The organism is Azospirillum brasilense (assembly GCF_001315015.1).
Lineage (GTDB): Bacteria > Pseudomonadota > Alphaproteobacteria > Azospirillales > Azospirillaceae > Azospirillum > Azospirillum brasilense.
In genome coordinates this window covers 450001-565343 of record NZ_CP012916.1, presented here as the reverse complement: position 1 = coordinate 565343, position 115343 = coordinate 450001, and the positions used below count along the sequence as shown (strand labels likewise).

Below are 115343 nucleotides of genomic sequence, written 5' to 3'. Positions count from 1 at the left end.
CGCCGTTCTCACGCTTCTGGGCGATGACGCGGTCGATCTTGTCCATGATCTTGTGGATCACGTCCGTTCCTTTTCGGGTGTTGATTTGCCGTGGGAGGGGTAGCTGCCGCAGAGGCGGCGCCGTCGATTGCCCATTCAATATGAACCTCGGGACGGCGGTGAGCTGCGCATTATGGGCATGCCTGCGTACCGCATTGCACAAAAGTCCACCTGGGCCGCGCGGGTCTGCCCTTCGCAGGCGTTCGTTGACCGGCTTCCCGGCGCCGTCCCATTCTGCACGTCGAAGGAAGAAAAGCCGGGAGGACGTGCGGTGGGGATGGCGGTGGACCGCCGCGCCGCCGCAGCCATCATCATGACCGCTATTGCCATGACCGAACGCCGCGCGGAGCTGGACGGCGCCGCCTCCGCCACGCTGGTCCTGCTCTGCCTGCTCTGGGGCCTGCAGCAGGTCGCCATCAAGGTTGCCATGACCGGATTCTCGCCGGTGCTTCAGGGCGGGCTGCGCTCGCTGGGCGCGCTGGCGCTGCTGTGGGCCTGGGCGGCGCTGCGCGGCATGCGCCTGTTCGAGCGGGACGGCACGCTGGGGCTGGGTTTGCTGGCCGGTACGCTGTTCGCCGGGGAGTTCCTGCTGATCTACACGGGGCTGTCCTACACCACGGTGTCGCGCAGCATTCTGTTCCTCTACACGGCGCCCTTCCTGGTGTCGGTCGGGGCGCATCTGCTGCTGCCGGGGGAGCGGATGCGGGGCGTCCAGGCGGCCGGGCTGGCCTGCGCCTTCGTCGGTGTGGCCGTCGCTTTCGCCGATGGGCTGCGCCTGCCAACGAACCGCGAGATGGTCGGCGACCTGATGGTGCTGGCGGCGGCGGTGCTGTGGGCGGCCACCACGCTCGTCATCAAAGGCAGCAAGCTGGTCCGCGCCAGCTCGACCAAGGTGCTGTTCTACCAGCTCGCCGTGTCGGGGGCGGTGATGCCGGTGGCCTCGCTTCTGATGGGCGAGGCGGGGGTGACCGCGCCCGGCCCGCTGGCGCTCGCCTGCCTCGCCTTCCAGATCGTGGTGGTGGCCTTCGCCTCCTACCTCGCCTGGTTCTGGCTGGTCGCCCGCTACCCGGCGGCCCGCCTGTCGGCCTTCACCTTCCTGACGCCGCTGTTCGGCGTGCTGTCCGGCGCCCTGCTGCTGGGCGAGCGGGTCAGCGCGAGCCTCGCCGCGGCGATGCTGCTGGTCTGCGCCGGCATTTGGCTGGTGAACCGCCGCGCGCGCGCCGCGGGGGCGTAGAAAGACGGGAACCGGCCCGGCCTCCATCGGTTGGCTCTGCTGTCCCAGCACAAGCAGCGGAGCCGGTTTCATCATGGATCTGAACGGAAAAGTCGCCCTCGTCACCGGGGCCGGGTCGGGCATCGGCAAGGCGTCCGCCACCCTGTTCGCCAGCGCCGGGGCGAGCGTCGGCGTGCTCAGCCGCACCGAGGACGAAATCCGCAAGACGGCGGAGGAGATCACCGCGGCGGGCGGCAAAGCGATTCCCCTGGTCGCCGACGTCGCCGACAGCGAGGCGGTGAAGCGGGCGGTGGACCGGCTGGTCCAGGAGTACGGGCGGCTGGACATCGTCTTCGCCAACGCCGGAATCAACGGCGTCTGGGCGCCGATCGACGAGCTGACGCCGGAGGAATGGGACCGCACCATCAACATCAACCTGCGCGGCACCTACCTGACGCTGCACCACGCGGTGCCGCATCTGAAGACGGCGGGCGGCGGGTCGGTGCTGGTGACCGCCTCGATCAACGGCACGCGGGTGTTCAGCAACGCCGGGGCCACCGCCTATTCCTGCACCAAGGCGGCGCAGGTCGCCATGGTCCAGATGCTGGCGCTGGAACTGGCCAAGCACCGCATCCGCGTCAACGCCATCTGTCCGGGAATGATCGACACCGCGATCCAGGACAACACCCAGTCGCGCAACACCGAGAAGGCCGAGGAGGCCGCCGAGTATCCCGACGGCGAAATCCCGCTGACCCGCGGCAAGCCGGGCAGCAGCGCCGACGTGGCGGAACTGGCCCTGTTTCTGGCGTCGGACCGGTCGAAGCACATCACCGGCACCCCCGTCTGGATCGACGGCGCCGAATCCCTGCTGATCGGTTGAGGGCCCGCTCATGGCGGACGGCTTCGCGGCGGACGGCTTCGCGTGGTGGCAGAGCGGCGTGATCTATCAGGTCTACCCGCGCTCCTTCCAGGATTCGAACGGCGACGGGGTGGGGGACCTGCCGGGCATCCTGGCCCGGCTCGACCATCTCCAGGCGCTCGGGGTGGACGCGCTGTGGGTGTCCCCGATCTACCCGTCGCCGATGGCCGATTTCGGCTACGACGTGTCGGACTACACGGGCATCCACCCGCTGTTCGGGACGATGGCGGATTTCGACCGGCTGCTGGCGGAGCTGCACCGCCGGGGGATGAAGCTGATCCTGGATTTCGTGCCCAACCACAGCTCCGACCGGCACCCGTGGTTCCAGGCCAGCCGCTCGTCCCGCACCGACCCGAAGCGCGATTGGTACATCTGGCGCGACCCGGCTCCCGATGGCGGGCCTCCGAACAACTGGCTGTCGGAGTTCGGCGGTGGCGCCTGGGAATGGGATGAGGCGACCGGCCAATACTATTACCACGCCTATCTGAAGGAGCAGCCGGACCTCAACTGGCGGAATCCGGAGCTGCGCGAGGCCATGCTCGACGCGCTGCGCGTATGGCTGGACCGCGGGGTGGACGGCTTCCGGGTGGACGCCATCCACCACCTGATCAAGGACGCGCGGTTCCGCGACAACCCGCCGAACCCCGGCTGGCGGGAGGGCATGTCGCCGGTCCGCCGCCTGATCCGCCTCCACACCGTGGACCAGCCGGAGGTGCACGACGCCATCGCCGCCATGCGCCGCGTGGCGGATGAGTGCGGCCCCGACCGGCTGCTGATCGGGGAGGCCTATCTGCCCATCGACCAGCTCATGGCCTATTACGGCGCCGACCTGACGGGCTTCCAGCTTCCCTTCAACTTCCATCTGCTGTCCACCCCGTGGGAGGCCAAGGCGCTGGCCGCCCTGATCCGCACCTACGAGGCCGCCCTGCCGCCGGGCGGCTGGCCGAACTGGGTGCTGGGCAACCACGACCGCTCCCGCGTGGCGAGCCGGCTGGGACAGGGCCAGGCGCGGGTGGCGGCCATGCTGCTGCTGACTCTGCGGGGCACGCCGACGCTCTACCAGGGCGACGAGATCGGGATGACCGACGTGGACATTCCCCCCGACCGCGTGCAGGACCCGTGGGAGAAGAACATCCCCGGCCTGGGGCTGGGCCGCGACCCGGTGCGCACGCCGATTCCCTGGGACGACGGCCCGCAAGGCGGTTTCACGACGGGCCAGCCCTGGCTGCCGCTCGGACCCGACCATGACCGGGTGAACGTGGCGGCGCAGGCGGCCGACCCGTCCTCCATGCTGGCGCTCCATCGCGCCCTGCTGGCCCTGCGGCGGAGGGAACCGGCCCTGTCGGTCGGGCGCTACGAGCCGGTGTCGGCGGAAAACGACGTCCTGGTCTATGAGCGCCGTCATGAAACCGGCCGCTTCCGCATCCTGCTGAACCTGTCGGCGGTGGAGCGGATGGTGGACGCGATGCCCGACGCTGCCCATATCCGGCTGTCCACCCATCTCGACCGCGGTGGGGAGCCGGTGTCCGGCATCCTCCGCCTGCGGCCCGACGAGGGGGTGGTGATCGGTTTCGACGACAAGGGAAAGGGTGGGGCATGAGCGGGGATGTGAAGAACAACGCGGCCAGGAACCGGTACGAGCTGACCGTGGGCGACGCCACCGCGGTGGTGGAGTACGAAAAGCGCGACGGGGCCATCGTCTTCACCCACACGGAGGTTCCGGAAAGCATGGCCGGGCAGGGCGTCGGCTCCGCGCTGGCGCGCGGCGCGCTGGAGGATGCGCGCTCCAGCGGGCAGAAGGTTGTGCCGGTCTGCCCCTTCGTGGCCAAATACATCCAGCGCCACCCGGAGTACCAGGATCTGGTCGTCGCGGAGGGCGGACCATCGACGTAAGGCGATCGCCGTGAAGCGGATTCTCCTGGCCGCCGGCCTGCTGATTCTATCGCCGGCGGCGGGCCGGGCCGCCACGCTGGAGCTGGACTTCGCCGCCTATGGCGGCGGCGTCTCACTGGCGCGCGGCAGCGTCGTGCTGACCGAGGCGGCGGAGGGCGGCGCCAGCCGCTACCGGGCGGCCTTGGAGGCGGAGGCGGTGCCCTGGCTCGGCCTCTTCACCAATTTCCGCTACCGGGCCGAGTCCGCCGGACGGCTGGAGGCCGGCACCGCCGAACCGGACCGCTTCCGCGGCGAGCGCCGGCTGCGCCGCAAGCAGGACATCATGACGCTGAGCTTCGGCCCCGACGGGGTGGACGTGACAGCCGACCCGCCGCTCAGCCCCGACAAGGCGGCGCGGGTGCCGCCGGACAGCCGCCGGGGCAGCATCGATCCGTTGAGCGCCGGGGCGGCGGTGATCCTGACCGCCAGTCGGGCGGGCGGCTGCGGCGGACGCTATCCCGTCTATGACGGGCGCCGCCGCTACGACATCATCATGACGCCGCAGGGCAAGGGGGATTTGCCGTCGTCGCGCTACCGCATCGCCACGGGAACGGCGGAGGTCTGCGCGGTCACGGTCCGTCCGGTGGCCGGCTTCGAGGGCGACCGCGACCGGGACCGCTTCTTCGCCGAAGGGGTGGAGCGCAAGGCGACCGTGTGGTTCGCCCGCGCGCCGGAGAGCGGGCGCGTCGTTCCCGTGACGGTGGAGGTGCCGACCGACACGATGACGGTGCTCGTCCACACCGTCGGCGTGAAGGCCGGCTCGTAATCCGGGTTACGGATTGGCGGCGAGGCGCCACTGGCCGTCGTCGCCGCGGCAGGCCGTGCCGGTGGCGGATTCCTGGCGGCCGTCGATGGTCACCTTGTGCTGGAACTCCTTGCACTCCCGCCCGGCGGAATCGCGCCCGGCGCGGATCGGGGTGATGGTGCCGCTGGTGTTCGTGCTGTCCGGGCTGTTCCAGCGGATGGTCTGCCCGACCGGCGCGTCGAGCGCGCGGGTCTCCGCGCTCTGCGCCGCGTTGCGGCTGCCCGGGCTCAACTGCTCCATCAGATAGCCGCCGGCGAAGTAGCCGAGCAGGCCGCCGGCGCCGATGGCCAGCAGGTTGCCGCTGCCCTTGCCGATCTGCGACCCGGCGAGCGCCCCGACCGCGGCCCCGCCCAGCTTGCCCAGCAGGTCGTTGTCGATGCCGAAGGTCGTGTTGCCGCCGCTGCTCTGCGGGTTGGTCTGGGTCGGCGCGCCGTATCCGCCCTGGGTGAACACCTGCGCCGCGGCCGGCGCGGAGGTCAGGGGCAGGGCGACGGACAGGCCGAGGCAAAGGACCGAGGCGAAGCGAATCCCGGACAGGCGGACAACGGACACGTCGGCTACTCCTTTATTGCAACGCGACCGTCATCTGAACACCACGGCCCCGCTTGCGGTTGGGGCAAAAGGGCGACAACGGCCTTTGACGAGGATGGTTTTTGACGAGGATGGCAATCGTCAGGCGCGCTTCAACTCCGGGAAGGCATCCGCCACGCCACCGCCCAGCGCCTTGCGAACGGCGCGGGCGAGGTCTCGGTCGCGGTAGGGCTTGATCAGGAATTCCGCACCCGGTCCCTCGCCGTTCAGCCCTCCGGCCACGCCATGGGCGTAGCCGGAGGCGTAGAGCGCCTTCAGGGCGGGATGGCGGCGCTGCGCTTCCAGGGCCAGTTCCAGCCCGTTCATGCCGCCGGGCATCACCACGTCGGTGAAGAGCAGGTCCACCCGCGGTTCCCCGGCGAGCACGGCCAGGGCTTCCGGCCCGTTCTCCGCCTCGACCACGGTGTAGCCGAGATCCTGGAGGGTCAGGACGGCGACCTGCCGCACGTCGCGGTCGTCGTCCACGACCAGGACCACCTCGCCCTTGCCGGGCAGCGGACCGGCTTCCACGCCGTCCTCCGGCTCCTTCGCCTTGCGGGCGGCCGCCGGCGCGCAAGGCAGATGGAGGTGGAAGGAGGTGCCGCGGCCCGGCTCGCTCTCCACCCGGATCTGCCCGCCCGATTGCTTCACGAAGCCGTGGATCATGCTGAGCCCCAGCCCGGTGCCCTTGCCGATCTCCTTGGTGGTGAAGAAGGGTTCGAAGGCGCGGGCCAGGACCTCCGACGGCATGCCGCAGCCGGTGTCGCTCACCGTCATCCGCACATAGCGTCCGGGGCTCAGCTCGGCGTCCCCCTCCTCGGCCTCCACCATGGTCGTGGCGATGGTCAGTGTCCCGCCCGACGGCATGGCGTCGCGCGCGTTGATGACGAGGTTCAGCAGGGCCGACTCCGCCTGCGTGCGGTCAACCAACGCCGGGCAGAGGGACGGCGCGCTGTCGATCTCGACAGTGATCGCCGGGCCCAGCGTGCGCTCCATCAGCTCGCCCATGTTGCGGACCAGCGCCTCGATGTCCACGCTTTCCGGGTGGAGCTGCTGGCGCCGCGCGAAGGCGAGCAGCCGCCGCGTCAGGTCGGAGCAGCGCAGGGACGCCTGAAGGGCCATCTCCACCCGACGCGCCGCCTTGGGATCGTCGAAGGCCATGCGGCCCAGCCGCTCCAGGCTGCCGATGACCACGGTCAGCATGTTGTTGAAGTCGTGGGCGATGCCCCCGGTCAACTGGCCGATGGTTTCCATCTTCTGGACATGGGCGAGCTGGAGCTGAAGCTCCCGCGTGTCGGTGACGTCGAGCACCGTGCCGCAGAGTTCCGGCGGCCGTCCGTCCTCGCCCGGCAACAGCATGGCCTTTTCCAGAAGCGTGCGGTACTGCCCGTCGGCGGCGCGCCAGCGGTATTCCACCGTCGATACGCCGCCTTGCCGCATCGCCTCGAACTGGATGGCGGCGCGCGCGCGGTCGTCCGGATGAAGGCGCGATTCCCAGAAACCGCCGTCCGTCAGGAAGCGCTCTGCGGGGAAGCCGAACAGCGCCTCGACATTCTCGGTGACGTAGCGGAAGGGCATGCCGCGCTCCGGCCCGGCGGTGTAGAGCAGGATCGGCAGGGAGCGGGCGATCATCGCCTGCCGCTCCTCCGACCGGCGCAGCGCCTGCTCGGTCTCCAGCTTCTCGGCCCGCACGCGGTAGTTCTCGGCCATCAGCCGCTCGCGCAGGGCGGCCTGGCGCTTGACCTCCTCGGTCTTGCGGTACAGCTCGACGAAGACGGTGACCTTGCTGCGCAGGATCACCGGGTCCACCGGCTTGAACATGTAGTCGACCGCCCCCGCGGAATAGCCGCGGAAGATGTGCATCTCATCCTTGTTGATGGCGGTCAGGAAGAGGATGGGGATGTGCCGCGACTTGCGGCGGTTGCGGATCAGCTCCGCCGTCTCGTAGCCGTCCATGCCCGGCATGTGGACGTCCATCAGGATCGCCGCGAAATCCTGGTCGAGCACGCGCTTCAGCGCCTCCTCGCCGGAGCGGGCGAGGACCACCGTGGCGTCCAGGTCGGCCAGCGTCTCCCGCATCGCCAGCAGGTTTCGCGCATCGTCGTCGACGACGAGCACCCGGACCTCCGGCGGCGGCAGGGCGGCGTCCTCGATCTCGGGGGAGCCGGCGGGCATCGGGGTGTGGGGCATCGGCATCTCCTCACTCCCGTCCGGGGTTGCGGCCGTCGTCCTGCCGGCGTCCGGCCCAGACCCGCAGCAGCGACAGCAGGTGATCGATGTCCACCGGCTTGGCGAGATAGTCGGTCGCCCCCGCCTCGATGCACTTCTCGCGGTCGCCCTTCATCGCCTTGGCGGTGACGGCGATCACCGGCAGGCCGCGCCCGGACGCGGTCGCGCGGATTTCCCGGATGGTCTGGTAGCCGTCCATCAGCGGCATCATGATGTCGACCAGCGCCACGTCGAGGTCGGGGTGCGCCTTCAGCAGCTCCAGCCCCTCCGGCCCGCTCTCGGCGTGCAGCACGGTCATGTCGTGGGCCTCCAGGACGCTGGCGAGCGAGAAGATGTTGCGGAAATCGTCGTCCACGATCAGCGCCTTGCGCCCCGCCAGCACCGGGTCGCGCTGGCGGATCTGGTCGAGCGCGTTGCGCTTGTCGTCGGGCAGCCGGTCCACCGCCCGGTGCAGGAACAGCGCCGTCTCGTCGAGCAGCGAGTCCGCGGAATGGACGCTGCGCAGCACCACCGTCTCGGCCAGCCGGCGCAGCCGCGCCTCGTCCTCCGGCGCGATGGCGTCGCTGACATAGGCGACGACCGGCATCCAGGCGGTGGAATCGCGCGTGCGCAGGCTGTCGATCAGCTCGAAGTCGCTGGGCTGGGGGATCGTCAGGTCGAGCACCATGCAGTCGAACCGCTCCTTCGCCAGCAGCGCGCGGGCGGCCTCGGCGGAGGTCACGGTGCTGATGTCGATGTCGTCACCGCCCCCGCCCCCGACGCCCTTGTCGTGGTCGATCAGGCCGGCGATGCCGCCGGTCTCCGGATTGGGCACCTTCTCGACGATCAGCAGCCGGCGCTGGTGGCGCTCCACGAAGCCCTTGACCTTGGCGAGCGCCGCGAAGATCGCCTCGCGGTCGGCCGGCTTCTCGGTGTAGTCGAAGGCGCCCATGGCGAGGCCGCGGCGCCGCTCCTCCTTGGCGGAGATGACGTGCACCGGGATGTGGCGGGTGTGCGGATCGCGCTTCAGCAGGTCGAGCAGCGCCCAGCCGTCGATGTCCGGCAGGCCGATGTCCAGCATCACCGCGTCCGGACGGTATTTGCGGGCCATCGGCATGGCCGGGCTTCCGGCGTGGGAGAGGATCGCCTTGAAGCCCTTCTCCCGCGCCAGGTCGACCAGGATCGAGGCGAACTTCACGTCGTCCTCGACGATCAGAACCACCGGGTCGCCGGGGCGGATGCGCTCGCGGTCGTCGGCGACGGGGGGGTGCTGCGGCAGCGCCAGCCGCTCCTCCGGCCCCGGCACCACGATGGGCCGCGTCGGCGTCGGGAAGGGGGCCAGCTTCGGCGCCGGGTCGCCGTAGCGGGCGATGTCGAACTCCATCGGCACGTAGAGCGTGAAGGCGCTGCCCGCCCCGGATTCGCTCTGCACGCGGATCTCGCCGCCGAGCAGGCGGGCGATCTCGCGGCTGATCGACAGGCCGAGGCCGGTGCCGCCGTACTTGCGGCTGGTCGTGCCGTCGGCCTGCTGGAACGCCTCGAAGATGATGCGCTGCTTGTTCTCGGGGATGCCGATGCCGGTGTCGATGACGGTGAAGGCCAGCACCCCCTCCGCCGCGTTCAACACGGGGTGGGCGGCACTCCAGCCCTCGCCGGCCAGCCCGACGCGGAAGGTGACGCCGCCGGTCTCGGTGAATTTGAAGGCGTTGGACAGCAGGTTGTTCAGCACCTGCTCCAGCCGCTTCTGGTCGGTCTGGATGGCCGCGGGCAGCGGCTGGGTCATGTCGATGTCGAAGCGCAGCCCCTTCTCCTCGGCGAGCTGGGCGAAGGTGCGCTCGACATGGCCGCGCAGGTCGTCCAGCACCACCGCGCCGATCTCCAGCGTGACCGTGCCGGATTCGATCTTCGACAGGTCGAGGATGTCGTTGATGAGGTTCAGCAGGTCGGAGCCGGCGGCGTGAATGGTGCGGGCGAATTCCACCTGACGGGGGGTCAGGTTGTGGTCGCCGTTGTCGGACAGCAGCTTGGACAGGATCAGCAGGCTGTTCAGCGGGGTGCGCAGCTCATGGCTCATGTTCGCCAGAAACTGCGACTTGTATTTGGAGGTGAGGGAGAGCTGTTCCGCCTTCTCCTCCAGCGCCTCGTTGGTCTGGCGCAGCTTCTCCTGCTGGGCCATCAGCAGCTCCTCCGACTGGCGGAGCGAGGCGGCCTGATGCTCCAGCCGCTCGTTGGTGGTCTTCAGCTCCTCCTGCTGGCTCTGCAACTCGGCGGTCAGGCGCTGCGACTGCTTCAGCAGCCCCTCGGTCCGCATGTTGGTGGCGATGGTGTTGAGAACGATCCCGATGCTTTCCGTCAGCTGCTCCAGGAAGGAGCGGTGCGTCTCGCTGAAATGGCCGAAAGAGGCCAGCTCCAGCACGGCGTTCACCTCGTTCTCGAACAGCACGGGCAGGACGATGATGTTCAGCGGCGCCGCCTCGCCGAGGCCGGAGCTGATGCGCACATAGTCCTTCGGCACGTTGGTCAGCAGGATCGGCTTCTTCTCGTGGGCGCACTGGCCGACCAGACCCTGCTTCAGCGTGAAGCGGGTGCCCAGCCCGTCGCGTTCCTTCAGGGCGTAGCTGGCCACCAGATCGAGGACAGGCTCGTCGCCGTCGCGGCTGGTGACGTAGAGGACGCCGTGCTGGGCGTTCACCAGCGGCGCGATCTCCGACAGGATCATGTTGGTGACGGTGACCAGATCGCGTTCGCCCTGGAGCATGCGGGTGAATTTGGCGATGTTGGTCTTCAGCCAGTCCTGTTCCGCGTTCTTCTGCGTCGTGTCGCGCAGGTTGCGGATCATCTCGTTGATGTTGTCCTTCAGCGACGCCACCTCGCCCGACGCCTCGACGGCGATGGAGCGGGTGAGGTCGCCCTTGGTCACCGCGGTCGCCACCTCGGCGATGGCGCGGACCTGGGTGGTCAGGTTGGCGGCGAGCTGGTTCACGTTGTCGGTCAGGTCGCCCCACACGCCGGTGGCGCCGGGCACCTTGGCCTGTCCGCCCAGCTTGCCCTCGATGCCGACCTCGCGCGCCACGTTGGTGACCTGATCGGCGAAGATGGCCAGCGTTTCGATCACGCCGTTGATGGTATCGGCCAGCGCCGCGATCTCGCCGCGCGCCGCCACGGTCAGCTTGCGCTTCAGGTTGCCCTCGGCAACCGCCGTCACGACCTCGGCGATGCCGCGCACCTGACCGGTCAGATTGGCGGCCATCATGTTGACGTTGTCGGTGAGGTCCTTCCAGGTGCCGGCCACGCCCTTCACCTGAGCCTGACCGCCCAGCTTGCCTTCGGTGCCGACCTCGCGGGCGACGCGCGTGACCTCGCTGGCGAAGCTGTTGAGCTGGTCGACCATCGTGTTGATGGTGTCCTTCAACTCCAGGATTTCGCCCTTCACGTCGACGGTGATCTTGCGCGACAGGTCGCCGTTGGCCACCGCCGTGGTCACGTCGGCGATGTTGCGGACCTGATTGGTCAGGTTGCCGGTCAACAGGTTGACGTTGTCGGTGAGGTCCTTCCAGGTGCCGGCCACGCCCTTCACCTGGGCCTGCCCGCCGAGCTTGCCCTCGCTGCCGACCTCGCGGGCGACACGGGTGACTTCCGAGGCGAAGCTGTTGAGCTGGTCGACCATCGTGTTGATGGTGTCCTTCAGCTCGCGGATTTCGCCCTTCACGTCCACAGTGATCTTGCGCGACAGGTCGCCCTTCGCCACCGCCGTGGTGACCTCCGCGATGTTGCGGACCTGACTGGTCAGGTTGGTCGCCATCGCGTTGACGTTGTCGGTGAGGTCCTTCCAGGTGCCGGCCACACCCTTCACCTGGGCCTGCCCGCCCAGCTTGCCCTCGGTGCCGACCTCGCGCGCCACGCGGGTGACTTCCGAGGCGAAGCTGTTGAGCTGGTCGACCATCGTGTTGATGGTGTCCTTCAGCTCGCGGATTTCGCCCTTCACGTCGACGGTGATCTTGCGCGACAGGTCGCCGTTGGCCACCGCCGTGGTGACGTCGGCGATGTTGCGGACCTGATTGGTCAGGTTGCCGGTCAGCAGGTTGACGTTGTCGGTGAGGTCCTTCCAGGTGCCGGCGACGCCCTTCACCTGGGCCTGCCCGCCGAGCTTGCCCTCGCTGCCGACCTCTCGGGCCACACGGGTGACTTCCGAGGCGAAGCTGTTGAGCTGGTCGACCATCGTGTTGATGGTGTCCTTCAGCTCGCGGATTTCGCCCTTCACGTCGACGGTGATCTTGCGCGACAGGTCGCCCTTCGCCACCGCCGTGGTGACGTCGGCGATGTTGCGGACCTGGGCCGTCAGGTTGGCGGCCATCAGGTTGACGTTGTCGGTGAGGTCCTTCCAAGTGCCGGCGACGTCCTTCACCTGGGCCTGCTCGCCGAGCTTGCCCTCGATGCCGACCTCGCGCGCCACCCGCGTCAGCTCCGCCGTCACGGTGACGAGCTGCTCGACCATCCGGTTGACCGTGCGGGCGGTGTGCAGGAACTCGCCCTGCAGCGGGCGTCCGTCGACCTCCAGCGGCATGGACTGCGACAGGTCGCCCTTGGCGACCGCGCCGATGACGCGGGCCATCTCCTGGGTCGGCTGGGTCAGGTCGGCGACCATGGCGTTGACGCTGTCCACGCAGGCGCCCCAGCCGCCCGAGGCGGTGGGCAGGCGGACGCGCTGGCCGATCCGGCCCTCCTTCCCGATGGCGACGCTGACCCGGCCGACGTCCTCCACCAGGGCTTCGTTCATCTCCACCACGTCGTTGAAGGCGGCGGCGATCTCGCCGTCCAGCCCGTCCAGGTCCAGGGGCAGGCGCACGGAGAAGTCGCCCTTGCGGAACTGGCGCAACGCGCGCAGGAGAAGCTGGGGGGAAAGCCGGTCGTGAGCGTCGGTCATCGTCATGAGGCGATGGTCCCTAAGAAGTCCAGTCCTGTGTCTCGGGTGTCCCCTTGCGCACGGTGGACGGCGCATCCGGCGGAACGCCGGAATGGCCGCGCGCCGGAGCGGCGCAGCCATGGGACGGCAAGCGGAAGGCGACGGGGGCTAATGCTGGGGGGCAGCGTTGTTCAGCAGGGTCTTCAGCTGGCGCTCGTCGTAAGGCTTCTGGATGAAGCCGTGCGGGCCGGCGGCGCGGGCGCGCTCCAGCAGGACGGGGTCGCTGGCCCCGGACATGAAAATGCTGCCCACGGCGAAGCGCTCGCGCAGAGCCTGCGCGGTTTCAATACCGTCCTGCGGACCGGCGAGACCGATGTCCACCAGGGCCAGGGCGGGGCGCTCCCGCTCGGCGATCTTCAGCGCGTCGGCGGCGTTGGCGGCGACGCCGCACACCTCGTAGGACAACTCCTCCAACATATCGGTCAGATACATGGCGACGATCGTCTCATCCTCGACGACCAGGACCCGGACGGGGGTTGTGGTTGCGGCGGGCGCGGTCCCGTCCGCCCCGGCCCGTGGTGACCTGTTGATCGGGTTGGTCATCCCTTATCCCTCTTGTCGTTCTGCCGGCTGCGGTGCCGGAACGGCGTCGATGAGGCGCCTATCCCGCCCGCCGCCGGAACCCGAGCGGAGACGTCGGATGCCGGCGAAGCTGACCGGGACGAGTAGCACGGAGGGGTGAGGCAATTAAGGGAGAAAAGGTCAAATACCCCCAACAGGTTATACCCGACAGGGTGAGTGCACTCCAAAAGAGAGCAAGCATATTCCTTAAATTCAATATGGAATAGTTCAAATCCGGCGCGTTTGGGCCGTCTTTGCTTGGGCTCGATTGAAATGTGCGGTGCAAACGCGCGGCAGCCATGTAGAGATGTGCGGCCTTTTTAACAATTTTGCAAGTAATTTTGCGCGTAAACTTGCTGCTGTCCACGGAGCGTGCGTGGAGTCGATTGCAGGGGTTCTGAGAAGCGGGATGAGTGGTACCCCGACAAGCGGGCCGGGTGATGGGACGGACCTGAGCCTGGAGGATCTCGCGCAGGCCATCAGAGCCCACCGGCTCTATCTGGCGGCGCGCCCGAACGGACTGCGCCTTCAATTGAAGGCGGCGGACCTGACCGGTTTCGACCTGTCGGGGCTGCTCCTGACGGACGCGATTCTGACCGGAGCGAATTTCCGGCGCAGCGTCCTCCAGCGCTGCAACTTCGACGGAGCGGATCTGTTCGGCGCCAGTTTCGTCTCCGCCGATCTGCGGGAGGCCTCGCTGGTCGGGGCGGACATGCGCGGGGCGAACTTCACCAAGGCCTGCCTGCGCAACACCCTGTTCGAGCGGGCGGACCTCCGCCCCGGCCAGCTCGTGCTGTGGAAGGACCGGCGCAAGGCCCGGCAGGAGGCGGCGCTGCGGGAAGCCGTGCTGGTCAACGCGAACTTCACCGACTCTGATCTGACCGGCGCCAACCTGACCCGCGCCAGCTTGGAAGGGGCGGATTTCAGCAACGCCGCCCTGTTCGGTGCCAATCTCAGCGGCGCCGACCTGCGCGGCGCCGATTTCAGCATGGCGAAGCTGAAGGGCGCGATCCTGAACAATGCCTCGGTCGCCGGGGCCACCTTCCAGGGCGCCGACCTGCGCGACGCCGAGTTGCGCAACGTCGCCATGGCCACCGCCGACTGGGCGGAGGCGCGGATGATGGGCGCCATCTACCACCGCAACCAGTCCGACTTCCCGCCGGAGATCCGGGAGGGGCTGGAGGGCCATGTCCGCTGGATCAACAGCAACGGCAAGCAGGGCAAGCGGTTCGACGTGTCGGACGGGGCCTTCGTCGGGACCGATTTCGACGGCTGCGATCTGAGTGGGGCGATCTTCCGCAATTGCGACTTCACGCGGGCGAGCTTCCGCGACTGCAAGCTGCAGATCGCCCAGTTTCCCGGCTGCCGCATGCGGGAGGCTTGTTTCGAAAATTCGGAACTGTCCGGGGCCAGCTTCGAGGGTTGCGACCTGACCCGCGCCATGATGCGCAACGCGGTGATGCGGGCCATCGAGCTTCTGGCGGCGGGCGGCCAGCCCACCGGGCGCCTGTGGCCGACCAATCTGCGCAACGCCCAACTGGCCGACAGCGACATCCGCGGCGCCGACCTGAGGGGTGCGCGGCTGGCCGGGGCGGACCTGACCAACTGCAACCTGTCGGGAGCCGACCTGCGCGACACCGACATCGAGAAGGCCAACACCACCGGAACGACGCTGGTCCATTGCCGGTTGAAGTGACCGAAAATTTTAATCCCGAAAAATTTTCGAAAAGAGTCGGGCATTTTGTCGCAGGGGATGCCTTCCATCCATGCCCGGCATTGTGCATACCAGCATGCGGGGATTACAACGCCGGCCGAGGTGGCGGCTGGTTTCCCAAGCCGCTTGTCATGATCGAGGCCAAGTAACGGAGCGGCGGACGCCGCGCGCCGATGCGACGAATATTGATCGTGGCGAAGCGAAGAACGCAGGATGCCCTGCGGGCCTTGGGTGGCCGTGCCTGTCTTTTGGGCATTGGAAATCGAGGATAGTGCAATGAAGCGTAGTGTTGCCGTTCTGGCCTTCGGCCTGTTCGCCGCCCTTCCCGGCATCGCCTCGGCGCAGGACGCCGATGCGGGTGAGAAGGTGTTCAACCAGTGCAAGGCCTGCCACACCATCGAGGCCGGCGGCCCCAACCGCGTCGGCCCGAACCTGCACGGCGTCGTCGGCCGCCCGTCGGGCTCCATCGAGAGCTTCAAGTATTCCGACGCCATGAAGGGCGCCGGTCTGACCTGGGACGAGGCCAATCTCGACAAGTATCTGACCGATCCGAAGGGCACCGTCCCCGGCAACAAGATGGCCTTCGCCGGCGTGAAGAACGAGCAGGCCCGCAAGGACCTGATCGCTTTCCTGAAGAAGAACAGCTGACCCGTCCGAAGGATCGCGCATGGCGTGGCCGGAAGGGGCAGGGTTGCCCCTCCGGTCACGCCGGCCCCGCGGGCTTCAGGCGACCGCCGGAAGCGGGTGCAGGCCCGCGGTGAGTCGTTGGACGTCCGTGGCGAAGCGGTCGGCGACGTCCGGCGTCAGCTCAAACCGGACATGCAGATCCTGCTCCTTGCCCCCCAGCACCGCGAAGGGGATGGAGACGGTGCAGCCGGGAATGGTCAGCACGCCACGATTGCCGACCTGCGACCGGTCCAGGCCGCTGATCGTGGCGCCGCCTTCCGACAGGTTGGTGAGGTGCCCCGACAGCGACCCCACCGCCCCGGATATGGTGCAGGGCAGGTTGACCTCGAACCGCGGGGCGCGGCGGCGATCCACCTCCGGCGTGGCGGTGCGCACGGCGCGGACCAGCATCTCGCGGAGATGGTCGATGCTTCCCGCCACGTCGGACGCCACCCGGCGCACCTCGTCGGCGCGGTTGCCGGTTACCGCCGCTTCCTCCGACACATGGGCGATGCGGGACGACACCTCCTGCGCGGCGGCGGCGGTCTGGCCGACGTTGCGGGAAATCTCACTGGTCGCGGCACCCTGCTCGTCCATGGCGCTGGCGATGCTGCTGGCGACCCCGTCGATCTCGGTGATGGTCCGCCCGATGTCCTGCACCGCGTCGACGGCCCCGGCGGTCATGCTCTGCAGGTCGGTGATCTGGCGGGAAATCTCCTCCGCCGACTTGGAGGTCTGGGTGGCGAGGTTCTTCACCTCCTGGGCCACCACGGCGAAGCCCTTGCCGGCCTCGCCGGCGCGGGCCGCCTCGATGGTCGCGTTCAGCGCCAGCAGGTTGGTCTGGCTGGCGATATCCTGGATGAAGGTGGCGACCTCTCCGATGTGGCCGATGGCCTCGGACAGGGAGAGCACCACGTTTTCGGTCCTGCGGCCGCTTTCCACCGCGCGGCGGGAAATCTGGCTGGCGAAGGTGACCTGGCCGGTGATCTCGGCGATGGAGGCGGTGAGCTGGTCGGTGGCCGCCGCCACGGCCTGGGCGTTGCCCAGAGCCTGTTCCGCCGCGGCCGCCACGCTCTGCGAGTTGGCGGAGACGGTTTCGGCCGAGCTGGCCATCGCCTGGGCGTTGCTGTCCATCGAGACCGACCGTTCGGCGACGCGGTCCACGGCGGTGCGGGTTTCCTGCTCCACCGTGCGGGCCATGGATTCCAGGGCGGCGATCTTGGCGGCCTCGGCCTCGCGGCGCTCGCGCTCCTGCGCCTCGCGCAGGCGCTGGTTGTCGATCCCCTTCAAGCGGAAGACCTCGACGGTCTTGGCCATGGCGCCGATCTCATCCTGGCGGTCCAGGCCGGGCACCGTGACCTCGTAGCGTTCGTCGGCCAGCTGGAACATGGTGCCGCGGATCTGGTCCAGCGTGCGGAACTGGCGCCGGACCACCAGCAGCATCACCAGGGCCATGCCGACGGTGATGACCGCCGCCACCTGGATGATGTTGGGGACCACCTCGTCGAGCACCCGCAGCGCGACGCTCTTCTTGAGGCCGACGAACAGGACGCCGATGACCTCGCCGTTCCGGTCGATGATCGGGTCGTAGGCGGTGAAATAGGCCTCGCCCAGGATGTCGGCCTCGCCGCGGAAGGGCTCCTTGCCGTCGATGACGGCGCTGTAGACCGGCCCGCGGGCCAGCTTCGTCCCGACGGCCCGGCTGCCGTCCGGGTTGTGGATGTTGGTCGCCACGCGGGTGTCGCCGCGGAAGATGGTGGCCACGCCGCCGGTCACGCTGCGGACGGTGTCAACGATGTCATTGGCAGCATCCAGCTTGAAATCGTCGATGTACAGCGCGCCGTCCTTGAGCCGATACTCGGACCCTTTCTGGTCGAGCAGCATCCGGAAGTTGGTGATGGCCTGCTCCCTCCGCTCCGCCGCGTCCTTGCTGATGCTGGCGGTGACCTTGACGATCGTCGCGTAGGTCAGGGCGCCCGACAGGGCAATCAGGCCGAGCGTGCACAGAATGGTCAGCTTTGTCGCAAGGCTGAACGTGCGGAGGGGATTCATCGGCCGAAAACTCCTTGAAAAATCGTCGGGTCGCCCCGGAAGCACCGGGAAGGCAGTGCATTGGTAGCCTTTGCTGTGCATTTGTAACAAATAATTTTATCAACCTTGGGACGCACCGGATTCATGCAATGTGAAGGTGCCGTTTCGACTTTCGCCAGCCAATCTGAGGAAAGTGTTTGTATTTCAAGGCTTATTCATTGCGCCCATGTTGCTCATTGAACAAATTAAACCATCTGTTAATCATGAAGTGGGACAGCATGTCGCATGCGAATTCCTTTTAGGGATACCTTTGGTGTAGGGGAAATGTTATCGGTTGGCGTTCGTTCATTACAGAATACAAACATTCGCCATGCCGGACTCCCTGCGCGCCCTTGACGTCACCAAGACCGCCTATTTCGATTTAGGACCGGAATCGGTCGGCAGCCTGCGGCAGGCGTTACCGATCATCTCCAGGGCCCTGCCAGGGATTCTGGACCGCTTCTACGCCCGCACGATGGCCCAACCCGAACTGGCCGCTCTGTTCGCCAATCCGGCGCAGGTCGAGGGTGCCAAGCGCGCCCAGATCGCGCACTGGACCCGGCTGTTCGAAGGCCGCTTCGACGATGGCTACAAGGAGTCGGTGCGCGCGGTCGGCATCGCCCATCACCGCATCGGGCTGAGCCCGAGCTGGTACGTTGGCGGCTACGCCTTCATCCTGGGCGAGATCATGGCCGCCCTGGCGCAGAGCATGGGCGGCACGCTGCTGACCGGCAGCCGGCTCGGTTCCATCGTGACCATGCAGCGCGCCGTGGTCTCGGCGGTGCTGATGGACCTGGACGCCGCCCTGTCCGTCTATTGGGACCGCCTGATCGACGAGCGGCTCCAGGCGGTGGACGCGATGGTCGATTCCATCGACCACGAGGCCAACGACGTGGTGGACAGCGTCGCCAGCTACACCGCCGACCTGCGCCGCACGGTCGGCGACCTGGACAGCGTCTGCGCGTCCGTGAAGGACAGCATCACCGGCACGTCGGCCGACACGGCGGAGGCGCTGGACGCCGCTCAGACCGTCGCCGCCGGGGCGGAGCAGCTTCAGGCCGCGGTCGGCGAGATCTCGGTGCAGGTCAGCGGCGCGTCCCGGATCGCCGGTGAAGCGGTGGAGAAGAGCGGCGAAGCCCGCCAGATCATGGCGCAGCTCAGCACCGCGGCGCAGGAGATCGGCGGCATCCTGAATCTCATCCGCGCCATCGCCGGGCAGACCAACCTGCTGGCGCTGAACGCCACCATTGAGGCGGCAAGGGCCGGGGAGGCCGGCAAGGGCTTCGCCGTGGTCGCGACGGAGGTGAAGAACCTCGCCGGGCAGTCGGCCAAGGCGGCGGATGAGATCGCCGCCAAGGTCGGCGCCATCCAGGCGGTGGCGGAGCAGGCCATCACCGGCATGGACGGGGTGGCCACCACCATCACCACCATGCAGGAGATCAATTCCTCGATCGCCGCGGCGGTGGAGGAGCAGTCTTCGGCTTCGCGCGAGATCGCCCGCAACATCGGCGAGGTCGCCGGCATTTTCCGCGGCATCGCCAGCCGGATGACCGAGGTCGGCGGCGAGACCGAGCGCGCCACCACCGTGGCCTACACCGTCGGCGAGAGCGCCAACCGCATGCAGGAGGCGCTGGATACCCTGCCGTCCCTGCTGGCGCGGGCCATCCGCACCTCCTCCGATCTGGCGAACCGGCGGCACACGCGCCGCCGTCCGGTCCTGCTCGACGGCAGCGTGGATCAGACGCCGGCACTGGTCCGCGACATCTCCGAATGCGGCTGCTACGCCGAGACGAAGGGGGCGGCGCCCACCGGCGGGCAGGTGACCGTGTCGCTTCCCGGTTACAAATTGTCCCTGCGCGGGTCGGTGGTGGCGCGGCACGACAACCGGCTGCACATCCGCTTCGACGAGCGGAAGATCGGCCGCGAGGAGGTTGACCGCATGAGCCGTGACGGGGTGGGGGAACTGGTCCGTCTCGCCAAGCAGGACCATCTCGCCTTCGTGGACAAGATCATGGAGGCGGTGGGCGGCCAGCGCACGCTTCTGCCGGCCGACCTGTCCACCCATCACTCCTGCCGTCTCGGCCGCTGGTACGACAGCGTGAACGATCCCCGGACGATGCGCCTGCCCACCTACAAGGGCATGGCCACGCCGCACCGGACCGTCCATGAATCGGGCCGCGAGACGCTGCTCGCCCTCCAGGCCGGCAACCGCATGGAGGCCGAACGCCACGCCGCCGAGATGAAGCGGGCGTCGGCGGAGGTGGTCCGCCTGCTCGACGAGATGGAGCGCGATTTCGCCCGGACGCTCGCCGAGGCCACCGAGTAGCCGCTTCCTTGGGACGGGGCGGTCCCGCCGGGACTCAGCGCCCGGCGGTGTCCGGCGGTGCTTCCGGCGCGCTGTTCTCCGGCGGCGGCTCGTCGAGGGTGGACAGGCGGCCGGCGAGCCCGTCCGGCTCCTTGGCGGCGGTTTCGTGAGCGGCTGCGGTCCCGGCCGCCGTTCCCAACGCTCCCGTTCCCGATTTGGCGTCGTCGCTGGTGTTCAGGATGACCGGCAGGCCGTCGCGTCCGCCGATGATGATGGTCTTGGCGTTGGAGGAGGTGGCGAAGGCCCGCGTCGCCTCGATGCCGCGCAGGCGCAGATACTCCGGCGTGATGTTGCGGGCGACGATGTCCTGGAAGTCGCGCACGCCCTCCGCCTCGATCCGCTTGCGGTCGCGCTCCTTGATCTCGCGGGCGATGCGGAAATCGTATTCCTCCATGATCTGCTGCTGCTCGATCTTGCGGTCGATGGCCTGACGAACCAGCGGCGGGAAGCTGACGCCGGCTACCAGCACGTCCTCGATCCGGATCATCACGGAGTTATAATCGTCCGCCGCCGTACCGGGGGGTAGTCTCAGCGCCTGCAGATCGGTCGGTGGGGTGGGGAACTGCTGGCGGGCTTCCCGCAGCAGGAAGCCTTGAATGTCCGCGCGGTTGATCGAGTAGAAATTCTCCGGGTTGTGCTTCGACACGAATTCGTAGACGAGGCTGGCGATCTCAGGGTGCACCAGCTTTTCCGCGTAATCGTCACCGGCCAGCTTGTGGACCAGACCGGCGGCGGGCGGGTTGATGCGGTAGCGCAGCGCCACGTTTACCGTCATCGACATGCCGTTGGCCGCCACCGCCTCGTAGGTGCGGGTGTCGGTGCGCAGGCGCACGTCGTACATCGTCACCCGGTCCCACGGGAAGATCAGGTGGGTGCCCTCGCTGTAGACCCGGTCGGTGACCGTGCCGCCGAAGAAGCGCAGCCACAGCACGCCGACATGGCCGGACGGCACCTCGACGAAGACGGCGGGGGCGATGGCGAGGAAACCGAGGATGAGGGTGAGCGTCAGGGCGTAGATCGACACGCTGCGCCGTTTCAGCCAGAGGCCGGCGCGCTGCCCCAGGGGGGCGCGGGCGAGGCCGTCCCCGGTGGACTGGTCCAGCGTGGTCATCGCGGTCTCGTCGTCAGCATCTTCTCACGTGTCTGCGTGCTGGGGCGGCCCACCGCTTGGATCACGAAGTTCACCGGCGGGGTCAGGAAGAAGGCCAGCAGGAAATGGCCGATGAAGCCGATCGTGGTGTTGCGGCCCATGACGGCGCACACCAGACAGGCGAGGAGATAGAGCATGACGAGAACGAGGGGCATGCGCGTCCGGCCTTGAAATGGGAGCAGGGCGGAGGGGTGACGGCGGCCGGAGGGGGCGGGGATGCGCGGAGGCGTCCCCGCCCGTCCTCCCGGTCCGTGGCGGCGTCCGGGTGCTGCGGTCAGGCCGCGGCCGGGGCCGCCTCCGGCGTCGCGCCCTTGCGGCGGCGGGCCTCCTCGAACTTCTCGCGGAAATAGGTCTTCACCTTTTCCGGCTGGAAGGTCAGGAAGGTGCCGCCCGAGGCGAAGTGCTGCTGGAAGACCTTGCCCAGCGCGTAGGTGAAGGCGCTGTTGAAGGCCGGCTGGGTGGCCAGCCGTGTCACCGTGCCGATCACCGGCACCGAGCGCAGGGCCATGTTGAACGCCATGGAGCCGAGCAGGCTGCCGCCCAGGGCGGTTGGGGCGACCGTCGCGAACAGCGTGCCGACCGCGGACCGGCCGATGTCGCCGCGGAAGTCGACGCCGTGCAGTTCCGACAGCTCCTTGAGCAGGCGAAGCTGGACGACGGCGAGCGCCGCGGTGTCCACGAAGTTCAGCGGGATGACGCCCGCGGCGGCGGACAGCAGCACATGCTTGCGGATGATCTCCGCCGCCTGCGCCTCGGTGGACACCAGAGCGGCCGGAGTGGTTTCCGGAGCGGCTTCGGACGTGTCGGCGCTGTGGGGGGCGGTTTCGGGGGCGGCCGTCACGGCCTCCGGAGCCGGGGTGGAGACCGGGGCGGCCGCCGTTTCCGGCTTCGCCTTGCCGCCCGGTGTATCCTTCTCACTGACCATGCTGTGGTGCTCCAAAAAGGGACGTTGTCGAGAGAAAATCAGCAATGAACGCCGCGCACCGGATGGCTCGCGGCGACTGTCGGCCCCGAAGGGACGGCCCGCTCCGAAAACGCCGCCGGTGGTGGCCGGCGGCACCGTCATATGGGCTAACGAATGCGGTTGTTTTCGTCAAAGGATTTGCCATCAGAAAGAATGTCGACGTTCAATAGGGGTTTCAGAAATTTTCCTTCTTCAGATATCGGACAATCGCCGCGCGCTGCCCGTGCAGGAAGAAATGGCCGCCGGGAAGCGTGCGCAGCGTGAAGCCTGCCCCGGCCAGCCGTTCCCACCCGGCGACCTCTTCCACCGTGGCCTCGGTGTCCTCCGCCCCGGCGAAGGCCAGGATCGGCACCGGAAGCGATGGTGGATCAGGTTCGAGGAAGGCGTCGGACATAGCGAAGTCGGCGCGCAGCATGGGCAGCATCAGTTCCATCAGGTCGTCGCAGGCCAGCACCTCGGGCGGGGTGCCGCCCAGCGCGGCAAGCCGGCTGCGGAAGGCCGCGTCGTCCAGGCCATGGATGGGGGGCCGCCGCGACGCGAGGTGCGGCGCCCGGCGCCCCGACACGGCCAGCAGGGCGGGTGGATGGCCCCGCGCCACCAGAGCGCGGGCCGTGGCGTAGGCCAGCGCGGCGCCCAGCGAGTGGCCGAACAGGATCAGCGGCCGGTCGCCCAGCGGTTCCAGCGCGGCCAGCAGGGCAGGCACGGCGTCCTCGACCCGATGCAGCGGCGGCTCGCCGATGCGGCTCTCCCGCCCCGGCAGGCGCACGGCCAGAAGCTCGGTGTCCGAACCGACGGCCGAGGCCCAGTCGCGGAAGACGGCGGCGCCGGCCCCGGCGTAGGGGAAGCAGACCAGGGAGCGGAGCGGCGCCGAAACCGCTCGGAAACCTTGAAGCCAGGAGGACAGGGGCGGGGCCATCACGCCGGCTCCAGCGCGAACAGGTGATGGTGGCCGTGGCCTTCCTCGATGCGGCCCTCGTTCATGTGATGGACGCGGTCGGCGAGGCCGAACCAGCGCTCGTCGTGGGTCACGCAGATGACGATCTTGCCCAACGCCTTCAGTTCGGGCAGCAGCTCCTCGTAAAAGACGCGGCGGAAATGCGGGTCCTGGTCGGCGGCCCATTCGTCCAGCACGATGACCGGCTTGTCCTCCAACTGCGCGACCACCAGGGCGAGGCGCTTGCGCTGGCCGGTGGACAGGGAAACTGTGCTGAAGCCGCCATCCGCGACCGCCACCTTGTCCTGCATCTCCAGCCGTTCCAGCAGGGCGCGGACGCGCGCCGGGTCGGGCTCGGCGACGCCGTAGAGGCGGCGCGACAGGTGATAGTCGGAGAAAATGGCCGAGATCATGTCGCGGTAGCTCTGCATCCGCTCCGCCGGCACCGGCTCCCCATCGGCGAGGAGTTGGCCGCCGCTCAACGGCATCAACCCGGTCAGCAGGCGCAGCATGGTCGATTTGCCGGAGCCGTTGCCGCCGGTGATAAAGGTGATCTCCCCCGCCTGGAACTCCGCCGACAGCGGCCCGACCGCGAAGACCGACGCTCCCTCACTGTCGTGATAGGCGAAGGTGGCGTCCTTGAGCGCAATGCTGGTCGGCGGGCCGGGCAGGCGCTCGGCACCCTCGTCCGGGGCGCGGCCGGCGGCGGCGCGCAGCCGCTCCTCCATCGCTTCGATGTTGGACAGGGCCATCTCGGTCTGGGCGACCAGCGGGGTGACGAAGGAGACGGTGCTGACCGGCCCGACGATGAACAGCGCCGCCGTGGTCGCCGCCACCACCACCGCGTGATAGCCGGTGGTGAACAGCGGAACGACGAAGACCATCATGCCGATCAGCGTGTAGAACATCGCCTCGACCAGAGCGAAGTTGCGGCCCCACTGCTCCTTCATCTCGACGTTCACCGCCCGCGCCCGGGCGGAGGCGTCGGCGAGGTCGCGGATCAGCCCATCGCCGCGGCGGCGGTTCATCCGCACCTCCTTGAAGCCGCGCAGCAGGTCGGTCAGCCCGTCGAAGACGCGCGTCTCGGCTGCCGCCGCCTCCACCATGCTGCGGCGCAGGCGCTGCACCCGCGCGACCTTCACCGCCACGGCGATCCCCGCGAAGGCGAAGGCCATCACGCAGGCCAGCGGCGACAGCCAGGCCAGATAGACCGCCAGGAAGACCAGCATCACCGCCTGTTGCCCGCCGATCGCCAGAAGCGGCAGGGTCTGGGCCAGCGTCTGAGTGTCCTGGGTCAGCACGCCGTGCAGCGACGCCCGCCCGATGCGGTCCACGGTGACGAGGTCGGCGCGGCGCACCAGATCGAACAGGCGCAGGCGGATCTTGTGGATCAGCCGCTCGGCGTCCTGGGACGCGGTGACCAGCGCGTAGTTGTGGGTCACCCCGAACAGCGTCACGGTGACCGCGTACATCACCAGAAGCCGCGGGCTGACGATGCCCTTGGCGGCGTCCTTGGCGGCGGCGTCGACCAGCCACAGCAGAGCCGCGGTGGCGATCGCCGACAGGACGTTCATCAGGGCGAGCGTGCGCAGATTCTCCGGAAGCTCGCGCAGGACGATGGCGGCCAGCCTCATGCCACGCCCTCCGTCAGGTGGGAGAGTTCGGTCAGGCGGCCCTCCTCCATGTGCAGGCGGCGGTCGGCGACGTCGAAGTAATGGTCGTCGTGGGTCACCGCCACGATGGTCAGTCCGCGCTGCTTCAGCTCCGGCACGACCTCCCGATAGAATTTGAAGCGGAAATGCGGGTCCTGGTCGGCGGCCCATTCGTCGAGGATCAGGATCGGCGCCTTCTCCAGGATGGCGGCGACGAGGCCCAGCCGCTTGCGCTGCCCGGCGGACAGGTCGCGCCGCCCGAAACGGTCGCCCTCCAGGGTGGTGACACGCTCCATCTCCATCCAGCGCATCAGTTCGGCGGCCTCCACAGGGTTGAGGGCATCCTGGCCGTAGAGGCGGGCGAACAGGTGGAAGTCGGCGAAGACGGTCGCCATCAGTTCGCGGTAGGCGGCGATGCGCTGCGGCCCGACCGGCACCCCGTCCACCGTGATCCGTCCCCGCAGCGGGTGGTAGAGGCCGGTCAGCAGCTTGATGAAGGTCGATTTGCCCGACCCGTTGCCGCCGGTGATGAAGATCACCTCGCCGCGCCGGATGGTCAGGTCGAAGGGGCCGACCGCGAAGGGTGGCTCGCCCGGCGGGGCGGGGAAGGCGAACTCCACCCCCTCCATCCGCAATTCCGCGAAGTTGACCGGCACCGGCAGGGCGGGGCCGTCGCTCCCGGCCTCCGCCAGTTCCGAAAGCTGGCCCTCCAGAGCCATCATGCGCCCGGCGGCGGCCTCCGCGGCGCTCATCACCGCCAGCGACTGCATCAGCCCGAAGACCGGAGCCGACATGAAGAAGATGGCGGCGGTGATCTTCACCAGCTCCGCCGAGATGGCGCTGGAGTAGGACGGCACCACGAAGACGACCACGCCCAGCATCAGGTTGAAGGCGCATTCGCCGAACACGAACTGCTGCCAGGTGTGCAGATGCACCTCGCCGCGGGCCGTGGTGGTGCGGCCGGACACGGTGGCGAAGGCGGCGTTGAGGTCGCGGCTGCGGGCGCTGTTCAGCCGCTGTTCCTTGAAGCCGTCGAACAGGTCCGACACGCCCTCGAACAGGGCGGCCTCCTCGGCCATCATGGTGCGCTGCCGCTCCTCCAGCGCGCGGCCCAGCCGGATGTAGAACCACGTCCCGGCGCCGAGCAGCCCGCCGATCAGCAGGAAGGCGACCGGCGAGATGGTGGCGATGTAGAGCAGGATCGTCCCGGTCAGCAGGACCGAACGCACCGTCAGCGCCAGGAACTGCGAGTTCTGCGAGATGAGCTGGCTGCTCTGCGTCACGCTTTCGAACAGCGGGGTCTGGCCGAAGCGCTCCAGCTTCCACAGGTCGGCGCGACGGATCTGGTCCAGCAGCCGCATGCGCAGGCTGTCCACCACCTCCTCGGCGTCCGCCGACAAATGGGCGACCATGCGGCCTTCCAGGAGCATGTAGAGAAGGACGCTGACGACGAAGGCGGCGGCCAGCGGTATGTTGACGAAGTCGGCCTTCTCCGCGGCGATCTCTTCCGCCGCGCGGTTGACCAAGGCCAGCACCAGCGTGGAGAAGAGAGCCGACCCCAGCGCGTAGAGAACCAGCCGGCGCAGCGGCGCCGGTCCCAGCCGTCCCAGCAGGCGGAGGAGGTTCATCGCGCCTGATCCTTCGGCGCACCATCCTGCGGCGCGCCATCATCGATGCGGATGCGCAGCGCGTGGCGGTCCGGGTCGGCGAAGGCGCCGCGCCCGTGGAGCGCCTCGTGGTTGTTCATCGCCAGCAGGCTGTCGGACTCCATGAAGGTCTCCAGCCGCCGCGCCGGGTTGTCCAATTCCGCCCGGAGGATGGCGAGGGCGCGGCGGACGTCCGGCGTGTTATGCTCCGGTCGGGCGGCCAGCCCGCGGCGCAGCGTGTCGGTGCGGAAGCGGATGAGCGGGCGGTCGCCGAAGACGGTGGCGAAGGTCACCTCGACCGCGTCGTGCGATCCGGTGCGGGTGAAGGTGGCGGGGATGCGGAAGGGCAGCGCCGTTCGCGACAGCAGGTCCAGCGCCCAGCGCCCCTCGTCGCTGCCGCTCAGGGCCTCGCGGACGCAGCGGGCGTCGCGCAGGCTGGACCGCCCGCCGCCGCAGGCCGCCGCCTGGGCGAAATAGAGCAGCATGTAGCGTTCGGGGTTCGGGAAATACTGGGTGTCGGTGTGGAAGTCGGCCTCGTCGGCGTGCTCGGAGAAGGTGGAGGCGCCACCGCTGCGCACCAGTTCGGGGCGGAGCTTGATGTCCCACACCACCTTGCGGTCGATCCGGTCGGTCGCGGTCGGTGCGCCGATGCCGACGGCCAGCGCGTAGAGCAGGCGGCGCCGGGTGTCGAGGTCGTGGCGGCCGAGATGGGCGCGGCGGATCAGCACGCCGCTGTGGCTGGTCTCCAGCCGGTCGCGGATCGCCGTGGCCAGGGCGGACAGGCCGGGCGCTGCCTCCGCCAGTTCACCGCGCAACTCAGCCTCCCGCCCGTCCGGGACGAGGGCGGCGCCGTCGCTTTCCGCCCCGTGGCGGGCGGTCAGGACGGCCAGCACGCGCGCCGTCTCGGCGTCGGGCAGCGGCTCCACGCTGAACTCCCCGGTGCGGAAGCCGAGGTCCTGGACATGGGTGAGCATGAGGGCTCCGAAGGCGGTCATCGGGAGAAGAGGTCCGCGGCGGCGCGCAGCATGTCGGCCTGCCCGGCGCGGGGAACCGGCGGCCAGCCGAAGCCCATGCGGCCGAGCAGCCCCTGCGTGCGCTCGGAGGTCAACTCCTGCCGCCGGCCGCGTGCCTGGGGGGAGCGCCCGCTGTAAAGGCCGAAGCCCTCCAGCGTCTGGGCCAGCGCGCCGTCCATGTCGGGTTCGCCGATGGCGCGCTCCAGCCGGTCGAGCAGCGCGTCGAAGCCGCCCGCCCGCACGGCACCCGCCATGCCGGCCGCCGAGGTCACGAAATCGGCCAGCGTGTCGCGGCGGTGGTTCTCCACATGGTGCGTCTCGTTGGCGAGGCCGGCGGCACCGGCCAGCAACGCCACTGCACGGGCGACGCGATCGACGTGGCACAGCCAGACGTGCGAATCGTCAGGCACCACCCCCAGCCGCACGAAGGCGGCCAGTTGCCGGAAGAAGGCGTTGTCCCGCAGGTTCAACTGCAACGGCCCGCCCTCCGCCGCGAAGACGACGTTGCCGACGCGGTGGATGCTGGCGTTGCGCAGATCGCCGCGCGCCGCCGTGACCAGCCGTTCCGCCTCCTGCTTGCTGCGGACGTAGTAGTTCTCGTCGAGCATCTCGGGCACCGCGTCGTATTCGGTGACCAGCTTGAAGCCGTCTTCCGGCGCCTTGCCGGTGACCGACAGGGTGGAGATCAGGTGGAAGTCCGCCGGGTCGCCGCGCCGCGCGGCGGCGAGGTCGAGAAGCCGGCGGGTCGCCTCCACATTGTCGGCGTGGAACTCCGCGTAATGGCCGAAGTGGTTGACGTTGGCGGCGCAGTGGAAGACCGCCCGCAGCCCCTCCGCCAGCGCGCCGTGCGCCGTGGGCGCGAGGCCCAGCCCGTCGCGGCGCAGGTCGCCGGCCCGGACGGTCAGGCGCGGATCGGCGACCAGCGCGGCGCCGTCGTCCGCTCCGAAATAGCCGGCCAGCACGCGGCCGAGCCGGGCGCGGGCGGCATTGTCGTCGCCCCCGCGGACCAGGGCGATCACCCGCCGCGTCGGATCGGACAGAAGCTCCCGCAGCAGATAGGCGCCGAGATAGCCGGTGGCCCCGGTCAGCAGCGCCTCGCTGTAGTCGCGCCGCTCCGTCCCGTCGAAGGCGGCGTAGGCGGCGTTGCGCGCCTCGTAGGCTTGCTGCTGCTCGGCCAGCGCGCGGTCACGGGCGGCGTCGAAGGCGGGCAGGGTCGCCTGATAGTCCCGCCAGTGGGTGCGGACGGCGGTGATGACGCGGTGCAGATGGTCCGGCTGGGGCCGCAGGCGCAGCGCGAAGTCGGCGAGCACCGGAGCCTCATAGAGGTCGTTGATCCTGCAGGCGAATTCGCGGCGCAGGCGGTTGACCACGGCGATCGCCCGCAGGCTGTCGCCACCCAGCTCGAAGAAGCCGGCCTCGCGTCCCGGAACGGGCCGCTGGAGCTGCTCCGCCCACAGCTCGGCCACCCGCTGCTCCACCGCGTTGCGCGGTGGGGTGTAGGCGCCTGAAGCCGTGCCTTTGGAGGGTGCGTGGTCGGCCAGCGCCTGCAGCAGGGCCTTGCGGTCCACCTTGCCGGCCACCGTCACCGGGATCGCCGGCACCCGGATCACCGCCGCCGGCACCATGTAGGTGGGCAGCGCCGCCGCCGCATGGGCGGCCCAGGCGGCCTGCGTCGGCTCCGCGGCGTCGGGGGCGAGGCTGACGAAGGCCCACAGCGTCTGCGCGCCGTCCGGCGCGGCGTCCACCAGGGCCACCGCCTGCTGCACGCCGGGGTGGGCTTCCAGCCGGTGCTCGATCTCGCCCAGCTCGACGCGCTGGCCGCGCAGCTTCACCTGGCTGTCTGACCGGCCGAGGACAAACAGCTCCCCGTTTGGCAGCCAGCGGCCGAGGTCGCCGGTGCGGTAGCGGCGGCCCTTCGGCGTCTCGACGAAGGCGGCGGCGGTCAGGTCGGGCCGGTTCAAGTAGCCGATGGCCAGCCCCATCCCGCTCAACCAGACATGGCCGATGGCGCCGGGGGGAACCGGCTCGCCGTCCTCGTCCAGGATGTGGATGGCGGTGTTGGGCAGCGGGCGCCCGGCGCTCATCCACGGCGAGTCCGGGGACAGGATGCCGATGCTGGCGGCGGCGGTGTTCTCGGTCGGGCCGTAGCCGTTGATGTAGCGCAGCCGCGCCGCGTAATGCAGGGCGTCGGTGGTGTTGGGCGGCTCGCCCACCGTCATCAGGATGCGCAGGGTCGGCAGGTCCGCCTGCTCGAACAGCCGCAGGTAGGAGGGCGGCAGGGTGGCGGAGGTGACGCCCAGCCGCTCCATCTTGGCGCGCAGCCCGCCGGTGTCGTCCATCTCGGCGCGGCGGATCGGAACCAGCGCGCCTCCGGTCGCCCAGGTCATCACGCAATCGGAGATCCAGGCGTCGAAGGAGGGGGAGGAGCTGAGAAGCGTCCGCTCGTCCGGCTGGACTCCCAGCATCCGTGCCATCGACAGGCCGAGGTTCAGCAGTCCGCCATGATGCAGCACCACCCCCTTCGGCACCCCGGTGGACCCCGAGGTGTGGATGATGTAGGCGGGATCTCCAGGACCGCTGCGCTCCCCGGCCTCCGGCTCATGGGCGTGGGCGGCGCGGAACTCCCCGGCCAGGGAGTCCGGGCGGAGGACGGCGTATCCGGCCTGCGCCAGCGCGTCGGGCAGGGGATGGCCGTCCAGCGCCACGATCACACCGATCGCGGCGTCGCCAGCGATGAAGGCCAGCCGGTCCGCCGGCAGGTCGCGGGTCAGCGGCAGATAGGCGGCTCCGGCCTTCCAGATCGCCAGCACCGCTTCGGGCAGGGCGGGCGAGCGCTCCGTCAGGACGCCGACCGCGTCGCCGCTCCGCACGCCCTGCGCCAGAAGCGCGTGGGCCAGCGCGTTGGCGCGGGCGTTCATTGCGGCGTAGCTGACCGCGCCGTCGTCGGTGACGAGGGCCGGCCGGTCTGGCTGCGAGCGCGCGAGTGTGGCGAACCGGTGGTGGAAGCAGAGAACCGGGTGCGGCATCGCCGGACCGCACTCCCACGCGGCGAGCAGCGTTTCCTCCTCCGGCAGCAGGGCGGGCAGCGGTTCGCCCGGCGCCCGCTGCGGATCAGCCAGCCGCCGCACCCAGCCCGCCAGCGCCGCGGTCCAGGCCTGGGCGGTTTCCCGCTCGTAGAGGGCGGCGTTGGCGTAGAGCTGAAGGACCAGCCCACCGTCCGCCTGTCCCTCATGCACCAGGACAAGATCCTGGGCAGGGGCGCTGTGGCGCAACTCGTACCGGATGCCGTCGCTGTCTAAGGCGTCGATGGCCGCGAAGCGAAGCCCGTCACCCCGTGGGGTGGCCATTGCCGGATTTTCCGTCACCGCCAGATCGAACAGCGGGTAACGGGCCGGATGATGCGCCTGCGGGTGGCTGCGGCGGAACTCCTGGTGGATGCGCGCGAAAGGCTGACGGCCATGGCGCAGCGCTTCCGCCAGACGGCTTTGTGTGGCCTTGACCGCCTGTTCCAGCGGCTCGTTCCGGTCCATCCGGAAAGGCACCGGCAGCATGTTGATGAAGTAGCCGACGACGCCCGCCTCCTCCGCCGTTTCGCGGGTGGAGGTGGCGGTGCCCATCAGGAACGCCGCCCGGCCGGTGCGGCGCCGCACCTCGTGCGCCATCAGGGTCATCATCAGTGCGTGCAGGCTTGCACCGTTGCGCCGGGCAAGGGCGCGCAACGCGTCCGCCACGTCGGGGGCGAGGCGGACGCGGTGGCAATGGCTTCCTTTGGCCGTCTCCGCGCGGCGCACCGGTGGGCGGGGGTTGTCGAGAGGCCATTCCTCGAAGGCGGCGGGGTCAATTCCGGCCAGCAGGTTTTGCCAATGCTCCACATCCGCCTTGGCGGCCTCGCTGGTGAGATAGCTTTCCTCCTTGGCGGCGGACCGGCCGAAGCCGGGTGCACGGCCGGGCGGGGACACCCCGCGCAGCAATGCGGCCAAGTCGTCCGCCAGCAGGCCGAGCGACAGGCCGTCGCCGATGGAATGGTGCAAGGCCAGCCAGAACAGGGCGCCGCCGTCGTCCGCCACCCGGACCAGCCCGGCCCGCCACAGCGGCGGAGCGGCCATGGCGAAGGGCGCCGTCTGGCGTTTCCGGATGAGGTCCAGCGCAGCGGCTCGGTCGAGGGCCGCCTCAATCTCCAGAGCGTCGGTCACGGGATGGACGACACGGCGGAGCATGCCGCCTTCATCCTCGTGGAAGCCGGTGCGTAGGGCCTCGTGCCGCTCCGCCAGGGTGGTCCAGGCGTCCTGCCAGCGGTCGTCGGCCGGGGTGTCGCCCTCCACCGTCAACGTCAGGGGGATGTTGAAGCCGCGGGTGTCCAGCCCCGCCTGCTCAGCCACCCAGAACTCCCGTTGGCCTTCGGTCGCGCGGTCGGATTCGGCATCGGATGGGAGATCCGCGGGAGTGGCGGTGGCGGCGAGGCGGGTGGCGAAGCCGCGCAGGGTCGGCTCGGTGAACAGGTCGCGGGCGGAGACCGGGCGCCCCAGCTCTGTCTCCAGCGCGTGGGCGACGGCGATGGCGAGCAGGCTGTGGCCGCCGAGCGCGAAGAAGTTGTCGTCGCGCCAGACCGGGCCGCGGTCCAGCCGCTCTGCCCAGACGCGGGCGACGGTCTCCTCAAGCCGGCCTTGCGGCGGGACCTGCACGCCCTGCGGGGCATGGCCGGCGAGCAGCTTTTGCAGGGCCGCTCGGTCCACCTTGCCGGACGCCGTGACCGGCACCGTCTCCACAGCGATCAGCCCGGCCGGGATCATCACCGCGGGCAGCCGTTCGGCCAGCCAGCCGCGCCAGGACTCCTCGGCCGGCGCCGGTTTGCCGGCGACGGGGCGGACGAAGGCCCACAGGCTCTGCGCAGAACCGGCCTTGCCCTGCACCAGGGCCACGGCCTGCGCAACGTCGGGGTGGCTCCCCAGCGCCTGCTCGATCTCGCCAAGTTCGATGCGGATGCCGTTCAGCTTCACCTGATCGTCGACGCGGCCCAGCACCTCCAGCTCGCCGTCGGCGCGCCAGCGCCCGAGGTCGCCGGAGCGGTAGAGCCGCCCGCGTCCCGTCCCGACGAAGGCCGCCGCCTCCTGCTCCGGGCGGTTCAGATAGCCGCGGGCGAGGTTGGCGCCTCCCAGCCAGATCTCCCCAATCGCCCCCGGCGGCACCGGGTTGCCGGCCGCGTCGCGGATGTGCATCGACGTGTTGGGCAGGGGACGCCCGACGGGCAGGAATCCCCGGTCCTCCACGCCGAGCAGCCCCATGGCGCTGGTGATGGTGTTTTCGGTCGGGCCGTAGGCGTTGTAGTAGCGCAGCCGCCCGGCGTAGGTCCGGACGTCGGCCGCCAGCGGCGCCTCGCCGCCGGTCACCAGGATGCGCAGCGACGGCAGCTCCGCCCCGTCGAACAGGCGCAGATAGGTCGGGGTGAGGTCGGCGACGGTCACCCGCCGCTCCGCCAGGAAAGCGATCAGGCGGGCCGGCGCGCTCAACACCTCGTAGGGAACGGCGCAGAGCGCCGCCCCGGCGGCCAGCGGCACGCCGATGTCCGACAGCGACACGTCGAAGGAGGGCGAGGCGAACATCAGAGTCCGGTCTTCGGGGGTCAGGCCGAAGGTCTCCACGGCGCTCAGCACCATGTTCACATAGGCGCCGTGGCCGACCGGCGTGCCCTTGGGCCGACCGGTGGAGCCGGAGGTGTAGAGGATGTAGGCGGTGTCCTCCGGCCCCGTCGCGGCTTGCGGCCGGTGGGCGTGCGCCGTGCGGAAATCGGCGGAGAGGTCCTCCGGACGCAGAAGCGGCAGGGCGGACAGCGCGTCGGGCACAGCGACGCCGTCCAGCGCCAGCAGCAGGGCCGCCCCGGCGTCCCCGGCCATGAAGGCCAGCCGTTCCGCCGGCAGGTCGGCGGCGAGCGGCAGATACACCGCTCCGGTCTTCCACACGCCCAGCAGGGCGGCGGGCAGGTTGGGCGAGCGGCCGGTCAGCACGCCGACCACGGTGCCGCGCTCCGCCCCGCGCTCCCGCAGGGCGTGGGCGATGGCGTTGGCTTCGGCCTCCACGGCGCGGTAGGTCAGAACGCGGTCGGCGGCGATGACCGCCGGGCGTCCGCCCTGGCCGGTGCCGGGCCGGTCGATCAGCCGCTCGAACAGCGCGTGGAAGGGCAGCGCCGGGCGCTCCACCGCCGGGCCGTGCTCCCACACTGCGAGCGTCGTCTCCTCCTCCGGCAGCAGGGCGGGTGGTGACACATCGGCGCGAGCGGCGTCGCTGCCCAGCCAGTGCGCCCAGCTAGCCAGCGCCTCGAACCAGCGCTCCGCCGTGTCCCTGGCGTAGAGCGCGGCGTTGACGTGCCATTGCAGAAGCAGCCCGCCGTCGGCCAGCCCTTCATGGATCAGCACCATGTCCTGGCCCGGCGAATGGCCGGTGCGTTCGTAGGCCGGCCCGTCGCCATCGGGGCGGACGAGGCGCAGTGGGCCGAAGGTGGGCGCGCTTTGCGGATTTTCCGTCACCGCGATGTCGAACAACGGGTAGCGGGCCGGGTCGCGCTGCTGCGGGCGATCCGCCCAGAAGCCGTGACAGATCCGCGCGAAGGGCAGGCGGGCGTGCTGGAGCGCGTCGGCCAGGGCCGCCTGGGTGGCGCGCAGCTCCACCCCGAAGGGGAGACCGGCAGCGGGACGGAGGGCCAGCGGCAGCATGTTCACGCCGTAACCGACGACCCGCGCATCCTCGGCGGTTTCCCGAATGTCGCCGGTCGTGCCGATGGTGACGGCGCTACGTCCGGTGCGCCGCCGCACCTCGCGCGCCAGCAAGGTCAGCAGGACGGCGTGCAGGCTGGCCTCGTGCCGGCGGGCGACGGCCTTCAGCCCCGCGGCGGTGCTCGGCTCCAACCGCAGTTCGAAACGGTGGCTGCCTGGCGCGGCTCCGGCGGCGCGCGGCGTGTCGAGCGGCCAGTCGCCGAACGCCTCGGCGGGCAGGGCGGACAGCTGTTCCTGCCAATGTGCCTCGTCTGTCGCGCGATCCGGGCTTTCCAGATAGCGCCGCTCGCGGGCGGCCATGGCAGCGTAGCGGGCAGGCAGAGGAGACAAGGTCTTTCCTGCCAGCAACGCGGTCAGTTCCTCCAGCAGGATGCCGACCGAGCGCCCGTCGCCGATGGAATGATGCATCGCCATCCAGAACAGCGGCGCACCGCCGTCCGCCAGCGTCACCAGCCCGGCGCGCCACAGCGGCGCGGTCGCCATGGCGAATGGTTGGCCCTGGCGGGCGCGGATGTGGGCCAGTGCCGCGGCGCGGTCGGGTTGCTTGGACAGCTCTGGAGTGACGTCGATGGTGGGGGCAATGTGGCGGCGCAACCGCCCTTCGGTGTCCTCCGCGAAGGTCGTGCGCAACGCCTCGTGCCGCTCGGCGAGCGCCGTCCAGGCGTCCGCCCAGCGGGCCTCGTCCGGCAACTCTCCCTCCACGGCGCGGATCACCGGGATGATGAAGGGTCGCGTGTCCAGCCCCGCCGCCTCGGCCACCCGGAACTCCCGCTCCCCTTCGGTGGCGAGGTCGGACTCGTCCGTGTCGGCCTGAGGCGTTTCCGCGTCGCGCAGCTCCGCCACCTTGCGGGCGAAGCCGGCCAGGGTCGGGGCGGCGAACAGGGTGCGCGCCGGGACGGCCACGCCCAGTTCCTGGGACAGCCGGTGCGCGATGGTCACCGCCAGCAGGCTGTTGCCGCCGAGTGCGAAGAAATTGTCGGTGCGCGCGACCTTTTCGCCCAGCAGACCGCCCCACAGGGCGGCGATGCGTTGTTCGAGGCCGTCCCGCGGCGCCTGCCGCTCCGCCGTGGTGGTATCCCAATGGGCGTGTGCGAGGCGGAGCAGAGCGTCGCGGTCGATCTTGCCGGCCGGTGTCAGAGGGACGCTGTTTACTGCCGTGACGCTGGCCGGCACCATGAAGGCGGGCAGGCGGTCCGCCAGGAAGGCGCGCCACGTCTCTTCGTCGGGCAGGGTGGCGCCGTCCTTGGCACGGACGAAGGCGCGCAGCGCCTTGGTGCCCTCCGCCGCGGCGTCCACCAGCACGACGGCCTGCGCGGCGGCGGGGTGGGCCAGCAGGTCCTGCTCGATCTCGGCAAGCTCGACGCGCTGGCCGTGCAGCTTCACCTGATGGTCGATGCGGCCGCACAGGACCAGTTGCCCATCCGCCGTCCAGCGCCCGCGATCGCCGGTGCGGTAGAAGCGGCCCTCCACCGTCTCGACGAAGGCGCGCGCGGTCAGGTCGGGGTTGTTGAGGTAGCCGCGGGCGAGGCCCACCCCGCCCAGCCACACTTCCCCCGGCAGGCCGGGCGGCACCGGCGTGCCGTCCGGGCGGCGCAGCGTGACCCGGCTGTTGGGCAGCGGGCGCCCGGCGGGCACCGGCCCGCCGCGCCCGCTGCCCGGCAGGATGCGGCCCATCGAGGCGAGGATGCTCGCCTCGGTGGGGCCGTAGGCGTTCCAAAAGGCCAGATCGGCGGCGTGGTGGCGGGCGTCGTCGGCGTTCGGCGCCTCGCCGCCGGTCAGCAGGACGCGCAGGCCGCGGAACGGCTTCTCCTGGCTGACCCGCAAGTAGGATGGGGCGTGGAAGGCCACGGTGACGCCCAACTCTGTGTAAGCGTCCTTCAGCACCCACGGATCGTCGCGCAGGTCCGGCGGCACCGGCACCAGCGCCATGCCGTGCAGCAGCGCCAGCCCGAGTTCCCACAGCGAGGCGTCGAAACCCGGCGTCGCCGCCAGCGCCATGCGGTCGTCAGGGTGCAGGCCGACCATCTCCCCGGTCGCCAGAGCGGCGTTGATGAAGCCGTCATGCCGGACCGCCACGCCCTTCGGATGCCCGGTCGTACCGGAGGTGTAGATGATGTAGGCGAGGTCGTCCGGCGCCCCGGCTACGGCGGTCCGTTCGGCGGGACCTTCGAGGACCTCCGGGCGGATCAGCGTCGGAACGGCGTCGGCCAGGGTCGGCGGGACGGGCTGACCGTCCAGCGCGATCAGCAGCCCGACGCCGGCGTCGCGGACCATGTAGGCCATGCGTTCCGGCGGCAGGTCGTGGGCCAGCGGCAGATAGGCCGCCCCGGCCTTCCAGACGCCGAGCACCGCCGCCGGCAGGCCCGGCGAGCAGCCGGTCAGCACCGCCACGGCCTCCCCCCGCGCCACGCCGCAGCGCAGCAGGGCGGTGGCGACGCGGTCGGCGTCCCGGTTCAACGCGCCGTAGGTCTGCGCGCCGCTGCGGGTGACCACGGCGGGGCGGTCCGGCCGGCGGGCGGCGATCTCCTCGAACAGCTCATGGGCGCGGCGGTCCGGGCGGGGCCGCTCTTTGCCGTGCTCCCAGCGGTCGAGAAGGGCCTCCTCTTCCGGCAGCAGGGCCGGCAGCGGAGAGTCCAACCCCGCCGGGGCGGCGGCCAGCCAGCGCGCCCAGGCGGCGAAGCCGGCCAGCCAGGAGCGCGCGGTGGCCTCCGCATAGACGTCCGGATTCCACAGCAGGGCGAGTTCCAGCCCCTCGCCGTCCTCCGCCGTCACCGGCTCGTGGCTGAAGGCGAGGTCGAGCCCGGCGGCGGGGTGGGCGAGCGCGCCGGGCAGCCGGCGCGGGGACAGCGACAGGCCGCTGGCCGGATCGCCGCTGGTCCGCGGCGGGTTGGCGGTCAGCGCCACCGCGAAGAGGTTGGGGCGGGCGGTCGGCAGCGCGTCGGGGCGGCGCTGGCGGAACTCCCGCTGGATCAGGCCGGCGGGCAGGCCGGCGTGTCCGACCGCCTCGGTCAGAGCGTCCTGGGCGGCGCGGACCTGTGCGGCCAGTGCCGCCGTAGCGCCAGGCAGGACGACCGGCACGAGATTGACGAAATGCCCAACGGCGTCCTCCGATCCCGCCGGGCGCAGCGAAACGCCGGTGCCCAGGATCAGGTCGGTTTGGCCGCCGCGCCGCCGCGTTTCCGCCGCCAGGATCGCCAGAAGCAGGCCGTGCAGGCCGACGCCCTGCGCCTTCGCGATGGCGGTGAGGGCCGCGGTGGTCGCGGCGTCCAGCCGTTCCGCAAGGGGCGGGGCGGAGCGCCCGCCGGGCGTGGTGGGGCGGGGCTGGTCGAACGGAAGCTCTTCGAACGCCTCCAGCGGCAGGGCGTCCAGTTTGGCTTGCCAGAAGGCGCGGTCCTGCTCCGCCCGGTGGGAACCGAGGTGGCGCGCCTCGTCCCGCGCCGCCAGCGCGATGCCGTGCGGCGCCGGGGGCAAAGGGCGGCCCAGCAGCAGGGCCAGGACATCCTCCTGCACCGTGCGGGCGGACTGGCCGTCGACAACGGCATGATGCAGCACGAACCAGAACAGCGTCTCGTTGCCGGATTCGACGAGCATCAGGCCGGCGCGGGCCAGCGGCGCCTTGGTCAGGGCGAAAGGCGTCTCGGCGTAGCCGGCGATCAGTTCCCGCGCCTCCTCCGGAACGTGGCAGCGGTCGATGGAAAAGCCGGCGGCGGGCGGCAGGGCGTTGGCGGGGACGGTGCGCCAGCGCACCCGCCCTTCGGCGTCGGCGTGGAAGGCGGTGCGCAGGGCGGGGTGACGCCCCAGCAGGGCGGCCCAGGCGGCGCGCCAGCGCTCCGCTTGCGGAACCGGGCCGCGCACCGAGAGGACGCGCACGACGTGCGATCCGGCGGCGGCGAGGCCGAGCTTGGCGGCGATCCAGAAATCCTCCTGCCCGGCCGTGGCGGGGCCTTCGCTCAGGTCCGGCGGGGCGGCGTCCTCGTCCGGCTGCTCCGCGATCCGGCGGGCCAGCGCCTGCACCGTCTGGGAGGCCAGGATCACCGGCACCGTTACCACATGGCCGAGCGCATGGAGGCGTTGCCCGACCGCGATGGCGAGCAGGCTGGTGCCGCCGATGGCGAAGAACGGGTCGTCGCGCATCACCGGGCGGGTGTCCAGCACCTCCTCCCAGACCGCGGCAATGGCCCGTTCCAGATCGCCTTGCGGCGGCGTTCCGCCCGTGCTGCGTGCGGCGGTCAATGCCTCTTCGGCGAGCGCCAGCAGGGCGCGGCGGTCGGTCTTGCCGGCAGAGCTGATCGGCATCCGCGCCACGGCCCTCACCTGCGCCGGCACCATATAGGCGGGCAGGCTGCGGCCGAGGAAGGCGCGCCAGTCTTCCGACTGGGCCACTTCCGGATCAACGCTCTCGACGATGGCGGTCAGGCGGCCTTGATGCTGAAGGGCGGCGGCGCGGCTGACCAGCGGGTGGCGCAGCAACGTCCGCTCAATCTCGCCCAGCGACACCGACTGGCCGGACACCTTCACCATGTCGTCGGCGCGGCCCAGCGTCTCCAGCTCACCGTTTTCGTTCCAACGCCCCAAGTCGTGCGTGCGGTAGGCGCGCCCGAAGCGTGTCCCGACGAAATTCTCCGCCGACAGCTCCGGCTGGTTCAGGTAACCGCGCGAGACTCCCCGCCCGACGACGTGGATTTCACCAACAACGCCGTCCGGGACCTCGTTGCCATGGCGGTCGAGCAGGTGGACGGCGTTGTTGGTGAAGGGGCGCCCGCTGGGCAGCGGGCCGTCGCCGTCCGGATTTACCTTGTGCATGCAGATGGTGCCGCAGACCTCGGTGGCGCCGTGCATGTTCCAGTAGTCGAGGTGGCGGGCGTAATGCCGTGCGTCGTCGGGGTTGGGCCGCTCCCCGGCGGTCAGGATCATGCGCAGCCCCGCCGGCACGGCGCCACGCAGCAGCCGCAGGTAGGACGGCGTGAACAGCGCGATGGTCACCCCCAGCCGGGCCATGTGGTCGAGCAGCCGCGCCGGATCGTCGATCAGCGCGCGAGAGGCCGGGACATAGGCGGCCCCGGAGAGCAGCGGCAGGCACAGCTCGCGGAAGCCCAGGATGAAGCCGGGCGAGGTTGACAGCAGCACCCGGTCACCCGGCCCGACGCCCTGCGCCTCCGTGTGGCCCAGCGCCAGATTCACGCAGGCGTCGTGCTGGATCAGCACGCCCTTCGGCTGGCCGGTGGAGCCGGAGGTGAAGAGGATGACCGCCAGCCCATTCGCCGGACCGGGCCGGTTCGGGCGCTCCGCAGACTTGGCGAGGCTGTCCCCGTCCAGAGATTCGGGGCGCAGGACAGCCTGCGGTCGTTTCGTGTTGCCATTGGCGGACAGGGCACCGGCCAGCGCGTCCGGCGGGGTCAGCCCATCCAGCGCGATCAACAACCGCATCCCCGCTTGCCGCGCCATGTTCGCCAGCCGCTCCGGCGGCAGGTCGGCGACCATCGGCACATAGACACCGCCCGCCTTGAGAATGCCGAGGAACGCCTGCGGCAGATCGCCCGACCGCTCCGCCAGAACGCCGACCGGCTCCTCCCTGTTCAGCCCCAGCGCCAGCAGCGCGTGGGCCAGTGCGTTGGCCGCCGCGTCCAGCCCGGCGTAGTCGAGGATGCCGGCCTCCGTCACCGCCGCCGGGGCGGTGGGATGCCGCTCCGCAAGCCGTTCGAATCCCTCGTGCAGACGAAGATCGGGCCAGATTCGGAGCGGTCCGAAACTGCCGGACAGATGAATTCGGTCGTTGGGGAGGTGCGGCGTGGTGTCGGGCATCGAAATCCCCACAATTCCTTCGGCGTTGCAATGATCCGACGGGAAAATTCGCGGCGAATTTTTACAGAAACGTCATATGCGTCCCGAAAAGGGATTAGGTCGCTGAGAATACGTCTTAAAGGAGGATTGTCAACGAATGATACAACTAAAAGAAATTTTAACGAAAGAGAAAGCTGCATTACGGATATGGAATGACCAAGACACACCAACGTGTGGTTATGCCGTGCCGATGGGCGCCGTATCGGCCCTCCCTGGGGTGACGCGGTTGCGATGGGGCATCAAAAGTTGCAAAGCCCGTGTGCAAGAACGGAATCCGCTCCCGCCCTGTTGAAGGAATCAGCGTTCACATCACAGGTGGAGGGAACGGATGGGCAAAGCGGAGTCCAAGAAGCAGCAGATGGCTGCGGGTGCAGCGCTGGCCGCCAAACGCGGGGAGCAGCCGGAATCCAGCTTGCGCGGCGCCTCGAAGGAAATGGCCAAGTCGATGAGCGAGAAGGAACTGCGGGAGATGGCGTCCGCGAAGCGCAAGGACCTGCCCACCCGCGGTTCAAAGGATGACGCGAAGGATTGATGCCGGACTGATCCGAAGAAACTGACGGGGGTGTCCCCGTCAGTTCTGCTCCTGCGGGCGGAAGGTGGCGACACGATAGGCGTACCAGGCGGCGATGGCGGCAATGACCAGCTTGGCCAGCGGGTCCATCCAGCCCGACACCTTGTCATACTGGCCCTCCAGCAGATAGCCCGCGCCGGCGAGGACCAGCGACCACAGCGCCGTTCCAATGGTCGAATAGACCAGGAAGCGGGTCAGCCCCATCCCGGCGATTCCGGCGGGAACGGAGATCAGCGTGCGCACCGCCGGGATCAGGCGTCCGATCAGCACCGACGCCCCGCTGTGCCGGCGGAACCAGCCCGTCGCCTCGTCAACCTGCGCGGGCGCCACCGTCAGCCAGCGGCCATGCCGGGCGGCCAACCGCTTCAGCCGTTCGCTGCCCAGCCACAGCCCGGCGTAGTACCAGAACAGCGCTCCGGCCACCGAACCCACGGTGCCCGCCAGAACCACCAGCGGAAGGCTGAGATCCCCGCGGGCCGCAACGAATCCAGCCAGCGGCATGATGAGTTCCGATGGGATGGGCGGAAAGACGTTCTCCAGCAGCATCAGAAGCGCGATGCCGGCGTAGCCGCCGCCTTCGACCAGGTTTGTGATCCACTCGAACACGCGGTCCTCCGGTTCCGGTTGCCTGGATAACCCGCCAGCGCCGCGGGAGTTCACCGTCTCTCCCAAGGAGGGAGGGGGGATGGCGCCATGCCCTTTCGTATCGCTTTCACTTTTTTCGTATTGCGGCCCGTCGAACCCTCGGCTACCGTTTGAAACGAAAACAAAGGCGCGGACCGCAAGGGGCGGGCGCAAAACGGAGAGGAGGGATGGATGGCCGGGGTCTACGACCTTGCCATCGTCGGCGGCGGTATCAACGGCTGTGGCATCGCGCGCGATGCCGCGGGTCGCGGCTGCTCCGTCTATCTGTGTGAACAGAAGGATCTGGCGTCGGGCACGTCCTCGGCCTCGACGAAGCTGATCCACGGCGGCCTGCGCTACCTGGAATATTACGAGTTCCGGCTGGTCCGCGAGGCGCTGCGCGAGCGTGAGGTGCTGTGGCGCATGGCGCCGCACATCATCTGGCCGTTGCGCTTCGTCCTGCCCCACCTGCCCGGCCTGCGGCCCTCCTGGTTCCTGCGGCTGGGCCTGTTCCTCTATGACCATCTCGGCGGGCGGGAGAGACTGCCGGGCACGCGCGGGCTCGATCTGCGCAGCGATCCGGCGGGAAAGCCGCTGAAGCCGGGTTTCGGTCGCGCTTTCGAATATTCGGATTGCTGGGTCGATGACGCGCGTCTGGTGGTCCTGAACGCGCAGGACGCCGCCCGCATGGGTGCTGCGATCCGCACCCGCACCCGCTTCCTGAGCGCCGTCCGAGAGGACGGGCTGTGGACCGTGACGGTGGAGGACACACGCAGCGGCCGGCGCAGCAGCATCCGCGCACGCGCGCTGGTCAACGCCGCCGGCCCCTGGGTGTCGGAGGTCATGCGGCAGGGGGCGCGCTCCACGGTTGACGCGCGCATCCGTCTGGTCCAGGGCTCGCACATCGTGGTGCCGAAGCTGTTCGACCACGACCGCTGCTACATCTTCCAGAACGCCGACAAGCGCATCGTCTTCGCCATCCCCTACGAGCGCGATTTCACCCTGATCGGCACCACCGACAACGACTACCAGGGTGATCCGGCGGACGTCCGCGCTTCGGAGGCGGAGATCGCCTATCTCTGCGCCGCCGCAGGCGACTATTTCGCCAAGCCGGTGACGCCCGCCGACGTGGTGTGGACCTATTCCGGCGTCCGCCCGCTCTACGACGACGGCGCCTCCACGGCGCAGGCGGCGACCCGCGACTATGTGCTGGCGCTCGACGCGCCGGGCGACGGCAAGGCGGCGCTGCTCAACATCTTCGGCGGCAAGATCACCACCTACCGCCGTCTGGCCGACGCGGCCATCGCCAAGCTGGCGCCCTTCCTGCCGAAGCTCGCACCCGGAGCGTCGGACTGGAGCAGCGCCGGCACCCTGCCGGGCGGCGATTTCCCGGTGGACGGCGTCGCGGCGCTGGTCGCCGAACTGCGCGGGCGGGCGCCCTTCCTGACGCAGCCGCATCTGGAGCGGCTGGCGCGCACCTACGGCACCCGCGCCCGCCGGATTCTCGACAGCGCCGCACGGCCGGAGGATCTGGGCCGCGACTTCGGCGGGACCCTGACCGAGGCCGAGGTCCGCTATCTGATGACGGAGGAGTGGGCGGAGACCGCCGAGGACGTGCTGTGGCGCCGGACCAAGCTGGGGCTGCGGCTGGACGCCGCCCAGGTGCAGGCGCTCGACGCCTTCATGACCGAGGAGCGCAGCCGGAGGGAGAGGGCATCCGACGCTGCCGAATAGCGGGCGTGGAACAGCGGCTGAAAACACGGCGACAAGAACCATCTCAATAAAGAAAAAATGAATATTGGGGAGGAAGGCCGGTGGGCTTGGTTCTGGACAAGGTCAGCAGGCATGTCGGCGGCCACGTTCATCTCGAGAACGTGTCGCTGAGCCTGGAGCGCGGGTCGCTGAACGTTCTGCTGGGGCCGACCCTGTCGGGCAAGACGTCGCTGATGCGGCTGATGGCCGGGCTGGACGTGCCCAGCGCCGGGCGCGTGCTGGTGGACGGGGTGGACGTGACGGGGCGGCATGTCCGCGAACGCTCCGTCGCCATGGTCTACCAGCAGTTCATCAACTACCCCTCCCTGACCGTCTACGAGAACATCGCCTCTCCCCTGCGGGTCGCCCGCCGGCCCAGGGACGAGATCGACCGCAAGGTGCGGGAGGCCGCCCGCCTGCTGAAGCTGGAGCCCTATTTGCAGCGCACGCCGCAGCAGCTCTCCGGCGGCCAGCAGCAGCGTACCGCCATCGCCCGCGCCCTGGTCAAGGAGGCGCAGCTCGTCCTGCTCGACGAGCCGCTGGCCAATCTGGACTACAAGCTGCGCGAGGAACTGCGGGAGGAGCTGCCGAAGATCTTCGCCGCGACCGGCGCGGTCTTCGTCTACGCGACGACGGAGCCGGCGGAGGCGCTCCTGCTCCGCGGCAACACGGCGACGCTGTGGGAAGGGCGGCTGGCGCAGTTCGGGCGCACGCCGGACGTCTACCGCCGCCCGGCCAACCTGACCAGCGCGCGGGTCTTCTCCGACCCGCCGCTCAACACCATGCGGGTGCACAAGCGCGGCTTGCAGATCGTGCTGGCGACGGGCGAGCACGGGCCGGCGCGTGGCGTCCTGGCGGAGCTGCCGGACGACGACTACACCATCGGCTTTCGCGCCGACCATCTGCATCTGACGCGGCCCCACGCCGATGCGCTGTGCTTGAGCGGTGCGGTGGCGGTCAGCGAGATCACCGGGTCGGAAAGCTTCGTCCACATCGACCTGCCGCGCACCGACGGCGGGGCGGACCGCTGGGTCGCCGTCACGCGTGGCGTGCTGGAGGTCGAGCCGGGCGAGCGGATCGAGTGCTTCATCGACCCGCGGCGGCTGTTCGTGTTCGGCCATGACGGGCGGCTGGCCGCGGCGCCGCCGCTGGTCATGGCGGCGTGACGGGAGGGCGGACGGCATGGCGCGCATCGACCTTCAATCCCTCGGCCACAGCTACACCCCCAACCCGAAGAGCGACGACGACTACGCGCTGAAGCCGATGACCCATGTGTGGGAGCAGGGCGGGGCCTACGCGCTGCTCGGGCCGTCGGGCTGCGGCAAGACCACGCTGCTGAACATCATCTCCGGCCTGCTGACCCCCAGCGAGGGGCGGGTGCTGTTCGACGGCAAGGACGTGACGGCGCTGCCGACCGAGGCGCGCAACATCGCCCAGGTCTTCCAGTTCCCGGTCGTCTACGACACCATGACGGTCTACGAGAACCTCGCCTTCCCGCTGCGCAACCGCGGCCTGCGCGGGGCGCCGCTCGACGCGCGGGTGCGGGAGATCGCCGGGCTGCTCGACCTGACGGCGGACCTGAACCGGCGCGGGCGGAACCTGACCGCCGACGCCAAGCAGAAGATTTCCCTGGGGCGCGGGCTGGTCCGTCCGGATGTGGCGGCCATCCTGTTCGACGAGCCGCTGACCGTCATCGACCCCCACCTGAAATGGGAGTTGCGGTCGAAGCTGAAGGCGCTGCACCGCGCGCTCGACCTGACGATGATCTACGTGACCCACGACCAGACGGAGGCGCTGACCTTCGCCGACAAGGTGGTGGTGATGCATGACGGGCGCGTCGTCCAGGTGGGCCGCCCGCAGGAACTGTTCGAGCGGCCCGCCCACGTCTTCGTCGGCCATTTCATCGGATCGCCGGGCATGAACGTCCTGCCGGCCGAGGTGTCGGGCCGCGCCGCGCGGGTCGGCGGGCACGTTATCGCGCTGCGCCGCGGCTATCCGGCCCTCGATGGCAAGGCAAAGATCGAAATCGGCGTGCGGCCGGAATTCGCCACGCTGGCCCCCGCCGGGGCTGGTGGCGTGCCGGTGCGGGTGCGCCGGCTGGATGATCTGGGGCGCACGCGCATCGCGCGGGTGGAGCTGTCGGGCCTGCCGATGGCCGCGACGGTGCCGGAGGATCTGACGCTGGCGGGGGACGAGGCGTCGCTGCTCCTCGACCCCGCCATGGTGCATGTCTACGCGGACGGAACGCTCGTGGAAGGGGAGGCGGCGTGATGGACAAGCCCGTCAACCAGGGAGCATGGCTGCTGGTCCTGCCGGTTCTGCTGATCGTCGCCTTCTCGGCCATCCTGCCGCTGATGACGGTGGTCAACTACTCGGTGCAGGACACCTTCGGGAACAACCAGTTCTTCTGGAACGGCATCGGCTGGTACCAGGAGCTTCTCGACCCCTCCACCGACCTCGGCGGGCGGTTCTTCGACGCGCTGTGGCGCAACCTGCTGTTCTCGCTGCTGATCCTGCTGATCGAGGTGCCGCTGGGCATCGCCGTGGCGCTGAGCATGCCGCGCCATGGCTGGCGGGTGGCGGCGACTCTGGTGGTTCTGGCGCTGCCGCTGCTGATCCCGTGGAACGTCGTCGGCACCATCTGGCAGATCTTCGCCCGCGAGGACATCGGCCTGCTGGGCTGGGCGGTCAACCGGCTGGGCATCCCTTACAACTACACCGCGGACCCGCTGTCGGCCTGGGTGACCATCGTGACGATGGACGTCTGGCACTGGACCTCGCTGGTGGCGCTGCTCTGCTACGCCGGCCTGCGCTCCATCCCCGACGCCTTTTATCAGGCGGCCCGCATCGACGGGGCCTCGCGCTGGGCGGTGTTCCGCAACATCCAATTGCCGAAGATGCACCGGGTGCTGCTGATCGCCGTGCTGCTGCGCTTCATGGACAGCTTCATGATCTACACCGAGCCCTTCGTGGTGACTGGCGGCGGCCCCGGCAACTCGACCACCTTCGTGTCGATCGACCTCGTCAAGCTGGCGCTGGGGCAGTTCGACCTGGGCAAGGCGGCGGCGCTGTCCATCGTCTACAACCTGATCATCCTGGCCGTCTGCTGGGTTTTCTACACGGTCATGACGCGCATGGACGCGCAACGGAACTAGCAAAGGAAACGGGCCATGCTGCGCGCACGGATCGTCCTCACGCTCTACATCCTGTTCCTGATGCTGCCGATCTACTGGCTCGTGAACATGAGCCTGAAGACGAACACCGAGATCGTCAGCGGCCTGACGCTGTGGCCCCACACCCTGACCTTCGAGAATTACCGGCGGATCTTCACCGATTCGTCCTGGTACTCGGGCTACCTGAACTCGCTGCAATATGTGGCGCTGAACACGGTGCTGTCGATCGCGCTGGCCCTGCCGGCGGCCTACGCCTTCTCGCGCTACCGCTTCGTGGGCGACAAGCACCTGTTCTTCTGGCTGCTGTCCAACCGCATGGCCCCGGCGGCGGTCTTCGCGCTGCCCTTCTTCAACCTCTATTCCGCCATCGGTCTGTTCGACACGCCGCTCGCCGTGGCGCTGGCCCACTGCCTGTTCAACGTTCCGCTGGCGGTGTGGATTTTGGAGGGCTTCATGTCGGGGGTACCGCGGGAGATCGACGAGACCGCCTATCTCGACGGCTACAGCTTTCCGCGTTTCTTCGTGAAGATCTTCATGCCGCTGGTGGCCAGCGGGATCGGCGTCACCGCCTTCTTCTGCTTCATGTTCAGCTGGGTCGAGCTGCTGCTGGCGCGCACCCTGACCTCGGTGGACGCCAAGCCCATCGCGGCGACCATGACGCGCACCGTCTCGGCCTCCGGCATGGATTGGGGGCTGCTGGCGGCGGCGGGGGTGCTGACCATCCTGCCCGGCGCGCTGGTGATCTGGTTCGTGCGCAACTACATCGCCAAGGGCTTCGCCCTGGGCCGCGTCTGACGGGAGGGAGGACGCCGCCATGGACACCATCACCGAACATCTCGCCTGGATGGCCTGGACCTGGCAGACCGGCGCCTTCTTCGCCGTCATCGCCGGGCTGCTGACCCTGCTGACCGTCCTGGCGCTCAACCGGCCGGAGGTGGCGCGCCCCGGCGTGCTGGGCATCACCACCACGCGCGGCGACCGGCTGTTCATCACGCTGCTCGGCAGCGCCTTCATCCACCTCGCCTGGCTGGGGCTGGTGGGCGGGGAGGTGCACTACGCGACCGCGCTTTCGCTTCTCTACGCCGCGGCGGTCTTCCGCTGGGTGTGACGGCCGGCCTGTGCCGGCCGGAACGGGCCTACAACAAGGAAACGGGAGGAATAAACGATGCGTGCCCTGTATCTCGCCTCCGCATCCGCGGTGGCGCTTCTTCTGTCATCGGCCCCGGCCTTCGCCGACATCGAGGCGGCCAAGCGCTGGATCGACAGCGAGTTCCAGCCTTCGACCCTGTCGAAGGAGGATCAGCTGAAGGAAATGCAGTGGTTCATCGACGCGGCCAAGCCCTTCGCCGGGATGGAGATCAACGTCGTCTCCGAAACCATCACCACCCATGAGTACGAGGCCCGGACGCTCGCCAAGGCCTTCAGCGAGATCACCGGCATCAAGCTGCGCCACGACCTGATCCAGGAAGGCGACGTGGTGGAAAAAATCCAGACGCAGATGCAGTCCGGCAAGAACATCTACGACGCCTGGATCAACGACAGCGACCTGATCGGTACCCATTTCCGCTACAAGCAGGCCGTGGCGCTCAGCGACTGGATGGAGGGGGAGGGCAAGGACGTCACGTCCCCCACGCTGGACGTGAACGACTTCATCGGCAAATCCTTCGGCACCGGTCCGGACGGCAAGCTCTACCAGCTTCCCGACCAGCAGTTCGCCAACCTCTACTGGTTCCGCTACGACTGGTTCCAGCGCCCGGACCTGAAGGAGAAGTTCAAGGCCAAATACGGCTACGAGCTGGGCGTCCCGGTCAACTGGTCGGCCTATGAGGACATCGCCGAATTCTTCACCAACGACGTGAAGGAGATCGACGGCGTCAAGGTCTACGGCCACATGGATTACGGCAAGAAGGACCCGTCGCTGGGCTGGCGCTTCACCGACGCGTGGCTGTCGATGGCCGGCAACGGCGACAAGGGTCTGCCCAACGGCAAGCCGGTGGACGAGTGGGGCATCCGCATGGAGGGCTGCAGCCCGGTTGGCTCCTCCGTCGAGCGGGGCGGCGACACCAACGGCCCGGCCGCCGTCTACTCCGTCACCAAATACGTGGAGTGGCTGAAGAAATACGCGCCGCCGCAGGCCGCCGGCATGACCTTCTCCGAATCCGGCCCGGTGCCGGCCCAGGGCAACGTCGCGCAGCAGATGTTCTGGTACACCGCCTTCACCGCCGACATGGTGAAGGACGGCCTGCCGGTGGTGAACGCCGACGGCACGCCGAAATGGCGCATGGCCCCGTCGCCCAAGGGCGCCTATTGGAAGGACGGCATGAAGCTGGGCTACCAGGACGCCGGGTCCTGGACGCTGCTGAAATCCACCCCGGTGGACCGCCGCAAGGCGGCGTGGCTCTACGCCCAGTTCACCATGTCCAAGTCGGTCAGCCTGAAGAAGAGCCATGTCGGTCTGACCTTCATCCGGGAAAGCGACATCTGGGACAAGAGCTTCACCGAGCGCGCGCCGAAGCTGGGCGGGCTGGTGGAATTCTACCGCTCCCCGGCGCGCGTGCAGTGGACGCCGACCGGCGTGAACGTGCCGGATTACCCGAAGCTGGCGCAGCTCTGGTGGCAGAACATCGGCGACGCCTCTTCCGGCGCCAAGACGCCGCAGGCGGCCATGGACGCGCTGGCCGCGGCCCAGGACTCGGTGATGGAGCGGCTGGAGCGGTCGGGCGTGCAGGGCGAATGCGGACCGAAGCTGAACAAGAAGGAGTCGGCGGAGTTCTGGTTCGCCAAGGCCGAGAAGGACGGCACCACCGCACCGCAGCGCAAGCTGTCCAACGAGAAGCCCAAGGGCGAGACGGTGGACTACGACCAACTCATCAAGTCCTGGCCGGCCTCGCCGCCGAAGAAGGCCGCGATGGCGCAGTGATATCATACTAACTCCAGCATAACCCTCTCCCCCCTGGGGAGAGGGGAGGGTGAGGGGATCGCGCATGGCGGCACGTCCGGCAAAAGCGCAACCCCCTCACCCCAACCCTTTCCCCGGAGGGGGAGGGAACGAACGAGACCATAGGAAAGATCATGTCTGAAGCCGGCCACGTCCTCGCCATCGATCAGGGCACCACCTCCACCCGCGCCATCGTCTTCGACCGGCGGGGCGTTCCCGCCGGGGTGGCCCGGCGCGAATTCGCGCAGCATTATCCGGCCGACGGCTGGGTGGAGCACGATCCGGAGGACATCTGGCGCGACACCGTGGCGGTGATGCGGGGCGCCGTGGACGAGGCCGGGCTGACTGCGTCGGACATCGCCGCCATTGGCATCACCAACCAGCGCGAAACCACCGTCGTCTGGGACCGCCGCACCGGCGAGCCGGTGCACCGCGCCATCGTCTGGCAGGACCGCCGCACGTCCGACCTCTGCCGCAAGCTGGTGGAGGAGGGCTGCGGGCCGCTGGTGCGGCGCAAGACCGGGCTGCTGATCGATTCCTACTTCTCCGCCACCAAGATCGCCTGGATTCTCGACCATGTCCCCGGCGCGCGGGAGCGGGCCGAGCGGGGCGAGCTGTGCTTCGGCACCATCGACAGCTTCCTGCTGTACCGGCTGACCGGCGGGCGGGTGCACGCCACCGACGCGACCAACGCCTCGCGCAGCATGGTTTTCGACATCCACCGCCAGGACTGGGACGACGAATTGCTCGCCCTGTTCCGCATCCCCCGCGCCATGATGCCGGAGGTGCTGGACAGCAGCGCCGAGTTCGGCGCGACGGAGCCGGATCTGCTGGGCCGCGCCATCCCGATCACCGGCATCGCCGGCGACCAGCAGGCGGCGACCTTCGGGCAGGCCTGCTTCCAGCCGGGCATGGTGAAATCCACCTACGGCACCGGCTGCTTCGCCTTGCTGAATACCGGCGACGAGCCGGTGGAATCGCGTTCCAACATGCTGACCACCGTCGCCTATCGGCTGGACGGGCGGACGACCTACGCGTTGGAGGGTTCCATCTTCATCGCCGGGGCGGCCATCAAGTGGCTGCGCGACGGGCTGGGGATCATCACCCACGCCTCCCAGACCGACGACATGGCGACCCGCGTACCGGACAGCCACGGCGTCTATCTGGTGCCGGCTTTCGTGGGCCTGGGCGCTCCCCATTGGGACCCCGAGGCCCGTGCCGCCGTCTTCGGCCTGACGCTGGACGCCGGCCCGGCCCACATCGCCCGCGCCGCGCTGGAGGCGGTGGCCTTCCAGACGCGCGACCTGCGCGACGCCATGGTCTCCGACTGGTCGGCCGCGCACACGGCGACCTCCGACGCGCTGCGGGTGGACGGCGGTATGGCGGCGAACGACTGGCTGTGCCAGTTCCTGGCCGACGTGCTGGACTTGCCGGTGGAACGCCCGGCGGTGATCGAGACGACCGCGCTGGGCGCCGCCGGGTTGGCCGGGCTGAAGGCCGGGGTCTACCGTGATCAGGCGGCGCTGGCCGGTGCGTGGCGCTGCGACCGCCGGTTCGAGCCGCGGATGGACGCGGCCAAGCGCGCCCGCCTCTACGACGGCTGGCTGGACGCCGTGCGCCGCGTGCGCCGGGAACGCTGAGGGGCAGGAGCCATGACTTTGTTGGGCGAGGATCTACGCGGCAAGCGCGTGCTGGTGACCGGCAGCAGCCGGGGCATCGGGGCGGCGGTGGGCACCGCCTTCGCCAGCCTGGGGGCGCGGGTGGCGCTTCACGGTTCCGGTGGCAATGACGCCGCGGCCCGGCTGGCGCTCGCCCTCACGGCGGGCGGGACGGAGGTCTATGCCGTCAGCGGAGACTTCCGCGACCCGCGCGCCGTGGAGTCGGCGGTGGACGCGGCGGTGCAGGCGCTGGGCGGGCTGGACATCCTCGTCAACAACGCCGGCACCATGGTCGGGCGGGTGCCGCTGGAGCGGGTCGGAGACGATTTCCTGGACGAGGTGATCGACCTCAACCTGCGCTCGGTCGTCGTGGCCTGCCGGCGCGCCCTGCCGGCGCTGCGGGCCGCGGGGGGCGGGGCCATCGTCAACACCGTTTCCATCTCCGCCCGCACCGGGGGCAGCCCCGGCTCGTCGATCTACAGCGCGTCGAAGGCCTTCGTCTCGACCTTCACCCGCTCCCTGGCGGCGGAGCTGGCGCCGGACCGCATCCGCGTCAACGCCGTCTCGCCGGGCACCATCGACACCGATTTCCACCAGCGCTACTCCTCGCCGGAGAAGCTGGCGGCGACGGCGGCGCGCATCCCGCTGGGCCGGCTGGGCACGGCGGAGGACTGCGTCGGCGCCTATCTGTTCCTGGCGTCGGAGGCGCTCAGCGGCTACATCACCGGGCAGGTGATCGAGGTGAACGGCGGCCAGCTTATGGCGTGAGCGGGGCGGGCGTGAGCGGCCCCGGCTCGGCAAGCCGGTCCAGGACGAAGCGCAGCCGCTCCGCCACCGGCGCCTTCGGCAGTTCGACCAGTTCGTAACCCAGCCCTCCGTAGGTCGCGACCATGGCGTCGTAGGTCGCCGCGGCTTCGGCCAGGGTCTGCCGCCGCTCGGCGTCCGGCGCGAAAATCTCCGGCCAGGGCGGCGCTATAAAGACGGTCCGGTGATAGCGGAAGCGGCTGGCGGCCCGCTCCAGATGGGCCGGCACCGGGCGCTTCATCAGGCGCAGGTAGCCGATGACGTCCGGAATGCCGCGGTCGAAGAAGACCGTCCCCGCCTGCTCCCGCGCGAGACGGAGGGAGCGCAATTCCCAGCACAGCATCAATTCCGCGAAGGCCGACGGGTCGATCCAAGGCAGCGCCGGTCCGCCGATGGCCGTCTGGTCCTGGATGATCGCGCGGCCCGCCTCCACGCTGTGGGCGTGGCCTTCGCGGGCCAGCGCGTCGATCAGGGTGCTTTTCCCGGAGCCTGGGCCGCCTGTGACGACGATGAAGCGGCGCGTATCGTCGCTCATGGGACGTCCTCCTGTGTTGTTGGTACAATTGCCGTGGAAAGGACGAATCATGCCGCCCAAACGCCTCCTCGTCGTCGCCCACTGCCCCTCGCCCAACACGCGGGAGCTGCTGGACGCCGTGCTGCGCGGGGCGCGGTCGCCGGAGGTGCAGGGGGTGGAGGTGGTGGCGAAACCGCCGCTGGAGGCCGGGCCGGAGGATGTGCTGGAGTCGCAGGGCGTGATCCTCGGGACGACCGAGAATCTGGGCTATATGAGCGGGGCGCTCAAGGATTTCTTCGACCGCAGCTACTACCCCTGCCTGGAGCGCACACAGGGGCTGCCCTACGCGCTGTTCGTCCGGGCGGGCCATGACGGGACGGGGACCTGCCGCGCCGTCGCATCCATCGCGACGGGGCTGCGCTGGCGTCCGGTCCAGGAACCGCTGGTCTGCCGCGGCCCGTACCGCGACGATTTCGCCCCCTCCTGCGAGGAGCTTGGGCTGCTGATGGCCGCCGGGCTGGAGGCGGGGATCTTCTGACGGCCTATGCCCGGCGGGGTGGCATCTATCGGGAGTGCTATTGACGACACCCCCCATTCATACAGTCTCCTACGTGCAACGAAACAGCGTCACGCCCGATGACGCGTGCATAAGGAGGGGCCGATGGAGAGCAGCAAGGGCCGGCCGGTCTGGCGCGGCGAGGTCAAGCAGGTCGGGACCATCACGGTCACCGACGATACGACCGGGAAAACCGTCAAGCTGCCGCTGCTGGAAGGCGAAACCGGCCCGCGCGCCATCGACGTGCGCAAGCTCTACGCCGAAACCGGCTATTTCACCTTCGATCCCGGCTTCACCTCGACGGCGAGCTGCGAGTCGGCGATCACCTACATCGACGGCGACGAGGGCATCCTCCTGCACCGCGGCTACGCCATCCAGGATCTGGCGGAGAATTGCGACTATCTGGAGGTCTGCCACCTGCTGCTGCGCGGCGAGCTGCCGAATCCGCAGCAGAAGGAGGATTTCGAGCGCACCATCACCTACCACACCATGGTGCACGAGCAGTTGAGCCGCTTCTACAGCGGGTTCCGCCGCGACGCCCATCCAATGGCGGTGATGTGCGGCGTGACCGGCGCGCTGTCGGCCTTCTACCACGACTCGACCGACATCCTTGACCCGCGCCAGCGGATGATCGCCGCGCACCGGCTGATCGCCAAGATGCCGACCATGGCCGCCATGGCTTACAAATACTCGGTCGGCCAGCCCTTCATGTATCCGCGCAACGACCTCAGCTACGCGGAAAACTTCCTCTACATGACCTTCGGGACCCCCTGCGAGGCCTGGAAGGTCGATCCGGTCCTGGCCCGCGCCATGGACAAGATCTTCATCCTGCACGCCGACCACGAGCAGAACGCCTCGACCTCCACGGTTCGGCTGGCCGGCTCGTCGCACGCCAACCCCTTCGCCTGCATCGCCTCGGGCATCGCAGCGCTGTGGGGTCCGGCCCATGGCGGCGCCAACGAGGCCGTGCTGCTGATGCTTGAGGAGATCGGCTCGGTCGAGCGAATCCCCGAATTCATCAAGCGCGCCAAGGACAAGAACGATCCCTTCCGCCTGATGGGCTTCGGCCACCGGGTCTACAAGAACTACGACCCGCGCGCCAAGATCATGCGCCAGACCTGTTACGAAGTCCTGGACGTGATGGGCATCAAGGACGAGCCGCACCTCGCCATCGCCATGGAGCTGGAGAAGATCGCGCTGGAGGATCCCTACTTCGTCGAGAAGAAGCTGTATCCGAACGTCGACTTCTACTCGGGCATCATCCTCAAGGCGATGGGCTTCCCGACCAGCATGTTCACCGTGCTGTTCGCGCTGGCCCGCACCGTCGGCTGGATTTCCCAGTGGCAGGAGATGATCGAGGATCCGCAGCAGAAGATCGGACGCCCCCGCCAGCTCTACACCGGCAATCCGGGCCGTGCCTTCGTTCCGCTGAACAAGCGCGGCTGACGGAACCCCGGTTCTTTACCCCACGGCGATGCGGTAGCTCAGCTCCCGCGTCGCTCCGGGGGCGATGTGCAGCAGCCCCGGCTTGGCGGCGAACTCCCCGTCGAACTCCGCCGGGGAGGCGTGGCCGCGCCAAGGCTCGATGCACAGGAAGGGCGCGCCGGTCGGCTTCGACCAGATGCCCAACTCGCGGAAGCCGTCCCAGGAGACGGTGACGGCCGGGGTGCCGGGCGCGCCGTAGCGGACGGAGCGGCTGGCCGGCCGGTCGAGGATCACCGCGTCCCGCGTGAACAACGCCTCGTCCAGCGGCAAGCGGCGGTCTTCGATGGGGGTTGGCTCCGGCTGCGGCGCCAGCAGGCCGCCCTCGACGCGGCGGATCGGCGCGGGCTCGTCGGCTTCGAACAGAAGCTCGTGCGTTTCCTTGGGCACGCCCTCCCGCAAGGGCCAGAGGAAGGCCGGGTGCACGCCGAGCGAGGCGGGCAGCGCCTCATCGCCCGGATTGGTGATGCGGTGGCGGATGGTCAGCCCGTCCGCGTCCAGATCGAAGATCAGCTCCAAACGGAAGGCGAAGGGATAGATTGCGCGAGTCTGCGCGTCGTCGGACAGCGACAGGCGGCAGAGGGTAGGCGTGTACTCCTCCCAGGCGAAGCGGCGGTCGCGGGCGAAGCCGTGCTGCGTCATGCGGTAGGTCCGGCCGCCGTGCCTCAGCGTGTCGTCCTTCAGCCGCCCCACGATGGGGAACAGCACCGGCGCGTGGCGCGGCCATTCCGGACCGGCCTGCCAGAGCAGTTCCCGCCCGTCGAGGGTCAGGGAGCACAGCTCCGCCCCGTCGGCCTTGATCGCGGCGCCGAGGCGTCCGTTGCTGAGCGTGTGCCGGTCCATGAGGCGACGTCCTTTGTGGAGATCAGTGGGGTGGATAGACCGCGGTGATGCCTTCGATGATCGTCTGGGCGGCCAGCGCCGCCAGGACGATGCCCAGAACGCGGCTGACCGTGTGGATCACCGTGCGGCCGAGCAGCTTGTTCACCAGATCGGCGACGACCAGCAGCGCCATGACGCTGCCCACGGCGACCGCGGCGGCGCCCAGCACCATGCCCTGGCCGCCCAGCGTCGCGCCGTAGCGGTCCATCAGCAACAGCGTGGAAGTGATGGCGCCCGGCCCGGCGATCAACGGGATCGCCAGCGGGAAGACGGCGAGGTCGTGGGCCTCCTCCTCCGTGCGGGCGTCGTCGGCGGTGCGCTCCTTGCGCTCGGCCCGGCGTTGGAACAGCATTTCGAAGGCGATCCAGAACAGCAGCGCGCCGCCGGCGATGCGGAAGGCCGGCATGCCGATGGACAGGGCGTTCAGCACCAGTTCGCCCAGATAGGCGAAGAAGACGATGATGGCGAAACTGATCAGCGGGCCGCGCAGGGCGATCGTGCGCTTGCGCCGGCTGTCGAAACCGCGGGTGAGGCCGAGATAGATCGGAACCAGCCCGATCGGATCGACCACGACGAGAAACACCACGAGCGCGCTGACGAAATCTTCCACGGACGGAACCCCGGATGGCATGACCCTGTTGGCCGATTCTCTGTTATCAAAGCCACCACGGGCGGCCAAGGGGAGGCGCGCCGAAAAACGCTGATTGGGGACCGCAATCCATGCTGGCGCGCGGCGTGGCGGTGGTTATAATCGTTCCACAGTTCAAATTTTCTCCCCTCCCGGAGCACAAGCGTTGAGCAAGACCGTAATCGTCGTGGACGACAGCAAGCTGTCCCGCATGCATGTCCGCGGCATAATACTTCGGAACAAGCCGGATTGGACGGTCATCGAGGCGGCGAACAGCGCTGAGCTTTATGGAAAACTCGACGAAAGTGATATCCATATCGCCATAATCGACTTCAACATGCCGGGTGACAACGGCTTGGAGGCCGCCGCCCGCCTGCTGCAGGTGAAGCCGGACATCCGCGTTGCCATCATCACGGCCAACGCCCAGGATTCGGTGGTGTCCGGCATCCGCGCGCTGGGCGCCGCCTTCATGCCCAAGCCTCTGGAGGAGGAGCAGATGGCCCGCTTCCTGGCCGCCGCCAGTCTGCCGCGCCGTCCGTCGTCCAATGAAGGGGCTGGCAACAATGGAACCGGCGGGAGCGCGGGTTGACCGGCGCGGTGTGGCCGGCGCGCGCCGATGGGCCCGACCTCCATGGGCATTGACCTGGACGAGTTGGAACGCGACGCGCTGACGGAGCTGGGGAACATCGGCGTCGGCCGGGCGACCACGGCTTTCAGCCGGATGATCGGCGGGCCGGTGGAGATTTCCGTCCCGATGGTCAGCCTTGTCCCCGGCGATCGGGTGTCCGGCCTGCTTCGGTCGGCGTTGCCGGGGCCGCTGATCGCGGTGACCGAGTGTCTGTCCGGCGCCTTCCTCGGTTCGGCCATCCTGCTGATGCCGGAACGGAGCGGTCTGCCGCTGGCCGCCGCCGCGCTGCCGCCCGGTGTCCCCAAGGAGGACGCGGCGGAGCTGGTGGAGGAGGCGCTGGCCGAGGTCGGCAATATTGTGCTGAACAGCTGCTTGTCCTCCATGGGTAATCTGCTGGGTGTCGCGATCGGCACCACCCTGCCGCAGGTCGTGCGCGGCGTGGGGGACGGCTTTCTGGAACGCTGCGGCGTCGGTCTGACGGCGGAGGCGCAGGCGATCCTGTTCCACGTCACTTTCCGGACGCCGCCCCACGATGTCGAGGGGACCGTCGTCCTGGCGCTCGACGCCGGGTCCGCGGCGGAGCTGAAGGCGGCCATCGGGCGCTACATCGGCCGGGTGCTGGCCTGAGGGCAGGCGCCGCGCGCAATCAACAAGAGCCGCCGAAAGAGCAGCATGGGCTCACGGGGTAAGGGGTTTGGATCATGGCATTGGTCAAGAAGAAGCGGATCGACACGGCAAGCGCCTCCCGCGGTGCGGACCTCGGCGAGGAGATTCCGCTTGCCGATGAGGCCGCACTGTCCAGCCAGCCCGACAACGCCCTGTCGACCCGCCGCGCGGCGGAGGTGCGGCGGCGCGCCCGCGCCGGGAACCGGCGGCGCAAGGCGGCGGAGGGTATTGCCGCCGCGTCGAACGAGCTTGCCAGCGGCGTGACCCAGGCCGCCGCCGCCGCCGAGGAATTGCGCAAGGCGATGGAGCAGGTGGCCGCCGGCGCGGAGGAGGCGGCCAGCGCCACCCAGCAGTCGCAGCGCATGATCGACCGCAGCGCCAGCCTGATCGGCCGGGCGCGCGGCAACGCCGAATCCTCGCTGTCGCGGATCGAGGCGCTGCAAACGCTGATGAAGGAGGTCAGCGGGCAGATCCTCGCCTCCGTCGATGGGCTGGTCCGAGCCGCCACGCGGCAGGAAGCTGCTGTCGCCCTGGTCCGCGACCTGGAGCGGCAGGCGGCGGAGATCGGCACCATCGTGGAGGGTGTGGCGGTCATGGCCGATCAGACCAACCTCCTGGCGCTGAACGCCGCCATCGAGGCAGCCCGCGCGGGCGATGCCGGGCGTGGATTCGCCGTGGTGGCCGACGAGGTGCAGGCCCTGGCCGAGCGCTCCGAACGCTCCGCCAACGAGATCAACCGCATGGTCGCGGAGATTCAGAAAGCGGTGGGCGCTATCGCGGAGAGCATCGTGGCCGGCGCCGACGCGTCCAAGACCGAGGTGGAGCGGGGCCGCCAGATCGCCACCCAGCTCGACCGGGTGCGCGACGGCATGGGGGACATCGCCCGCGGCGCCCAGGAGACCATCAAGGCCGCGTTGGAGGCCGATTCGGCCGGGCGGGAGGCGCAGCGCGGTGCTGAAAGCGTCGCCTCCGCCGCGGAGGAGCAGGCGGCGGCGAGCGAGGAGGCGCTGAAGACGGTCGGCGAACAGGCCAAGGCGCTGGCCCAGAGCGAGCAGGCCGCCGGCCAGCTCTCCGATCTCGCCGACGAGCTGACCGGCAACACCGACGTCCACCGCGCCGCCGGGGATCTCGCTTCCGCCGCCGAGCAACTCTCCGCCGCCATCGAGGAAATCAACCGCGCCGCCGCCCAGATCATGGCGGCGATCACCCAGATCTCCCGCGGCGCCCAGGCCCAGGGGGCGGCGACCCACCAGTCCAGCAGTGCCATCGCGGAGATCGAGGCCAGCGCACGGCTCAGCCACACCCGTGCCGATGAGGCGCTTCAGCGCTGCGTCGGCCTGGAGGCGCTGCTGTCCGAGACGCAGGATATGGTGGGCGCGCTGACCGCCGGGGTGGGCGAGGCGGTGGGCGCGAGCCGCCGCACGGTGGAGCGGATCGGCGCCATGGAGCAGATCGGACGGCGCATCGACAAGGTGGTCGATGCCATCTCCATCATCGCCATCCAGACCGGCATGCTGGCGGTCAGCGGCTCCATCGAGGCGGCGCGGGCCGGGGAGTTCGGACGCGGCTTCACCGTCGTCAGCAACGACATTCGCAATCTCGCCCGCGACAGCTCGGAGAATGTGGAGCGGGTCAAGGACATCGTTCACGCCATCCAGGACCAGATCGGGCGCGTCCGCCGCGACATCGAGGACATCGGGGGCGAGACGGCGCGCCAGTCCCTGCGCCACCAGGAGTTCGCCAGCAGCCTCGCCGCCGCCATCGCCGACCTTCGCACCGTGATCTCCGGCAGCCGCGAGATCGTCGAGAACGCGGGCGAGGTGCAGCGCGCCGTGGCGGAGGCGCAGAAGGGCGTGGAGCAAGTCGCCGCCGTGGCCAACCAAGCCAACCGCTCGGCCAACGAAGCGGCCAAGGCCGCGCGGGAGCAGGCAAAGGGTGCGGAGGAACTGGCCGCCGCCATCGAGGAGATCGCCGCCATGGCCGACGAACTGCAAGGGGCCGGCTGACGGCCGGCGGGGAGACGACCCATGGCCGCGATCATCCGCCGCGACGGCGTGCGTTCCTTCGTCCTCTTCACGGTCGGCGGCATGGGGTTGGCCCTGCCGCTGGACAGCGTGCTGGAAATCCTGCGTCCGCCCGCCCTGGTGCCGATCCCGCTGGGGCCGCCCAGCCTGGAAGGGCTGGCACGGCGGCGCGGCGCCGTGCTGCCGGTCATCGGGCTGCGCCGGGTCCTGGGCCTTGCTGGAGCCGGGACCAGGGGCGGGGAGGGTGGAACCGTTGATGGGGAGACGAAGGCGGCGCGGCTGCTGATCATCCGTCACACCGGCCAGCCGGTCGGCTTGCTGGTGGACCGCGTGTCGGGCCTGTCCGCCGTGGACGAGGACCGCATCGCCGACTCCGCGACGGCGCCGGATCCGTCCATCGACGCCGATCTTCTGGCCGGCGCCATCCTGGCCGGAGACGGGGCCGCGGGGGAGGGTGCCCTGATCCTCAACCCCGGCCCGCTGATCGAGCGCCAGTTCGCCGACCTTGGGCGGGTGACGGCGGGAAGCGCCGATTTCAGCGCGGCGCCCCAGCCGAAGACTGTTGCCGCGGCGAGCCAGGACGAGGAACAACTCGTCGTCCTCACCGTTGCGGAACAGGAGTTCGCGTTGCCCGTGGCGGCGGTGCGGGAGGTCGTTCCGGTTCCCGAGACGGTGACCCGCGTCCCCCGCGCCCGCCCTCATCTTCTGGGCATGATGACGTTGCGCGACGCGCTGCTTCCCCTGGTCGGGCTGCGGATGCTGTTCGGGCTCGACGCCGCGCTCGATGCCACGGCGGATCGGGGCCGTGGAAAGGTGGCGGTTCTGCGCACGGCGGAGGGGCAGGTCGGTGTGGTGGTGGAGGATGTGCGGGAGATCCTGCGCGTTCCCCGTGAACGGATCGACCCGGTGCCGCCGCTGATGGCGCGCGAGGCGGAGTTCGAGGATATGGACGGCATCGCGCGGCTGGACGGCGGCGCGCGGCTGATCCCGGTCCTGTCGGCGGAACGGCTGTTCCGTCATGGCGCGGGCAATGGCGCCGGGTTGGGCATCCATGCCCAAGGGCGCGAAGGAGAGACGGCTGTGGCAATGGAGGCGGAGCGGGCGGAGGCCTTCGTGGTGTTCCGGCTGGCCGGGGCGGAATACGGCCTGCCGGTCGGGGCGGTGCAGGAGGTGCTGCGCCAGCCCGACGCCGTGACTCCGCTGCCCAACGCGCCGGACTTCGTCAGCGGCGTGACCACGCTGCGCGGCGCCGTCCTGCCGCTGGTCGCGCTGCGCCGCCTGCTGCGTCTGCCGGAAGGGCGGGAGAACGGAGGCGATCGGGGCCGCGTGGTGGTGATCGCCGCGGGAGCGGCCCGCGCCGGGCTCCTGGTGGACGGCATGGCTGGGATCGTCCGCATTCCGGACGGCGTGATCGGGCCGGCCCCCGTCGTGTCGCAGGCCCAGCACCGGCTGATCCGCCGCATCGGCGCGGTGGAAAGCGCCGGGGAGCGGCGGATGATCCTGCTGATGGACCCGGCGGAACTGCTGGACATGGACCAGCTTGCCGACCTGCTGGCCACCGTCTGATCGGAAGGTGGTCCCGTCATGCTGAAGGTTCTGGTCGTCGATGATTCGGCGCTGATGCGGCGGCGCATCGGCGACATCCTCTCGTCCGCCGGTTTCGAGGTGGAAACCGCCGCCGATGGTGCGGAAGCGTTGGAACGGCTGTCCGGCTTCGATCCGGATGTGGTGACCCTGGACGTCACGATGCCCGGCATGGACGGTCTCGCCTGCCTGAAGCGCATCATGATCGAGCATCCGAAACCGGTGGTGATGGTATCCGCCCTGACCGCGGACGGGGCGGAGGTGACGCTGGAGGCCCTGCGGCTGGGGGCGGTGGAGGCGGTGCGCAAGCCGACCGGGGTCGGCGCCATCGCCGGCATCGCCGAAGAGCTGGTCGACACCGTGCGCGCCGCCGCCGGGTCCCGGCCTCGCCGGGTCCAAGGGTTGCGGGAACGGCTGCGCCGGGCGCGGGAGCGTATTGTCGGAGAGGATTTCCTGGCCGATGTTCCCCGTTCCAAGCCGCAGACCGTGGCCGACAGCGACGGCGATCCGAGCGAAGGGCTGGTGCTGATCGGCGTGTCCACCGGCGGGCCGCGCACCCTGGAGGATATCCTGCCGCTTCTTCCGACGGACTTTCCCTGGCCGGTGGTGGTGGCCCAGCACATGCCTGCCAGCTTCACCGGACCGCTGGCCCGCCGCCTTGACATCATTTCCGCGGTGACGGTGGTGGAGGCTGCGGCGGCCACCGCGCTCCAGCCGGGGATGGCTTGCATTGCGCGCGGCGGTGCCGATCTTCAGATCGTCCGGCGCGGTGGGCGGCTCTGCGCCCAGCCCGTTCCAGCGGACGAGCGGCGAAACTGGCATCCCAATGTGGACCGGCTGGTCGAGAGCGCTCTGCGCGCCATTGCACCATCACGGTTGATCGGCGTTCTCCTGACAGGCATGGGGTCGGATGGCGCGGCCTCGATGACGGAGTTGCGCCGCCAGGGCGGGCGCACCATCGCGGAGGCGGAGGCCAGTGCCGTCGTGTTCGGCATGCCGCAGGAACTGATCCGCCGCGGCGGCGCCGACATGGTGCTGCCGTCCGACCGGGTGGCCCAGCAGGTGACGCGGTGGGTGAGGGGATAACGGTGGTGACAGGCGTGGTGGAGGCGGCATGGCCCTGGTGAAGGCACGGAAGATCGATGGAGCGAAGCCCGCGGCCGCCATGGAGGACGGCGATCCGCTGGCGTTGCTGGAGGACGCCGATCCGGCCCTGCGCCGCCGGGCTGCCCACGCGCTCGGCGAGCGTCCCGACGCCGTTCCCGCCCTGTCCGCGAGGCTGGCGCGGGAGAAGGACCCAAGCGTCCGCGAAACCCTCTTCACCGCTCTGGTCCGCACCGGCACCGCGGAGGCCGCCGCGGCGCTGGCTCCCCATCTGGTGAGCGAAGACGTCGGGCTGCGCAACGGCGTGATCGAGAGCCTCCAGCAGATGCCCGCCGCCGTGGTGATGCCGGAGGTTACCCCGCTGCTGACCGCCGCGGATTCGGACCTGCGCATCTTCGCGGCCCAACTCGTCGGGAAGCTGCCCCATCCGGACCGGCTGGACCTCTTGGCCGGAGTGATCGACCATGACCCGCACGTCAACGTCTGCCTCTCCGCGGTGGAGGCGTTGATGGAAAGCGGTGATCCCGCGGCTCTGACGGTCGTGGAACGGCTCGGCGGGCGTTTTCCGGACGATCCTTTTGTCGCCTTTTCCATCGATGCGGCGCGCCGCCTGTTTTCCGGAGCCTGAATGACGCCGCCTTTGGACAAGAGCGCCGGCGGCGCCTTGAGCGCCGCGGATTACGACGCTTTCTGCCGGTTCTTGCGGGAACGCACCGGCCTGTCCTTCACCGAGGCCAAACGCTACTTCGTCGACCGCCGCGTGTCGGAGAGGATGGCGGCGGTCGGCATCGAGCATGTCCGCCAATACCTGAATCTGCTGCGATTCCAAGCGTCGGGGGAAGAGTTGCAGCTTCTCGTCAACCGCATGACGGTGAACGAGACCTATTTCTTCCGCGAGATGTACCAGCTCGACTGCTTGGTGAACGCTGCGCTGGACGAGGTGGTGCGCGGGCGCGCGCCGGGCAGCCGTGTGCGCATCTGGTCGGCCGGCTGCGCCACTGGAGAGGAGCCCTACTCCATCGCCATCACACTGCTGGAGCGGTGGAGCCGGGTGGATGATTTCGAGATCGAACTCTACGCCTCCGACATCGACAGCCATGTGCTGGCCCGCGCACGCGAGGGCATTTACGAGGAACGGTCGCTCCAAGCCATGCCGCGGGATCTCGTCGCCAAATACTTCACCCGGCTGGACGACCAGAGCTGGCAGATCATGGAGGAGTTGCGGGACTCCATCGATTTTTCGCTGGTGAACATCGCCGATCCGCAGCAGATGGCGAATTTCCGTGGCATCGATGTCATCTTCTGCCGCAATCTGCTGATCTATTTCGACGATTTGGGGCGGCGTGAGGCGGCGTCGATGTTCTACGACGCGCTGTCGCCTTGCGGGTTCATCTGCCTCGGCCATTCGGAGAGCATGAGTCGGATGTCTTCCCTTTTCGTGCCGCGCCGGTTCCCCGACGCCATCCTTTATCAGAAGCCCCAGAGTTAAGGAGGCCGCCCGGTGACCGATCGACCAGACCCGCAACCCCGCGTTCTCGTGGTGGACGACGCCGTGACCGTCCGGGCCTATACCCGGCAGGTTCTGGAGGCCGACGGCTTTCGGGTCGACGAGGCGGTGAACGGGCTCGACGGGCTGGAGCACGCGCTGGCGTCCACGCCGGATCTGCTGATCGTCGACATCAACATGCAGAAGATGGACGGCTACACCATGCTGCGTCGCCTCCGGCAGGAGCAGACCCTGCGGGACGTGCCGGCGATCATGATCAGCACCGAATCCAAGGACAGCGACCGTGAGAAGGCGCTGCTCGCCGGGGCCAACTGGTATTTCGTCAAGCCGGTGCGTCCCGCCGACCTCACCGCCGCCGCCCGCCTGCTGACCGGACGTGAGGGACGGTCATGAGTGCGCTGTTCGAGCAGTTCGTCTTGGAATCGCGGGAGTTGCTGGAGGCGGCGGGCGCCGCCCTGCTGCGGCTGGAGCGCGATCCGACCGAAACGGCCGCGGTCAACGACCTGTTCCGTGCGCTGCACACGCTGAAGGGCGCCACCGCCCTGTTCGACATGGCGCCTTTCACCCGCATGGTCCATGCCGGCGAGGACGCTCTGATGGCCGTGCGCGATGGGCGCGCCGCCATGAGCGGGGATCTGGCCGACCGTCTGCTGGAGTTGCTCGACACCGGTGCGGCGTGGGTCGATGGGCTGGAGTTCAGCCAGTCCCTTCCCGACGACGCCGACACCCGCGCGCGGGCGCAGGAGGCAGGGTTGCGTGCTGCCCTCGGCGACTCGGCCGAAACCGCCGACGGTGGCGCGCCCGCTGGATTCGCCTGGGTGGACGAGTTGCCGGAGGCCGAGCGGGCCAAGGCCGCCGGGCGCACGGTCACCGCCATCGCCTATGACCCCGCGGAAGACTGCTTCTTCGCCGGGGACGATCCACTCGACCTGTGCCGCCGCATCCCGGACCTGCTGCTGCTGCGTGTCGAGGCCGCCGGGGCGTGGCCGCCGCTGACGGATCTCGACCCCTACCGTTGCGCCCTGCGCTTCCGCGCGCTCAGCGGCGCCTCGAAGGATGAGCTGGCCCGCCTGTTCCGCGGCGTTCCCGATCAACTGTCCCTCGCCACGGTCGCGATCCCCGCCCAGGCCGCGCCGGCCAGCCTCGCCACGGCCATGCTGCGGGAACAGGCGCGCATCCTCGGCCTTCCCGGCAGCGACGCGGAAACGGCGGCGCGCCGGCCAGCGGTGCTGCGGGCGGTGCGCAACATCCTGGCCGCCGAGGGACGGAATGCCGAAGCGCCGCCTCTGGACCGTGCCGCCGACGGCCCGGCGGACGCGCTCATCCGCTGCATCGAAGGCCTGGCTGAGGCTGCTCCGGCAGCGCCCGCCGCTTCACCGCTCCAGGCCCGGCGGACGCTGCGGGTGGATGCGGAGCGCATGGACCGGCTGATGGCCCTGGTCGGGGAACTGGTCGTCGCCAAGGGAAGCCTGCCCTACCTCGCGCGCGAGGCGCAGCACGGGCGGAGTGCCGATGCTTTGGCACAGGGCATCAAGGAAGCCCACGGCCGCATCGATTCCATCGTGGGAGATCTGCAGGACGCGGTGCTGCGGTTGCGGCTGCTGCCCCTGTCGCGCGTCTTCGACCCGCTGCCCCGGCTGGTCCGCGACACCGCGCGGCGGCTCGGCAAGCCGGTCGAGCTGCACCTCTCCGGCGGCGAGACGGAGGCGGACAAGGACATTCTCGACATCCTGGGCGAGCCGTTGCTGCACCTTGTCCGCAATGGGCTGGACCACGGCATCGAGGCGCCGGAGCGCCGCCGCGCCGCCGGCAAACCGGAGGTGGCCGCCATCCGCGTCCAGGCCTTCCAGGACAGCGGCGGCGTGGTGGTGGAGGTCTCCGACGACGGGGCGGGCATCGACGCGGAGGCGGTGCGCCGCAAGGCGGTGGCGGCGGGCGCCCTGACGGCGGAGCAGGCGGCGGCCCTGAACGAAGCTGAGGCATTGCGCCTGATCTTCCTCCCGGGGCTCAGCACCTCGGCCATGGTGTCGGACCTGTCGGGCCGGGGGGTGGGGATGGACGCCGTGCGCGGCGCGGTGGAACAGGCGGGCGGACGGGTTGAGGTCGCCTCGACCCCTGGCGCCGGGACGCGCTTCCGCCTCGTCCTGCCGCTGACCATGATGGTCACCCGGCTGGTGATGGTGGAGACGGCGGGCGCTCTCTACGGCTTTCCGGTCACGCTGGTCACCGGCATGCAGCGCGTTCCCCACGGTGCGATCCGCCGGATGAAGCACGCGGAGAGTGTCGTCGTGCAGGATACAGTGGTGCCGCTCCTGCGGCTGCGCCGCCTGCTCAATCTGCCGGAGGACGAGCGGGAGCGCAGCGGGGAGGCGGTGCTTCTGGTGGACCTCGGCGGGCAGCCAGTGGGGCTGGTGGTGGACGCCTTCCGGGAGCGCGCCGAGGTGGTTCTGAAGCCGATGACCGGGCTGCTCGCCCGGCTGCGCGGCTACGCCGGCACGGCGGTGCTCGGCGACGGGAGCCTTCTGCTCGCCCTCAATCTGCGGGAGCTGATGTGATGCCCATCCGTTTCGAGGACCGCACCGCCCGTTTCGAAGGTGCCTGCACGGTGGATGAGGCTATCCCGCTGGCCGAATGGCTATGCGCTGTGGAGGAGCCCCGGCTGGACCTCGGCGGCTGCACCGCCCTGCACACCGCGCTGCTTCAGGTGCTGCTGGCGGCAGGGAAACCGGTTGCGGTGCCTCCGGAGGACGCCTTCCTCAAGGGCTGGGTCATGCCGGCGCTGGGCAAGCGATAGTGCGTGAACCGTTTCGCCTTCCGCGCCGAGGGCGAACGGCGCCTAGGAAAACAGCTCCATCGTGTCGGGGACCTTGGTCGGCGTCCGCCCGGCCAGGATGGCGCTGACCGCCTCGACCGCGGAGACCAGCGAGGTTTGCGAGAAGGGCTTGGGCAGGCAGCCCACCCCGTATTCGCGCGTCGGCTCCACCTCCTCGCGGTAGGAGGTGACGAACAGGCAGGGGATGCCGAGCGCGGTCATCCGGCGGGCCGCGTCGATGCCGCTGGAGCCCTGGGCGAGATGGATGTCCACCAAGGCCAGATCCGGCTTGACCTCCTGCGCCAGGAGCAGCGCCTTTTCGCTGGTGGAGGCCGGCCCGTGCACCTCGTGCCCTGCGGCTTCCAGGTAGAAGCTCTGCTCCATGGCGATGAGGACCTCGTCCTCGACGAGAAGGATCTTCATCCGTTCCACTCCGCCGCGCTGTCTTCCAGGATGGGGCCGCGCGTTTCCGGCATGGTCAGCGCGATGCGGAAGGAGGTGCCCCGCTCCACCGGCATCAGCGTGACCGTCGCCCCGACCTGACCGGTCAGGCTGGTGATCAAGCGCATGCCGAGGCTGCGTGACCGTCGCATGTCGAACCCGGCGGGAAGGCCGGGGCCTTGGTCAGTCACCGTCAGCGCCAGCAAGTCGTCGGTCCGGTCGAGCGACACCAAGACGTTGGCGGGTGTGGACCCGCGGTGCTTGATGGCGTTGGTGATCAGTTCGTTGGCGATCAACCCCAGCGGTGCCGCCTGATCGATGGGCAGGTCGACGCGCTCCGCCCGCACCTCGATGGAGCCCAGCGTGTCGCCTCCCGACGCCCGGGACAGGTCGGCGCACAGCTCGTTCAGGTAGCTGCCGAACTCGATGGTCTGGAACTGCTCGGTCTGGTACAGCCGGCTGTGCACCCGCGCGATGGCGTCGATGCGGCTGCGGGCGTCCTGGAAATGAACCCGCTCGGCGGCACCCGGAAGGCTCATGGTCTGTAGCGTCAGCAGGCTGGAGACGAGTTGCAGGCTGTTCTTCACCCGGTGGTTCACTTCGCGCAGCAGCGTGGACTTCTGCCCGACCAGCTTGCGCAGCGTCGCTTCCATCGACTTGATCTCGGTGACGTCGATGTGCATCAGCACCGCCCCGCCGAAGGGGCCGGCGGCCATCGGTGCGGCGAGGCAGCGGTACCAGCGCGGCCCGGTGTCGGACAGGCCCGGATACTCGATGGACACCGGCGCCCCCCCACGCAGCAGGCCGCGCAGCCCCTCGATCAGCGCGTCGGCATGCTCCGCTCCGCTGCGGGTGGCGGCGCAGGCCTCCAGATAATCGTCGCCGATGGCCGACCCGTCGCCGAGGAAGCCGGCGTGGGCCCCGCTTTCGACCCAGGCCTTGTTGACGAAAATAATGTGCCCGCCGTGATCGAGCACGGCGATGTGCGCAGGCAGCGCGTCCAGAGTGGCCTTGGTCTGCTCGGCCAGCTGGCGCATGGCGAGTGCGTTCGCCTTCAACTCCTCGCGGGTGCGGCGGCGTTCGGTGATGTCGCGCAGGACGCCGGTGATGAAGCTCCGCCCTTCCGACTCCCAACGGGCCAGCGAGACCTCAAGATCGATGCGGGTGCCGTCGCGCTTGCGCCCGATCAGCTCCACCGGGGCGGGACGCCCGGCAGGGTCGCGCTCCAGAAGCCCGGACCAGTCGGGGGAGCCTTCGGCGAGGAAAAGGCTGACATGCTGGCCGATCAGCTCATTGGACGGAAAGCCGAACTGCCGGGCGGCGGCCCCGTTGGCCCATTGCACGACGCCGCGCGTGTCGGTTGTGACGATGGCGTCAGGGGCGGTGTCAACGATGGCGCGGTAGCGCGCGTCGCGCTGTTCGCGCAGAACCCGTTCCCGATTGACCACCGCGGTGACGTCGGTCACCTGGATCAGGCAATAGGACGCGTTGCTGACGATGAAGGGCCGGATGAGCACGTTGTGGACCATCCGTCGCCCGTCGGTGCAGCGCAGTGGGAACAGCACCGGGTTCAGCGTGTGCGAAAGGACGCTGGGTGCCCCGGTTTCCAGCACGTCGCGCACGGCGTTGTGCAGCCGCGTGTCGCGCAGGGAAGGCAGGGCTTCCACCAGTTCCTGCCCGTGGATGTCGGGTTCGGAGGTGCCCGACGCTCTTTCCATCCAACGGTTCCAGAACTGGACGCGGCCATGGCGGTCCAGCACGACGATGCCGGCGTCCATTGCGTCGAGAAGGCCGTCCAGCCAAGGCATGCGCTTAAACTCGGTCGGTTCCATCGGGCGTCCCGGAGGCGATGCGGTCGATGAATCCATGGATCAGTCCCTTCAGCGACTCCAGAGACGACAGACCCATGAGCAACGCAATGTAGCCGCGAATGCTCCGGCTGCGGATCAGGAAGTCGATGTAGAGGAACATCACCAGCTCATCGGGGTTTGGTCCGTTGCTTTGGAAGATGCGATCGCTGTCGCCGCGCAGCACGCTGGGCAGCGAGATGTCCAGGTTGTCCTTCAGCGTGTTGGCCATCACGACCAAGCAGCCGTTGAGGATGATGTTGCCGATCTCCGCGAGCGCATCCTGCTCCAGATCGACGATCTCCTCCAGGCTCAGATCGCTGCCTAGGACGGCGCGGGCCAGCTCCAGGCTGTTGGTCTCGGGAAAGATCAACAGGGCGCGGCCGGAAAAGGAGCCGTCGAAACGCTGCTCGACGGCGACGAGGCTCATTTTCTCACGCGCGGCCAGAAGGCTGGCGGCATCGTTGCGGCTGACGATCTCGATGGAGGGAACCGACAGCAGGACCTGGTCGGCGACCATGCGGCTGAGATGGGTCGCAGCACGGCCCACGCCCATGTTCACCAGTTCGGTCAGCGCGTCGCGCTCGAGGTCGCTCAGATCAACCATGCACCGGCGCTCCCGTTTCCATGGGCGCGCCGTGGCATCGGCGCCCCCGGGCACAGTGCGACAGGAACGCCGTCAAAGTCTCCCCCGTCAACGGCATAGGCCAAATTGGGAGTGATCTAGGCAATTCAGCAACAAGGTGCTGTTGATCCAACAATTGGTCCCTTCCATTGATCGTGCTTCGGAGAAATGGGCTCTCTTTACTGTGGGACCGGCGTGACGCTCTGCCGCACCCGTCAGGGAATTCAGGCGGCCAGTCGGCGGACGAGATCCCGGAGGAACCCTTCGCAGGCTGTGACCTGGGCGACGTCGATGTACTCGTTGGGTTGATGCGCCTGATCGATGGAGCCGGGACCGCAGAGCACCGTGGACAAACCAGCTTCCTGGAACTGTCCGGCCTCCGCCGCGAAGGAAACCATGCCGCTATCGTTGCGCCCGGTGAGGGCGTGGCAGAGCTGGGCGGCCGCCCCTTCCGGTTCCGGCGCCAGACCGGGCACGCCGGCGAGCTGTTCGGTGCGGATATCGCAATCCGGGCTGATCCGCCGCATGGCGGCGCGCAACCGCTCGCATTCCGCCTCGAAGCGGTCGCGGTATCGCGTCCAATCGTCGCCGGGCAGCGGACGGATGTCCCAGACGAAGGAACAGTGGCGGGCGGTGATGTTGGCCGCCGTGCCGCCTTCGATGGTGCCGACCTGCAGCGTGGTGAAGGGCGGGTCGAAGCCGCAGGCGGGGTCCGACGCGGCGGCATTCTCTGCCGCCATATCACCCACGAGGGTGACGAGCCGCGCCGCGGTCATCACGGCGCTGACCCCGCGGTCGATCTGGGACGAATGGACCTCGTGCCCGGTCACCGTGGTGCGCAGCACGTAGCAGCCCTTGTGGGCCAGAACGACCCCCATCGAGGTCGGCTCGCCGACGATGACGGCGCTGGGACGCGGCAACTCATCGGCGATGCGGGCGATCATGGCCGGCGCACCGATGCAGCCGACCTCCTCGTCGTAGGACAGCGCCAGATGCAGCGGCCGTTTGAGCCCGGCCGCCAGAATGTCCGGCAGCAGGGCCAGCGCCACCGCGGGAAAGCTCTTCATGTCGGCGGTGCCGCGCCCATAGAGGCGCCCGTCGCGCTCGACCAGGGTGAAGGGATCGGTGTCCCAAGGCTGCCCGTCCACCGGCACCACGTCGGTGTGGGCCGACAGCACCACGCCGCCTTCGGTCATCGGGCCGATGGTCGCGAACAGGTTCGCCTTGGCGCCGTCCGGGCTGGGCACCAGCCGGCTCTCGACGCCATACCCGGCGAGATAGTCCCGAACCCAGTCGATCAGCGCCATGTTGGAGCGGCGCGAAACCGTGTCGAAACCGACCAGGCGGGCGATCATCGCCTTGGAACCGTCTTCCACCCTTACAATCCATTCTGCGAGACGGCGGCGCCGGTCCCACGCTTGTGATAATCTTTAGCAGTTAGACACTGGCCCCTGCATCCTACGATGTCAAATGAGTCGTCCGGATTACGTGGGCATAGGGGCCAACGGTAAACGCCGGTTGAACAGGCCTCCCGCATTCGGGGTTGCCGTCCAACCGGTCGTAGAGCGGGATCGCTTGGACCGGAGCGCCGCCGGGCGAAGGAAGGCGGGGCGGTCAGGCCGCCGACCAGACCTTCTCCGTCAGGATCGTGCGCACCAGCGTCAGCGCGCTCTCGGCGCTCTCGCGCCCATCCAGCTTCGCCGCCACCGCCTCGATCTGGGCCGGCGGCAGGGTGGCCCGCAGGCGGCGCACCGTGTCGGTCAGGTGCTTCTTGGCGAAGCGCGCCTGGTTCCCTCGCTCCGACAACTCCTGGAAGGCCAGCCGCCGGGTGGTCGCGTCGCGCCCGGCGCTGGCTGCCGTCGCCCGCTCCGCGGCCGCGGCAAGCTCGTTGGAGGATTGGAGGTAATTGCTGATGGCTTCGGTCAGGATACGGTTGGCTTGAAGCAAGGGATCAAGGGACATGCGTTGAACTCTTTGCCTTCCGTGACGGCTCTGGGCCGCAAAGGGCCCCCTGCCAAGACGTTTCACCCGAAGTTAATTGGGCTGGCCGGCCCGCTTCAACCCGGCGAAGGGTTCTATGCGGACCGCAAGCCGGACCAGCGCTGATGCCGATGGTGCGCAACCGACGCATGGTCTATCACCGTCCGCTGCCTGTCGAGGCTGGACAAGCAATGGGCCTATGAATTTCCTATGAACTAAGGCACGCTTTCTTTGTGTGCGTTTATCGTCACATAAACCGGGCACTAAAACGGGAACCCACGGGCGCAGGACGCCGTTTTCCTCGAGCGTCGATGTTTCTGCGGCCATAGCCCACTTGGACCAAAGCCCACTTGGAGACGGAAGAATGCAAGGCGATCGTGAGGACCGCATCCGCCACCGCGCCTATGAGATCTGGGAGCGTGACGGGCGACCGGAAGGACGGGGAGAGGACCATTGGGCGCAGGCCTGCGCCGAGATCGAAGCCGAAGACCGCGCGGCTGGCATGGCAGAGCCGGTGGCCATGGTCGCGGCCGTCAAGGACGCCGCCGCGGGCGCGGTGAAGAAGGCGGTCCGCCGGACCAAAACGGCGGCGACCGAACTGCTGGGCGTTGGCTTGAACGCCGTGGTCGATGTGGTCGAGGAGGCCGTTGCGCCCAAGAAGCCGCGCGCTCGCAAGGCCAAGGGCGGCCCTGCGGCTGCAAACGAATCCCCGGCCGAAACCTCGACCGCCGAGCCGGTTCCGGCAGTCGCGAAGACGGCAAAGCCGCCTCGCGCCAAGGCCGTGAAGGCGGAAGCGGTGAAGGCGGAAGCGGTGAAGCCGGTCGCTCCGCGCGGCCGCCGCAAGCCGGCCGCGTCGGATACCGAACCGGCCCACTGACCCGCACCGGCCCTGCGTGCGCCTTACACACAAGGGCGGATGTAGGGCCGGTTCGCCTCCCACAACTCGTCCAGGATCTTCACGGCGGCGTCGGTGGAGTTCACCACCGGGTCGATCAGCAGGGCCTGAAGCGCCAGTTCCTTCGAGGCGTGGACCGCCGCCTCGACGGACAGTTGCTGCACGCTCGCCTGCACGTGCAGCAGTTTGGCGATCGGATCGGGCAGGGGGCCGAGCGAAACCGGGTGGACGCCCGCCGCGTCGGCCAGCAGCGGCACCTCCACCGCCAGATCGGGCGGCAGGTTGGGGATGGCGCCCTGGTTGTGGATGATCCCTGACTCGATGAACCGCTTTTGGTTGTGCAGAACCCCGGCGATGACCTGCACCGCCCGCTCGCCCCAGGATGGCTGCGTCCAGTCGTCGGGCACCGGCGTCGTTCCGGCGATCGTTCCGTCCATCAGCGCGTTGAGGATGCCGCGCCCGCGCTCGTCCTCCGCGAAGTCGAATCCATGCTCCCCGCCTTCCCAGCCGTAGGGGAGGTATTCGCCCATATGATCGTCGCTGCAGGTCGGCCACAGGCCGAAGCTGTTGAACAGGCGGCGGGTCAGTGGTGTGAAGGCCGGGTCGTGGGTCCTTTCCCGCTCGCGCAGCAGCGGATAGAGGTCGCGTCCGCTCGCCTTGTCGCGGATGTGCATCAGCCATTGGAAGTGGTTCAACCCGGCGCCCCAGACCTCCACGTCCTTTTCGGCCATGCCGAGGATCTGGCAGATGAACCAGCGCGCCAGGAAGATGCCGTGGCACAGCCCCAGCGTCTTGACCTTGGTGTATTTGCCGAGGCCGAGGACGACGCGGCTTTCCGGATTTGACAGGTTGATGAATTGGGCGTCCGGGCACAGCTCCTCAATGTCGCGGGCGAAGTCGAAGATCAGGGGCAGGGTGCGGAGCGTGAAGAACAGGCCGCCGGGTCCACCGTTCTCGCCCAGCGTGTGGCGGATGCCGTGCTTCTTCGGCACCTCGAAATCGAGCTTCCACAGGCGGTTGCGGTCGATGGCGACGGAGTTGACCACGAATTCCGCGCCTTGCAGGGCGGCGCGGCGGTCGGTGGTCTGTTCGATGAGCAGGCCGGCGTCGCCCTTGGCGTTCAGCAGACGGGCGAGGGCGGTCATGCGGTCGAGCGCCGCCGGATTCGTGTCGACCAGCGTCAGGGTGCTGCCCGCCAGTTCTCTCGTGGTGAAGAGGTCGCGGTACATGCTCAGCCCGAAGGCCGCGCTGCCGGCACCCAGAAAGACGATCTTGGTGGTTTTGGGAGTGGTAATGACCATGGAACGCCTCCCGCCGGCGGGAATGCTGCTGTGCTGATTTGTCAGGGCAGCCGCCTTGGGTGAAGCATACACTTGTTAAGACGAAGAGACTATACCTGATGGTCGGAATAAGTGTGGTGATCTCTTCGCTTGCGCAATATGTCCTTCGCGCTCGCAACAGTGCGCCCGCAGCATAATCACTTCAAGGGAGGCCCGCATGGCACTCTTCACCTTCCCCAAGGACTTCCTGTGGGGGGCCTCCACCGCGGCCTATCAGATTGAGGGGGCGATCCACCAGGACGGGCGCGGCCCCTGTGTGTGGGACAGCTTCACCGCGGCCGGGCGCATCCAGGACGGCAGCAGCGCCGCCGTCGCCTGCGACCATTACCACCGCTGGGCGGAGGACATCGCCCTGATGAAGGACGCGGGATTCAATGCCTACCGCTTCTCCATCGCTTGGCCGCGTATCCTGCCGAGCGGGACGGGGGCGGTGAATGCGGCGGGGCTCGACCACTACGACCGGCTGGTGGACGGGCTGCTGGCTGCGGGCATCCGGCCGGTGGCCTGCCTGTACCATTGGGACCTGCCGCAACCCTTGGAAGACCGCGGGGGCTGGCAGGGCAGGGAGATCGTCGGCCCCTTCGCCGACTACGCCCGCATCGCCGCCGCCCGACTGGCCGACCGGGTGAAGGACTGGATGATGCTGAACGAGCCGAACGTGGTCGCCACCCACGGTTATGGCACCGGGGAGCATGCCCCCGGTCACAAGCTGGGCGAGACCGGTATCCTGCGCGCGTTGCATCACCAGAATCTGGCGCAGGGGGCCGCGCTGCGCGCCATTTCGGCGGAGCATGCGGGCCTGACTCTCGGCACCGTCATCAACCTCCAGCCCTGCCGGGCCGAGAGCGACCGGCCGGAGGACGTCGCGGCGGCGGCCCGCTGGGACGCGGTGTGGAACCGTGTCGCCCTGGACGGTGTGGTGCGCGGCAAGATTCCTGACCTGATGGCCGATCGGATGAAGGATTTCGTCCTGCCCGGTGACGAGGAGGCGATCCGCTTCCCCCTCGATCTGTTGGGCATCAACTACTATTCGCGCATGACCATGAAGCACGAGACGGGGCATCCGTTCGACGTGTGGTGGGGCGATGCCCATTGCGACCGCTGGACCGCAATGGCCTGGCCGGTCCAGCCTGACGGGCTTTACGACCTGCTGATGGAATTCAAGCGCGACTACGGCAACCCCGCCGTCTTCGTCGCGGAGAATGGCGCCGCCTATGACGACGTTGTGACGCCGGACGGGCAGGTGCACGACGCGGAACGCGTGGCTTTTCTGCGCGACCACGTGGCGTCGGTCGGTCGCGCTCTGGCCGACGGCTGCAACGTGAAGGGTTATCTGTGCTGGAGCCTGCTGGACAATTTCGAATGGGCTTTCGGCCTGTCGAAGCGGTTCGGCATCGTCCGCGTCGATTACGACACGCTGGTCCGCACGCCCAAGGACAGCTACCGCTTCCTAAGCGAAGTGGCGAAGAGTGGGCAGCTTCATCTCGATTGACGTACAAGGGAGCAGGTCGTGCGGGGCGGTGTTCCGCCCGTTCGCCTTTTTGTCGCGGGCGAATATTTGAAAATATCGACAGTTAGAGAGGTAATCATTAGAATCGTAAGTATTTAAAATTAACAAATTATTAGATATTTTGATTGCAGATGTTTGTCGTTAGACGCCATGAGTTCGTGATAAGCGGAGAGGGCGATGGGAATTTCCGGGGTTTCGGCATCCTTGTTCCAGGCCACCGCAGCAGCCTCCGTCCAAGCGAAACCCGCCATGGCGAAAACTGGCGCCACGGACGGGAGCGGACCAACTCCCTCCACGACCCACAAGGTCGACCTCAGCAATCTGGCATCGGCGCTCAAGGGCGATGCGCTCGACCTGTTCACGAATCTTCCGGCCGATGATCGGATGTCGCTGGGCAAGTTCGTTTCCAGTGGCGCGCTGTCGGCGGACGAACTCAACGATGCGCTGTCGTCCGCCCTGAAATCGGGGCGCAAGAAAGCGTTCTGGCAGACCGCGAAGGAGGACGCCGAGGCGGGTCGCTCGCCTGACGGAGCGGCGCGGCAGCAAAGCATGAAGGCCATCTCGGATCGTATGGAGTCAGAGTTGGAAAGCCGGCGCGCTGCCATGTATGCGCCTGGGATGAGTCCCCAAGACCGCTTGGCTGCGCTGAGTAAGCTGAGCGCAGACCTGAAGGATATGCAGGATTCCTGGGACCAGTTGGCTGGTATCGGCATGCCGATGAAAGCCTACACGCTCAAAGGGGGCGATGAACGTTTCTTCGCAACGTCGAAAGAGCAGGCGGCCGGGCAGAAATTTGCGGATCTGGGGTTCCAGTCCGGTTCCTTCGACAAAGTGCTCTCGACGCTTGCCAAGGGATTTGCCCAGAAATACGTGTCTGAAGAAGGGAAGACAGAGATTACGATAGGCCCCGCAATCAGGTAGATTGCGGCTTTCTCGTCGCCGGATTGTCCGCGCGTTGCGCAGCGTGAGCATGCGGATCAAATCGGACGCGGCGGCGGATGCAGACGATCCCGAAGCGGATCAAACCGTTGGACAAAGGGATGGAGGCGCCCGCACAGTGTTCTCCGTCATGATTGGATTGCGTGCTTTTGCCGGGCGCCTCGTCGCCGCTCTCTTGCTGGTCCCGTTCCTGCCGCCGGGAATTGCGGCTGGGCAGGATACGGATGGCGCGGTCACCATCCTGACATCCTTTCCCGCGGGCTTTTACGAACCCGTGCGGGAAGCGTTCGAGGCGGCGCACCCTGACTGGCGTCTGCGCATCGTCAACACGAAGACCACCGCCGCGATCAGCCAATTGCAGGAACGGAGTGACGGCGGGGTGGACGTCTTCTGGGCGTCCGCGCCCGACGCCTTCGAAGTGTTGAAGACGGCCAGGCGCCTGGAGCCGGTCGCACCGCCCCCGACGGGAGCGCCGCCGACGGTCGGGAACCAGCCGATCAACGATCCGGACGGCGCCTATCTCGGCTTCGCGCTGTCGGGCTACGGGTTGTTGTGGAACCAGCGCTACCTCGACCGTCATGGTCTGCCGACGCCGAAGCGGTGGGAGGACCTTCGCCACCCCGCCTATGCCCGGCATCTCGGCATCACGGCCCCGTCGCGCTCCGGCACCATGCATCTGATGGTCGAAACCGTGCTGCAGATGCAGGGATGGGAGCGCGGCTGGGCGACCTGGCTGGAGATCGCCGGGAATCTCGCCACCGTGACGGCACGCAGCTACGGTGTGGTGGACGGCATCGCCAAAGGACGCTTCGGCGTCGGGCTGAGCATCGACTTTCTTGGGCAGTCCGCCGGTTCGGACGAGGACGATCTGCGCTTCGCCTATCCCGCCGACAGCCTGTTTTTTCCCGCCAGCGTGGCGTTGCTGCGCGGCGCGCCGAACCCGGATGGGGCGCGGGCCTTCATCGATTTCCTGCTGTCGCCGGCCGGTCAGGCGCTGCTCGTCCGCCCGGATATCCAGCGGCTGCCGGTGCGGCCCGACGCCTACACGGCGGCCCCCGCCGGCTATCCCGATCCCTACCGGACGGAAACGGGGGACGACCTGTTTCTGTTCGACCGCGCCCTGTCCGGCGCCCGCTACGAGCTGGTGAACCTGCTGTTCGACGAGCTGGTGACCTTCCGGGTCAAGACGCTGAACCGGGTCTGGCAGCTGATCCACGAGGGGGAGGCGCGTCTGTCCGCCCTCTACGGCGCCGCCGCCCACGAGCCGGTTGCGGCCGACCTGCTGCGCGCCGCGCGGGTGGCGGCCACCGCCGTCCCGGTTTCCACCACGGAGGCCGCCGACCCCGCCTTCTCCATGGCGCTGCGCCGACCGGCGCGGGGGCTTCCCGTGTCCAGCCGGCAGGCGGAGCTGGAGGCCGCGTGGCGGGCCTTCTCCCAGCAACGGCTGGACGAGGCGCTGGCCCTGGCGGAGCGCGCGCTGATCATCCTGCGCGTGGCCAGCGGCGAAGGGGTTTGGCCATGAGCGCGGAAGCCGTCGCCGGGCAGGCTCCCGGTCCCGTGCGGTTCGGCATCCGGGCACGGCTGCTGCTGGCCTTCGTCGCGGTCGCGGCGCTGTCGGTGGTCGCCTGCGGGCTGGGCTGGCTGTCCTACGACCGGCTGGGCGGCACACTGGACGAGTTCGCGGAGAGCCATTTGCCCGCTTTGGGCCTTGCCGCGCGCTTGGCGGAGGAGGGCGGCAGCATCATCGCCACCGCGCCGATCCTCGCCAACGCCCGGACGGAGCAGGAGCTGGGCGCCATCCGCGACGCGCTGGGCCGCCGGCTCGCCGCGCTGCGCCTGCTCGCGGCGGAGGGGGAGCGCGGCGTCCCGGGATTGCGCCCGATGGTGGACGCGCTCGGCCACAACCTGGCCGACATCGACGCGACCGTGCGGCACCGGCTGGCGCTGGCCCGCCGCAACCAGGAAAGCATCGAGCGGTTGCGCTGGCTGCATGCCGACTTCCTCGATGAGATCGAGCCGCTGGTCGCCGACGCCCGTTTCAACATCCAGAGCGCGCTGGGCTCCGTGGAAACCGGCACCCGCTCCGCCGGGGCGGTCCGCGTGCTGCGCGAGGAGAGCCGGCGCAGCGAGGCGGTGCTTCAGATCGGCGCGAACGGCAACCTCGCGGTCGGGCTGATCGCGCGGGCTGCGACGCTGGCCACCACCGAGGCGTTGGACGACAACGCGGGTTTCCTGGAGGAGACTGCGGACCGCCTTCAGCATGACCTCGCCACGCTGAAGGACTGGGCGGATGGCGTGTCGCTGGGGCAGGTGGTCGCCCGCCTGTTGGAACTGGCCCGCGGCGAGGGCAGCATCCCGGAGCTGCGCCGCGCGGAATTGGCCGCGGCCGACCAGGGGCAGGGCCTGCTGACCGAGAACCGGAAACTGGTGGCCCGGCTGAACGGCCTGATCGCCCAGCAGGTGCAGTCGGTGGAAACCACCTCGCGCGCTGCCGCGGCGCGGTCGGCCCAGGCCATCGCCGAAGGACGGTCGGCCCTGCTGGCGAGCGCGCTGGTCAGCCTGCTGGTGGCGGTGTTGGTGGCCTGGCTGTACGTCAACCGCAGCATCATCTCCCGCCTGACGCGGCTGGGCAGCGCGGCGCACGAGATCGCCGCCGGGAACCTGCAGGCCGACATTCCACTCGGCGGCAACGACGAGCTGTCGCAGATGGCCGCGGCCCTGCTGGTCTTCCGCGACACCGCCATCGCGGTGGAGGAGGCCAACGCCCAGGCCATCATCGACAACGCCCAGGCCGGGCTGGCGACCACCGACGCCGACGGGGTGATCGAGTTCGTCAACCCGCTGGCCGCCGCCCTGATCGCCGCGCCGGAGGGTGGGGCGGACGGGCGTCTGGCGGACCGGCTGGAGCCCGCCGGCGCACGGCGCGTGGAGGACTTCTTCCGCGAGGCTCGCGCTGCGCCGGAGGAGGCGGCGCCGTCCCTCTCCATCCTGACCGCCGGGCAACGGCCGAACGGCCGTCCGGTGCCGGTCCAGGTGGGCATCCGCCCCTTCCGGCGGCGCCAGCAGCAGCGCTTCATCGTCACCCTGACGGACATGACGGAGCGGGTGGAGGCGCAACAGCTTCTGGAGCGCACGGTGGCGGAGCGCACCGCTGATCTGCGCACCACCAACGCGCGGCTGGAGCGGTCCATCGCCGAGCACCAGCGCGCCGAGCGCGACCTGCGCGACACCCAGGCGGAGCTGGTGCAGGCCGGCAAGCTGGCGGCGCTCGGCCAGCTCGCCGCCGGGGTGGGGCACGAGCTGAACCAGCCGCTGTCGGCCATCCGCTCCTACGCCCACAACGGGCGCAAGCTGATCGCGCTCGGCCGGGTCGCGGAGGCGGAGGGCAACCTCGGCAAGATCGCCGACCTGACCGCCCGCATGGCCAACATCACCAACCATCTGAAGCGCTTCGCCCGCCGCCCCGACACCCGTCTGGGCGCGGTGGAACTGGCGCCGGTGGTGCAGGGCGCGCTTTCCCTGTTCGGCGACCGGCTGCGCGAGGAGTCCGTGGAGTTGGCGGTGGAGCTGCCGGAGGACAGCGCGCCGCTGCGCGTCCGCGCCGAGGAGGTGCGGCTGGAGCAGGTGCTGGTCAACCTGCTGAGCAACGCGCTGGACGCCGTGGCCCACGCGCCCCGGCGCCGGGTCGCCATCGCCGCGGAGGCGGCGGACGACACCGTCCGCATCACGGTGCGCGACAGCGGCCCCGGCATTCCCGACGCGGTGGCCGGGCAGGTGTTCGACCCCTTCTTCACGACCAAGCCGGTGGGCGCCGGGCTGGGCCTCGGCCTCTCGATCTCCTACAACATCGTGCGGGACTTCGGCGGTGCCCTGTCGGTGGCCGAGAGCGGCCCCGGCGGAACCGCCTTCCTGCTGACCCTGACCCGTGCCTGAGCGACATCGCATGACCGTTCTGCTGATTGACGACGACCACGAGGTGCTGGACGCCAGCCGCCAGACGCTGGAGCTGGAAGGCTTCGCGGTGGAGGCGACGACCCGGCCCGAAGACGCGCTGGACCGGCTCGGCCCGTCCTGGCCGGGCGTGGTGGTGACCGACGTGCGCATGCCCGGGATGGACGGCTTCGCCCTGCTGGAACGGGTGCGGGACGCCGATCCGGAGGTGCCGGTGGTGCTGGTGACGGGACACGGCGACATCGCCATGGCGATGCGGGCGGTGCGCGGCGGCGCCTACGACTTCATCGAGAAGCCGGCCGAGCCCGGCCATCTGGTGGAGGTGGTGCGCCGCGCGCTGGAGCACCGGCGGCTGGTGCTGGAGAACCGCAGCCTGCGGGCGCAGCTCGCCGGCGGCGGCTCGCTGGAGGCCCGCATCATCGGCCGCTCCGCCGCCATCGAGCGGCTGCGCGCCGCCGTGGCCGGGCTGGCCGACGCCGAGGTGGACGTCCTGCTGTTCGGCGAGACCGGAACCGGCAAGGAGCTGATCGCCCGCAGCCTGCACGACGCCGGGCGGCGGCGGGCCGGCAACTTCGTCGCCCTGAACTGCGGCGCCCTGCCCGACACCATCATCGAGAGCGAGCTGTTCGGCCACGAGCCCGGCGCCTTCACCGGCGCCCAGGGACGGCGCATCGGCAAGCTGGAGCATGCCGACGGCGGCACGCTGTTCCTCGACGAGATCGAAAGCATGCCGATGCATCTCCAGGTCAAGCTGCTGCGCGTGCTGCAGGAGCGGGTGATCGAGCGGGTCGGTGGCAACCGGCCGATCCCGTTGGACCTGCGCGTGGTCGCCGCAACCAAGGTCGATCTGCTGCGGCTGGCCGGGGAGGGCAAGTTCCGCGAGGATCTCTACTACCGCCTGAACGTGGTCACCGTTCCGCTGCCGCCCCTGCGCGAGCGGCGGGAGGACGTGCCGCTGTTGCTGCGCCACTTCCTCGACGCCGCCGCGGCCCGCTCCCGCCGTCCGGCGCCGCCGGTGGACGCGGCGGCGCTGGCCCGCCTGGCCGCCCACGGCTGGCCGGGCAACGTCCGCGAACTGCGCAACGTCGCCGAGCGCATGGCCCTGGGCCTGGGTGACGGTCTGGCGGGCGGACCGGTCACCGGGGCAGGCGGCGGCGGGATCGAACCCCTGGCCGAGCAGATGGACCGCATCGAGAAGCAGCTCGTCGAGGATGCGCTCGCCCGCTGCGGCGGGCGGGTCGGCGAGACGGCGGACAAGCTGGGCATCACCCGCAAAACGCTGTACCTGAAGATGCGCCACCACGGCCTCCAGCGCGGCGACTTTGCCGAAGAGTGAGAGCGGAGAGCGTCAGTTGGGCTTTGTCCCGCCGTCCGGCGCGTTACCGCCCTGCCGTTGCCTCTTGAACTCCTCGTAGGACTGGTCGGCCATTCCGCGCAGCGAGCGCCCGATCGCCGCGTACTCGTACTCGTTCAGATTGGCCAGCGAGACGCGGGCGGCCGGTTGCAGGGTGCCGAAGCCCTTGCCGGGCAGCAGGACGATGCCGGTCTCCGCGGCGATGCGGAACAGCAGATCGTTCGGAACGAAGTTGGCCTTCACCCAGGCCGCGTAGTCCGGGCCGTAGAGCTTCAGCGCGATGTCCTCCAGATCGAGGAGCGTGTAGTAGTCCACCGCGTTCGGGTTGGACTGCGTCGGCAAACCCAGCTCTCGGTACAGGGCGGCCTCGCGCCGGCGGATGACCTTTTTCAGCTCCGCCTTGTAGCCGTCCTGCTCGTCCATCAGGGCGAACAGCGAGAACAGCACCATCTGCACCTGCTGCGGCGTGGACAGCCCGGCGGTGTGATTCAGCGCCACGGTGCGGCTGTCGGCGACCAGCCGGTCGATGAAGCGCAGGCCGCGAACGTCCGGGACCAGAGAGCCGTAGCGGCGGTCGAGCGCCGCCTTGCGCTCCTCCGGCAGGCCGGCGATCCGCTGGTCGCAGATATTCTGCTTGTGGGTGGCGATGACGCCCAGCCGCCACCCTGTCGCCCCGAAATACTTCGAGAAGGAATAGACCAGCATGGTGTTGCCCGGGCAGACGGCGAACAGCGACCGGAAATCGTCGGCGAAGGTCCCATACACGTCGTCGGTCAGGATGATCAGGTCCTTCCGCTCGCCCTCCACGATGGCGGCGATGCGATCGAGGCTGCGGTCGTCCATCTTGACCGAGGGCGGGTTGCTGGGGTTGACGCAGAAGAACACCTTGACCGCCGGGTCCTTCAGCTTGTCCAGCTCGGCGTCCGGATACTGCCAGCCCTTGGCCGAGTCGGCGTTGATGGCGACCTCCGTCAGCCCGTACTCGTCAAGCTCCGGGATCTCGATGTAGGGGGTGAAGACCGGCAGGCCGATGGCGACCTTGTCGCCCCGCTCGACCAGACCGTTCTGCTTCATCGAATTGAAGATGTAGGTCATCGCCGCGGTGCCGCCCTCGACCGCAAACAGATCGACGCTGCCGGGTGGTAGGAAGCCGCCGACCATCTCCTTCACCAGATAATGCCGAACGACGTCCTCGCTGATCGCCAGCATGCGCGGCGGCACCGGGTAGTTCGCCCCCAGCACCCCCTCCACCATCTCGTGCAGGAAGCCGGAGCCCGACAGGCCGAGCTGGTCGCGCACGTAGCTCAGCGCGCGGCCGAGAAAAACCACCCCCTCCCGGTCGCGGTGCTCCGAGACGTAGCGTTCGAACCGACCCTCGATGCCCTCGATCCGCGGCAGGCCGCCGACGCCGTTCGGCATGAAGGAGAAGGACAACTCGGCCTCGGCCACGGCGAACAAGCCCAGCCGGAAGAAGGCGCGGCGCGGCAGGGTCGCCAGGAAGTTCGGGTTGCCGCGCCCCGCGTTCAGCATCAGCCGGTTCTCGCGGCCGGAGGCGAGCTTGATCAGTTCGTCCTTCAGTTCGAAGGGACTGAGCTTCGCGTATCGGCTGTAATCGATCGAGTCCATCAGGGGATCTCCTCGTCTGGATCACACGAAGGGTCTGGATCACACGAAGGCCACCACCAGCGGCCCCAGCAGGGTCAGGAAGACGTTCGCCAGCGCGTAGGTGATGGCGAAGGGAACGGTCGGGATGGAATTGCCGGCCTTGTCGAGCACCTCGCCGAAGGCGGGGTTGGCGCTCCGCGACCCGGCGAGCGCGCCGGCGAAGATGGCCGCGTTGTCGTAGCGCAGCAGGGTGCGCCCGACGAACAGGGTGATGATCATCGGCACCAGCGTCACGACCACGCCGACCAGGAAGATGCTCAGCCCGCTCTCGATCACGGTGCTGACCGCCTGCCGGCCCGATTGCAGGCCGACCACGGCGACGAAGCCGGCCAGGCCCAGGTCGCGCAGCAGCGTGGAGGCCGGCGTCGGCATGTTGCCGATGGCGAGGTTGCGGGTGCGGTACCAGCCGAACAGCAGACCGGCCAGCAGGGCGCCGCCGCCGGCGCCCAGCGTCAGCGGAATGTCGCCGATGCGGATGACGGCGAGGCCGACGAGCAGGCCCAGCGCCAAGCCCAGCCCGTGGTAGATAAAGTCGGTCTTGTCGCTCGCGATGACCTCCGTCCCCACCGACGCGGCGACGCGCTGCACGTCCTCGGCGGTGCCGTAGAGCGTGACGACGTCGCCGGCCTCGATCACCGTGTCGGGGGCGATCGGCAGCGGCCGGTCGCTCCGCTTGAGGCCGGTCACATAGACGCCGTGGTACAGGTTGGCCGAGGACACTTTGCGGATCTCGGCGACGGTGCGGTGCACGAAGGCGGGGTTGGTGATGGCGACGTCGCGCACCAGCATGATGAGGTCCATGCCCTGCGAGGACTGAAGCTCCGGGCCGAGCGTGTCGGCAAGGCCGACGACCCCGGACCGCCTTCCGACCAGCAGCACGACGTCCCCGGCCTCCAGTCGCAGGTCCGGCTGCATCCCGATCAGCGCGTTGTTGCGCTTCACCCGCTCCACGCTGACCGGACCGTCGGCGGAGTCCGCCTCGATCTGCGCCACCGTCCGCCCGGCCGCCCGCTCGATCCGGTAGAGGCGCCCGACCAGGGGCGGCATGGCGTATTCCTCGCCGCGCGCCAGGAAATGGGCGCCGGCCAGCATCGCGGTTTCCGCCTTGATGGCGTCGTCGCGGATGCTGCGCTTCATGATCCAGGGCAGTAGGTTGACGCAGACCAGGATGGCGCCGAACGACCCGAAGATGTAGGTGACGGCGTAGCCGACCGCGACGTTGCCCTGGAGGCGCTGCACCTCCTCCGCCGGCAGCCCGAGCTTGCCGATGGCCGAGCCGGCCGTGCCGATGATGGCCGACTGGGTCAGCCCGCCGGACGCGATGCCCGCCGCCAGCCCCTTGTCGAGCCCGGTCAGGCGGGCCATGACCACGACGGTGATCAGACCGCTGACCGCCAGGACCGCCGCCAGGATGATTTCGCGGATCGACTGCCGGCCGAGCGATTGAAAAAACTTCGGTCCGCTTTCGAAGCCGACCGCGTAAATGAACAAAGCGAAGAGAACCGCTTTGACGCCGTTGTCGACCGACACGCCGATCTGGCTGATCACCACGGCGACCAGCAAGGATCCGGCGACACCGCCAAGCTGAAATTTACCGAATTGAAATTTGCCGATCCAATAGCCGCCTGCCAGGGAAAGAAATAACGCGATTTCCGGGGCTTGATTGACGATCGAATGGAGCCATGACATGGCAATTCCTTCAAAAGTTCATTTTGTGTGCGCATCGATTGTCGGGAGGGCCGCCAAGTGAAATAGCAATCGTGATCGGCGGTCAAGGCGCTCGAATCGGCTTCATAAATGACAATGTTTCTGGGAATACGATTGTGTTTTAAATGTAGGAACGTGTTGTTTTGTTCTCAATCAGTGGCTTGCAGGGTTTTCGCGATTTGTTTTTGCTTTTAATGTTTTATTCAATCACCGATGCGCCGTGCAAACCCATTCAAGGAGAGGCTGGATACTTTGAAAGGCGGTAACGCTTTTGGTCGGGGCGTCGCCTTCTTCGTCGCGGGGCCTCGCCATCGGGCTTCGCTTCCGGGTGGGAAAACCTCCGATCCCGGGTTGAGACCGGCGACGCCCTGAGGCCGGATCTTCCTGTTCCCGCCGTTACCCATCGCACGCACCCAATGTTACCGGCTTTACCCATCTTCCCGGCGCGACCCCAGTGAATTCGCCTGCGAACGGTCTGGCACGCGGATTGCTGAAAGAGCGCGCAGAAAAACACTGGGAGGAACCATACCTATGTCTCGCACGCTGCACGGCGTCGCGGCCGCCCTGGCCGTCCTGCTCGCTTCCAGCACCGCCGCCTTCGCCCAGGACCCGTCGGGCAAGCTGGTCGTCGTCACCTCCTTCCCGAAGGACCTGACCAGCGCGTTCCAGCAGGCCTTCCAGAAGGCCTATCCGAAGGTCACGCTGGAGGTCCTGAACCGCAACACCAACGCGGGCGTGAAGTATCTTCAGGAGACGGCGTCGAACAACGGCACCGACCTGTTCTGGGCCTCCGCCCCCGACGCCTTCGAGGTTCTGAAGGGCGCCAACCTGCTGCAGGCCTACAAGCCGAAGGTCGAGGGCATCCCGGAGAAGGTCGGCGCCTACCCGATCAACGACCCGGAAGGCATGTACGCCGGCTTCGCCGCCTCGGGCTACGGCATCATGTGGAACAGCCGCTACATGAAGGCCAACGAGCTGCCGGCCCCCAAGGAGTGGTCGGACCTCGCCAAGCCGGTCTATTACGACCATGTCGCCATCTCCGCCCCGTCGCGCTCCGGCACCACGCACCTGACCATCGAGACCATCCTCCAGGGCGAGGGCTGGGAGAAGGGCTGGCGGACCAACAAGGAGATCGCCGGCAACTACCGCACCATCACCGAGCGCAGCTTCGGCGTGCCGGACGGCGTGAACTCCGGCAGCTTCGGCATCGGCATCGTGATCGACTTCTTCGCGCTGTCGTCCCAGGCCTCGGGCTTCCCGGTGGAGTTCGTCTATCCGACGGTCACCACCATCGTGCCGGCCAACATCGGCATCGTGAAGAACGCCCCCAACAAGGCCGCCGCCGAGACCTTCGTCGACTTCATCCTGTCGCCGCAGGGCCAGGAGGTGCTGCTGCAGCCGGCCATCCGCCGCCTGCCGGTCAACCCGGCCACCTACGCCAAGGCGCCGGCCGACTACCCGAACCCGTTCAAGGACACCTCGCTCGGCTCGCAGGTGAACTTCGACGTCGAGGTGTCGCAGGCCCGCTACAACGTGGTGGACGCGCTGTTCGACCAGCTCATCACCTTCCAGCTCGACGGTCTGAAGGCGGCGACCCGCGCCATCCATCAGGCCGACGCCGCGCTGGCCAAGAAGCCCAACGACAAGGCCAAGGCGCTGCTGGCCGAGGCGCGCGACCTCGTCGCCGCCATGCCGGTGACCGCCCAGGAGGCCGCCGACCCGCAGCTCGCCGGCGCCTTCACGGTGGAGCGCAAGACCGCCACCGACGCCGTGCCGGAGCGTCAGGCCCAGGTCGAGCAGAAGTGGGCCGCCTTCGCCAAGGACAACTACGCCGCCGCCCGCAAGAAGGCCGAAGAGGCCCTGGCGCTGGCCCGCTGACCCGAGCGTGATGGGAGGGGCGCCCCGCGCGGGCGCCCCGCCTCGCCTTCTCCCCCGATACCATTGGGCTGAACCATGACGTCTCTTGCGCTCACGCGCGAAAGCATCGCGCGCGTGCGGCCGGGGCCGGCGGTGGCGGCTGTGCTGATCGCGCTGTTCCTGCTGCTGTTCCTCGTCGTGCCGGTCGTCCAGGTCATCTTCGTCGCCTTCCAGGACAAGACGACCGGGTCCTTCACCCTGATCAACTTCGCCGACTTCTTCCGCAACGACCTGTTCATGCGGTCGTTCTGGAACTCCTTCTACGTCTCCGCCATGTCGGTGGTGGTGGCGAGCGCGCTGGCCCTGCCGCTGGCCTATCTGACGACGCGCTTCGAGTTCCGCGGCGCCGTGCTGATCCAGAGCCTGGGCATCATCCCGCTGATCATGCCGCCCTTCATCGGCGCCGTGGCGATGCAGCTGCTGTTCGGGCGCAACGGCACGGTCAACCTGCTGCTGCGCGACCATTTCGGCATCTCCATTCCCTTCATGGAGGGGCTGAACGGCGTCATCTTCGTGCAGAGCATCCACTATTTCCCGTTCATCCTCATCAACCTGTCGGCCAGCCTGAAGAACATCGACCGGGCGATGGAGGAATCGGCGCAGAACCTGGGTTGCCACGGCTTCCGGCTGTTCCGCCGCATCGTCTTCCCGCTGGCCATGCCGGGCTACGTCGCCGGCGCGTCGCTGGTCTTCATCAAGGTGTTCGACGACCTCGGCACGCCGCTGCTGCTCAACGTCAACGACATGCTGGCGCCGCAGGCCTACCTGCGCATCTCCTCCATCGGCATCGCCGACCCGATGGGCTACGTGATCTCGGTGGTGCTGATCGTCTGCTCGCTGCTCGCCCTCTGGGTGTCGGCGCTGGCGATGAAGGGCAAGGACTACGCGACCGTCCAGCGCGGTGGCGGCGGTCTGGCGCGGCGGCGCATGAAGCCGCTGGAGCTGGTGGCGGCCTACGCGGTCGTTCTGCTGATCCTGGTGCTGGTGCTGGCGCCGCACATCGGCCTGACGCTGCTGTCCTTCGCGACGATCTGGTCCTTCAGCCCGTTCCCCGACGCCTTCACGATGAAGCATTACGGGACGGTCTTCCTGGAGAGCGGCCAGTACATCACCAACACGCTGCTCTACGCCTCGCTGGCGGCACTGCTCGACGTGGTGATCGGCACGGCCATCGCCTATCTGGTGCTGCGCAGCAAGCTGCCGGGCCGGCAATGGCTGGATTACATCGCCATGGCGGCGCTGGCGGTGCCGGGCGTGGTGCTGGGCATCGGCTATCTGCGCAGCTTCTACGACGTGCCCATGCCCTTCACCGGGCAGCCGCTGTCCGGCTTCTGGCTGATCCTGGTCTTCGCGCTGGCGATCCGGCGCCTGCCCTACGCGCTGCGCGCCTGCACCGCGGCCCTGCAGCAGGTCAGCAACTCGCTGGAGGAGGCGGCCGAGAATCTGGGCGCCACCAAACTGCGCACCATCAGCCGGGTGGTCGTGCCGCTGATGTCCGGCGGCATCCTGGCCGGCTTCGTCACCAGCTTCGCCACCGCGGCGGTCGAGCTGTCGGCGACCATCATGCTGGTCCATTCGCAGAGCGACGCGCCGCTGGCCTACGGCCTCTACGTCTATATGCAGTCGGCGGCCGGGCGCGGTCCCGGGGCGGCGCTGGGCGTCTTCGCCGTCGTCATCGTCGGGCTGGGCACCTACCTGTCGCACGTCATCATCGAGCGGGGCCGGCGCGAACGCGGCCAGGACCATTGAGGGGAACCACCACCATGAACCATCAATTCTCCCCCACTCAGTTTTCCCCCGCTGCCCTGTCCGCCGGGATGGAGAGCGTCGGCGTCCGCATTGACGGCGTGGACTTGTCCTACGGCAGCCACCGCGTGCTGAAGGACATCCATCTCGACATCAAGCCGGGCGAGTTCTTCGCCTTCCTCGGCCCGTCGGGCTGCGGCAAGACCACGCTGCTGCGGCTGATCGCCGGCTTCAACACGGCGCAGCGCGGGGCGGTGACGATCGGCGGTCGCGACATCTCGGGCCTGCCGGCGCACAAGCGCGACGTCGGCATGGTGTTCCAGAGCTACGCGCTGTGGCCGCACATGACGGTGCGCCGCAACGTCGCCTTCGGGCTGGAGGAGCGGCGCGTGCCGCGCGCGGAGATCGAGCGGCGGGTGGACGCCGCGCTCGACCTCGTCGGGCTGAAGCATCTGGCCGACCGCCGGCCGTCGCAGCTGTCGGGCGGCCAGCAGCAGCGCGTCGCACTCGCCCGCACCATCGTGATCGAGCCGAAGGTGCTGCTGCTGGACGAGCCGCTGTCGAACCTGGACGCCAAGCTGCGCGTGCAGATGCGCCAGGAGCTGCTGAGCCTTCAGCGCAAGCTGGGGCTGACCACCATCTTCGTCACCCACGACCAGGAGGAGGCCAACACCATCTGCGACCGCATCGCGGTGATGGAGGATGGCATCGTCCAGCAGGTCGGCACCCCGCAGGAGCTGTACGACCACCCGGCCAACCTGTTCGTCGCCGGCTTCCTCGGCACCGCCAACGTGCTGGAGGGGCAGGTGCGCGCCGTGGACGGCGGGACGGTCTTCGTCACGGGTGGCGGCGTGGCGATCCCGCTGCCGCGCGGCGTGGAGCCGGGGGCCGAGGGCAAGCTGATGTTCCGGCCGCAGAACCTGTTCATTCACCAGGAGGACGGGCGCCAGGACGGCGGGGCGCCGCGCGCCGGCCATGTCCGGCTGGTGGGCATGGTGCGGCACCGCGAGTTCCTCGGCGCCTCGATCCGCTACGCGGTGGACATCGGGGGGCAGCAGGTGCAGGTTGACGCCCCGCACCAGGCCGGCGACGCGCTGCTGCCGACCGACACCCCGATCACCCTCGACCTCGCGGCCGACAAGGCCCGCTTCCTGCGCCGATAGGAGTCGCATTCCGGTGACCAGCCTTCCCAACCGCACGTCTTTGCGTGCCCCCGTTCGTGCGATTGCCTTCGATCTCGACGGCACGCTGGTGGACAGCGCCGCCGACCTGATGCACGCCTCCAACGCCCTGCTGGCCGAGCTGGGCCGCCCGCCGGTCGATCTGCCGGCGGTGCGCTCCTTCATCGGCGACGGGGTGGCCAAGCTGGTGGAGCGGGTCCTGGCCGCCACCGGCGGCCTGCCCGGAGCGGAGGAGACGGCGGCCCACACCCGCCGCTTCCTGGCCATCTACGAGGCCGACCCCAGCGCCCACAGCGCGCTCTATCCCGGCGTGGCGGAGACGCTGACGGCGCTGTCCGCGGCCGGGCTGAAGCTGGGGGTGTGCACCAACAAGCCGATGGCGGCGACCCGGCGGCTGCTCGCCGACCTGGGCATCGCGGACCGCTTCACGGCGGTGGTCGGCGGCGACAGCTTCCCCACCCGCAAGCCCTCGCCGGAGCCGGTGCTCGGCCTGCTCGCCCTGATGGATATCCGGCCGGAGGAGACGGTGTTCGTCGGCGACAACGAGCATGACGTGGCCGCCGCCCGCGCTGCCGGGGTGGCGCGGGTGCTGGTGCTGCGCTACGGCTACGCGCGGGTGCCGCTCGAAAGCCTCCCGCACGACGGCATCCTGGAGCGCTTCGGCGCCCTGACGGGGGCGCTGTCCGCGGCCTCGGCATGCTGAACCGTCTCGTCTTCTGCCGACATGGCGAGACGGAGAGCAACGTCGGCGGCTGGCTGGCCGGATCGCGCGACGTGTCGCTGACGGAGCGCGGGCGGGCGCAGGCCCGCGCGGCGGCGGCGGCGCTGGCCGCCCAAGGCAGCCCGGTCGTGGCCATTTATTCCAGCCCGCAGCGGCGCGCGCGGGAAACCGCCAACGTTATCGGCGCGGCGCTGGGCCTGCCGGTGGCCGTCGTCCCCGGTCTGGAGGAGCGGCGCTGGGGTGACCTGGAAGGGGGCGCCGTGCCGGGGGATCTCCTGCGCGAGGAGGTGCCGGGGGGTGAAAGCCTTACCGCCTTCCAGGCCCGTGTCACCGCGGCGCTGAGCGGGTTGCCGATTCCGGCGGACGGGCGGCCCCCCTTGATCGTGGCGCACGCCGGCACTTGGCACGCCTTGTGCCGCTGGATGGGCGTCGACCCGGACACGCTCTGGCCGCCCAACGCGACCCCCGTCATGCTGACGCGCGGCCCCTGACCGGAGGCCGCGCGGAAAACGTCGGCTCGTCAGGCCAGACGGGTCAACAGAAGGTCCAGCATGCGGTCGCAAGCCGCCAACTGCTCCTCCGCGATGAACTCGTCCGGCTTGTGGGCCTCGCCGATGCTGCCGGGGCCGCAGACGACGGTGGGAAGCGACAAGCGCTGCTGGAACAGGCCGCCTTCGGTGCCGAAGGAAATCTTGCCCAGGCTGTTTCCTCCGGTGAGCGCCTTGACGAAGGACACCACCTCCGAGTCCCCGTCGGTGTCGAGCGACGGATAGCTGGACAGTTCGGCGACCTCGACGGCGACGGCGGGAAAGGCGCTTCGCGCCCGCGTTTCGATGGCCTCCGCCTCCGCCCTCACCGCGTCGAGCAGGGGCTCCACCGGGTCTTGCGGCAGGTGGCGGATTTCCATGTCGAGGCGGCAATGGTTGGGCACGATGTTCAGCGCGCTGCCGCCCTGAATGACACCGGCGTGGATGGTGGTCCACGGCACGTCGTAATCGGCGTCGCGCGCGCCTTCGGTCTGCACCCGCTCCTGCAGACGGCGCAGTCCCGTAAGCATGTCGCAGGCCATATGGATGGCGTTCATCCCCTGCGGCGCCAGGCTGGAATGGCATTCGACCCCGCGGCAGTCGATGCGCAGCGCCGTCTTGCCCTTGTGGGCCGTGACCACCTGCATCAGGGTGGGTTCACCGACGATGCAGAAGCGCGGGCGGACCGGCAGGGCCGCCATCATGTCGATCAGGCGCCGCACGCCCAGGCAGCCAACCTCCTCGTCGTAAGACAGCGCGAGATGAAGCGGCTGGCTGAGCGTCCGCCCGGAGGCCCGCTCGGCCAGGGCCATCGCCGCGGCGACGAAGCCCTTCATGTCGGCGGTGCCGCGGCCGTAGAGATTGCCGGCCCGGCGGGTCAGGCGGAAGGGGTCGCTGGTCCAGGCCTGCCCGTCCACCGGCACCACGTCGGTGTGGCCGGACAGCAGGATGCCCGGACGGTCGGCCGGGCCGATGCTGGCGAAGAGGTTGGCCTTGCGCCCGTCCTCGCTCGGCACCAGCCGCGTGGCGGCGCCGGCCGCCTCCAGCCGCTCCTTCGCCCAGAGGATGAGGTCCAGGTTGCTGTCGCGGCTGACCGTGGGAAAGGCCACCAGCCGTTCCAGAATGTCCAGCGTCGCACCCATGGCGGGTATGGTCCTTCTTCCTTGGTCTTTCAGCCCTGGCTTTCACAAGCCGGCGCTGCCGTCGGGACGGAGGCGGCCATCGGCCGGCCTCCTCCGTTCCTCGTCAGGCCGCTCCTCTCACTTGGCGTCGAAGTAGCCGGCCTGGATGGTCTTGCCGATCAGGTTGCAGATGATGCGGCCGGCGGTGATCGCGGTGATGCCGTTCACGTCCTTCTTGGGCGTGATCTCCACGATGTCCATGCCGACGACGCGGCCCTTCTTCACCAGACCGTGGATCAGCGTGCGGATCTGGGGATAGGTCACGCCGCCCGGCGCCGGGCCGTTGACGGCCGGCATGATGGTCGGGTCCATACCATCGGCGTCGATGGTCAGGTAATAGCGCCCGCCGTCGGGAATGCGGTCGAGCACCGCCTTCATGCCGACGTCCTGCAGCTCAACATCGGGGATCAGCACGGCGCCGTAGGCCTGCGCCGCCTCGACCTCCTCCGGCCGGGCGCTGCCGGCGGAGCGCAGGCCGATCTGGAAGATCTGGCCGACATGGTCCATCTCCGCCGCGCGGCGGATCGGGCTGGAATAGCCGCCGCGGGCGCCGTTCACATGGTCGCGCCAGTCGAGGTGCGCGTCGATGTGCACGAGCGTGATCGGGCCCTGGTCGTCGTAAGCGCGCAGCACCGGGATCGGGATGCCGTGGTCGCCGCCGATGATGATCGGCAGCATGCCCTTGGCGAGCATCGCGCGCACCACCGCCTCGGCGTTGCGGTAATGCAGGTCGAGGTCGCGCGGGTTCGCCTTCACGTCGCCGCAGTCCACGACCTTGATGTCCTTCCCGCCGAGCAGCGGACCGCCGATGTCGAAGTCCCAGCGCTCCAGCTGGCGCAGCGCCCGCTCGGTGTAGCGGCGGACCCAGGTCGGGGCGTTGGTCTGGTCGTTGGTCACCTCGTCGATCGAGTAGGGATCGCCGTAGGGGATGCCGAGGATGCCGATGTGGCCGTCGAGCTGGTCGATATCCGTGCAGATGGGGAAGTCGAGGAAGCTCTGCAGTTCACGGCGCGGCGGGTTGGTCAGGGTGCTGCTCATGGCGGGCGTTCCAGGTTTCTTTTGTGTGATGCGGGAAATCAGGCGGCGTCGGGGATCACGGCGATGGCGTCGACCTCGACCACCCATTCCGGCCGCGCCAGGGCGCTGACGACGATGCCGGTGGAGACGGGATGGACGCCCTTCAGCCACTTGCCGATGGTGCGGTAGACCGGCTCGCGGTAGCGCGGGTCGGTGATGTAGACGGTGATCTTGCAGATGTGCTCCATCTTCGCGCCGGCCTCATCCAGCAGCATCTTGATGTTGCTCATGGCCTGCTCGGTCTGGCCGGCGGCGTCGCCGATGGCCACGCTCTCGCTGGTGTCGAGGTTCTGGCCGATCTGGCCGCGCACGAAGACCATCGCACCGCGGGCCACGACGGTCTGGCAGAGGTCGTTGTCCAGCGCCTGCTCGGGATAGGTCTTCTTGGTGTTGAACTTGCGGATGCGGGTGTGGCTGGTCATGGGTCGGTTCTCTCTTGGGTGAAGGGTGCGCCGGGCATAGGGAGGGCATGTCCGGGGAGCCGAAAGGGCCCCCGGCCGTTACGCCGCCCGGAAAGGGTTGGCTGCGGGTTAGGCGGTCAGTGCGGGGCGATCAGTGTAGGGCCGCCAGCTCGGGGAAGACCGACGCCCGTTCCGCCAGCTCGGCCAGCGGGATGTGGCAGGCGATGCGGTGGCCGTCGGTCGCCGTCTGCACCGGCGGCGCGCGCTCGTCGCAGATGGTGCCGAGCTTGCGCGGGCAGCGGCCGCGGAAGGCGCAGCCCCCGCCGCCGGGCGGTGCGGTGGAGTCCTCCAGCAGGATGCGCTCAGGCTCCGGCCCGTCCTCCGCCCCGCTCAGCCGCGGCACGGCCGACAGCAGCGCCTCGGTGTAGGGATGGTAGGGCGGGCGCAGGACCCGTCCGATCGGACCCTCCTCGCAAATCGTGCCGCCATAGACGACCAGCACGCGGTCGGCGATGTGCGACACCACGGCGATGTCGTGGGTGATGAACAGGTAGGACAGTCCCAGCTCGTCGCGCAGGTCGGCCAGAAGATTGAGGATGTTCGCCTGCACCGAGACGTCGAGCGCCGACACCGCCTCGTCGCAGACGACGAACTCCGGATCGGTGGCCAGGGCGCGGGCGATGTTCACCCGCTGACGCTCGCCGCCGCTCAGCTCGTGCGGGTAGCGGTCGGCGTAGGCGGCGGGCAGGCCGACGCGGGTCAGCAGCGCCGCGATCATCTCCCGGCGCTCCGCCTCGCCCTGGCGGCCGGCGAGGACGAGCGGGCGCTCCATGGCCGCCCCCACCGTCTTGCGCGGGTTGAGCGAGGCGGCGGAATTCTGGAAGACCAGCTGGGCGCGGCGGCGCAGGTCGCGGTCGCCCTCCTTGGCCTGCTTGACGAAGTCGGCGCCGTCGAACAGCACCGTTCCGGCGGTCGGCTCGATCAGGGCCAGCAGCGAGCGGCCGATCGTGCTCTTGCCGCTGCCGCTCTCGCCGACCACGCCCAGCACCTCGCCGCGCTGGATGGTGAAGGAGACGTCGTCGACCGCCACCGTGCCCTCGCGGCGGAGCCACGGCAGGATCGACCGGCGCTCGCCGAAGACCTTGCGCAGCGCCTCGACCTGCACCAGCGGGGCGGTGCGGGCCGGCGGCGTCGCAGGCTGCCGGGACGCGGTCGACTCCTCCGGCCACGGGGTGCCGGCCAGGGCCTCGGCCTTCCAGCAGCGCACGCTGTTGCCGGCGGCGTCCACGCGCAGCGCCTGGGGCAGGCGGCGGCAGGTCTCCTCGGCGAACGGACAGCGGGGCGCGAAGACGCAGGATTCGGAGGCTCCCGACAGCTTGCTGACCGTGCCGGGGATCGAGGACAGGCGATGCCGGCGGTCCGTGGTGATGCGGGGCAGCGCCGCCACCAACCCCTTGGTGTAGGGATGGACCGGCCGGGCCAGCACCTCGCGGGTGCGCCCGGTCTCCACGACCTCGCTGCCGTAGAGCACGCAGACCGAATTGCAGATGCGGTTGACGATGCCGAGGTTGTGCGAGACGAACAGGGCGCTCAGATGGTGGCTCTCGCACAGGCCGGCGAGCAGCTCGATGATCCGCGCCTCCACCGTGACGTCGAGCGCCGTCGTCGGCTCGTCGAGGATCAGCAGCTTGGGGTCGCAGCCGAGCGCGGTGGCGATCAGCACGCGCTGCTGCATGCCGCCCGACAGCTGGTGCGGGTAGGACTGCGCGATGCGTCGCGGCTCGCGGATGCCCACCTCGGCCAGCAGCTCCTCCACCCGTGGTGCTGCCTGGCGGGGGGTGAGGCCCTTGTGCTGGACCAGCGGCTCGGCGATCTGCCGCCCGACGGTCAGCGCCGGGTTCAGCGAGGTGAAGGGGTCCTGGAAGACCGCGGCGATGCGGTCACCGCGCAAGCTCCGGCGCTGCCCGGCGGACAGGCGGCGCAGGTCGGTCCCTTCGAACAGGATCTCGCCGCCGTCGATGCGCCCGGCCTCGCCCAGCAGGTCGAGGATGGCCATGGCGACGGTGCTCTTGCCCGAGCCGGACTCGCCGACCAGCCCCATGACCTCGCCCGGCCGGATCGCGAAGCTGACGTCGCTGGCGGCGCGCAGCGTGCCGCGCGGGCTGGCGTAGTTGATGGTGAGGTTGCGCACCTCCAGCAGGGCGGACATGGCGGTCGCGGAGGCCGGGGTCGGATCGGGGGACGCGGCGGCGGAAAGGGGCACGAGAGCGGTCATGGGGTCAGTGTCCTCCCGTGTTGCGGGGGTCCAGCACGGCGCGCAGTCCATCGCCCAGCAGGTTGATGCCGATCACGGTGATGCCCATGGCAATGCCGGGGCACAGCGCGATCCACGGCGCCTGCTCGACGAAGGGCCGGGCCTCGCTGATCATCAGGCCCCAGTCGGAGGAGGGCGGCTGGGCGCCCATGCCGATGAAGCTGAGGGCGGCGCCCAGCAGGATGGCGAAGACGACGCGCAGGCTGGACTCGACCGCCAGCGGCGGCCAGATGTTCGGCAGGATCTCGTGGAACAGGATGTAGGCGGTGCTCTCGCCGCGCAGCCGGGCGGCGGTGATGAACTCCTCCTGCATCAGCTCCAGGGTGATGGCGCGGGTCAGGCGGACCACCTGCGGCACGTAGACGATGCCGATGGCGACGACCGCCTTCCACAGGGCCGGCGGCGTGACGGCCAGGACGAGGATGCCCAGCAGGATGGGCGGGAAGGACATCAGCACGTCCATGCAGCGCATGATGATCTCGTCGGTCCGGCCGCGGCCGTATCCGGCGACCAGCCCCAGCGGCACGCCGACGAGCAGGCTGATGGCGGTGGCGGCGACGCCCATGACCAGCGAGTTGGTCGTGCCGACGAGGGTGCGGCTGAACACGTCGCGGCCGTACTCGTCGGTGCCGAACCAGAAGTCCGGCCCCGGCGGCTGGAGCCGGCTCATGATGTTCATCTCGTCGTAGGGGTAGGGGGCCAGCCAGGGGCCGGCCACGGCGACCACCAGCAGCGGCGCCAGCAGCGCGATCCCGAGGACGAGCGAGGTGGGCCAGCGCTTCGGCGCGGAGCGGGGAGGCGCTGCGCGGGGCGGGGCGGCGGGGGTTTGGCTCGCGGCGGTCATGTCAGGCGTTCCCCATGCCATGGCGGATCTTCGGGTTGACGAACGCGTAGAGCAGGTCGGCCGCCAGGTTCGCCAGGCAGTAGGCCGTCGAGATGATCAGGATGGTCGCCTGGATCAGCGGCAGGTCGTGGCGCTGGATGGCGAACAGCAGCAGCCGGCCCATGCCGGGGAAGGAGAAAACCGTCTCGATGACCACGACGCCGCCGAGGATCAGGCCGAAGTCGATGGCGAGCACGGTGATGGTCGGCAGCAGCGCGTTGCGCAGGGCGTGGCGGACGATCACCACCTTCTCCGGCAGGCCCTTGGCGCGGGCGTACTTCACGTAGTTGGTCTGCAGGACGTCGATCATGCTGGAGCGGGTCAGCCGCGCGATGCGGGCGATCAGCATCAGCACCAGCGTGATGACCGGCAGGACCAGATGCGAGGCCCAGGGCACGAAGCCGTCGGCGAGCGGCGCGTAGCCGCCGGTCGGCAGCCATTTCAGGTAGCTGCCGAAGATCAGAACCAGGACGATGGCCCAGAAGAAGTCGGGAACGGCGATGCCGAGATAGGACACGCCCGAGACCATCTGGTCGGCCATGCGCCCGCGGCGCACCGCGGCCAGGACGCCGGCGCCGATGCCGATCACCGTCACCACCGCCAGGGCCACCACCGCCAGGACCAGGGACCGGCTGAGCGCCTCCATCAGGATCGGCGCGACCGGCTGCTCCAGAACCAGCGAGCGGCCGAGATCGCCCTGCAGGATGCCGGCGGCCCAGCGGCCGTACTGCACGATCAGGGGCTGGTCGAGACCGAGCTTGACCGTGATGGCGTCGATCACCTCCTTCGAGGCGAACTGTCCGGCGATCATCGACGCGACGTCGCCCGGCATCGCCTGCGTCACCAGGAAGACGAGGATCGACATGACGACCAGCACCATCGCCAGATAGGCCAGCCGGGTGAGTGTGTAGAGGAGCATGGAGAGAGCTTCCCTTGGCCCGGGGCCGCCGGGAGCGCGGTGGGCGCTCCCGACGCCGTCGACGGCTCTACTGGCCGACCGAAACGTTGCGCAGGTCGAGGAACATCATCGGGTGGGAGGTGAAGCCCTGCACCCGCGCGCTCACGCCGTTGACGTGGTTGATGACGTAGGGGATGACGCCGGGGGCGTCCTGGACGGCCAGCGCCTGCACCTCGCCATAGAGCTTCTTGGCCTCCTCCTCGCTGGACGCCTGACGGGCGCCGTCGAGCAGCTTGTCCATCGCCGGGTTGGTGTAGTTCCACAGCGCGGCGTTCCACGACCCGCGCGAATGGTACCAGGGGTAGACCGAGGTATCGATCGTCGGGCGACTGAAGAAGCCGTCGATGTAGAAGCCTGCCTTGCCCTCGATGTCCTTCAGGAAGACGTCGAAGGGCACGCGCTGCACGTTGACGGTGATGCCCGCCGGCTTCAGCAACTCGCGGACTGCCAGCCCCAGACGCTCGCGGGTGGCGCGGCCGGCCGGGGTGTAAAGCGTGACCTCGAAGCCGTTGGGATAGCCTGCCTCGGCCAGCATCTTCTTGGCGGCCGCCGGGTCGCCCTTGGCGATCGGCAGATCCTTGTTGAAGTAGGGGTGGCTCGGCGGGATCGGCGAATGGGTCGGCGTGCCGTAGCCGAACAGGGCAATCTGGGTGATCGCCTGCTTGTCCAGTGCGGTCGCCACGGCGCGGCGGACGCGCACGTCGTCGAACGGCTTGGTCGTGCCGTTCATGATCACGCCGTCCCAGGTGGAGGTCGGCACGGCTTCGGCCTTCAGGTTCGACGTCGCCTTGACCTTGTCCACCGCCTCCGGCGGCAGGTTCCAGGCGAGGTCCAGCTCACCCGTTGTCAGCGCCGCCACTTGGCTGGCCGTCTCGGGCAGGATGCGGATCACCACCTCGTCCAGCTTGGGCAGGCCGGCCTCGAAATAGGTCGGGTTGCGCTTCACCACCATGCGGTCGCCGGGCGCGAAGGAGACGAACTGGAAGGGGCCGGTGCCGACCGGGTTGGAGGCCAGCGTGTCGAGGGCGTCGCGCGGCACGATGCGGGCCTGACGCTCGCCGAACAGCTCGGCGAAGCCGGAGTAGGGGGACTTCAGCGTGAATTCCACGGTGTGGGAGTCCACCGCCTTCATCGACTCCACGATCTCGAAGTTCACGCGGGCTGTGGAGCCGGTCGCCTTGTCCTGGATGCGGGTGATGGTGGCGAGAACGTCCTCGGCGTCCATCTCGCGGCCGCTGTGGAACTTCACGCCCTTCTTCAGGAAGAAGGTCCAGGTCTTGAGGTCGGCGCTGTGCTCCCAGCGCTCGGCGAGGTCCGGCTTCAGCGTCATGTCGGCGGCGATCGCCGTCAGGCCGTTGAAGAGGAGGTAAGCGGCCACATACTCCTGGCCGCCCTTCATCTTGGCGGGGTCGAGGGTGTTCAGGTTCGAATCCACCGCCACCTTGAGCGTGCCGGCGGCCTGCGCGGACAGCGCCGTGCCGGAGAGGAGGAAAGCCGAGAGCACAGCCCGTGCCACCAACCGTTTCACCATGATGAAGCCTCTCTGCTTGCGGGGTCCGTTGTGGACCTTGGTTCCTGTTGCCCTGACGCTCTCACAGACCCGTCATGGGCGGAAAGGCCAAGGCCGTGCCGCCCGGCGGAGCAAAATATGCCCGTAAATTAGGCAAGCATGGCGTTGTGGACTGCGTGCCTGATTTTCGATCACCGGTGAAGCCCGGAATTTGCTCGTAAAATTTCGTCCGTTGGACTGACAATCATGCTCAAAAATTAGGCTGGATTGTGGACGCTTCGCCAGCACCATGAATGAATTTTGCAGGCACCATGAATGCAGGCGTATGCTGTCGACCCGCTGTCAACCGATCGAGCCGTCCAGAAGCCCGTCCAGCCGAGGCAGAGCATCGATATCCAGCAACTTGCGATGGAGCCGCGCCGCTGCCTCTGGCCCCATGGCGCGTCCGGCACAGTCATGGAACTTCCCGGCATGCTCCTGCGCCGACAGGGGCCGGGCGACGGTGCCGCGCGCCGAGGCGCAGAAGCGGCGGAACGTACGTCCGGTCGCGGTTTCCACCGTTACATCGGCGCCTTCCGGGGCCAGCCGCGCCCGATCGGGATCGGCGTTCCAGCCGGGATCCGGCCGCATGCTCACACGCTCCATGGCCGCGTGCAGATGCGGGTCGGCCAGCGTCGCCGTGGTCAGGTGATCCAGAGTCAGGTCGCCGTGCAGCATCACGCAGGCCACCGCAAAGGGCAGGCTGAAGCGGGCTTCGCCGGGAGTGGTTGGGCGGTCGTAGGTGAGGTTGGCGGCCACCAGGGGCGGTACGACGCAGCGCACCGCCGTGATGTCCGACGGAGGCAGCCGGTGCTCCGTCATCAGGTCGCGCACCGCGTCGGCCGCCGCGTGCGAGGAGAGGCAGACCGGATAGGCCTTGGTGTCGATGCCCGGGTCCAGCAGGTGCCACCGCCGGCCCAAGGCCGTCAGCGCCGTGGGATCGAAGCGGCCCTGCGCCACCAGCCGGGCAAAGCCCCGCGGGTCCTCCACCACGACGTGCGGCACGGCCCCGCCACGCTTGGCTAGACGCGCCGCGCGCAGCCCGTTGGCGGCGGCTTGTGCGGCCAGCAGCGGCTTGGCGCCCGTGCCGAAGCAGGCCCGCATGCCGCCGGCCCCGCAGAGCGCAAAAGCGACGGCATCGGCGGCCCGGTCGCCGTCCAGCCGGAAGGCCTTGGCGGCGGTGGCGGCGGCACCGACCACGCCGAACAGCGCGGTGGTCCACCAGCCGGCCTCATACACCCCATTGCCGAGGGCGACGGCCAGCGCGTATTCCGCCTCCGCACCGGCAACTACGGCGGTCAGCAGATCGGCTCCGGTTCCTCCGGCCGCTTCCACTGCGGCCAGGGCGGTCGGCACCACCACGGCCGACCCATGGACGAATCCGGCATAGGAGTTGTCGTCGAAATCCAGCGCGTGGGCAGCCGCGGTGTTCGCGAAGGCGGCCCCTTCGGCGCATAGGCGTCCGCCGCCCAGCAGGGTGGACGGGCCGGCGGCATGGATGTCCAGCGCTTCCCCCCGCGCCAGGCGGGCGGTGTCGGTGCCGACTCCGGCCAGAGCCACGCCCAGCGTGTCGATGATGCAGGCGCGGGCCGCCGAGGCCACGTCGTCGGGAATGCCGGCCCGCTCCAGACCGGCCAGCCAATGGCCGATGAGTCGGGCGGCTGGCTGGGTCGTGGGCTGGGTCGTGGGCTGGCCGGCGGTGAAGGAGGGGAGGGAAGGGATGGTCATGATGAGAGGCTCGCAATGGATAACGACCCCGCGAGGCTGCCCACGACCGTTCCGCCCCGTCACGTCAAGAAATGACTTTCATGGTGGGGATGAACTGCGTTCATAATGGGCCTCCGCCCGGGTCTCCATCGGGACCTGTCCGACGACCGCCAGACGACGAAGCCCGCTCGCCTCATGCGCCATCGCGACTTTGACCTCGACGCCCTCGAAGTGTTCGTGACCGTGGCGGAGCTGGGCAACATGACCCGAGCGGCGGGCCAACTGGGTTTGACCCAATCGGCCGTATCGCACGTGGTGCGTCAACTGGAAACCGCCTTCGCCACCCAGCTGTTCGACCGGAGCATCCGCCCGATGGCGCTGACCGCCGCCGGTCACCGGCTCTGGCACTGGAGCAAGCGCATCCTGAACGACGCCCGCCAACTGCCGGCGGTGATCGGCGGCAAGGACGCGCCCTTCGTGCCGGAATTGCGGCTTGGTTGCATCGACACGCTGGCCGCTCCGTTCATGCCGCGGCTCCTCCAGCAATTGCGCGACAGTGTGCCCTCCTTCAGCATCGCGGCGGGTCTCAGCCGGCAGTTGCGGGAGCAGTTCATGGCCCGGCGCCTGGACGTCATCTTCACCAACGAGTCCTTCGACGACATGGATCAGGTGGACAGCGCCCGCCTGGTCACTGAGCCCTTCGTGCTGCTGGTGCCGCGCAACGCGCCGGAGGTCGCCGACGAGGCCGGGCTGCGCGCGCTTTCCCAGGCGTTGCCGCTGATCCGGAACACGGTGGACAGCAGCCTCGGCCGGATGGTGGACCAGCATCTGCGGCGCCTGGGATTGGAAATCCCACGCAGCTTCGCGTTCGACGCCGTCGACACGATGATGGCCATGGTGGCGGAGGAGATGGGGTGGAGCCTGCTTCCCCCGACCGCGCTGGTGAAAAGCCGCCAGCATCTGGGACGTCTGCGGGTTCTGCCCTTTCCGGCCGCGAGCTTCCGCCGGTCCATCTTCGTGATCGCCCGCAAGGGGGAACTCGGGTCCCTTCCGACCCGCATCCACAAGGTCGGCCGGGCCATCCTCACCCAGGGCTATTTCACCGAACTGTTCATCTCGTCGCCCTGGCTGAAGCCTATGATCGGGCGATGAGAACGGCCGCCGCGACAACGGTGGCGTTGCGCGGACGCCGTTCTCCCGGATCCCGAAAGCAGATCGTCAGTCGACGGTGTTGAAGTCGTCCAGCAAGGCTGCGATGCGCCCGCTGTCGCTCTGGTCCATAATCACACGGGCGCGGCGGGTGGCCTCCTGAAGGTCCAACTTGCGGATGCGCCGCTTCACCAGGGGGATGGCCGGGGGCACCATCGACAGGTCGCGCACGCCCAGTCCCAGCAACAACGCCGTGTAACGCGAATCGCCGGCGATCTCGCCGCAGACCGACACCGGGATGCGGGCGCGCAGCGCCGCCTCTATGGTGAACTGGATCAGGCGTAGCACGGCAGGGTGCAGCGGGTCGTAGAGCGAGGCGACCTGCTCGTCTCCGCGGTCGATGGCCAGCGTGTACTGCGTCAGGTCGTTGGTGCCGATGGAGAAGAAGTCGGCGGCGTAGGCCAGCGCATCGGCGGACAGGGCCGCCCCCGGAACCTCCACCATCACCCCGACCGGCGGCAGCGGATCGGCGATGGGAACGCCGCGGCGGCGCAACCGGCGGGCCACCTGACCCATCATCTCGCGCACGCGCTGCACCTCGGCGACCGAGCAGATCATCGGCAGCAGGATGCGCAGCGGCCCATGGACGCCGGCCCGCAGCATGGCGGCGAGCTGCGTCTCCAGCAGCTTGGGCTCGCGCAGGCCGAGCCGGACCGCGCGCAGGCCGAGCGCCGGGTTCGCCGGCTCGCCGTAGCGGCCCGCCATCCAGCCGGCCAGCTTCTCCCCGCCGACATCCATGGTGCGGGCGGTGACGGTGCGGCCGCCCATGCCTTCCACGATGGAGCGCAGGACGGTGTACTGCTCGTCCTCGTCCGGGAGCTGGTCGCGGTTCATGAACAGGAACTCAGTGCGCAGCAGCCCGATCCCCTGCGCCCCGTTCTCCAGCGCGTGGTCGAGGTCGCGCGGCAGCTCCAGGTTGGCCTGAAGCGCTACCGCGGTGTTGTCGCGGGTGACCGCCGGCAGCTTGCGCAGGCCCTTCAGCTGCTCGCGCTCGCGCTCGCGCTCGGCGCGGCGCTGCCGGTAGTCCTCCAGCACCTCGGGGGTGGGGTCGATGATGACGCGTCCCTGGACCCCGTCGACGACGACCGTGATCCCGTTCTTCAGCCCGGACAGCAACCCGCCGACACCCAGCACCGCCGGAATGCCCAGCGAGCGCGCCATGATCGCCGTGTGTCCCTCGGCGCCGCCGAGTACGGTGGCGAAGCCGGCGACGCGGCGGGGGTCGAGCAGGGCGGTGTCCGCCGGGGTCAGTTCCTCCGCCAGGATCACCGAGCCGGGGTTCAGCATGGAGAAGGCCTGATACTCGTGCCGCATCAGGTTGCGGATCAGCCGCCGACCCACCTCGCGCACGTCGGCGATTCGCCCGGCGAGGTAGCTGTCCTCCATGCTCGCGAAGGTCTGGGCGATGGTGGCGATCTCCGCCTGGACCGCGGCCTCGGCGTTGATCAGCTCCTGCTGGATGCGGCGCTCGACGCCGCGCGTCAGGCGCGAGTTGGTGACCATCGCCAGATGGGCGTCGAGAAGGAAGCCGATCTCCTCCGACGCCGAGCCGGGCAGCACCAGCGCCTTGGCCTTCAGCTTGCGGATCTGGCGGCGCGCCTTGCCGCAGGCGTCGGCGAAGCGCGCAGCCTCGGCCTCCACCTGATCGGCGGCAAGCGTGTATTCGGGAACGCGGATGGCGCCGCTCTCCACCACATGGGCCGGGCCGATGGCAATGCCGGGCGAAACGCCCAACCCGCGCAACGACCGCCCCTGGCCGGCGGCCGGAACGTCAGTCTTCATCGAACTTGCGGGTGATCAGATCCACGAGAGCCGCCATGGCCTCCTCGGCCTCGCGGCCATAGGCGTAAAGCTCCACCGAGGTGCCGGGGCCGGCAGCAAGCATCATCAGGCCCATGATGGATTCGCCTGACACCTGCGTCTCGCCGCGCCGCACCTCGATCTCACAGTCGAAGGTGGCGACCAGCTTCACGAATTTTGCCGCCGCGCGGGCGTGCAGGCCGCGCTGGTTGCAGATGGTGACGGTTTGGCAGATTTCGGGATTTCTCTCCGGAGGCTGCCCACCGGTTCCGGAAGCGCCCTGGGCGGGCGTCTTGTCGTCTGGAACGTTCATCGGGTCACCCGTCCGACAGCAGCGAGGAAGCGACGTTGATGTATTTCTGTCCAGCTTCCCGCGCGGCGGTCACGGCATGGGTCAGCGTTTCCTGGCGGCGTACGCTGGCCAGCTTGATCAGCATCGGCAGGTTCACGCCGGCAATCACCTCGACCTTCGCCTTGTCCATGATGGAGATGGCGAGGTTGGACGGGGTGCCGCCGAACATATCGGTCAGCACGACGACGCCGGACCCGTCGTCCACGTCGGCAACGGAGTTCAGAATGTCCTGACGGCGCTGCTCCATGTCGTCGTCTGGGCCGATGCACACGGCCCGCACCTGCTGCTGCTCACCCACCACATGCTCCAGCGCGGCGATGAACTCTTCCGCGAGGCGCCCGTGGGTTACCAGAACCATACCGATCATGGGACATCCTTCAATTCTGGAGCCTCCCCCGAAGCCACATTCTTATTGCGGCACTTATGAACGATCCCTTATCCGGATCGCTCCAACCAACTCGATGGCCGGCCATCGGCTGTCAGCCGGTCCGCTGGGCCTGCCGGTCCAGCTCCCGATGGCTGATGCCGACCTTCAGCCCCAGCCCGGTGAGCCACGCGGCCAGCCGCTCGGCGACGAACACCGAGCGGTGCTTGCCGCCCGTGCAGCCGACCGCAATGGTCAGGTAGCTTTTGCCCTCCTGGTTGTAGCGCGGCAGAAGCGGCTGCAACAGATCCGTCAGATGACGGAAGAAATCGGCGAAATCCGGGTCTTCCTCCACCCGCGCCGCCACATGGGGGTCCAGTCCGGTCAGCGGTCGCAATTCCGGATCATAATGGGGATTCGTCAAGAAGCGTACGTCGAACACGAGGTCCGCCTCGCGAGGCAACCCCATCCGGAACGAGAAGGAGGTGACGAAGACCTGAAGCGCCGCTTGGGCGCCGATCTGGAAGTTTCCGGCCAGGATGCGGCGCAGGTCGTGGATCGACAGTTGCGTGGTGTCGATGGTCACGTCCGCCTGCTGCTTGAGCGGCAACAGCAGGGCGCGTTCCAATTGGATGCCGTCCGGCACCGGGCGGTCGATGGCCAGCGGGTGGCGGCGGCGCGTTTCGGTGAAGCGGCGCTGCAGTGTCTCGTCCCCGCAATCGAGGAACACCAGCCGCACGTCCAACCCGGTGTGGGCCTTCAGCGCCTCGACCTCTTCCAGCATGGCGTGGGCGGAGAAGTCGCGGGTACGGCTGTCGATCACCAGGGCCAATGGGCGTTTGCGCGGGTCGGCCTGCTCCAGCAGCGCCGGAACGAGCGAGAGGCGCAGGTTGTCCACCGCCTCGTAACCGAGGTCCTCCAGGGCCTTCAGGGCGATGGACATTCCGGCTCCGGACATGCCGGTGACCAGCACGAGTTGACCGTCCGTGCCCAAGGGCCGTTCCGTCGGATGGTTTTCCAAGGGGGGGCGGTCGGTCATGGCAGGTCCGGAACCTTTCCCAAAGAGCCAGCCCGCGCGGCCGTAGCCGCCAGCTTGAGCTTGGCCGGAGTCGAGGCGTCGAAGGGACAAAGGGCGAGGCGCGGGACAGGCCGGTCGAGAAGTTCCGCGGCCTCCTCCTCAGGAAGACGTTCGACGGCGTCGCGCGGCACCAGATCGACGACCAGCCTGATTTCGACCTCCGTGACGGTGGGCATGGGCATGATGCCGACGCCCCGTACCTCCAGCAGACCGGCCAGCGCCGCCGGCGCCCTTGCCATCAGTCTGCCCCGGTCAACGCGCAGCTCCACCCGGTCGTCGGCAACCAACAGCGCACCAGCGTCGATCATCCGCAAGGCCAGATCGGACTTGCCGCTGCCCGAAGGTCCCCGCAGCAGCACGCCGACGGGCGTTTCGCTGCGGTCGCCGCTGCCCGATATGACGCCGCTGCCGCCGTTTCCTTGGCCGTCGTTCCATGTGCCGACCAGGACGCAGGTGCCGTGAATCGTTACCATGATCCCGCGAAGGTGAGGCGTACCGCCGGTTCTGTCAATGGGATGCCGAAAATGCATCCTTTTCCCGCCCGATACGCCTCGAATGCGCCGGAGCGACCGCGATGTCCGGCGCAACGCTGTGGAAATCCCGGCTTCAGCGCGACTGGCCGAAACCGGCGGTCTAGCCCATGCGCTGATTGGGGCGGACGGCGCGGCGTATGTCCGCCAGTTCACTGGCCAGCGCATCGCGCCGCCGGATCATCTCGTCCAGGTCCTCCAGTTCGGCCGCCTCCTGGCAGGCGGTGCGGAAATCCTTCTCACGGGCCAGCCGGGTCAACAGATGGGTGTAGCTGTCGGCGATGGTCGCCAGATGACGTTGGGCGCCCTGGAGAGCCTCCGCCAGTTGCGTCCGTTCGTTGGCCGATGCCCGCATCATCCGGGCCAATTCGCCCTGCTGGACGCTGGCGTCGTTGATGAGGCGGGCCAGCCGATAGCGGCGGAAGTCGATGACCCTGGCCGAAGCCGGAGCGGCCGAAGCCGGGGCGGCTTCGTCGGTCTGGTACGGTGCGAACGGCGTGAGGTCGGGCTTGATGTCGGACATGGCCCTCTTCCGGTTGGTGACGTCCGGTTGTCGAAAGGCCAGCCGTCGCAGGCGCGGGAATGACCAAAATCGAGCATCCGCCGCACCCACGACTTTGTCCATACGTCTTTTCTCAAATTGCAACTATGCCGCATCCACCCTGTGGAATAGTGTCAGGGTCGGGGCAGGCGCACGGTGAAGACGGCGCCTGTCGTTTCCCCGCCGGGGCCGAGGCGGTTGTCGGCCCGGATGGTGCCGCCGTGGGCCTCCACGATCTGTTTGGAGATCGACAGGCCGAGGCCGGAATGGGTTCCGAACTTCTCGCCGGCCGGCCGCTCGGTGTAGAAGCGCTCGAAGATTGCCTCTTCTTTGCCGTCCGGAATGCCGGGACCGTCGTCGCTGACCGTCACCTCGACCGCGCCGTCCGGGGTGCGCCGGGCGGTCAGCCGGACCTGCCCGCCGGGCGGCGAGAAGGACAAGGCGTTGGCGATCAGATTCTGGAAGACCTGGGTCAGCCGACCCTCCAACCCCTTCACGGTCAGCGATCCGCCGCGCGGCGGTTCGATGACGACGCTCGGCGGGGCTTCCGTCCCATCGCCCTCATCCTCCTCCTCCGCGGTGGTGCGGTGGATGTCGGCGAGCATGCGGAGCATGGCGCCGACATCCACCGGCTCCAGCGCGGCACGCGACAGCTCGGCGTCCAGGCGCGAGGCGTTGGAGATGTCGCTGATCAGCCGGTCCAGCCGTTGCACGTCGTCGGCGATGATCGCCATCAGCTTGTCGCGGCGGGCCGGGTCCTGGATGCGGCTGACCGTTTCCACCGCGCTGCGCAGCGAGGTCAGCGGGTTCTTGATCTCGTGGGCGACGTCGGCGGCGAAGCGCTCGATGGCGTCCATGCGTGCCCACAGCGCCGCCGTCATGTCACGCAGCACGCCGGACAGCTCCCCGATCTCGTCGCCGCGGCGGGTGAAGTCGGGGATCTCGGTGTGGCGCCCATGGCCGGTGCGCAGCCGATCGGCCGCTTGGGCCAGTTTGCGGATGGGCCGGGCGATGGTGCCGGCCAGATAGAGCGACATCAGGACCGTGACGAGAAGCGCCACCGCGAAGACGCGCAGGATGTCGCTGCGCACCGACCGGATGGCCTCGTCGATCACCGTGCCGCTGCGCGACAGCAGGACCGCCCCCAACACCTCCTTGTAGCGCTGGACCGGAACGGCGACCGTCAGCAGCATGTTGGAGCGGGCGACCGGGGAGGCCAGGCGCCACACCGTCGCGCTGTTCTCGCCGGCCAGCGCGCGCTCCACGTTGGGCGGCGGGGCGGCCGATTCGGCGGCATGGCCCGGCGGCTCGCGGTAGAGCGGCAGATTTTCCCGGCTCGGCACCACGTCGATGAAGCGGGCGTAGAACTCGTTGACCGCGCGCGAGACCGGGTCGCCGGAGGGCGGCAGCGGCAGCTCCTGGATCTCGATCTTGCCGGGGGAGCCGGTCAGCACGCGGCTGTCCGAGAGCAGCCGCCCGTCCGGGCCGTAGAGCCGGGTGTGCGTCTCCGTCGCCAGCGCCAGCCGGCGGATCATCTGGCGTCCCAATTCCGGCGACAGCTCGTAGCTTTCCTGGCCAGGCTCCGGCTCGTCGGCGGCCCGCTGCACGGCGCCCTCGCCGAGCGCGGAGGCGAAGATGCGCGCCTCCGTCTCCAGCGCGTCCAGCTCCGCCTGGACCAGCCGGTCCTGGTAGCGGCCGAGATAGAGCAGGGCGCCGACCAGCAGCAGCAGCGCCAGCACGTTGACGGCGAGAATCCGCAGAGTCAGCGGCGACGGCACGCCGCGCACCCGGCGTCGGGACGCGGCGCGCGGCGCGGCGCCGGGCTTGACGGGTGGGGAAGGGGCGTGGTCCGGCGCGCGGACCTCACTCCCTGTATCGGTAACCGACGCCATAGAGCGTTTCGATCTGCGCAAAGTCGGAATCAATGGCCTTGAACTTCTTGCGGAGCCGCTTGATGTGGCTGTCGATGGTGCGGTCGTCGACATAGACGTTCTCGCCGTAGGCGGCGTCCATGAGTTGATCGCGGCTCTTCACATGGCCGGGGCGCTGGGCCAGCGCCTTCACCAGAAGGAATTCCGTCACCGTCAGGTCGATGGGCTGGCCCTTCCAGGTGCAGGAATGGCGGGCGCCGTCCATGACCAGCGGGCCGCGGGTCAGCAGCACGCCGGGTTCCGGCGCGGTCTTGTCGCGAGTCGCCGCCTCGCGCCGCAGCAGGGTGCGGATGCGCTCAACCAGCAGGCGTTGCGAGAAGGGCTTCTTGATGTAGTCGTCCGCGCCCATGCGCAGACCCATCAGCTCGTCGACCTCGTCGTCCTTGCTGGTCAGGAAGATGACCGGCAGATGGCTGGTCTGGCGCAGGCGCTGCAGCAGTTCCATCCCATCCATGCGCGGCATCTTGATGTCCAGCACGGCAAGGTCCGGCGGGCGCTGGGTCAGGCCGCGCAGCGCTTCGGCGCCGTCGGTGTAGGTGCGGACCTCGAACCCCTCCGCTTCCAGCGCCATGGCAATGGAGGTCAGGATGTTCCGGTCGTCGTCCACCAACGCTACGGTGTGAGACATGTCGTTCGCGTTCCCAATCACACACCCCGTTTTCGGCAACCGCCGGTGCCGGCGGCCAACTGAAGCGGATAGCCGGCCCGTTGATGTCGCTTACTACGGAAGAATGGTTTCGTCTTATTTCGAAATGCGGGCTTTCCGAATGCTCCACGACGACCTACGGGCGGCGCAAAGGCATGAAAAGCCAACTTTTCGCTTTTCCCAACCTATTTGTCTGGGCCAATATGGCACCAATGCGGCGCCGGGGAAACGGTGCTGCGCGGGAGAACGCATTCGTTTCAGGGCATGAGTTCCGACGAGTCCCCCATCCGTCCGACCCCATCGGGGCCGGGCGCCGCGGCGTCATCAGACGTCGGCGGCCGAACGGAAGGTGCCGCAAGGCGCCTGATGCGGGGTGCCGGCCTGGCGGCGCTGTCCACCGCTCTGCGCGGGGACGACGGCCAAGCTGGCGACCAGCACAATGGCCGGGGCGGCTGGCCTTATCCCTCTCTGGTCCAGGTGGCCTTCGACCTCGACGGCACGCCCCTTCTCCTGCTCTCCACGCTCGCGGACCACACGAAGAACATCGTGCGGGATCCGCGCGTCGGCCTGCTGTTCGACGGAACGGCGGGGCTGGCGGAGCCGCTCTCCGGGCCGCGGCTGTCCGTTCTCGGGCGGGCCGAGCGCTCGGAGGAGCCGCGCCATCGTGCCCGCTTCCTGGCGCGCCATCCCGGTGCCGCGCTCTACGCCGGTTTCGCCGATTTCAGCGTCTACGCCGTGTCGGTGGAGCGCGCCCATCTGGTGGCCGGCTTCGGCCGGGTGCGGTGGCTCGACCGCGCGGACCTGCTGCTGCCCAGCATCCCCGCGGCACTGGCCGAGGCCGAGGGCGCCATCCTGAGCCACATGAACGCCGACCACGCCGACGCCTTGCGGCTGTACGCAACGGTTCTGGCCGGACGGTCCGCCGATGGCGCCGAGCCGTGGGCGATGACCGGAATCGACCCCGACGGCTGCGACCTGCGCCGCAGCGGCGAAATGGCGCGGGTTGATTTCGATCACAGCGTGGAAAACCCCGGGGACGCTAGGGTCACTCTCGCCGGGCTCGCTCGCCAGGCCCGCCAGAGCGCGCCCGGCAGCGCGCCCGGCGCGGCGGGCGACCCGGTGGATTCGCCGGTGGAATCGAATGATCGTGACGGCTAACCACGACGCCGCGGCAAGCGGCGCGCGAAAAAGAGCAACCAGGAGAAAACGTCAGTGGACCATAACGGACCGACCCGTTGCCGTTTTGGGTTTGTGGCCTTGGGGCCACCCCTCTCTTGCCAATCAGGACATCGGGCGCGCCCGGGGGGCGCGTCGGGATGACCGCTGTCCGGCCTGCGGGCCGGGCTGCGGTGGTTTGAGCCGGCGGAACGACACCGCCACCGAACAAGGACGGCTTCGATAAGGGTCGAAAAGGCCAGCCGTCCAGACCTCCGGGCACCGGCCCCCGCATTCCATGGGGGCGGCGAACCCGGAGACGAGTTGAGAGGCAAAGGATGACCGGAACAACGCGCACGCGGAACAAGAAGCTCCTGGCCTGGGTCGAGGAGATCGCAAACAAGTGCAAGCCCGAACGGGTGCACTGGTGTGACGGATCGCAGGAGGAATACGACCGCCTGTGCGCCGAGATGGTGGAATCGGGTACCTTCATCAAGCTGAACGAGGCCAAGCGCCCGAACTCCTACCTCTGCCGTTCCGATCCGGGCGACGTCGCCCGCGTCGAGGACCGGACCTTCATCTGCTCCGAGCGCAAGGAGGATGCCGGCCCGACCAACAACTGGGTCGCCCCGGCCGAGATGAGGGCAAAGCTGGACGGCCTGTTCGAGGGCTGCATGCGGGGCCGCACCATGTATGTGGTGCCCTTCAGCATGGGGCCGCTGGGCTCGGACATCGCGCACATCGGCGTGCAGATCTCCGACAGCCCGTACGTCGCGGTGAACATGCGCATGATGACCCGCATGGGTCAGAAGGTGCTGGACATCCTGGGCGACGGCGACTTCGTGCCCTGCCTGCACTCCATCGGCGCGCCGCTGGAGCCCGGCCAGCCGGACGTGGCGTGGCCGTGCAACGCCGATCACAAGTACATCGTCCATTTCCCGGCCGATCACTCGATCGTCTCCTTCGGCTCGGGCTACGGCGGCAACGCCCTGCTCGGCAAGAAGTGCTTCGCGCTGCGCATCGCCTCCTCGATGGGCCGTGAGCAGGGCTGGCTGGCCGAGCACATGCTGATCCTCGGCGTGGAAAGCCCGGAGGGCGAGAAGACCTACGTCGCCGCCGCCTTCCCGTCGGCCTGCGGCAAGACCAACTTCGCCATGCTGGTCCCCCCGGCCGAGTTCGAAGGCTGGAAGGTCCGCACCATCGGTGACGACATCGCCTGGGTGAAGCCGCAGCCGGACGGCACGCTGCGCGCCATCAACCCGGAGGCCGGCTTTTTCGGCGTGGCGCCGGGCACCAGCATCAAGTCGAACCCGAACGCGCTGAAGACGCTGAACGCCAACGTCATCTTCACCAACGTCGCGCTGACCGACGACGGCGACGTGTGGTGGGAAGGCCTGACCGACGAGACGCCGGCCCACCTCATCGACTGGCAGGGCAACGACTGGACCCCGGCGTCGGGCCGCCCCGCGGCGCACCCGAACTCGCGCTTCACCGCCCCGGCGGCGCAGTGCCCGTCGATCGATCCGGCCTGGGAAGACCCGGCGGGCGTTCCGATCTCCGCCTTCATCTTCGGCGGCCGCCTGTCCAAGACCTTCCCGCTGGTGTTCGAGGCCTACAACTGGCGCGAGGGCGTCTACTGGGCGGCGACCATGGGCTCGGAGGCGACCGCCGCCGCCGTGGGCCAGGCCGCCATCCGCCGCGACCCCTTCGCCATGCTGCCCTTCTGCGGCTACAACATGGCCGACTACTGGAACCATTGGCTGGCGATGGAAGGCAAGGTGGAGAACCTGCCGCGCATCTACCGCGTCAACTGGTTCCGCAAGGACGAGAACGGCAAGTTCGTCTGGCCGGGCTTTGGCGACAACATGCGCGTCCTGCGCTGGATCGTCGACCGCGTCCGCGGCCGTGCGGTCGATGCGGCGGAGAGCCCGTTCGGCTACATGCCGCGCTACCAGGACCTGAATTGGGCCGGTCTGGATTTCGCCGAGGACAAGTTCCGGAAGATCATGGACATCGACCGGAAGGAAGCCGAGGCCGAGGCCAGGGACCAGGAGGAGCTGTTCAACCGCTTCGGCAGCCACCTGCCGGACGAAATCGAGCAGCAGCGCGTGGCGCTCCTCAAGCGTCTGGAGGAGGCTCCGGACACTTGGCGGATCGGCTGATCGGGCCGGCGCCGGATCGTCCGAGCGTGTGAAAAGGGACCGCCCACGGGCGGTCCCTTTTCTTTTGCGCATGCGGCTGCGGCGGGGTGCTTTTCGGGTACTCCTTTCGTGACACGATCCTTTGTCACGGCTAGGATCGCGTCCGACGCCGGGTGATTTACAAAAACTCAAGGGATTGCTGCGTCACTGGGCCGGCAGAACGCAAGCATCCCCGCCTGACCGGCTTTCCGCGGAGCGGGCCGGCCAAGGCACGGAAAATGACGCTGGAGGACGGAAGACATGTTCGTGATGATCGGCTTCGGCGTCGTAGTGTTCAGCGTCTTCGGGGGCTACGTCCTGGGTGGCGGTCACCTGGGCGTGCTGTGGATGCCCTTCGAGTTCATGATCATCCTGGGCTCCGCCGCCGGCGCGTTCCTGATCGGCAATCCAAAAGCGGTGGTCACACACACAGGCAAGGAACTCGGCCACCTCTTCAAAGGGCCAAAATACAAAAAGGATGATTTCCTCGAACTTCTCACCATGATGTATCAGGTCTTCAAGATCGCGAAGACCAAGGGGCTGCTCGCCCTCGAACAGCACATCGAGAAACCCGAGGATTCACCACTCTTCCAGCAGTTTCCAAAATTCTACGGCGACCACCACGCCATATCCTTCCTCTGCACCTATCTGCGTCTGATGTCGCTGGGGGCCGACAACCCGCACGAGCTGGTCGACCTGATGGACGAGGACATCGAGACCATGCACCACGAGCATCAGAGGATCGCCGACGCCATCCAGGCGGTCGCCGACGCCGTTCCGGCGCTGGGCATCGTCGCGGCGGTGCTGGGCGTGATTCACACCATGGGGTCGATCACCGAGCCGCCGGAGGTCCTGGGCAAGCTGATCGGCGGCGCGCTGGTCGGCACCTTCACCGGCATTCTCGTCGCCTACGGCTTCCTGGCGCCGATCGCCAGCGGCTTGAAGAACATCTACCACGCCGAAGGGAAATACTATCAGGCGATGAAAATCGGGCTGATCGCGCATTTGTCCGGCTACGCTCCGGCCATTTCGGTCGAATACTCTCGAAACGTGCTGGAGCCCGAATACCGACCAAGCTTCGCCCAGTTGGAAGAGGCCACATCGGCCCTGCCGCCCGCCTGACGCCGGACCAGCCCATGCCGTCCCCGACCTCCTCCGAAGGCGCTGTCACCATCCTGTGGAACGAGGGGACGGTGGGGGAGTGGGCTTCGCTCTTCGCCCGCGTTCCCCGCTCCACCCTGCCGCAGTGCTTCGCCTACGCCGGCGCCATGGGGCGCACCCATGGCTTTGTGCCTCGGCTCGGCCTGATCCGGCGCGACGGTACGCCCATCGGGATCGTCCAGCTTCTGGAGCGGCGCACGCTTCGCCTGTTCCACCAGCGCCAGATCCACCGCGGCCCGTTGTGGCTCGACGGAATAGAGCCGGACTTGGCGACCCAGGAAGCGGTCTTCCACGTGCTGCGCCGGGCCTGCCCCGACAACCCGCTCAGCCGGGCCAGTCTGCTTCCCGAACTGGCCGCTGGGCCGGAGGCCGAGGCGATGCTGCGCCGCTGCGGTTTCCGCCGCTTCGGCCCCGGCTACCGCACGGTCTGGCTCGACCTGTCACTCGGCGAGGAGGATCTGCGGGCCGCGATGGCCCGCGACTGGCGCCAGCGTCTCAAGGGGGCGGAGAAGGCCGGTCTGGTCATCGACCTCGACTGGGAGGCCAAGAACCTGCCCTGGCTGATGAAGCAGGAACATGAGCAGGCCCAGACCAAGCAGTTCCGCCCGATGACCGGCGCGCTGGCCGTGCGCATCCGCAACGGGCTGCTGAAAGGTGGCGGGAAGGGCGATGGGGTGCTGATGGTCGCCGCTCTGGAAAGCCGTTCCAACAGGGCGGCTCCAGCGGCGAGCGCCCTCTTCTACATGCATGGCGGCTCGGCTACCTACCAAGTCGGCTGGTCCAGCGAGTCGGGGCGTAAGAGCGGGGCGATGCGGCTGGTGCTGTGGCGGGCGGCTCTGGCGCTCAAGGCGCGCGGCGTGGGCTGGCTCGACCTCGGCGGCATCAATCCGGACAGCGCGCCGGGCGTCACGGAGTTCAAGTTGGGGACCGGCGGTCAGGCGGTGGAAAGCGTCGGCCTGTTTCGCTGAAGCCCGCTTCGATTTATCGAGTGCCGTTGCAACACGGCGCCGACTGTCTCATCCTGATCGCAAGCGGAGGGAGCACGCCATGGCCAAAGGCGACATGAAACCGGAAGAGGCGCAACTGGCCATCGCCAAAGCGGCCCAGATGAAGCCGCAGGTTCAGGCCATGCGCGACCGTCTCCGTAAGATGGCGGATGACGAGGAAAAGGGCGTCCAGATCCTCGCCAACGCCATTCGCCGTTTTCTTCACCAGGAGTAGGAGAGGCGGCGTCTCAGCAGGTGGTTGCCTTGGTGCAGCCCTTGTCCTCATGAGGGCCTGGGGTGCGGGCGAGCTGGAGGCCGCTGCGCGCCTGCTCGAAGCTCTTCTCCAGCGATCGCACCGTCTGCTCGAAGGCTTGCAGTTCACGGCCTTCCAGCTTGTCGCCGGTTGGCAGGTCGATGCTTTTCGGGTTGATCTGCTGGCCGCCCTTCAGCACCTCGTAATGCAGGTGCGGCCCGGTGGATCGGCCAGTGGTCCCGACATAGCCGATGACGTCGCCCTGGTCGACGCGGGCGCCGCGGCGCGTGCCCTTGGCGATGCGGCTCAGATGGGCGTAGGCCGTGGCGATCTGGGTGTTGTGGCGGATGCGGATGTAGTTGCCGTAGGCGCCGTTCGGCCCGACTTCCTCGACCACACCGCCGCCCGCGGCGTAGATCGGTGTGCCGGTCGGCGCGCCGAAATCCATGCCCTTGTGCATCTTGCTGAAGCCGAGGATCGGGTGGTGGCGCATCCCGAAGCCCGAGGTGATGCGTGCGCCGTCGATCGGCGTGCGCAGCAGGGCACGGCGGATGCTCTCCCCATCGCGGTTGTAATAGTCAATGCGGCCGTCCCGGCTCTTGTGCCGGTAGATCGGGTACTCCTTGCCGCTCAACACCAGCGCGGCGTAGAGCACGTCGCCTTCGCCGGCGTTCTTGCCGTCGGCGGTGACCAGCCGCTCATACAGGACCTCGAAGCGGTCGCCCGGCTGAAGGTCGCGCTGGAAGTCCACGTCGTAGGAGTAGTCGCGGATCAGCGCCATCATCACCGAGACCGGCACGCCGGCGGCGTTCCCCGCCTCGAACAGGCTTGACCGGATCACC

Annotated in this window: 90 protein-coding genes (2 of these 90 only partly in view); 47 read left to right on the top strand and 43 right to left on the bottom strand. The window is 68.9% G+C overall.

Annotation, left to right across the window (positions count from 1 at the left end; translation table 11 throughout):
- Window positions 1–61 carry the 5' end (the start) of a hypothetical protein gene (locus AMK58_RS23845; protein WP_035680584.1) on the bottom strand. It extends 122 nt beyond the left edge of the window, so only the first 61 of its 183 coding nucleotides appear in the window; it begins with the start codon at window positions 59–61; its stop codon lies off the left edge, out of view.
- A gap of 306 nt (window positions 62–367) precedes the next feature.
- Between AMK58_RS23845 and AMK58_RS23840 the strand changes: the two genes are divergently transcribed.
- The 5 genes from AMK58_RS23840 (at window position 368) to AMK58_RS23820 (ending at window position 4869) form a co-directional block, all read left to right on the top strand.
- Window positions 368–1273 carry a DMT family transporter gene (locus AMK58_RS23840; protein ID WP_035680679.1) on the top strand — a complete coding sequence of 302 codons (906 nt, stop codon included), beginning with the start codon at window positions 368–370 and terminating at the stop codon, window positions 1271–1273.
- A gap of 73 nt (window positions 1274–1346) precedes the next feature.
- A complete protein-coding gene (locus AMK58_RS23835; protein ID WP_035680587.1) occupies window positions 1347–2132 on the top strand; it encodes an SDR family oxidoreductase in 786 nt (261 codons plus the stop codon).
- Window positions 2133–2142: 10 nt separating this feature from the next.
- Window positions 2143–3771: an alpha-amylase family glycosyl hydrolase gene (locus AMK58_RS23830; RefSeq protein WP_059399531.1), complete on the top strand. Its 1629-nt coding sequence runs from the start codon at window positions 2143–2145 to the stop codon at window positions 3769–3771.
- Window positions 3768–4064 carry a GNAT family N-acetyltransferase gene (locus tag AMK58_RS23825; protein WP_035680590.1) on the top strand — a complete coding sequence of 99 codons (297 nt, stop codon included), beginning with the start codon at window positions 3768–3770 and terminating at the stop codon, window positions 4062–4064. The genes AMK58_RS23830 and AMK58_RS23825 overlap by 4 nt, the downstream gene beginning before the upstream one ends.
- 10 nt (window positions 4065–4074) lie before the next feature.
- Window positions 4075–4869, top strand: coding sequence for a DUF3108 domain-containing protein (locus tag AMK58_RS23820; RefSeq protein ID WP_035680596.1), 795 nt, complete (start codon window positions 4075–4077; stop codon window positions 4867–4869).
- Between the two features lie 6 nt (window positions 4870–4875).
- Here the strand turns inward: AMK58_RS23820 and AMK58_RS23815 are convergent, their stop codons facing one another.
- The 4 genes from AMK58_RS23815 to AMK58_RS23800 form a co-directional block, all read right to left on the bottom strand.
- The gene (locus tag AMK58_RS23815; RefSeq protein ID WP_035680598.1) at window positions 4876–5460 is read right to left on the bottom strand and encodes an RT0821/Lpp0805 family surface protein; all 585 of its coding nucleotides are present in this window, start codon (window positions 5458–5460) and stop codon (window positions 4876–4878) included.
- 120 nt (window positions 5461–5580) lie between these two features.
- Complete coding sequence (locus tag AMK58_RS23810; RefSeq protein ID WP_236778313.1) at window positions 5581–7668, bottom strand: response regulator; 2088 nt, start codon at window positions 7666–7668, stop codon at window positions 5581–5583.
- Window positions 7669–7678: 10 nt separating this feature from the next.
- Window positions 7679–12610, bottom strand: coding sequence for a HAMP domain-containing protein (locus tag AMK58_RS23805; protein ID WP_059399579.1), 4932 nt, complete (start codon window positions 12608–12610; stop codon window positions 7679–7681).
- A gap of 147 nt (window positions 12611–12757) precedes the next feature.
- Window positions 12758–13192, bottom strand: coding sequence for a response regulator (locus AMK58_RS23800; RefSeq protein WP_051140772.1), 435 nt, complete (start codon window positions 13190–13192; stop codon window positions 12758–12760).
- A 427-nt stretch (window positions 13193–13619) separates the two neighbouring features.
- On the opposite strand from AMK58_RS23800, the gene AMK58_RS23795 reads away from it, so the two are divergent.
- Window positions 13620–14906, top strand: coding sequence for a pentapeptide repeat-containing protein (locus tag AMK58_RS23795; protein ID WP_059399530.1), 1287 nt, complete (start codon window positions 13620–13622; stop codon window positions 14904–14906).
- 294 nt (window positions 14907–15200) lie between these two features.
- On the top strand, window positions 15201–15572 hold the full coding sequence (locus AMK58_RS23790; protein ID WP_040136324.1) for a c-type cytochrome: 372 nt from the start codon (window positions 15201–15203) through the stop codon (window positions 15570–15572).
- Between the two features lie 75 nt (window positions 15573–15647).
- Here AMK58_RS23790 and AMK58_RS23785 read toward each other — a convergent pair whose 3' ends face one another.
- Entirely contained in the window at window positions 15648–17642 is a 1995-nt protein-coding gene (locus tag AMK58_RS23785) for a methyl-accepting chemotaxis protein (protein WP_051140785.1), read from the bottom strand.
- Window positions 17643–17991: 349 nt separating this feature from the next.
- Between AMK58_RS23785 and AMK58_RS23780 the strand changes: the two genes are divergently transcribed.
- The gene (locus tag AMK58_RS23780; protein WP_051140786.1) at window positions 17992–19986 is read left to right on the top strand and encodes a methyl-accepting chemotaxis protein; all 1995 of its coding nucleotides are present in this window, start codon (window positions 17992–17994) and stop codon (window positions 19984–19986) included.
- A 34-nt stretch (window positions 19987–20020) separates the two neighbouring features.
- On the opposite strand, the gene AMK58_RS23775 is transcribed toward AMK58_RS23780, so the two are convergent.
- The 8 genes from AMK58_RS23775 to AMK58_RS23740 all read right to left on the bottom strand — a co-directional run bounded on the left by AMK58_RS23775 (window position 20021) and on the right by AMK58_RS23740 (window position 39953).
- Window positions 20021–21136: a prohibitin family protein gene (locus AMK58_RS23775; protein ID WP_051140787.1), complete on the bottom strand. Its 1116-nt coding sequence runs from the start codon at window positions 21134–21136 to the stop codon at window positions 20021–20023.
- Entirely contained in the window at window positions 21133–21330 is a 198-nt protein-coding gene (locus AMK58_RS23770) for a hypothetical protein (protein WP_035680721.1), read from the bottom strand. The genes AMK58_RS23775 and AMK58_RS23770 overlap by 4 nt, the downstream gene beginning before the upstream one ends.
- A gap of 119 nt (window positions 21331–21449) precedes the next feature.
- Window positions 21450–22100, bottom strand: a complete 651-nt coding sequence (locus AMK58_RS23765) for a YcjF family protein (RefSeq protein WP_051140788.1) — start codon at window positions 22098–22100, stop codon at window positions 21450–21452.
- A gap of 214 nt (window positions 22101–22314) precedes the next feature.
- A complete protein-coding gene (locus tag AMK58_RS23760) occupies window positions 22315–23055 on the bottom strand; it encodes a thioesterase II family protein (RefSeq protein ID WP_059399529.1) in 741 nt (246 codons plus the stop codon).
- Window positions 23055–24707 carry a cyclic peptide export ABC transporter gene (locus tag AMK58_RS23755; RefSeq protein ID WP_035680736.1) on the bottom strand — a complete coding sequence of 551 codons (1653 nt, stop codon included), beginning with the start codon at window positions 24705–24707 and terminating at the stop codon, window positions 23055–23057. The genes AMK58_RS23760 and AMK58_RS23755 overlap by 1 nt, the downstream gene beginning before the upstream one ends.
- Window positions 24704–26353 (bottom strand): ATP-binding cassette domain-containing protein, encoded by a 1650-nt coding sequence (locus AMK58_RS23750; protein ID WP_035680739.1) that lies wholly within the window; start codon window positions 26351–26353, stop codon window positions 24704–24706. Before AMK58_RS23750 ends, AMK58_RS23755 begins: the two co-directional genes overlap by 4 nt.
- Window positions 26350–27345 (bottom strand): TauD/TfdA family dioxygenase, encoded by a 996-nt coding sequence (locus AMK58_RS23745; RefSeq protein WP_236778312.1) that lies wholly within the window; start codon window positions 27343–27345, stop codon window positions 26350–26352. The genes AMK58_RS23750 and AMK58_RS23745 overlap by 4 nt, the downstream gene beginning before the upstream one ends.
- A gap of 17 nt (window positions 27346–27362) precedes the next feature.
- Entirely contained in the window at window positions 27363–39953 is a 12591-nt protein-coding gene (locus AMK58_RS23740) for a non-ribosomal peptide synthetase (protein ID WP_059399527.1), read from the bottom strand.
- Between the two features lie 367 nt (window positions 39954–40320).
- Between AMK58_RS23740 and AMK58_RS23735 the strand changes: the two genes are divergently transcribed.
- Window positions 40321–40524, top strand: a complete 204-nt coding sequence (locus AMK58_RS23735) for a DUF3008 family protein (RefSeq protein ID WP_035680765.1) — start codon at window positions 40321–40323, stop codon at window positions 40522–40524.
- Window positions 40525–40563: 39 nt separating this feature from the next.
- Here the strand turns inward: AMK58_RS23735 and AMK58_RS23730 are convergent, their stop codons facing one another.
- Window positions 40564–41169, bottom strand: a complete 606-nt coding sequence (locus tag AMK58_RS23730) for a DedA family protein (protein WP_035680767.1) — start codon at window positions 41167–41169, stop codon at window positions 40564–40566.
- Between the two features lie 210 nt (window positions 41170–41379).
- Between AMK58_RS23730 and glpD the strand changes: the two genes are divergently transcribed.
- From glpD to AMK58_RS23685, 9 genes are all read left to right on the top strand, one after another.
- Window positions 41380–42921 (top strand): glycerol-3-phosphate dehydrogenase, encoded by a 1542-nt coding sequence (gene glpD, locus AMK58_RS23725; protein ID WP_035680769.1) that lies wholly within the window; start codon window positions 41380–41382, stop codon window positions 42919–42921.
- Window positions 42922–43001: 80 nt separating this feature from the next.
- The gene (locus AMK58_RS23720; protein WP_035680772.1) at window positions 43002–44105 is read left to right on the top strand and encodes an ABC transporter ATP-binding protein; all 1104 of its coding nucleotides are present in this window, start codon (window positions 43002–43004) and stop codon (window positions 44103–44105) included.
- A 16-nt stretch (window positions 44106–44121) separates the two neighbouring features.
- Window positions 44122–45210 carry an ABC transporter ATP-binding protein gene (locus AMK58_RS23715; RefSeq protein WP_035680774.1) on the top strand — a complete coding sequence of 363 codons (1089 nt, stop codon included), beginning with the start codon at window positions 44122–44124 and terminating at the stop codon, window positions 45208–45210.
- Window positions 45210–46094: a carbohydrate ABC transporter permease gene (locus AMK58_RS23710; RefSeq protein WP_059399526.1), complete on the top strand. Its 885-nt coding sequence runs from the start codon at window positions 45210–45212 to the stop codon at window positions 46092–46094. Before AMK58_RS23715 ends, AMK58_RS23710 begins: the two co-directional genes overlap by 1 nt.
- A gap of 15 nt (window positions 46095–46109) precedes the next feature.
- Window positions 46110–46907, top strand: a complete 798-nt coding sequence (locus AMK58_RS23705) for a carbohydrate ABC transporter permease (RefSeq protein WP_014242527.1) — start codon at window positions 46110–46112, stop codon at window positions 46905–46907.
- A 19-nt stretch (window positions 46908–46926) separates the two neighbouring features.
- A complete protein-coding gene (locus tag AMK58_RS23700; protein WP_035680779.1) occupies window positions 46927–47220 on the top strand; it encodes a DUF2160 domain-containing protein in 294 nt (97 codons plus the stop codon).
- A 57-nt stretch (window positions 47221–47277) separates the two neighbouring features.
- A complete protein-coding gene (locus AMK58_RS23695; protein WP_035680781.1) occupies window positions 47278–49032 on the top strand; it encodes an ABC transporter substrate-binding protein in 1755 nt (584 codons plus the stop codon).
- Between the two features lie 152 nt (window positions 49033–49184).
- Window positions 49185–50690, top strand: a complete 1506-nt coding sequence (gene glpK / locus AMK58_RS23690; RefSeq protein WP_059399525.1) for a glycerol kinase GlpK — start codon at window positions 49185–49187, stop codon at window positions 50688–50690.
- A gap of 12 nt (window positions 50691–50702) precedes the next feature.
- Window positions 50703–51476: an SDR family NAD(P)-dependent oxidoreductase gene (locus AMK58_RS23685; protein WP_035680789.1), complete on the top strand. Its 774-nt coding sequence runs from the start codon at window positions 50703–50705 to the stop codon at window positions 51474–51476.
- Here the strand turns inward: AMK58_RS23685 and AMK58_RS23680 are convergent.
- On the bottom strand, window positions 51466–52047 hold the full coding sequence (locus tag AMK58_RS23680; RefSeq protein ID WP_051140793.1) for an AAA family ATPase: 582 nt from the start codon (window positions 52045–52047) through the stop codon (window positions 51466–51468). The genes AMK58_RS23685 and AMK58_RS23680 overlap by 11 nt on opposite strands.
- 49 nt (window positions 52048–52096) lie before the next feature.
- Here AMK58_RS23680 and AMK58_RS23675 point away from each other — a divergent pair, with 49 nt between their 5' ends.
- The gene (locus AMK58_RS23675) at window positions 52097–52564 is read left to right on the top strand and encodes a flavodoxin family protein (protein ID WP_035680791.1); all 468 of its coding nucleotides are present in this window, start codon (window positions 52097–52099) and stop codon (window positions 52562–52564) included.
- A gap of 123 nt (window positions 52565–52687) precedes the next feature.
- Window positions 52688–54028 (top strand): citrate synthase, encoded by a 1341-nt coding sequence (gltA, locus tag AMK58_RS23670; RefSeq protein WP_059399524.1) that lies wholly within the window; start codon window positions 52688–52690, stop codon window positions 54026–54028.
- A gap of 15 nt (window positions 54029–54043) precedes the next feature.
- Here the strand turns inward: gltA and AMK58_RS23665 are convergent, their stop codons facing one another.
- Complete coding sequence (locus AMK58_RS23665) at window positions 54044–54907, bottom strand: aldose 1-epimerase family protein (protein WP_035680795.1); 864 nt, start codon at window positions 54905–54907, stop codon at window positions 54044–54046.
- Window positions 54908–54929: 22 nt separating this feature from the next.
- Entirely contained in the window at window positions 54930–55556 is a 627-nt protein-coding gene (locus tag AMK58_RS23660) for a MarC family protein (protein WP_236778311.1), read from the bottom strand.
- A 184-nt stretch (window positions 55557–55740) separates the two neighbouring features.
- On the opposite strand from AMK58_RS23660, the gene AMK58_RS23655 reads away from it, so the two are divergent.
- The 10 genes from AMK58_RS23655 (at window position 55741) to AMK58_RS23610 (ending at window position 65881) form a co-directional block, all read left to right on the top strand.
- Window positions 55741–56163 carry a response regulator transcription factor gene (locus tag AMK58_RS23655; RefSeq protein ID WP_035680800.1) on the top strand — a complete coding sequence of 141 codons (423 nt, stop codon included), beginning with the start codon at window positions 55741–55743 and terminating at the stop codon, window positions 56161–56163.
- Between the two features lie 42 nt (window positions 56164–56205).
- Window positions 56206–56829: a chemotaxis protein CheC gene (locus AMK58_RS23650; RefSeq protein ID WP_236778310.1), complete on the top strand. Its 624-nt coding sequence runs from the start codon at window positions 56206–56208 to the stop codon at window positions 56827–56829.
- Between the two features lie 74 nt (window positions 56830–56903).
- Window positions 56904–58874, top strand: coding sequence for a methyl-accepting chemotaxis protein (locus tag AMK58_RS23645; RefSeq protein WP_059399523.1), 1971 nt, complete (start codon window positions 56904–56906; stop codon window positions 58872–58874).
- 21 nt (window positions 58875–58895) lie between these two features.
- Window positions 58896–60458, top strand: a complete 1563-nt coding sequence (locus AMK58_RS23640; RefSeq protein ID WP_059399522.1) for a chemotaxis protein CheW — start codon at window positions 58896–58898, stop codon at window positions 60456–60458.
- 18 nt (window positions 60459–60476) lie between these two features.
- Window positions 60477–61562 carry a chemotaxis-specific protein-glutamate methyltransferase CheB gene (gene cheB / locus AMK58_RS23635; protein ID WP_035680808.1) on the top strand — a complete coding sequence of 362 codons (1086 nt, stop codon included), beginning with the start codon at window positions 60477–60479 and terminating at the stop codon, window positions 61560–61562.
- A gap of 28 nt (window positions 61563–61590) precedes the next feature.
- Window positions 61591–62208 (top strand): HEAT repeat domain-containing protein, encoded by a 618-nt coding sequence (locus AMK58_RS23630; RefSeq protein ID WP_035680810.1) that lies wholly within the window; start codon window positions 61591–61593, stop codon window positions 62206–62208.
- Window positions 62209–63069 (top strand): CheR family methyltransferase, encoded by an 861-nt coding sequence (locus AMK58_RS23625; RefSeq protein ID WP_035680812.1) that lies wholly within the window; start codon window positions 62209–62211, stop codon window positions 63067–63069.
- A gap of 12 nt (window positions 63070–63081) precedes the next feature.
- Window positions 63082–63480 (top strand): response regulator, encoded by a 399-nt coding sequence (locus AMK58_RS23620; RefSeq protein ID WP_035680815.1) that lies wholly within the window; start codon window positions 63082–63084, stop codon window positions 63478–63480.
- Window positions 63477–65642, top strand: coding sequence for a chemotaxis protein CheA (locus AMK58_RS23615; protein ID WP_059399521.1), 2166 nt, complete (start codon window positions 63477–63479; stop codon window positions 65640–65642). The genes AMK58_RS23620 and AMK58_RS23615 overlap by 4 nt, the downstream gene beginning before the upstream one ends.
- Entirely contained in the window at window positions 65642–65881 is a 240-nt protein-coding gene (locus AMK58_RS23610; protein ID WP_035680820.1) for a hypothetical protein, read from the top strand. Before AMK58_RS23615 ends, AMK58_RS23610 begins: the two co-directional genes overlap by 1 nt.
- Before the next feature lie 42 nt (window positions 65882–65923).
- Here AMK58_RS23610 and AMK58_RS23605 read toward each other — a convergent pair whose 3' ends face one another.
- The 5 genes from AMK58_RS23605 to AMK58_RS23585 all read right to left on the bottom strand — a co-directional run bounded on the left by AMK58_RS23605 (window position 65924) and on the right by AMK58_RS23585 (window position 70774).
- Complete coding sequence (locus AMK58_RS23605) at window positions 65924–66322, bottom strand: response regulator (RefSeq protein WP_035680823.1); 399 nt, start codon at window positions 66320–66322, stop codon at window positions 65924–65926.
- Window positions 66319–68172, bottom strand: coding sequence for a sensor histidine kinase (locus tag AMK58_RS23600; RefSeq protein ID WP_051140798.1), 1854 nt, complete (start codon window positions 68170–68172; stop codon window positions 66319–66321). The genes AMK58_RS23605 and AMK58_RS23600 overlap by 4 nt, the downstream gene beginning before the upstream one ends.
- Complete coding sequence (locus AMK58_RS23595) at window positions 68153–68794, bottom strand: chemotaxis protein CheC (protein WP_035680828.1); 642 nt, start codon at window positions 68792–68794, stop codon at window positions 68153–68155. Before AMK58_RS23595 ends, AMK58_RS23600 begins: the two co-directional genes overlap by 20 nt.
- A 242-nt stretch (window positions 68795–69036) precedes the next feature.
- Window positions 69037–70188 carry an acetylornithine deacetylase gene (gene argE / locus AMK58_RS23590; RefSeq protein WP_196813221.1) on the bottom strand — a complete coding sequence of 384 codons (1152 nt, stop codon included), beginning with the start codon at window positions 70186–70188 and terminating at the stop codon, window positions 69037–69039.
- Window positions 70189–70426: 238 nt separating this feature from the next.
- Window positions 70427–70774: a hypothetical protein gene (locus tag AMK58_RS23585; RefSeq protein ID WP_035680830.1), complete on the bottom strand. Its 348-nt coding sequence runs from the start codon at window positions 70772–70774 to the stop codon at window positions 70427–70429.
- Window positions 70775–71156: 382 nt separating this feature from the next.
- Here AMK58_RS23585 and AMK58_RS23580 point away from each other — a divergent pair, with 382 nt between their 5' ends.
- Window positions 71157–71669, top strand: a complete 513-nt coding sequence (locus AMK58_RS23580; protein ID WP_051140799.1) for a DUF2934 domain-containing protein — start codon at window positions 71157–71159, stop codon at window positions 71667–71669.
- A 23-nt stretch (window positions 71670–71692) separates the two neighbouring features.
- On the opposite strand, the gene AMK58_RS23575 is transcribed toward AMK58_RS23580, so the two are convergent.
- Window positions 71693–72988, bottom strand: a complete 1296-nt coding sequence (locus tag AMK58_RS23575) for a family 4 glycosyl hydrolase (RefSeq protein ID WP_035680833.1) — start codon at window positions 72986–72988, stop codon at window positions 71693–71695.
- 196 nt (window positions 72989–73184) lie between these two features.
- Between AMK58_RS23575 and AMK58_RS23570 the strand changes: the two genes are divergently transcribed.
- The 5 genes from AMK58_RS23570 to AMK58_RS23550 all read left to right on the top strand — a co-directional run bounded on the left by AMK58_RS23570 (window position 73185) and on the right by AMK58_RS23550 (window position 80763).
- A complete protein-coding gene (locus AMK58_RS23570) occupies window positions 73185–74519 on the top strand; it encodes a GH1 family beta-glucosidase (RefSeq protein WP_035680835.1) in 1335 nt (444 codons plus the stop codon).
- 195 nt (window positions 74520–74714) lie between these two features.
- Complete coding sequence (locus AMK58_RS23565) at window positions 74715–75458, top strand: hypothetical protein (protein ID WP_035680837.1); 744 nt, start codon at window positions 74715–74717, stop codon at window positions 75456–75458.
- 148 nt (window positions 75459–75606) lie between these two features.
- Entirely contained in the window at window positions 75607–76998 is a 1392-nt protein-coding gene (locus AMK58_RS23560) for an ABC transporter substrate-binding protein (RefSeq protein WP_035680839.1), read from the top strand.
- Window positions 76995–79409 carry an ATP-binding protein gene (locus tag AMK58_RS23555; protein WP_051140800.1) on the top strand — a complete coding sequence of 805 codons (2415 nt, stop codon included), beginning with the start codon at window positions 76995–76997 and terminating at the stop codon, window positions 79407–79409. Before AMK58_RS23560 ends, AMK58_RS23555 begins: the two co-directional genes overlap by 4 nt.
- Before the next feature lie 10 nt (window positions 79410–79419).
- Complete coding sequence (locus AMK58_RS23550) at window positions 79420–80763, top strand: sigma-54-dependent transcriptional regulator (RefSeq protein ID WP_059399520.1); 1344 nt, start codon at window positions 79420–79422, stop codon at window positions 80761–80763.
- Window positions 80764–80775: 12 nt separating this feature from the next.
- Here the strand turns inward: AMK58_RS23550 and AMK58_RS23545 are convergent, their stop codons facing one another.
- Together AMK58_RS23545 and aspT are read right to left on the bottom strand one after the other, a co-directional pair.
- Entirely contained in the window at window positions 80776–82407 is a 1632-nt protein-coding gene (locus tag AMK58_RS23545; protein WP_035674845.1) for a bifunctional aspartate transaminase/aspartate 4-decarboxylase, read from the bottom strand.
- Between the two features lie 39 nt (window positions 82408–82446).
- On the bottom strand, window positions 82447–84135 hold the full coding sequence (gene aspT / locus AMK58_RS23540) for an aspartate-alanine antiporter (protein ID WP_035674847.1): 1689 nt from the start codon (window positions 84133–84135) through the stop codon (window positions 82447–82449).
- A gap of 549 nt (window positions 84136–84684) precedes the next feature.
- Between aspT and AMK58_RS23535 the strand changes: the two genes are divergently transcribed.
- From AMK58_RS23535 to AMK58_RS23515, 5 genes are all read left to right on the top strand, one after another.
- Window positions 84685–86031, top strand: coding sequence for an ABC transporter substrate-binding protein (locus AMK58_RS23535; RefSeq protein WP_035674849.1), 1347 nt, complete (start codon window positions 84685–84687; stop codon window positions 86029–86031).
- 75 nt (window positions 86032–86106) lie between these two features.
- Entirely contained in the window at window positions 86107–87819 is a 1713-nt protein-coding gene (locus tag AMK58_RS23530; protein WP_035674852.1) for an ABC transporter permease, read from the top strand.
- A 14-nt stretch (window positions 87820–87833) separates the two neighbouring features.
- Window positions 87834–88979, top strand: a complete 1146-nt coding sequence (locus tag AMK58_RS23525) for an ABC transporter ATP-binding protein (RefSeq protein ID WP_079285477.1) — start codon at window positions 87834–87836, stop codon at window positions 88977–88979.
- A gap of 13 nt (window positions 88980–88992) precedes the next feature.
- Window positions 88993–89700, top strand: a complete 708-nt coding sequence (gph, locus tag AMK58_RS23520; RefSeq protein WP_059399519.1) for a phosphoglycolate phosphatase — start codon at window positions 88993–88995, stop codon at window positions 89698–89700.
- Complete coding sequence (locus tag AMK58_RS23515; protein WP_051140295.1) at window positions 89694–90209, top strand: histidine phosphatase family protein; 516 nt, start codon at window positions 89694–89696, stop codon at window positions 90207–90209. The genes gph and AMK58_RS23515 overlap by 7 nt, the downstream gene beginning before the upstream one ends.
- A 29-nt stretch (window positions 90210–90238) precedes the next feature.
- Here AMK58_RS23515 and argE (AMK58_RS23510) read toward each other — a convergent pair whose 3' ends face one another.
- From argE (AMK58_RS23510) to AMK58_RS23475, 8 genes are all read right to left on the bottom strand, one after another.
- A complete protein-coding gene (gene argE, locus AMK58_RS23510; RefSeq protein WP_059399518.1) occupies window positions 90239–91387 on the bottom strand; it encodes an acetylornithine deacetylase in 1149 nt (382 codons plus the stop codon).
- A gap of 117 nt (window positions 91388–91504) precedes the next feature.
- Window positions 91505–92464 carry an agmatinase gene (locus AMK58_RS23505; RefSeq protein WP_035674859.1) on the bottom strand — a complete coding sequence of 320 codons (960 nt, stop codon included), beginning with the start codon at window positions 92462–92464 and terminating at the stop codon, window positions 91505–91507.
- Window positions 92465–92502: 38 nt separating this feature from the next.
- Window positions 92503–92925, bottom strand: a complete 423-nt coding sequence (locus AMK58_RS23500) for a RidA family protein (protein WP_035674860.1) — start codon at window positions 92923–92925, stop codon at window positions 92503–92505.
- Window positions 92926–93055: 130 nt separating this feature from the next.
- Window positions 93056–95179 (bottom strand): dipeptide ABC transporter ATP-binding protein, encoded by a 2124-nt coding sequence (locus AMK58_RS23495; protein WP_051140296.1) that lies wholly within the window; start codon window positions 95177–95179, stop codon window positions 93056–93058.
- Window positions 95180–95183: 4 nt separating this feature from the next.
- The gene (locus AMK58_RS23490) at window positions 95184–96062 is read right to left on the bottom strand and encodes an ABC transporter permease (RefSeq protein WP_236778309.1); all 879 of its coding nucleotides are present in this window, start codon (window positions 96060–96062) and stop codon (window positions 95184–95186) included.
- Window position 96063: 1 nt separating this feature from the next.
- Entirely contained in the window at window positions 96064–97020 is a 957-nt protein-coding gene (locus AMK58_RS23485) for an ABC transporter permease (RefSeq protein ID WP_035682365.1), read from the bottom strand.
- Between the two features lie 67 nt (window positions 97021–97087).
- Window positions 97088–98590, bottom strand: coding sequence for an ABC transporter substrate-binding protein (locus AMK58_RS23480; protein WP_035682368.1), 1503 nt, complete (start codon window positions 98588–98590; stop codon window positions 97088–97090).
- Between the two features lie 321 nt (window positions 98591–98911).
- Window positions 98912–100336, bottom strand: coding sequence for an MmgE/PrpD family protein (locus AMK58_RS23475; RefSeq protein ID WP_059399516.1), 1425 nt, complete (start codon window positions 100334–100336; stop codon window positions 98912–98914).
- A 174-nt stretch (window positions 100337–100510) separates the two neighbouring features.
- On the opposite strand from AMK58_RS23475, the gene AMK58_RS23470 reads away from it, so the two are divergent.
- Window positions 100511–101467 (top strand): LysR family transcriptional regulator, encoded by a 957-nt coding sequence (locus AMK58_RS23470; RefSeq protein WP_236778308.1) that lies wholly within the window; start codon window positions 100511–100513, stop codon window positions 101465–101467.
- 66 nt (window positions 101468–101533) lie between these two features.
- Here AMK58_RS23470 and ptsP read toward each other — a convergent pair whose 3' ends face one another.
- The 8 genes from ptsP to AMK58_RS23430 form a co-directional block, all read right to left on the bottom strand.
- Window positions 101534–103306: a phosphoenolpyruvate--protein phosphotransferase gene (gene ptsP / locus AMK58_RS23465; RefSeq protein WP_035682372.1), complete on the bottom strand. Its 1773-nt coding sequence runs from the start codon at window positions 103304–103306 to the stop codon at window positions 101534–101536.
- Complete coding sequence (locus AMK58_RS23460; protein ID WP_079285473.1) at window positions 103296–103637, bottom strand: HPr family phosphocarrier protein; 342 nt, start codon at window positions 103635–103637, stop codon at window positions 103296–103298. Before AMK58_RS23460 ends, ptsP begins: the two co-directional genes overlap by 11 nt.
- A 4-nt stretch (window positions 103638–103641) precedes the next feature.
- The gene (locus tag AMK58_RS23455; protein WP_014199776.1) at window positions 103642–104043 is read right to left on the bottom strand and encodes a PTS sugar transporter subunit IIA; all 402 of its coding nucleotides are present in this window, start codon (window positions 104041–104043) and stop codon (window positions 103642–103644) included.
- A 112-nt stretch (window positions 104044–104155) separates the two neighbouring features.
- Window positions 104156–105079, bottom strand: a complete 924-nt coding sequence (rapZ, locus tag AMK58_RS23450) for an RNase adapter RapZ (protein ID WP_035682377.1) — start codon at window positions 105077–105079, stop codon at window positions 104156–104158.
- On the bottom strand, window positions 105076–105591 hold the full coding sequence (locus tag AMK58_RS23445; protein WP_035682379.1) for an HPr kinase/phosphorylase: 516 nt from the start codon (window positions 105589–105591) through the stop codon (window positions 105076–105078). Before AMK58_RS23445 ends, rapZ begins: the two co-directional genes overlap by 4 nt.
- Before the next feature lie 160 nt (window positions 105592–105751).
- Window positions 105752–106171 (bottom strand): hypothetical protein, encoded by a 420-nt coding sequence (locus AMK58_RS23440; RefSeq protein ID WP_035682380.1) that lies wholly within the window; start codon window positions 106169–106171, stop codon window positions 105752–105754.
- A 152-nt stretch (window positions 106172–106323) separates the two neighbouring features.
- Window positions 106324–108081, bottom strand: coding sequence for a stimulus-sensing domain-containing protein (locus AMK58_RS23435; RefSeq protein ID WP_035682383.1), 1758 nt, complete (start codon window positions 108079–108081; stop codon window positions 106324–106326).
- Entirely contained in the window at window positions 108053–108748 is a 696-nt protein-coding gene (locus tag AMK58_RS23430; RefSeq protein WP_035682395.1) for a response regulator transcription factor, read from the bottom strand. Before AMK58_RS23430 ends, AMK58_RS23435 begins: the two co-directional genes overlap by 29 nt.
- A 384-nt stretch (window positions 108749–109132) precedes the next feature.
- Here AMK58_RS23430 and AMK58_RS23425 point away from each other — a divergent pair, with 384 nt between their 5' ends.
- The 5 genes from AMK58_RS23425 (at window position 109133) to AMK58_RS30985 (ending at window position 114483) form a co-directional block, all read left to right on the top strand.
- A complete protein-coding gene (locus AMK58_RS23425) occupies window positions 109133–109924 on the top strand; it encodes a HugZ family pyridoxamine 5'-phosphate oxidase (RefSeq protein ID WP_035682385.1) in 792 nt (263 codons plus the stop codon).
- A 335-nt stretch (window positions 109925–110259) separates the two neighbouring features.
- Window positions 110260–112083, top strand: coding sequence for a phosphoenolpyruvate carboxykinase (GTP) (locus AMK58_RS23420; RefSeq protein WP_035682387.1), 1824 nt, complete (start codon window positions 110260–110262; stop codon window positions 112081–112083).
- 279 nt (window positions 112084–112362) lie between these two features.
- Window positions 112363–113223, top strand: coding sequence for a flagellar motor stator protein MotA (gene motA, locus AMK58_RS23415; protein ID WP_035682389.1), 861 nt, complete (start codon window positions 112363–112365; stop codon window positions 113221–113223).
- Between the two features lie 14 nt (window positions 113224–113237).
- The gene (locus AMK58_RS23410; RefSeq protein WP_059399515.1) at window positions 113238–114230 is read left to right on the top strand and encodes a peptidoglycan bridge formation glycyltransferase FemA/FemB family protein; all 993 of its coding nucleotides are present in this window, start codon (window positions 113238–113240) and stop codon (window positions 114228–114230) included.
- A 79-nt stretch (window positions 114231–114309) separates the two neighbouring features.
- Window positions 114310–114483 (top strand): hypothetical protein, encoded by a 174-nt coding sequence (locus tag AMK58_RS30985; protein WP_167555934.1) that lies wholly within the window; start codon window positions 114310–114312, stop codon window positions 114481–114483.
- Between the two features lie 13 nt (window positions 114484–114496).
- On the opposite strand, the gene AMK58_RS23405 is transcribed toward AMK58_RS30985, so the two are convergent.
- Window positions 114497–115343, bottom strand: partial view of a peptidoglycan DD-metalloendopeptidase family protein gene (locus tag AMK58_RS23405; protein ID WP_236778307.1) — the 3' portion only. The gene runs 503 nt beyond the window's last position; the window shows 847 of its 1350 coding nt (coding positions 504–1350); its start codon lies off the right edge, out of view — the gene reads right to left on this strand; it ends in the stop codon at window positions 114497–114499.

Excerpts from the sequence above, each read along its gene's own strand:
- AMK58_RS23840 (WP_035680679.1), top strand. The coding sequence starts at position 368 with ATGACCGAACGCCGCGCGGAGCTGGACGGCGCCGCCTCCGCCACGCTG.
- AMK58_RS23835 (WP_035680587.1), top strand. The coding sequence starts at position 1,347 with ATGGATCTGAACGGAAAAGTCGCCCTCGTCACCGGGGCCGGGTCGGGC.
- AMK58_RS23830 (WP_059399531.1), top strand. The coding sequence starts at position 2,143 with ATGGCGGACGGCTTCGCGGCGGACGGCTTCGCGTGGTGGCAGAGCGGC.
- AMK58_RS23825 (WP_035680590.1), top strand. The coding sequence starts at position 3,768 with ATGAGCGGGGATGTGAAGAACAACGCGGCCAGGAACCGGTACGAGCTG.
- AMK58_RS23810 (WP_236778313.1), bottom strand. The coding sequence starts at position 7,668 with ATGCCCCACACCCCGATGCCCGCCGGCTCCCCCGAGATCGAGGACGCC.
- AMK58_RS23805 (WP_059399579.1), bottom strand. The coding sequence starts at position 12,610 with ATGACCGACGCTCACGACCGGCTTTCCCCCCAGCTTCTCCTGCGCGCG.
- AMK58_RS23800 (WP_051140772.1), bottom strand. The coding sequence starts at position 13,192 with ATGACCAACCCGATCAACAGGTCACCACGGGCCGGGGCGGACGGGACC.
- AMK58_RS23795 (WP_059399530.1), top strand. The coding sequence starts at position 13,620 with ATGAGTGGTACCCCGACAAGCGGGCCGGGTGATGGGACGGACCTGAGC.
- AMK58_RS23790 (WP_040136324.1), top strand. The coding sequence starts at position 15,201 with ATGAAGCGTAGTGTTGCCGTTCTGGCCTTCGGCCTGTTCGCCGCCCTT.
- AMK58_RS23785 (WP_051140785.1), bottom strand. The coding sequence starts at position 17,642 with ATGAATCCCCTCCGCACGTTCAGCCTTGCGACAAAGCTGACCATTCTG.
- AMK58_RS23780 (WP_051140786.1), top strand. The coding sequence starts at position 17,992 with ATGCCGGACTCCCTGCGCGCCCTTGACGTCACCAAGACCGCCTATTTC.
- AMK58_RS23775 (WP_051140787.1), bottom strand. The coding sequence starts at position 21,136 with ATGACCACGCTGGACCAGTCCACCGGGGACGGCCTCGCCCGCGCCCCC.
- AMK58_RS23770 (WP_035680721.1), bottom strand. The coding sequence starts at position 21,330 with ATGCCCCTCGTTCTCGTCATGCTCTATCTCCTCGCCTGTCTGGTGTGC.
- AMK58_RS23765 (WP_051140788.1), bottom strand. The coding sequence starts at position 22,100 with ATGGTCAGTGAGAAGGATACACCGGGCGGCAAGGCGAAGCCGGAAACG.
- AMK58_RS23760 (WP_059399529.1), bottom strand. The coding sequence starts at position 23,055 with ATGGCCCCGCCCCTGTCCTCCTGGCTTCAAGGTTTCCGAGCGGTTTCG.
- AMK58_RS23755 (WP_035680736.1), bottom strand. The coding sequence starts at position 24,707 with ATGAGGCTGGCCGCCATCGTCCTGCGCGAGCTTCCGGAGAATCTGCGC.
- AMK58_RS23750 (WP_035680739.1), bottom strand. The coding sequence starts at position 26,353 with ATGAACCTCCTCCGCCTGCTGGGACGGCTGGGACCGGCGCCGCTGCGC.
- AMK58_RS23745 (WP_236778312.1), bottom strand. The coding sequence starts at position 27,345 with ATGCTCACCCATGTCCAGGACCTCGGCTTCCGCACCGGGGAGTTCAGC.
- AMK58_RS23740 (WP_059399527.1), bottom strand. The coding sequence starts at position 39,953 with ATGCCCGACACCACGCCGCACCTCCCCAACGACCGAATTCATCTGTCC.
- AMK58_RS23735 (WP_035680765.1), top strand. The coding sequence starts at position 40,321 with ATGGGCAAAGCGGAGTCCAAGAAGCAGCAGATGGCTGCGGGTGCAGCG.
- glpD (WP_035680769.1), top strand. The coding sequence starts at position 41,380 with ATGGCCGGGGTCTACGACCTTGCCATCGTCGGCGGCGGTATCAACGGC.
- AMK58_RS23715 (WP_035680774.1), top strand. The coding sequence starts at position 44,122 with ATGGCGCGCATCGACCTTCAATCCCTCGGCCACAGCTACACCCCCAAC.
- AMK58_RS23710 (WP_059399526.1), top strand. The coding sequence starts at position 45,210 with ATGGACAAGCCCGTCAACCAGGGAGCATGGCTGCTGGTCCTGCCGGTT.
- AMK58_RS23705 (WP_014242527.1), top strand. The coding sequence starts at position 46,110 with ATGCTGCGCGCACGGATCGTCCTCACGCTCTACATCCTGTTCCTGATG.
- AMK58_RS23700 (WP_035680779.1), top strand. The coding sequence starts at position 46,927 with ATGGACACCATCACCGAACATCTCGCCTGGATGGCCTGGACCTGGCAG.
- AMK58_RS23695 (WP_035680781.1), top strand. The coding sequence starts at position 47,278 with ATGCGTGCCCTGTATCTCGCCTCCGCATCCGCGGTGGCGCTTCTTCTG.
- glpK (WP_059399525.1), top strand. The coding sequence starts at position 49,185 with ATGTCTGAAGCCGGCCACGTCCTCGCCATCGATCAGGGCACCACCTCC.
- AMK58_RS23685 (WP_035680789.1), top strand. The coding sequence starts at position 50,703 with ATGACTTTGTTGGGCGAGGATCTACGCGGCAAGCGCGTGCTGGTGACC.
- AMK58_RS23680 (WP_051140793.1), bottom strand. The coding sequence starts at position 52,047 with ATGAGCGACGATACGCGCCGCTTCATCGTCGTCACAGGCGGCCCAGGC.
- AMK58_RS23675 (WP_035680791.1), top strand. The coding sequence starts at position 52,097 with ATGCCGCCCAAACGCCTCCTCGTCGTCGCCCACTGCCCCTCGCCCAAC.
- gltA (WP_059399524.1), top strand. The coding sequence starts at position 52,688 with ATGGAGAGCAGCAAGGGCCGGCCGGTCTGGCGCGGCGAGGTCAAGCAG.
- AMK58_RS23665 (WP_035680795.1), bottom strand. The coding sequence starts at position 54,907 with ATGGACCGGCACACGCTCAGCAACGGACGCCTCGGCGCCGCGATCAAG.
- AMK58_RS23650 (WP_236778310.1), top strand. The coding sequence starts at position 56,206 with ATGGGCATTGACCTGGACGAGTTGGAACGCGACGCGCTGACGGAGCTG.
- AMK58_RS23645 (WP_059399523.1), top strand. The coding sequence starts at position 56,904 with ATGGCATTGGTCAAGAAGAAGCGGATCGACACGGCAAGCGCCTCCCGC.
- AMK58_RS23640 (WP_059399522.1), top strand. The coding sequence starts at position 58,896 with ATGGCCGCGATCATCCGCCGCGACGGCGTGCGTTCCTTCGTCCTCTTC.
- cheB (WP_035680808.1), top strand. The coding sequence starts at position 60,477 with ATGCTGAAGGTTCTGGTCGTCGATGATTCGGCGCTGATGCGGCGGCGC.
- AMK58_RS23630 (WP_035680810.1), top strand. The coding sequence starts at position 61,591 with ATGGCCCTGGTGAAGGCACGGAAGATCGATGGAGCGAAGCCCGCGGCC.
- AMK58_RS23625 (WP_035680812.1), top strand. The coding sequence starts at position 62,209 with ATGACGCCGCCTTTGGACAAGAGCGCCGGCGGCGCCTTGAGCGCCGCG.
- AMK58_RS23615 (WP_059399521.1), top strand. The coding sequence starts at position 63,477 with ATGAGTGCGCTGTTCGAGCAGTTCGTCTTGGAATCGCGGGAGTTGCTG.
- AMK58_RS23610 (WP_035680820.1), top strand. The coding sequence starts at position 65,642 with ATGCCCATCCGTTTCGAGGACCGCACCGCCCGTTTCGAAGGTGCCTGC.
- AMK58_RS23605 (WP_035680823.1), bottom strand. The coding sequence starts at position 66,322 with ATGAAGATCCTTCTCGTCGAGGACGAGGTCCTCATCGCCATGGAGCAG.
- AMK58_RS23600 (WP_051140798.1), bottom strand. The coding sequence starts at position 68,172 with ATGGAACCGACCGAGTTTAAGCGCATGCCTTGGCTGGACGGCCTTCTC.
- AMK58_RS23595 (WP_035680828.1), bottom strand. The coding sequence starts at position 68,794 with ATGGTTGATCTGAGCGACCTCGAGCGCGACGCGCTGACCGAACTGGTG.
- AMK58_RS23585 (WP_035680830.1), bottom strand. The coding sequence starts at position 70,774 with ATGTCCCTTGATCCCTTGCTTCAAGCCAACCGTATCCTGACCGAAGCC.
- AMK58_RS23580 (WP_051140799.1), top strand. The coding sequence starts at position 71,157 with ATGCAAGGCGATCGTGAGGACCGCATCCGCCACCGCGCCTATGAGATC.
- AMK58_RS23575 (WP_035680833.1), bottom strand. The coding sequence starts at position 72,988 with ATGGTCATTACCACTCCCAAAACCACCAAGATCGTCTTTCTGGGTGCC.
- AMK58_RS23570 (WP_035680835.1), top strand. The coding sequence starts at position 73,185 with ATGGCACTCTTCACCTTCCCCAAGGACTTCCTGTGGGGGGCCTCCACC.
- AMK58_RS23565 (WP_035680837.1), top strand. The coding sequence starts at position 74,715 with ATGGGAATTTCCGGGGTTTCGGCATCCTTGTTCCAGGCCACCGCAGCA.
- AMK58_RS23560 (WP_035680839.1), top strand. The coding sequence starts at position 75,607 with ATGATTGGATTGCGTGCTTTTGCCGGGCGCCTCGTCGCCGCTCTCTTG.
- AMK58_RS23555 (WP_051140800.1), top strand. The coding sequence starts at position 76,995 with ATGAGCGCGGAAGCCGTCGCCGGGCAGGCTCCCGGTCCCGTGCGGTTC.
- AMK58_RS23550 (WP_059399520.1), top strand. The coding sequence starts at position 79,420 with ATGACCGTTCTGCTGATTGACGACGACCACGAGGTGCTGGACGCCAGC.
- AMK58_RS23545 (WP_035674845.1), bottom strand. The coding sequence starts at position 82,407 with ATGGACTCGATCGATTACAGCCGATACGCGAAGCTCAGTCCCTTCGAA.
- aspT (WP_035674847.1), bottom strand. The coding sequence starts at position 84,135 with ATGTCATGGCTCCATTCGATCGTCAATCAAGCCCCGGAAATCGCGTTA.
- AMK58_RS23535 (WP_035674849.1), top strand. The coding sequence starts at position 84,685 with ATGTCTCGCACGCTGCACGGCGTCGCGGCCGCCCTGGCCGTCCTGCTC.
- AMK58_RS23530 (WP_035674852.1), top strand. The coding sequence starts at position 86,107 with ATGACGTCTCTTGCGCTCACGCGCGAAAGCATCGCGCGCGTGCGGCCG.
- AMK58_RS23525 (WP_079285477.1), top strand. The coding sequence starts at position 87,834 with ATGAACCATCAATTCTCCCCCACTCAGTTTTCCCCCGCTGCCCTGTCC.
- AMK58_RS23515 (WP_051140295.1), top strand. The coding sequence starts at position 89,694 with ATGCTGAACCGTCTCGTCTTCTGCCGACATGGCGAGACGGAGAGCAAC.
- argE (WP_059399518.1), bottom strand. The coding sequence starts at position 91,387 with ATGGGTGCGACGCTGGACATTCTGGAACGGCTGGTGGCCTTTCCCACG.
- AMK58_RS23505 (WP_035674859.1), bottom strand. The coding sequence starts at position 92,464 with ATGAGCAGCACCCTGACCAACCCGCCGCGCCGTGAACTGCAGAGCTTC.
- AMK58_RS23500 (WP_035674860.1), bottom strand. The coding sequence starts at position 92,925 with ATGACCAGCCACACCCGCATCCGCAAGTTCAACACCAAGAAGACCTAT.
- AMK58_RS23495 (WP_051140296.1), bottom strand. The coding sequence starts at position 95,179 with ATGACCGCTCTCGTGCCCCTTTCCGCCGCCGCGTCCCCCGATCCGACC.
- AMK58_RS23490 (WP_236778309.1), bottom strand. The coding sequence starts at position 96,062 with ATGACCGCCGCGAGCCAAACCCCCGCCGCCCCGCCCCGCGCAGCGCCT.
- AMK58_RS23485 (WP_035682365.1), bottom strand. The coding sequence starts at position 97,020 with ATGCTCCTCTACACACTCACCCGGCTGGCCTATCTGGCGATGGTGCTG.
- AMK58_RS23480 (WP_035682368.1), bottom strand. The coding sequence starts at position 98,590 with ATGGTGAAACGGTTGGTGGCACGGGCTGTGCTCTCGGCTTTCCTCCTC.
- AMK58_RS23475 (WP_059399516.1), bottom strand. The coding sequence starts at position 100,336 with ATGACCATCCCTTCCCTCCCCTCCTTCACCGCCGGCCAGCCCACGACC.
- AMK58_RS23470 (WP_236778308.1), top strand. The coding sequence starts at position 100,511 with ATGCGCCATCGCGACTTTGACCTCGACGCCCTCGAAGTGTTCGTGACC.
- ptsP (WP_035682372.1), bottom strand. The coding sequence starts at position 103,306 with ATGAAGACTGACGTTCCGGCCGCCGGCCAGGGGCGGTCGTTGCGCGGG.
- AMK58_RS23460 (WP_079285473.1), bottom strand. The coding sequence starts at position 103,637 with ATGAACGTTCCAGACGACAAGACGCCCGCCCAGGGCGCTTCCGGAACC.
- AMK58_RS23455 (WP_014199776.1), bottom strand. The coding sequence starts at position 104,043 with ATGATCGGTATGGTTCTGGTAACCCACGGGCGCCTCGCGGAAGAGTTC.
- rapZ (WP_035682377.1), bottom strand. The coding sequence starts at position 105,079 with ATGACCGACCGCCCCCCCTTGGAAAACCATCCGACGGAACGGCCCTTG.
- AMK58_RS23445 (WP_035682379.1), bottom strand. The coding sequence starts at position 105,591 with ATGGTAACGATTCACGGCACCTGCGTCCTGGTCGGCACATGGAACGAC.
- AMK58_RS23440 (WP_035682380.1), bottom strand. The coding sequence starts at position 106,171 with ATGTCCGACATCAAGCCCGACCTCACGCCGTTCGCACCGTACCAGACC.
- AMK58_RS23435 (WP_035682383.1), bottom strand. The coding sequence starts at position 108,081 with ATGGCGTCGGTTACCGATACAGGGAGTGAGGTCCGCGCGCCGGACCAC.
- AMK58_RS23430 (WP_035682395.1), bottom strand. The coding sequence starts at position 108,748 with ATGTCTCACACCGTAGCGTTGGTGGACGACGACCGGAACATCCTGACC.
- AMK58_RS23425 (WP_035682385.1), top strand. The coding sequence starts at position 109,133 with ATGCGGGGTGCCGGCCTGGCGGCGCTGTCCACCGCTCTGCGCGGGGAC.
- AMK58_RS23420 (WP_035682387.1), top strand. The coding sequence starts at position 110,260 with ATGACCGGAACAACGCGCACGCGGAACAAGAAGCTCCTGGCCTGGGTC.
- motA (WP_035682389.1), top strand. The coding sequence starts at position 112,363 with ATGTTCGTGATGATCGGCTTCGGCGTCGTAGTGTTCAGCGTCTTCGGG.
- AMK58_RS23410 (WP_059399515.1), top strand. The coding sequence starts at position 113,238 with ATGCCGTCCCCGACCTCCTCCGAAGGCGCTGTCACCATCCTGTGGAAC.
- AMK58_RS30985 (WP_167555934.1), top strand. The coding sequence starts at position 114,310 with ATGGCCAAAGGCGACATGAAACCGGAAGAGGCGCAACTGGCCATCGCC.